This is a genomic window from Bacillota bacterium (assembly GCA_029961055.1).
In the GTDB taxonomy this organism is placed as follows: Bacteria; Bacillota; Sulfobacillia; order JAIMAT01; family JAIMAT01; genus JAIMAT01.
Window position 1 is genome coordinate 1 of sequence record JASBVM010000009.1, and the last position, 111,754, is coordinate 111,754.

Here is a 111,754-nt window from a genome sequence, read left to right on the forward strand (position 1 = left end):
GCCGCAGGAGCGTGGCGAGCACGCGCAGGAGGGTGCTCTTCCCCGCGCCGCTTGGACCCACCAGCCACGTCACACCCGGAAGGATGCGGGCGGAGACCGCCTGCAGCGCCGGCGCGCGCGGCCGCCCCGGAAAGGAGACGGTCAGCCGCCGCAGGAGGATCGCCCCGCCCGACTGGCCACCCCGCCCGGATCCGCTGCTGAACGCGTCGCCCATCATGGCTCCCCACCTGCGTCCGCCGGCGCAGCCCTAGCCGTCCCGACCCCATCCAACCGCCGGCCATCGGGCAGCCCCGCGCAGCGCCAGAGCCGCCATGGCCAGGCCGGCCGCCGCCATGGAGGCGGCCAAGGCGGCGCCGCCCGGCCCGGGCTGGAGCGTGAAGAAGGCGAGCGAACCTGCCCAGGGCAGGAAACCTTCCAGTGCGACCCAAAGGCCCAAGGAAGCGAGCAACCCGCCCCACGACCCCAGGTAGCGGGTGGTGAGCAGCGACCACCCCGCAGCCAGCAGCAGCGGCGCATCCCGGAGGAGGACGAGTCGAACCACGGGGGCCACGGACCAGCCGGTCTGCTGGAAGCCGGCGATAAGACCGGCTCCGGTCTGGAGGACGAGGGCGGCGCCCAGCGCCACCCCCGCCTTGGCCAGCAGGCGGAGTGCCGCAGGCAGGGGCGAGAGTGCCTGCACTTCCTGCCACGCTCCCCGCCGGGGCCAGAAACCGGCCAGCACGGCAGCCGTGCCGAGCCAGGGGGCGGCCAGCGCCCATGCATCGAGCGGGCTTCGCAGCCGCTCCAGCAGGTCGGCCGCCACCAGGGCCAGCAGCACCAGCCCGGCCTCCATGCCCCAGAAGGCCGCCGGCAGAAAGCGCGCCTCGGCCACCACGAGGCGCCCGAGCGCGGCCAGCCCGAGCCGCTGCAGCTCCGCCTCGGCGAGCTCCTCCCGCACCAGACCCAGCAGGCTGAGCACCTCGCGCGGCGCCGGGGGAGCGTCGCCGCGGCGCACCGCTTCCTCGCGCAACTCGGCGGCAACCTCGGCGGCCAGGCGCTCCTCGTCCCGGTCCCTCTGGCCACGGCCCCTCATCGCTCGTCCCCCCGCAGAGGCTCCAGATCGGACTCCAGCCGGCGGTAGGCCCGGTAGAGCCGCGACTTGACGGTGCCCTCGGGCAGCCCCAGCTGCTCCGCGATCGCCCGGACCGGCCAGCCGCGGTAGAAGCGCAGGACCACCACCTCGAGGAGATCGGGAGGAAGCCCGGCCAGCGCGGCCCGGACCGCCCGCCGCCGCCTCGCGCGCCGCTCCCGATCCAGGAGGACGGCCTCGGGATCGGTCTCGACGTCGCCGGGAACCGGCGGCACGGTGTCGACGGGCGTCTCCTTCCTGCGGTAGGCGCTGCGCCACTCGTCCCGGAGGAGGTTGGAGGCCACCCGGTAGAGCCAGGGGGCAAGGTTGCGGGGAGCGCGCTCCGAACCAAGGACGGCCAGGGCGCGGGCCAGCGCCTCCTGCGCCAGTTCCTCGGCCCGGTGCGCCTCCACGCCGTGGTTGTGGAAGAACCGGAGCAACCGCCCGCTCCAGTCGTCCGCCCCCACCCCGGGGCGGACGGATTCCGTCTCCGTCGCCGCCAGCCCCCTTGGACGCCTGCCGTGCCTCTATGGTTCAGACGAAACACCGCCGCGCGGGTTCACGCCCTTCGAACCGGTCCGGCCTCCAGCGGGGTTCGTCTTCCTCTGAACCGGCCTTTTGAACCGATCTTTCGCCCGTTTCATCGGCCCCCGCCCTTCACCCCTCGCGCCGCGTACGCATCCCTGCCGCCCCCGCCGCGCGGCGGTCACGTCCGTGTTCAGCGGCTCCCGGGACACTGCCGAGGATGAGCATTTGACGCTTCACCTGTTCGGCGGTCCCGTGCCCGGCGTGGCGGGGCGCCCCTTCCCGCCTGTCTCGAGCCGGGAGGCTGGCGCCGTGGAGCGATAGAGATAGACGCCGTCCCGGACGAAGAGCGGCTCGAACGCGTGCGAGGCCAGGATGGCGCGGAGGTCGGCCCACTGGGCGTCGAGCGGGACGATGGGCGCGTACGAGACGCCGGGAGCGAAGAGCACGTACACCGGGCTCTCCGTTCGCCTGGCCTGGTGGAGAAGCCCGGAGAAGGTGTCGTACGGTTCCGCCCCCACCCAGGGCCGGTCCCAGAGATGCCCGACCGTGCCGGTCTGGCCGTAGACGACGGCGTCGGCGGGGATCCGCCGCACGGCCGCGTCCAGGGCGGCCACCACCCGGGGGGCGGGCGGTCGGAACCTCCAGAGCTCCATGGGCAGGCTCCAGTGCACGGTGACGACGGTGGCGGCGACGAGGAGCAGCGCCGCCGTCGCCTCGGGAGCCCACCGGAACCGGCGGGCGGTCCCGCTGGCGGCGTCGACCGTCGCCGCCGCCAGGAAGGGGAGGGCCCAGAGCGGGTACTGGCTGTAAGGCAGGTTGGGCAAAGGGAAGCGGCTGAGGCTGTCGACCAGGAGGACAGCGAGCGCCGGCAGGGCGCGCACCGGTGCCAGAAGCGGAAGCCAGGCGAGCGAGCCGAGCAGGAGCGCCCAGGTGTCCGCGTGCTTCGCGACCGCGTCGAGGAGGGAGCCCGGATGCAGGACGAGGTTGGCCAGGATGGCCGGGACGGACGCACCGAGGTGGCCGTAGTTCGCGAGAAGCGTCTTGTCCCCCGGCCCCAGCACCCGCAGGACCACTTCCTCGCTGAGCAGGAAGAAGCCGAGCGAGACGGCCAGCGTGACCAGCCCGCGCCGGAGCCCGAGGCCGTCCCTCCGGCGAAACGCAGCGATCAGCTGCCAGAGCGCCATCCCCACCACCGGCACGACCGCCTGGTTCTTGCTGAGGAGCGCCAGCGCCACCAGCACGTAGTACAGGTGCGCCCGGTTGCGATCGTGCGCCCAGAGGGCCCACGTCAGGAAGGCGAAGGCCAGCGTGTCCGGGTGCCAGTCGATCGCGACGGTGGCCACCGTGCCCGGGAAGGCCCAGATGGCCGGGAGCATGGCGAGCGCCCACCAGGATCGCCCCCAGGCGCGCCAGGCCATGAGGGCGAGGGGAACCGCACCGACACCCAAGGCGAATCCCTGCAGCGCGAACATCAGCCACGGCCCACCGACCGGTCCGCCGATCCGGAAGAGCGGGGCCAGCAGGTAGAGGATCCATTGCCCGGCGTCGGTGAGGACGGGCCCCCCGACGAGCGAGGTCCTCCCGAGCCAGTCGCCGCGCCCGATGGCGGCCATCGCCGTGAAGTAGATGCCCAGATCCCAGGCGCCCACCAGCCAGTGACGGTACTGGTAGATCTTGACCGCCGTGAAGAGTGCGCCCGCCGAGAGCGCAAGTGCCCAGACAGTGCCTCGGAAGAGGCGCTCGATCTCGGCCGGGCGGCCCTGGCTCCGCGCCTGTGCCACCTGCGCCGCCAGGCCTCCGGCAAGCTGCACGACGACCAGCATGGGCACCGCCAGCAGCGCGGACCAGGCCAGGTGGTGCATGGGCACAGGCCCGTCCGGAGCCAGGGTGAGGGCGTACGTCAGCACGGCGCCACCGAGGAAGCCACCCAGGAGAAGGGTCGTCCACCCCGAGCGGCGCTCGCCGCCCCCGCGAGGGAGTGAGCGGAGACTCGCCCATCCGGCGACGGCCGAGGCCACGAGGAAGAAGAGCCCGGAGAGGAGCGGACGCAACCAGGCCGTGCGGACCGCGTACGGCAACACCCGCACCAGGGCGTCTCCGGCCGCGGCGAGCAGGAGGGCGAGAGCCGCGCTCGCGGCGGCGCCCGCAGAGGCGTCGACGATCCACGCCGAAAGCGGCGCGGACCGGGGCCGCCGGGTCACGCCCGGGTCGACTCCCTGCCGGCCCCCTCCGCGTTGTAAGCGTGGCCCCACTTGCCCCGTGCCCAGATGCCCATGGCGCTCAGGAGCATGCGCGCGGCATCCCGGCCGGGCCGGACCGTCGACGCCTCCACCTGACGCCATCGGAGCGGCACCTCGACGATGCGGAGGCCGTTCCGGCGGGCGACGAACAGGAGCTCGAGGTCGAAACTGAAGTTGTCCACGTGCAGATGCGCCAGCAGCCGGCGCACGCGCTGCATGCGGAAGCCTTTGAACCCGCACTGCGTGTCGGCCACCGTATCCAGTCCAAGCCGCCGGATGGCCCACTGGAAGAGCCGGTGGCCGACGGCCCGCAGGCCGCTGCCTTCGCCGAGGCGCCGTCCCGCGACCACGTCCGCCCCCTCGCGGAGCACCCCGAGCACCTGTCCCACCGGTTCCAGCCCGAAAGCCAGGTCGGCGTCCGACATGACGGCATACCGGCCGCCGGCCGCCCCGAGCCCTGCCCGCACCGCGGCGCCCTTCCCGCCGTGCGGCTCGAGCCGATAGGCGCGCAGCCACGGGTGTCGCGCGGCGAACCGGGCCAGCAGCTCGGGCGTCGCATCGCTGCTGCCATCGTCCACCACGACCACTTCCGGCCGCCATCCGCGGTCTCGCTCCCAGGCTGCGACCCAGTCCGCGATCCGGCCGAGCGTGGCGGGGAGACGCTGCGCCTCGTTGTAGGCGGGAATGACCAGGCTCAGCTCGGGGGCACACTCTCCCTCTCCCGCTCGGGCCGGGTCGCCGACGGGCACGGGGACGCCGACGCCCCCACCGAGGGGTTCGAGCCGGTAGACCCGCTGAAACGAGAAGAGGCTGTAGCCCACGTAGTTGGTGACCAGGCTTACAGCCCCACCCATCGCCTTCCCCGCGTTGATCCAGAGGACGCCCGAAATCGGGGGCGCGGCGCGGTGGAGCAGGAGCCACGTCAGCCAGCTCACATTCGGCGGCTTGGGCCAGAGGGCCATCCAAAGGGCGAGCACGAGCGTGCTCGCTCCCGCCGAGGCGAGGCTGACCAGGACGAAGCGCGGGAAACTGGCCCGGCTGCCGCGCCAGGTCCAACTCCGGTTCCACAGGTAGCTGTTCAGAAGGGCGACGCCGAAGGAGACGGCGTTGAGTCCTGCGGCGAGGGGCGCCGGCACGGACCCCGGGCGGGAGCCGCCCCACCCGAGGAGCATCGCGGTGTGGAGGAGCAGGTTGAAGAGCAGAAAGTCGACCAGGGTGTTCCCAACACCGACGACGGTGAATCGCGCGAACCGGCGGAGCGGTGAAGACGGAGTCGCCATGCAAGGACCTTCTTCCCAACCATTCTCGGGCCAGGCCGGCCTCTGCCCCGCGTCCGTGCGGAGCCCCTACGAGACCACCCGGAGCGTCAAGCCTTCGCCTGCCCCGCCACCGGGCCTGTACGGACGTCGTACCCCTGTACCTGCCCCGGGTGTCCATTCCACCGTCGGAGTCCCTCGTCCTGCCCGCCGGGCACCCCCGTCGCCACCGGCCCGGCCCGGCCCCGAACGGTCCGCGGGCCACGGCTCCCGCACTCCGTCGTCGGCCCGCCCAGACGCAGCTGGTGGAGCGCGGCCCCCGGCATGCCGGGCTACCCCTGCACCTCGGTTCCAGCCAGCTCGGGGGGATATTCGGGGAGCACCGCGGCGATTTCCAGGTGCCTGTTCTCGGCCAGAGAGAGCTCGAACGGTGCCAGCCTCTCGTTCCGCCCGTCTGCCAAGACACGCACCCAGGGCCGCAGGGGGTCGCCGCGCACCGAGCGCGAGACGACACCCAGGAAGCCGTTGCTGAGCCGCACGATGGTACCCACCGGATAGAGAGCCAGCTGCTTCAAGAACATGCTGACGAGCCTCGGTTCGTAGGCACCTCCGGCCGCCTCGAGCAGCTTCGCGCCCGCCTTCACCTCCGGGAGGGGCTCCCATGGTCCGGGACGTCGGCTCGTCAGGTTGTCGAAGGCGTCGGCGATCGCCGCGATCCTCCCGTAGAGGTGGATGCCGTCGCCCCGCAGGCGGCGGGGGAATCCCTGGCCGTCCCATCGCTCGTGGTGCTGGTAGGCCACGTGGGCGGAGAGCAGGCTCAGCTCGGGGTCCGAACGGATCATGTTATAGCCGTCGGTGGTGTGCTGCTCGTACACGATCCGCTCGGCCTCGTCCATCTCGCTCGGCGATTTGTCGTTGAGCCCCGGGGGGAAGCGGATCTTGCCCAGGTCGTGCAAGAGGGCGCCGGTGCCGAGCTCGACCAACTTGACCTTGCTCAGGCCCAGGGTCGCCCCAAGCGCCACCGAGTAGACGCAGACGTTGACGCCATGGGCGTAGATGAATTCGTCGTAATCGCGCATGAGGTAGAGACCCATGACCGTGCTCTTGCCGGTGAACACCTCGTCCACGATCGCCTCGACGACGGGGACGACCTCCCGCATCGGCGTGCCATCGCCTTCCCCCGCCTTCTCGAAGACCTTGCGCACTGCCACGGTCGCATCCACCCGGGTGCGCTCCGACAGCGCGTCCTCCGCCGGATCGAGGTCGGGCGCCAGCGCGTCCTCGACGTACACGCCCTGCACGCCACGGGCGGCAAGTGCCTCGATATATCGCTCCGTCAGGGTGACCCCCGCTTCCAGGAGCGGCTTGCCTGTCTCGGCGTAGATGGGCCGAGCCAGGCGCTTGCCGACGGCGCGCACGGAGACCGGAACGAGACGCATCCGGCTGTCACCGCCAGAGAACCGGACGACCGAACAGGTACCCCTGGCCGAGCTCCAGCCCCCGGTCGCGACAGAACGCGTACTGGTCGGCGGTCTCGATCCCCTCCGCGATCACCCTGGCTCCGACCTCGGCGGCGTAGCACTTCAAGGCGCTGCACAGAGCGGCGAAGCGTGGCTCGATCCGGGCGCGGCGCGTGACCGTGGCGTCGATCTTGATGTAGTCCCACTGGAAGAGCGCGAGGACCTGCAAACCCGTGTGACCCGTGCCCACGTCGTCCAGCGCGATCTCCACACCGAGCGCCCGCAGCATCCGCAGCTCCTCCCGGAGCTGGCTCGGATGATCGAAGACGCTCTTCTCGCTGATTTCGACCACCAGGTGACGCGGCTCATAGGTCCTCTGGTGCAATACGTCCACGAGTTCCCGGAGGGAGGCGATGGGGTTGACGTTCAGAAAGAGCCGCCGGCCGTCGGCCAGGTCCGCGGGCTGATAGCGAAGAATGGTGCGGCGGCAGACCGTCTCCAGCCGGCGCGCCGCGGCGTGCTCGCCGGCCAGTGCGAAGAGAGCGTCCGGTTGTTCCAGGGGGGAATCCTGCGGGCCGCGGATCAGCACCTCGTAGCCGTAGATCGAGCGGTCGTGCAGGTTGACGATGGGTTGTCGCGCGAGGCGCAAGCCCCGACCCTGCAGGGCTTCCTGGAGCGCCGCCAGTGCCGTTTCCGCTTCCGCCTCCGCACCGCCGGCGCGGGCGCCGTCCACGTCGCCGGCCAGGCGGTGAAGGACCGAGTCGAAGACCACCGCCGGGTCGGTCCCCGGCTGCCGGCGAACCTCGCTGCCGGTCACCCTCACGTCCCCCGGCCGGACCGCGTACGCGGCGAGGGCGGGTCCCCGGCAGAGACGGGCCACCGCCCCGGCGAGGCTGTCTCGCCACCCCGCCGTCTCCGTCGCCCCGGTCGTCGCCATGAGGACCAGTTCGCGGCTTCCGGGATAGAGGTGCGTCACCGAGGCGCGGCCCTTCAGCGCTCGCGCCAGGCGGGCCGCCAGCTCGGCGGTGAAGCCCCCGGCCACTTCCGGTCCCATCCGCTCGACGGCGTCGGGGGTCAGGCTGACCACGCCCACGAGGAGCGGACCACCGACTCCATCGCCGTGGCGGTAGAGGTCGGTGAACGTGTCAACGGCGTAGGGGGAAACCGTTTTGACTACTTCAGGAAGGTGCCCCCCCCCCCCCGTATCCATATACTTCCAGTCGTTCACCGGCGCACCTCCCGCTCGACGTCCTTCTCATCGCTTTGGTTCGGCCGGACTTCACCGGACTTGAGCGACTCGGCGCCTTGCAGCGGCCGCCGCGGAAGCTGCCAAGCCCACCCGGGCGGGCCTGGACGCACCGGATCCCGTCGCAGCGCGACGGGATCCGGTGAATGAGATCTTCGCTTCTCCTCCGTCCTTCCTGACGGTCGACCTGAGGCGCGGCCGGCCCGCGGCACGCCGGGGCGTCGCCGGAGAGCGGTCACGCCGTCTCCGCCTTGACCCGCTCCTTCGGGACGACGTCCGGTTCCCGCAGCCGCCGCACGGCGTCGACGGTGATGCGGATCTTGGCCACGTCCGTCCGCGAGGGCATCTCGTACATCACGTCCAGCATGACGCTCTCCAGGATGGCACGGAGACCGCGCGCGCCCGTCTTCCGGTCCAGCGCCTGGCGCGCCACCTCGCGGAGGGCGTCGCTGTCGAACTCCAGTTCGAGGCCGTCCATCTCGAAGAAGCGCTGATACTGCTTGACCAGGGCGTTCTTCGGCTCCGTCAGGATCCGGACCAGCGCCTCCTCGTCGAGGTTGTCCAGCGTGGCGATGATGGGGACGCGGCCCACGAACTCGGGGATCATCCCGAACTTGAGCAGGTCCTCCGGCAACACGTGGGAGAGGATCTCTCCGATGCGCGGGTCCGCCTTGCTGACCAGCTCCGAGTTGAAGCCGATCACCCGCTGGCCCAGCCGCCGCTGGATGATCTTGTCCAGTCCCTCGAAGGCGCCGCCGACGATGAAGAGAATGTTGGTCGTGTCGATCTGGATGAACTCCTGGTGGGGATGCTTCCTGCCGCCCTGGGGCGGCACGCTGGCCACGGTCCCCTCCAGGATCTTGAGCAGCGCCTGCTGCACGCCCTCCCCCGAGACGTCGCGGGTGATGGACGGGTTCTCCGACTTGCGCGCGATCTTGTCGATCTCGTCGATGTAGACGATGCCGCGCTCGGCCTTCTCGATGTCGTAGTCGGCGGCCTGGATCAGTTTGAGCAGGATGTTCTCGACGTCCTCGCCGACGTAGCCCGCCTCGGTCAGGCTGGTGGCGTCCGCGATGGCGAAGGGCACGTTGAGGATCTTGGCCAGCGTCTGCGCAAGGAGCGTCTTGCCGGAGCCGGTGGGGCCGATCAGGACCACGTTGGACTTCTGCAGTTCGACGTCGTCGCTCTTGCTGCGGGAGTTGATCCTCTTGTAGTGGTTGTAGACGGCCACGGAGAGGATCTTCTTGGCGCTCTCCTGGCCGATCACGTACTGGTCGAGGATCTCCTTGATCTCGCGCGGCTTCGGCACGTCGCGGAGATCGAACTCCGCCTCCTCGTTGAGCTCTTCCTCGATGATGTCGCTGCAGAGCTCGACGCACTCGTCGCAGATGTAGACGCCGGGTCCGGCGACGAGGCGCTTCACCTGGTCCTGGTACTTGCCGCAGAAGGAGCACTTGAGCTGCCCCTTCTCCTCGGTGAACTTGAACATGCGGCCCCCACTCCTTCCTGCCAAGCCCGTCAGCGCTCCTTACGCTTGGACCGGGGGATCAGGATGTCGTCGATCAGGTGATACGCCTTGGCCTCGTCCGCCGACATGAAGTAGTCCTTCTCCGTGTCGGTGTTGATCTTCTCGATATCCTGACCCGTGTGGTAGGCCAGGATACGGTTGATCCGCTGGCGGTCCTTCATGATCTCCTCGGCGTAGATCTTGATGTCGGTGGCACGCCCCTGGAGGCCTCCGGTCCACGGCTGGTGGATCAGGATCTTCGAGTTGGGCAGCGCGTAGCGCTTGCCGGGAGCGCCGCCGGCCAGGAGGACCGCCGCCATGCTCATGGCGACGCCGACGCAGATGGTGGAGACGTCGGGCTTGATGTACTGCATGGTGTCGTAGATCCCCAGCCCCGCGTCGACGGAGCCGCCCGGCGAGTTGATGTAGACGGAGACGTCGCGATCCGGATCCTCGGTCTCCAGGAAGAGCAGCTGGGCGATGACCAGGTTGGCGATGGTGTCGTCGATGGGCGTGCCGATGAAGATGATCCGGTCGCGCAGCAGGCGGGAGTAGATGTCGTACGCCCGCTCGCCGCGGTTGGTCGTCTCGATCACCATGGGGACCAGCGCGTTGTAGCTCGTCATCCCTCTCGGACCTCCTCCTGGCCTTGCTCGCTCCCGCTCTCCCGACCCGCCTCGCCGTCTCCATTCTCCACGTTCGCGAGGCCGATCTCCACCAGGCGGTCGACGGCCTGCCTCCTCGCCAGGGCGGCGGCCACGCCAACCCGGTTGGCAGGCTGGTTGAGCACCTTGCGCACCGAGCCGGCCTCCTCCCCGTATGCGGCGGCCATCGCCTCGATCTCCTCGTCGATCTCCGCGTCGGTGGGCTCGATGCCCTCCCGGCGCGCCACCTCGCTCAGGACCAGGTCCGCCTTCACGTCCTCCAGGGCCTGGGGCCGGAGCTCATCCTTCAGCTGTTCCAGCGTCCGGCCGCTCTGCGCCAGGAACTCCTCCAGGCTCAACCCCTGCCGGCCCAGCTGGCTGCGCAGGTCGTCCAGGCGGTGGCCCAGCTCATGCTCCACCATGGAGTCGGGCACCTCCACCCGCGCCCCTTCCACGACCCGCGCCACCGCCTGCCGCTCCAGCTCGCGGCGCTGCTGCGCCTCCTTGAGCTGGCGCAGCCGCCGCTTCCGGATGGCGCGCAGCTCCTCCAGGGTCTCCGCCTCTTCCTCGACGGAGCGGGCGAAGTCGTCGTCCGGCTCCGGCAGCTGTTTCCGCTTCAGCTCGTGGAGCTTGACGGTGAAGGTCGCCTCCTTCCCCGCCAGGGAGGTCTGCGGGTAGTCGTCGGGGAACCGGACCGGGAAGCTCCTCTCCTCGCCGGGCCGCATCCCCTCGATGCCCGTCTCGATCTCCGGAAGAAGGGTCCCCGAGCCGAGCTCGACCATGTACCCCTGCGCGTCGCCGTTCGGGATGGGCTTCCCGTCCATCTCGCCGCGGAAGTCGATGGTGGCGAACATGCCCTTCTCCGCCGCGGCCTCGTCGGGAACGGCCACCAGCTCGGCGAACCGCTCCCGGAGCGACTGGAGGTCGGCCTCCACCTCTTCGTCGCTCACCTCCACCGGCTGCTGCTCCAGCTTGAGCTCCCGGTAGTCGCCCAGCTCCACCTCGGGGCGGATGTCCACCGTCACCCGGAAGGTGAACGGCTCACCCTTCTTCATCGAAATGATGTCGACGTCCGGAGCGGCCACCGGCTCGAGCCCGTTCTCCTCGATGGCCTGGCTGTAAGCCTCGTTGACCAGCTCGTCCACGGCCTCGTCCCAGAGGGCCGCCTCACCCAGGTACCGCTCGAGAAGGCCTCGGGGCGCCCTCCCCTTGCGGAAGCCGGGGATGTTGACGCGGCGGACCAGCTTCCGGTAGGCGCGGTCGAGCGCCTGCTCGACGCGCGGCGGGTCCACCTCGATCTCCAGAACGGCACGGCTTTTCTCCTTCTTCTCGAGCGTGCTGCGCAAACCGGCGGCCCTCCTCTCCGCGGGCGATCGCCCAGGTACGGCGGGAAACCGCGAAGCAGCCTCGCGCTTACCTTTTCGGCACCAGACCCCGCAGGCACGGCTCATTATAGCATCGCTCCCCGCGGCCCTCTGGCCCCCGGGGCCCGCCCGCGCGCGGGCGCGGGAGCGTCCGGCCCCGGGGCGAGGCCGCCGCAGGAGCCGGCAGGGGCGGCGCCCGCCGCCCCTGCCTTCACCGGGATGGAACAAGACCGTGGTGCGAGGAGAGGGATTCGAACCCTCACGCCTGCGGGCACGGGATCCTAAGTCCCGCGTGTCTGCCAGTTCCACCATCCTCGCGGAGAGATGGCTGGGGCGGCAGGATTCGAACCTGCGAGTGGCGGTTCCAAAGACCGCTGCCTTACCGCTTGGCGACGCCCCAACCGGAAAACCTGGGGTGGCTGGTGGGACTCGAACCCACGGCCTCCAGGGCCACAACCTGGCGCTCTGACCACCTGAGCTACAGCCACCGCGAAACCGCTCTGGCGCGCCCGGCAGGAGTCGAACCTGCAACCAGCGGCTTAGAAGGCCGACGCTCTGTCCATTGAGCTACGGGCGCCCACTCTTGGAGCGGGTGACGGGAGTCGAACCCGCGTACCCGGCTTGGAAGGCCGGTGCTCTACCGTTGAGCTACACCCGCAGGAATCCCGCACGGGCAGCCCCATTGTACTTGGCCGGTCGCCCCGGCGCCACCGCGCGGGCAGGGACCCTGCCCCGCCAGCCTTCCTATTGTGCCGCGCGTCACTGCGCCTGTCGAGCGGGCGCGCTAGCATACAAGGCGGCGGTGAGGACCGCTTCCACCCGCCGCGGGGAGGCGAGGTGATGATCCGGGTGAAACGCGTCTACGAACCGGCCGAGGAGCGGGACGGGCTCCGCTTCCTGGTGGACAGGCTCTGGCCGCGCGGCCTCCGGCGCGAGGCGGCGCGGATCGACCGGTGGCTGAAGGAAGTGGCTCCCTCCGACGGGCTGCGCCGCTGGTTCGCCCACGATCCCGCGCGCTGGGAGGAGTTCCAGCGCCGCTACGGCGCCGAGCTGGAGGCGCAGCCCGAGTCCTGGCGGCCGCTCGCGGAGGCGGCGCGTGCCGGCGACGTGACGCTGCTCTACTCTGCGCGCGACGAGGCGCACAACAACGCGGTGGCGCTGAAGGCCTTCCTGGAGGCACGTCTCGGCTCCGGCGCCAGCCGGTGACGGGAACGAGGAGACGCGCCCGCGCTGGCTGCGGGGGGACGATCGGAGGGTCGGACCGGCGAGAGCAGGCCGCTGGCGCAAAACGGATGGTCGGAGCGGCCGGATTCGAACCGGCGACCTCCTGCGCCCAAGGCAGGCGCGCTGCCAAGCTGCGCCACGCTCCGCGAATCATAAGGCTAGCACCCGAGCAGCTGGCGTCGCAAGACGGGGACGAGCGCCCGCATGGCGGCGCCGCGGTGGCTGTAACGGTTCTTCTCCTCCCCCTCCAGCTCGGCGTAGGTCTTGCCCAACTCGGGCAAGAGGAAGAGGGGGTCGTAGCCGAATCCGTTCTCGCCCCGCGGCGCCTCCAGGATCCGCCCGCGGGTCTCCGCGGTGGCCACCCACTCGCGCCCGTCGGGCGCCACCAGCGCCAGCGCCGCGTGGAAGGTGGCGCCCCGCGCCCCGGGCGGGACGCCCTCCATCTCGCGCAGGAGCTTGGCGTTGTTCTCGGCGGGCGTCGCCTCCGGACCCGCCCAGCGGGCGGAGTGGACGCCGGGCCGGCCGCCCAGCGCGTCGACGGCCACGCCCGAATCGTCGGCCAGCGCCCAGGCGCCGCTGGCGCGGGCGGCGGCGCGCGCCTTGATCAGCGCGTTCTCCGCGTAGGTGGAGCCGTCTTCCTCGGGCAGGGCGTGACCGGGCAGGTCGCGCAGCGTCATCAGCTCGATCCGCTCCGTCTCCACGCCCAGCGAGGCCATCAGCGCCACCAGCTCCCCCACCTTGCCCGGGTTGTGCGTGGCCAGCACCAGGCGCGGGCGGGCGCCTTGCTGCAAGGGACTCCGCCTCCTTCATGCGATCCGGCGGCGGCCGCCGCCGGCTACAGGAACGGCGCCGGTCGACCCGGCGCCGGCGAGAAATCTGGTGGAGGTGCGGGGGAGCTGCCCCCCCGGTCCGTGAACGGGCCCACAGGGATTCTACGAGCGTAGCCCTCGTACGGAATCTCGCCGGCGCCGCGCCCGAGGGCGGGCTCGGCGGCGGCCACCCCGCCGGGGTCTCGTCGCCGCCCCCGCGGGGAGGGGGACGGTGACCAGCCTGCTAGGTGACGTCAGCCGGCGACCGCAGGCGGGTCAGCCGTTGACGTGGCGTGCTGCGTTAAGCCGCCAGTGCGTACTCTTCGTCGGCACCTAATGGGTGCGTTCCGCGGTTTCACGAGGCGCGGTGCTCGGCTCGCTGCTCCTGCCAGCCCGGCTCACGTCGAGCCTGCTCACCCCCGTACATGTTCCAGGGCGTCCGTTTCCGGCGAACCTCACCGCTGGCGCAACGCCCGCTCGATCCGGCGCCGCGCGTCGCGCTCGGCGATCGCCCGCCGCTTATCATATTGCTTCTTCCCGCGGACCAGCGCCAGCTCCACCTTGGCCCGTCCCCGCTTGATATAGAGGTTGAGCGGGACCAGGGTGAAGCCTTGCTGGCGGACTCGCCCGTATAGCCGGTCGATCTCGCGCCGGTGGAGGAGGAGCTTCCTGGGACGGAGCGGATCGTGGTTGAACCGGCTTCCCTGCTCGTAAGGGGCGATGTGCATGCCGTAGAGGAAGGCCTCGCCGTTCCGGATCATGGCGTGGCTGTCGCGCAGGTTGACGTGTCCGGCGCGGATCGACTTGATCTCCGTGCCGGTGAGGACCAGGCCGGCCTCGACCGTCTCCTCGACGAAGTAGTCGTGCCGGGCCTTCCGGTTCTCCGCCACCTGCCGGTCCCCCCGCATCCGCCTTCACCCCCTCCTCGTCCAGCATACCGCCGGCGGCCGCCAACCGCCGGCCGCCGTCTCTCGCGGGATCCGCTCAGAGCCAGCGGCGGAGCTCCCGCTCGACCTCGTCGGCCCCGTGCCCGCCTCCGGGAGAACCGGCCTCGCTGCCGGTCCTCCCGTTCGGCGCGGCCACCGGCTCCGCTGCTCTCCCGCCGCCACCACCGGCCGCGCCGCCCCCCTCCGGGGACGGCCACCGAAGTCGGCTGCGCAGCCAGAAGGCCAGCGCCGCCCCGCCCCCCAGCAGCGCCACCAGCGGCAGGAGCCAGATGGCCAGGAAGGGTCCCTGGCGCGGCGGCTCGTTCAAGATCCAGATGCCGAAGTTGCGCACATAGTAGTCGAGGATCTGCTGGCGCGTCTTCCCCTCGGCCAGCATCTGCCGGATTTCGGCGCGCATCTGCGCCGATTCGGCCGTCTGCGACTCGGCCACCGATTCGCCGTTGCAGACCGGGCAGCGGAGCAGCTGCTCGATCGCCTGCGCCTCCCGCTCCAGCTCGGCGGGATCGCGCCCGGCCGCCGAAGACTGGCCCGAGGGCGCCGTGGCCGTCGTCGCCGCCAGCGCCGGCGGGGCCGGCACCATGCCGGCTCCCCCCCGCACAGGGAGGGCCGCCAGCAGGGCCAGGAGTATGGCCGGCAACCAGGTCCGCCGCGCTCGCGCGGCCGCGGACCGCATCCTTTTCCTCATGCAAAGCCATTATAAGGCGGAAGGATCCGCGCCACGGATCCTTCCGCCAACGCCACAGGACAGGCTGGTCACGCGCTCAGGCGATCCGCGGTACGCCGGCGCCGCCGGGCGGCCGGCTTACCGCGTGGTGGTGCCCGGGTACTGGCTGGAGAGGTTCTGCTCCGCCAGCTGGATCATGCGCCGCACCATGTTGCCGCCGACCGCACCGCACTGGCGGGCGGGGAGGTCGCCCCAGTAACCGCTCTGGGGCGGGTTGACGCCGATCTCCGAGGCGACCTCGTACTTGAACTGGTCCAGGGCGCGCGCAGCCTCCTTGACGAGGGCGCGGTTGGACTGCTGGCCTCGTGCCATCGCTTCTCACCTCCCGTCCATCCGAAGTCAGTCGCTAGTCTCGTCGCTGACCCGGGGACGGATACTGAGAAGAGAGGCCAAGGCGTGGCGTGCTAATTGCGGTTCGGATCTGCCTTGCCTGGTTTTCGTCGCCGCCTGGCCGCCGTCTTGGCGCGCTGGCTCGCCGGCCGGCCGCCGCCCCTCGCCGCCTCCGGACCGCCACCCTTCGCCGCTTCGGGGCTGTCGCCCCTGGCGACCCTGGCGGCGCCGCGCTCGCGCGGCGCGCTGCCGGCAGCCCGGTTCCGCCGACCCCGGCGGGCGGTGGCAGGCGCTTCCTCCCGCGCCTCGTCGGCCAGGAGGAGGTCCATGCGCCGCTCGACCCGGTGGACGGCGGCGACGCGGACACGGACCGGGTCACCCAGGCGGAAGATGCGGCCGGTCCGCTCGCCCACCAGCTGGAGCGCGTCGGGGTCGTACTGGTAGTAGTCGTCGGTGATGGTGGAGACGTGGACCAGCCCTTCCGCCAGATTGGTCAGCTGGACAAAGATGCCGAACGAGGTGACGCCGCTGATCCAGCCGTCGAAGAGCTCGCCCACCCGGCCCTCCATCACCTCCATCATCTTGGCCTCCACCGACTCGCGTTCGGCCTCGTCCGCCTCCCGCTCCGTCTCCGAACAGTGGGCGGCCAAGTCGGGCAGGAGGCGGCGCCACTCCGCCTCCTGCCTGGGCGGTATGCCCTCGGAGCTGAGGGCGGCATGGATCACCCGGTGGACGAAGAGGTCCGGGTAGCGCCGGATGGGCGAGGTGAAGTGGCAGTAGTTGCGCGTGGCCAGCGCGTAGTGGCCCAGGTTCTCCGGCGAGTAGCGGGCACGGGCCATGGAGCGGAGGACCAGGCTGTGGATCAGCCGTTCGCCCGGCCGGCCGCGCACCTGTTCCACCACCCGCTGGAGCTCCTTGGGATGCGGTTCGGCGGCCGAGCGCCAGGCGATCCCCAGCGGTGCCAGCGCCGCGCGCAGCTGCTCGATCCGCTCCGCCGAGGGCCGCTCGTGGACCCGGTAGAGGAAGGGGACCCGGCGCCAGAAGAACTCCTCGGCCACCACCTCGTTGGCGGCGAGCATGAACTCCTCGATCAGGCGGTGCGCTTCGTTCCGTTCCGCCACCACGATGTCGGTGGCCCGCCCGCTCTGGTCGAGGAGCGCCTTGGCCTCGGGCAGGTCGAGGTCGATGGCCCCCCGTTCCATCCGCCGCGCCCTCAGCTGGTCCGCCAGCTGCCGCATCTCCAGGAGCATCTTCGCGACCGGCTCACCCAGCTCGCGGCGGACCTCCTCGTCGCCCTGGAAGAGCGTCCAGACCTGGGTGTAGGTGAGCCGGGCGGAGGAGCGGATGACGCTGGGCGTGATGGTGTGGTCCACGCGTTCGCCGCGGCTGTCGAAGTCGATGAAGACGCTGAGCGTCAGCCGCTCTTCCCCGGGGTTGAGGCTGGCGATGCCGTTGGAGAGCTCCGGCGGAAGCATGGGCAGCACGCGGTCGACCAGGTAGACGCTGGTGCCGCGGCGACGCGCCTCCGCGTCCAGCGCCGTCCCCTCGCGGACGTAGTGGCTCACGTCGGCGATATGGACGCCCAGCCGCCAGCGGGCTCCTCCCTGACCGGGCTCCAGGGAGATGGCGTCGTCGATGTCGCGCGTGTCCTCGCTGTCGATGGTGACCACCGTCTGGCGGCGGAGGTCCTTCCTGCCGCGACGCTCGCCGGGGCGGACCGTCTGCGGGACGGCCGCCGCCTCCTCCCGGACCTCGGCGGGGAAGTCGGCGCTCAGCCCGTGGGCGGTCAGGATGGAGAGGACGTCGACCCCGGGCGCCTCGGCGCGGCCGAGCCGCTGGAGCACGCGGCCCACCGCGCCCTGCCGGCCTTCGGGCCAGCGCTCGATCCGGACAACCACCTTCTCCCCGCTCTGGGCTCCGGCCAGGGCGCTGCCGGGGACGAAGACCGAGGGGAGACGCCGGTCGTCGGGACGCACCAGCGCGTAGTCGCCCTGGCTGTCCAGGAGGCCGACGATGGTCGGATGGGCCCGCTCCAGCACCCGGATGACGCGTCCCGTCCGCCGCCCGCCCCGCTCCACGCCCAGGATGCGCGCGATCACCAGGTCGCCGTGGACGGCGCCGTCCATGTCGTCGGGGGCGATGTAGACGTCCTGCTCGTCGCGGTCGGCGCTGAGGACGAAACCGTACCCCTTCTCGTGCGCCTCGAAGCGGCCGACCACCAGGTTCATCCGCGCCGGGACGCCCAGGCGGTTCCCGCGGGTGCGGACGATGGCGCCCCGCGCCTCCATCTCCAGGAGGAGCTGGCGCACCGCCTCCGTGGCGCCGCGCGGGACGTGGAGCGCCCGCATCAGCTCCTCCTCGGTCAGCGGGCGGTAGGCCTCCTCGCTCATGAAGGCGAGAATCCGCTGCTCGCGCTCGGCGTTGCCGGGGTCCGACGGCTCGCGGCGACTCACGCCCCGCACCCCGGTGCTCCTAGCGTTCGACAAAGGCCAGCGCCATGGCGACGGCGGCCAGGACGACGGCCGCCCCCACCGTCACCCGGGAGAGGAAGCGGTCGAGGCCGCTCCGCTTGCCGAAGATCTGTTCGGCGCCGCCGCCGATGGCGCCGGAGAGACCGGCGCTCTTCCCCGGCTGGAGCAGCACCACGACGCCGAGGACCACCGACGCCAGGACGAAGAGAACGGTCAGGACGGTGCCCAGCAACTCCTACACCTCCACCTCCAGACAACCGTGCTAGTCTACCATAGCCTGCTCAGCTCCGCCGGTAGAGGCTGCGGCCCTCGAAGAGGGCGCTCTCGCCCAGCTCTTCCTCGATGCGCAGCAGCTGGTTGTACTTGGCCACCCGCTCGCCCCGGGAGGGGGCGCCGGTCTTGATCTGGCCGGCGGCGGTGGCCACGGCCAGGTCGGCGATGAAGGCGTCGGGCGTCTCGCCCGACCGGTGCGAGACCACCGTCCGGTAGCCGTGCTCCCGCGCCAGGTGCATGGTCTCCAGCGTCATCGTCAGCGTGCCGATCTGGTTCACCTTGATCAGGATGGCGTTGGCCACCCTTTCGTCGATGCCCTTCCGGAGTCGCTGGGGATTGGTGACGAAGATGTCGTCCCCCACCAGCTGGAGCCGGCTCCCCAGCGCTGCGGTCAGCGAGCGCCAGCCCGTCCAGTCTTCCTCACCCAGCCCGTCCTCCAGGGAGACGAGCGGGTAGCGGCTGGCCCACTGGGCGTACGTCCGGGTCAGCTCTTCGGCCGAACGCTGGACGCCTTCCAGGCGGTAGCCCCTCTCCCCGTCGCCCAGCTCGCTGGCGGCCACGTCCACGGCAAGGGCGATCTGCTCGCCGGGGCGGTAACCGGCCTTCTCGATCGCCTCCACCAGCAGGTCGAGCACCTGTTCGGACCGCTCCAGCGCGGGGGCGAAACCGCCCTCGTCGCCCACGGCGGTGCTCAGGCCGCGCTCGGAGAGAAGCGAGCGGAGCGCCTGGAAGCTCTCGGCCCCGGCCCGGAGAGCGTCGGAGAAACGGTCGAAGCCGAAGGGGACGAGCATGAACTCCTGCACGTCCAGAGGGTTCTGGGCGTGGACGCCGCCGTTGATCACGTTCATCATGGGCACCGGCAGGCGGCGGGCGTTGACGCCGCCCAGGTACCGGTAGAGTGGGACGCCCAGCGAGCGGGCGGCCGCGCGGGCCACCGCCAGCGAGGCGCCCAGGATGGCGTTGGCGCCCAGGCGGGAGAGGTCGGGGGTCCCGTCCAGCTGGACGAGCGCCCGGTCGATGCCCGACTGGTCTTCCGCGTCCCAGCCCATGATCTCCGCCGCGATCTCGTCGTTGACGTGGTCGACGGCGCGCTCCACCCCTTTGCCGCCCCAGCGCTGGGGGTCCTGGTCGCGGAGCTCCAGCGCCTCGTGGCTCCCGGTCGAGGCGCCCGACGGGATGGCCGCCCGCCCCAGCGAGCCGTCCTCCAGCTCGACGTCCACCTCGACCGTGGGGTTGCCCCGGGAGTCCAGGATCTGCCGTCCGTGGACGGCGATGATCGTGGCCATGTCCGCTGCTTCCTCCTTCCACCGTTCCACCCGTCTGCGCCGGGGCGGAAGCGGTCTTGCGCCGGCTCGCCCGCCCCGGGCCCTCGGCCGGCTCCGCCCTCACCGCCGCCGGGAGGCCGCGGTCGCGGTCCCGGCGCCGTCGACGGGGCCGTCGCCCTCGCCGCCCGCCAGGAGGTCCCGTCCCTCCATCGCCTCCGGCCGCGGCAGCCCCAGGAGGCCCAGGGCGGTGGGCGCCACGTCGCGCAGCCCACCCGGCGCCAGCTCGCGGGGCTTCTCGCCGGGAACCACGGCGATGAAGGGGACCGGGTTGCTGGTATGCGCCGTGTGGGGCTGGCCGGTGGCCTCGTCCAGCATCTCCTCGGCGTTGCCGTGGTCGGCCGTGACCAGGACGGCACCCTGCCGCTCCAGGGCCGCCTCCACCACCTCGCCGACGCAGCCGTCCACCGTCTCCACCGCCCGCACCGCCGCGTCGAAGTCGCCGGTGTGACCGACCATGTCGGCGTTGGCGAAGTTGAGGACCACCAGCCGGTACTCCCGGGCCGCCAGCGCTCCGCGCAGCCTCTCCGCGATCTCCGGCGCGCTCATCTCCGGCTTCAGGTCGTAGGTGGCCACCTTGGGGGAGGGGACGAGGATCCGGTCCTCTCCCTCGAACTGGCGTTCCTCCCCGCCGTTGAAGAAATAGGTGACGTGCGCGTACTTCTCCGTCTCGGCGATGCGCAGCTGCCGCCCGCCCGCCCGCGCCACCAGCTCGCCCAGCGTGTCCGCCAGGTCGGGCTTGGGGAAGGCGACCGGGAGCGCCAGCCCCTCCTCGTAGCGCGTCATCGTGACGAAGCGAAGGTCGAGGCGCTCCACGGGGAAGGGGTCGAAGTGGGCGTCGGTCAGGGCGTGCGTCAGCTGGCGCGCCCGGTCGGCGCGGAAGTTGAAGAAGATGACGCCGTCGCCGGGGCGGATGCGACCCAGGGGCCGGCCGTCCAGGCGCTCCGGCGTGACCACCGTCGGCTGGACGAACTCGTCGCCCTCGCCGCGCTCGTAGGCGGCGTGGAGCGCGGCCACGGGGTCCGGGGCGGTCAGGCCGCGGCCCTCCACCAGCGCCCGGTAGGCGCGCTCGGTCCGCTCCCAGCGCCGGTCCCGGTCCATGGCGTAGTAGCGGCCGCTCACCGTGGCGATGCCGGGGAAGCCCAGGCTCTCCGCCTTCTCCTGCGCCTCGCGCAGGAAGGGCTCGGCGCTCCGGGGCGGGGTGTCGCGCCCGTCCAGGAAGGCGTGCACACAGACCTGGCGGAGCCCAACCCGGGCTGCCATCTCCAGCAATGCCAGCAGGTGGCGGATGTGGCTGTGGACGCCGCCGTCCGAGAGGAGGCCGAGGAGGTGAAGAACATGGCCGGAGGCGCGGGTCTCCTCCATCACCTGGCGCAGGACCGGGTTGGTGAAGAAGCTTCCTTCGCGGATGGCGCGGTCGATGCGGACCAGGTCCTGCCAGACGATCCTTCCCGCGCCGATGGTCAGGTGGCCTACATTGGAGTTCCCCATCTGTCCCGCGGTCAGCCCCACCGCCTCGCCGGAGGCGTCGAGCCGGGTATGGGGGTAGTCGCGCCAGAGCCGGTCCATCACCGGCGTCCGGGCGGCCAGGATGGCGTTCCCCCGGGCCGAGCGGCGGATGCCCCAACCGTCCAGCACCATCACCACGACAGGCCCCCGGACCGGCCGGGGGTCTCTCTCCCTCTCTCCCTCTTCGCTCACGCCCGCTCTCACCCGCCCCGGGCCGCCGCGGCGGCGACGATGGCCGCGAATTCCGCGGCCTCCAGGCTTGCCCCGCCGACCAGCGCCCCGTCGATCTCGGGATGCCCGAGGAAGCCGGCCGCGTTGGCGGCCTTGACGCTTCCTCCGTAGAGCACCCGCAGCTGCGAAGCTTCCTCTTCGGCTCCGAGCCAGCGCGCGGCGAGCTGCCGGATCCGCGCCGCCACCTCGCCGGCGTCGGCGGGCTGCGCCGCGCGGCCGGTGCCGATGGCCCAGACCGGCTCGTACGCCACCACCACCCGCTCCAGCGCCCCCGCGCCGAGCCCGGCCAGCGCGGCCGCCAGCTGCCGCGCCACCACGGCCTCCGTCCGCCCGGCATCCCGCTCCTCCGCCGTCTCGCCGACGCAGAGGATGGGGCGGAGCCCCGCCTCCAGCGCCACCGCCAGCTTCCGCTGGACGGTGGCGTCGTCCTCGCCGTAGATCAGCCGCCGTTCGGAATGGCCCACGATCACCCAGTCCGCGCCCGCCCCCCGCAGCATGCCGGCCGAGATCGCACCGGTGAAGGCCCCCGCCGGCCTCGGGTCCACGTCCTGGGCCCCCAGGGCCAGCCCCGAGCGGGCCAGCGCCTCGCCGGCGGCCGCGAGCCCCGTGAAAGGCGGGCAGAGGACCACCTCGGGCCGGCCGGCGCGCCCCGGGTCCAGGCCGCGCAGTTCCAGCTCCCTGCGCACCGCCGCCGCCAGCTCGCGAGCCTCCTGGGGCGCACCGCGGTTCATCTTCCAGTTGGCGGCCACCAGCGGCCGCCTGGTCGCGCGGCCGATCTCAGGCATCGGCCAGCGCCTCGATCCCGGGCAGCGACTTCCCCTCCACGAACTCGAGGGAGGCGCCGCCGCCTGTGGAGACGTGGTCGAAGCGGTCGGCCAGGTCCAGCTCGTCCACCACGCGCACCGAGTCGCCCCCGCCCACCACCTTGTAGGCGGGGGTCCGGGCGATGACCTCGGCGATGCGACGCGTCCCCTGGGCGAACTCGTACCACTCGGTGACGCCCAGCGGCCCGTTCCAGAAGATGGTCTTCGCCTTGCGGATCTCGGCGCTGAAGCGCTCGACCGTCCTGGGGCCGATGTCCATCGCCACCCACGTCTCGGGCACCGCGTCCACCATCACCACCTGGTGGTCGGCCGTCTCCTCGAAGAAGTCGCCCACCACCAGGTCGATGGGGAACTGGAGCTCGTGGCCGATGGCGTCGGCGCGGTGGACCAGCGCCCGGGCCTCGCCCGCCAGCTCCGGCTCCACCAGGGACTTGCCCATCCTGTGCCCCAGCGCGAGCAGGAAGGTGTTGGCCATCCCCCCGCCCATCAGCATGACGTCCGCCTTCTCCAGGAGGGCCCGCAGGATGGGCAGCTTGTCCTTCACCTTGGCGCCGCCCACCACCACCACGTAGGGGTGCTCCGGCTCGAAGAGCTTGGAGAGGCCCTGGATCTCCCTCTCCATCAGGAAGCCGGCCACGCCCTCGAGCCGGCTTCCCACCCCGGCGGTGCTGGCGTGGGCGCGGTGCGAGGAGCCGAAGGCGTCGTTCACCCAGAGGTCGCCGAGTCGTGCCAGCGCCTCCACGTACTGCGGGTCGTTCCTCTCCTCGCCGATATGGAAGCGGAGGTTCTCCAGCAGCAGGATCTCGCCCGGCTGGAGCCGCGCCACCATCGCCTCCACCTCGGGGCCGACGCTGTCCGGCGCCAGGGGGACCGGACGGCCGAGCAGCTCGCCCAGCCGGCGGGCCACCGGGGCCATGCTCAGCCCCGGCACCACCTGCCCCTTGGGCCGGCCCAGGTGCGAGCAGGCGACGACGCGCGCCCCGTGCTCCAGGAGGTAGCGGATCGTGGGCAGCGCCGCGCGGATGCGGGCATCGTCGGCCACCCAGCCTTCCTGGAGGGGGACGTTGAAGTCGACGCGGAGGAGGACCCGCTTGCCTCGGACGTCGACGTCGCGGACCGTCTTCTTGGCCATGGACCTGCACCTCCTCGGCCGGTGGGCCCGGGCGGGCTGCACCGGCATCCGGCGTCCGCCAGGCGGCCGCCCCGGTCAGAGCCCCTTCTTGGCGAGGAAGCGGACGAGGTCGAGCAACCGCGCCGAGTATCCCCACTCGTTGTCGTACCAGGCGAACGTCTTGACCAGGCGGCCCTCCGTCACCATGGTGGAGAGCTCGTCGATGATGGAGGAGTAAGTGGAGCCCTTGTAGTCCATGGAGACCAGCGGCTCCCTGCTGACGCCCAGGATGCCCTTCATCGGCCCGGCCGCCCAGCGTTCGAAGGCTTCGTTCACCTCCTCCACGGTGACCTCCCGGGAGAGCTCGGAGACCAGGTCGGTGATGGAGACGGTGGGCGTGGGCACGCGCAGCGAGACGCCGTTCAGCTTGCCGTTCAGCTCCGGCATCACCTTCCCGATGGCGCGGGCGGCGCCGGTGCTGGTGGGGATGATGTTCAGCCCGCCCGCCCGGGCGCGGCGGAGATCCTTGTGGGGCAGGTCGAGGATGCGCTGGTCGTTCGTGTAGGAGTGGACGGTGGTCATCAGCCCCCGGACGACGCCGAACTCCTCGTGGAGCACCTTGACCATGGGGGCCAGCGAGTTGGTGGTGCAGCTGGCGTTGGAGACGACGTGGTGCCTGGCCGGATCGTACTGGTCGTCGTTGACACCCAGGACGAGGGTGATGTCCTCCCCCTTGGCCGGGGCGGAGATGATCACCTTCCTGGCGCCGCCCTTGTCGATGTGGAGCTGGGCGTGCTCGCGGTCGGTGAAGCGCCCCGTCGACTCGATGACGATGTCGACGCCGTACTCCCGCCACGGGATCTGGCCGGGATCGGTGTGCTGGAGGAAGGCAATCCTCCGGTCATCGACCAGGATGTTCCCCCCCTCGGCACGGACGTCGTGCTCCCAGACGCCATAGTTGCTGTCGTACTTCAGGAGCAGGGCGAACGATGCGACGTCGGCCACGTCGTTGACGGCGACCACCTCCACGTCCCGGTCCTCCCAGGCCTGGCGCGTGAACCGCCGCCCGATGCTGCCGAAGCCGTTGATACCGACGCGCACGGTCATGGTTTCCGGCCTCCTCCCTGCCACGGATCCGATGGGAAGCCCGGACCCGAAATCGAAAGGCTTTTTCGCCTGGTGTCGTTTTTCCAGGCCGGTCCTCGCACATTATAACCATCGCCCGTAGTCTCCCCGGGCGCCAGGGGAAGCAGGCCGGATCCGCCGGCCGGTCAACCGCCCGGCCGGGCACCGGGCGCGAGCCTGTAGGCCCATCGCGCCAGCGGGCGATGAAGGAGCAGGGCGGGCAGCGCCGCCGCCAGGTTGAGGAGCGTGTAGGCCACCGCCAGCCTCGCCGCGGGCTCACCCGCCAGCCCCGCCGTCGCCGCCTCCAGCCCCTGGCGCCCCAACAGGAGCCAAGCCAGATCGGCGGCGAGATTGAAGAGGAGCTGCGCCGCCGCCACCGCCCGGCCCCGCCGGCCCGCCGCCGCCGCCGCGATCAGCGTGTCGGCCACCGTACCCAGATCGTTCCCCAGCAGGACCGGGAGCGCCTGGCCGAAGCTGAGCAGCCCTGCGCCCAGCAGCTCCTCCAGCAGCCCCACCGTGAAGGCGGAGGAGAAGGCGGCCGCCGTCGCCGCCACCCCCAGGAGGAAGCCCCGCCCGGCCCCGCCCGCCCCCGTCTCCAGGAGCGTCGCCCAGCGGTCCGCCCCTCCGGTCCCCTCCAGCGCCAGCCGCGCCGCCTGGCCGAGCAGGTCGAGGCCCGCGAGGAGCGCTCCCGTCGCCGCCGCCGCGCCCGCCGTCGCCCGCCTGGCCGGGCCCCGCAGGCGGCGGAAGGCCAGGCGGCCCAGCGCCCAGAGCGCCAGCCCCGCCGGCCAGGGCAGCGCCACCGCCATCAGGTGGGCGCTGGCGGTGGAGCCCACGTTGGCGCCCAGGACCATCGCCACCGCCGCCGGCAGCTCCAGCACGCCGGCGTCGGCCAGCCCTTCCAGGAGGATCACCCAGGCGCTGGACGAGCCGAGCAGCAGGGTGCCGGCAAGACCGACCAGGAAGGCGCCCAGGGGCCGCCCGCCCGCCGCCCGCACCGCCCTCGCCAGCCCGGGCGAACCGGCGCCGGCCGCGCCAGCCTCGGACGCCTGCCGGAGCGCCAGCAGCACCAGGCCCAGGCCCGCCGCCAGCCGCGCCAGCCAGGCGGCCCAGGCCATACCATCGCCCCCGGCCGACGCCTATGCCGGCCGGCTCCCGGCGAGACCGCGGCGCTGGCAGAAAGGCGTCCTTCCTCCAGATGCCCGGCCTGCACACGGCGCCCTCCTCCCGGGCGGACGCACCCGGCCAGGGGCGCCGTACAGGCTCAGGCCGCCTCTCCGGCGAAGAAGCGCAGCACCTCGTCCAGGTCGCCCCTCCGCTCCACCGGCCGCGCCCGCTCCAGGTTCTTGGGCAGCCGCTCGACGAAGAAGGTGTGGATGCCCAGCTCCGCCGCCACCATGTCCTGCGCCATGTCGTTGCCCAGCATCCAGCTCTCCTCGGGGCGGGCGCCCAGGCGCTCGAGGATCTCCCGGTAGTAGCCCAGGTGCGGCTTCGTGTAGTGCATCTCCTCGTACGTCGTGACCAGGCTGAAGGGGAGGTCGTCCAGCCCCGCCCAGCGCAGCCGCTCCCGGATCGCGGCCTCGGGGAAGACCGGGTCGGTGGCGACCGCCACCTGCCAGCCGGCCGCGAGCGCCGCCTCCACCGCCACCCGTGCCTCCGGCCAGCGTTCGCTGAAGCCCGAGAGCGCCGGGAAGACCTCTCGGTAGAACCCGTCGATGGCCTCCCGCACGGCCGCCTCCCGCCCGGGCCCGAGCCCGCGGTAGAAGACCCGCTCGAAGCGCTCGGCGTTCCGCAGCCGGCCGTCAACCGCCTGGTAGAGCGCCGCCAACCCCTCCTCCATCCGCGCCGCCAGATCCCGCGGCTCCAGGAGCGGGGCCAGGTGACGGCTGAGCGCCTCCATGTAGGGCGGGAAGAAGCGGCCGATGTCGAAGCCGAGCAGCGTCCCATCCAGATCGAACAGGGCGGTTCTCACCGCTCGATGCCTCCTTCCTCTCGCGAACCGGGAGGTCGGGGATCCGAGGGCTCCGGCGCGGGGGGTTGCGGCGCGGGCGGCTGCGTTTCCGGCGGCACCGCCCGGCTCGGCAGGGTCAGGCGGGCCGCGCTCACCTCCACCCCGCCGATGAGGAGCGCGGTCAGCTGCTCCACCCGGGTGGCCACCCGCTCCTGGACCTGGCGCAGGACGTGGTGGAGGCGGTGCCCGTAGACCAGCTCCAGCTCCAGGGCCAGCTCGATCCGGCCGGAGCGCTGTTCCACGCGGCAGCGGAGCACCTCCCGGACGCCCGGCACCTGCCTCGCCTCGTAGGCGGCCAGCGAGCGCAGGGCGTGGCGGGAGATGGAGAAGTGACCGAGGCGGCTGTAGGTCGGCCGGACGACCGACCGCTCCACCCAGGCGGTGCCGTGCCGCCGGAGCCGCAGGAAGAGGACGACGGGGTCGATCAGGTAACCCGGGAAGCTGCGCCGGACCTCCAGCGTGGGCGCGGGGATCACGTGCCTGCCCGTGCTCTGCCGCTCGCCCAGCGCCTGCCGGATCTCTTCCTCGCTGGCCAGCTCCTCGATCCGCCGCATGCGCGCCGGCAGGGCCAGGTCGAGGGCGGCACAGATCCGCTCCACCATCGCCTCCGAGGTGCCGATGACCAGGAGCGGCACGCCGGGCCGGGCGTCCAGGGCGGCCCGCACCTCGGCCCGGTGGGCCGGGTCGCTCAGGATCGCCGTCCGCACGGCGGCGATCAGGTTGGGCGCCCGCTTGGCCGAACGCCCCGCCACGATCCGCTCCCGCTCGATCAGGAGGCCGTCGTCCAGCAGAAGCGGGCAGCCCAGGTCGTAGGCGAGCTGGGTGGCGCGGTGGCTCTTGCCGGTCCCCGCCGCACCCACCAGCGCCTCCACCCGCCGCCGGTCGCTCATCCCCGCTCCGCGCGGGCGATCGCCTCCATCACCTCGCCCGCCGCCTCCAGCGCCCGGTCGATGTCCGCCTCCCCATGCGCCAGGGAGACGAAGTCGCTCTCGAAGGGGGAGGGCGGCAAGTAGACGCCCCGCTCCAGCATGCCGTGGAAGAAGGCGGCGTACCGCTGGCGGCTGGCCCGTTCCGCGCCCCCCAGGTTGCGCACCGGCTCCGCCGTGAAGAAGGGCGTCGACATGGACCCGCGCCCGTTGACCACCAGAGGAAGCCCCGCCGCCTCCGCCGCCGCCCGCAGACCGCGGCGCCACCGCTCGCCCAGCTCCTCCAGGCGCCGGTAGACCCCGGGCCGCTCCAGCTCGCGAAGCGTGGCCAGGCCCGCAGCCACCGCCAGCGGGTTGCCCGAGAGCGTTCCCGCCTGGTAGACGGGCCCCGTGGGCGCCAGCTGCTCCATCAGCCGCCGCGGTCCCGCCACCGCCGCCAGCGGCAGCCCGCCACCGATCACCTTGCCCAGGCAGGTCAGGTCGGGTTCGATGCCCAGCTGGTTCTGCACCCCGCCCCAACCCAGGCGGAAGCCCGTGATCACCTCGTCGAAGATGAGGAGGGCGCCCGCCCGCCGGCTCTCCTCCCGCAGGAGCTCGAGGAAGCCGGGCTCGGGCTCGACCACGCCCATGTTGCCGGCGACGGGCTCGACGATCACCGCCGCCGTCGCCTCGCCCTGCTCGCGGAAGTAGGCGCGGACCGCCTCCTGGTCGTTGTACTCGAGGACGCTGGTCTCCTGCGCCAGCGCCGCCGGCACGCCGGGGCTGGACGGAACGCCCAGCGTCAGGGCCCCCGAGCCCGCCTCCACGAGGAGGCTGTCCGAGTGGCCGTGGTAGCAGCCGCGGAACTTGAGGATCCGGTCGCGCCCGGTCGCCGCCCGGGCGAGGCGGAGGGCGGTCATGGTCGCCTCGGTGCCGGAGTTGACGAAGCGGACCTGCTCCACCGAGGGGATGGCGCCGGCGATGGTCTCGGCCAGCTCCACCTCGCCCAGGGTCGGAGCCCCGAAGCTGGTACCGCCCGCGGCCGCCTCCCGGACCGCCTCGACCACCGCCGGGTGGGCGTGGCCCAGGATCAGCGGTCCCCACGAGCAGACGAAGTCCAGGTAGCGGTTGCCGTCCAGGTCCTCGATCCAGGCGCCCTGCCCGCGGGCGATGAAGGGGGGCTTCCCCCCCACCGCTCCGAAGGCCCGGACCGGGCTCGAGACACCCCCGGGAATGCGTTCGGAGGCGCGCTCGAAAGCGGCCTCCGAACGGTACCGTTCCACCTCGTTCCATGCCTCCTCCGGGTGCCGCGAAGTCGAGCGGGTTATCCCTTCTCGCTCTTCCCGAGGAGTTCGCCGATCCGCCGGGCCAGCTCCTCCTTCTTGCGGAAGCCTTCCAGCCGCGCGATCTCCTGCCCCTGGCGGAAGACCAGGAGGGTGGGAACGTTCTTCACCCCGTAGACCATGGCGCTGACCGGGTTCTCGTCGACGTTGAGGCGGAAGATCTTCAGGTCGGGGCGCTCCTCGGCCAGCCGGCCGATCTCGGGTTGGAGCGCCAGGCACGGCCTGCACCAGGGCGCCCAGAACTCGACCACCGTCACCAGCTCGCAGTGGTAGACCTGCTCCGCGAAGGTGAAATCGCTCAACTCGGCCAGCTCGCCCATCCTCCTAGCCCTCCTTTCCGCCTCTCCAGGCTTGCGGCCGGTATTCGACGGTCGCGAGCGGCCGCCCTGCTGGAACGGTATGTTGCCCGCAGCCACCTCCTGGAATTCGTCCCGCAACCTGGTCTCCGGCCCAGCGCCTCTCCCTCGGGCAGGCGGGGGTCGCTCCGAGGCGCCGCTTCGGGCGGCTCGCGCAGGTGAACCGCAAGCGCGAAGGGGGAACGAGGCGATACCGCGGGTGGCGGACCGCCGCCTCCGAAGCTGGCTCGCTGGAGGCGCGCCGGAAACGCCAGCCGACACCGGAAGCCCGCGCCGATCGGCTCTTCCCCCGGCGGGCGCCGTTGCCCGTCCCGTGCGGTGGCGAACGGGACGTTGCCCGCGGCAGGGGGAGCCCTTCCTTCGTTGCCTTGCCGGTCGCCGGCTCCGCACCCCGGCCAAGCCCCGGCGAATAACCTGCCACCACCGGCAGCACCACCCGTGCGGAGAGCCGGCCGGCACCGCTGCCGGAGCTGGAGGTGGGGGTGGAGCGATGCGCATCCGCCGCGTGCTGATCCTCGATCTCTCCGGCGTGCCCGTCCGCGCGCTGGACGAAGGCTGGGCGCCCAACCTGGCTCGTCTTGCCTCAGCCGGCGACCGGCGCCGGCTTAGGCCTCCCTTCCCCTCGGCCGCCTCCACCTTCCATGCGACGCTGGTGACGGGGCGACCCACCCGGCTCCACGGCATCGTCGCCGACGCCTTCTACGACCGCGACCTGATGCGCCCCATCACCTGGGCCAATTCGGCGCGGCTCCTGCAGGCCCCGCCGCTCTGGAGCTGGGAGGGCGGCGGGCGGCTGTGCGTGGCCACCCTCTTCTGGTCCAACTCCTGGGGGGCCAGCGCCGACGCGGTGGTCGCCCCGCCGCTCCCCAGCGCCCCCTGGGCCAGCGACAGCCCGCCGGTGGGTTGTTCCACCCAGCCGGAGGAGCTCTCCGAGGCGCTCACCCGCGCGGTCGGTCCGCTCAGCTCCGACGACTGGTGGGGACCCCAGGCGGGGCTCCGTGCCGCGCGCTGGACCATGGCCGCCATCGGCCGCCTGCTGGAGTGGCGGCGGCCGCACGTCCTCCTGGCCTACCTGCCCCAGGCCGGCCATACCGCGCGTCGCCTCGGCCCGGAGAGCGCCGAGGCCAGGGCGGCGGTGACCCGTCTCGACCGCGAGGTGGGCCGGCTGCTGGCCGAGCTCGACCACCGGGGCACCCTCGCCTCCACCGCCGTCCTCGCCCTCTCCGGCCGCGCCATCCGCCCGGTCTCGCGCCCGGTGCCGCTCAACCGCTTCCTGCGCGAGGCCGGCCTCCTGGCGGTCCGCCGCTCCGGCGGCCGGCTCTACCTCGACCTGGGGAGAAGCGCCGCCTTCGCGGTCTGCGACCAGCAGGTGGCCCACATCTACCTCCAGGGGGCACGCGCGACCGACGTCCGGCATGCCCTGGAGTCGCTCCCCGGCGTCGCCGCCCTGCTGGAGGAAGCGGACCTGCGCGCGCTGGACGCGGACCACCCGCGATCCGGCGACCTGGTCGCCATCGCCGAGGCGGGCGCCTGGTTCCCCTACGACTGGTGGGACCGGCCCGAGGAGGCCCCGCCGGTGGCGCGGCGCGTGGAGCCGACGGGGAAGCCGGGGGTCGACCCGCTGGAGCTCCTGGCCGGCCCGGAAGGGGTCCCCCTGGACCGGACGGTGCTGCGCGGCTCCTTCGGCTCCCTGGCCGACAGCCCCGAGCAGGGGTGGCTGGTCAGCTCCCGGCCCCTTCCCCGGCAGGTGGAGAGCGAGGAGATCGGCGCCGACGAGGTGGCCGCCGTCCTGGCCGCCTGGCTCGGCCTTCAGCCCGAGCACGAGCTCGCCCGGGCCGGGATCCACCCGGCCTGAAACGGCCCATGCCGGAGAGCGCCCGCGCTCGCACGACCGAGACCGGATGCGTGCGGGCCATGTCCGGTCCCGTTGGTGACCCGTCATCGTGGTGGAAAACCTCTCACCGGCCCGCGCTTCCCTGACCAAATTCGACCTTCGCGGCTACAGTAGGGGTGGCAGCCGGATTCCACCGCTGCCGGATCTTCGGTCCTCGGTTCGAGTGGGAAGGAGGTGTCGAAGATGCTCGGTGTGTACGGTTGGATCGCCGTCATCGTGGTCGGCCTGGTGGTCGGCTGGCTGGTGGGCAGCTACGCCCTTCCCAACAAGGAGTATCCGGCCGGCTGGGTCGGCTATCTGGCAGCCGGCCTGGTGGGCGGCGTGGGGGGCGGCTGGATCCCCGGCAACTGGGGCTGGACGCTGGACCATGCCAACATGATCGCCGCCATCGTCGTCGCGGCCGTCCTGACCTACGTCGTCGGGCTCTTCGGCAAGGCGAAGGCCAGCACCTGAGCCTTTCCGCCAGGACAGCCGGTGACCGGAAGCGAGCGATTCGTCGGGTCTGATTCCTTCGTCGGGTCTGATTCCTTCATCGGATGAGCGCGTGCGGGGAGCCGGGGAGGCTCCCCGCACCGCTTCGCATGCCCGGCGCCCCGCCTTGCAGCCAGGCCCCCGCGGTCCCGTCGGACGGGCCTCGCGCGCCGTCTTTGGGCCGTGCCACAGGGCCGCCCCAGGAAAATCCCGGTTATCATGGGCGTCGGAGGTGAGTCCGTGCCCAGCTTCGAACAGTACTTCGCCATCCGGCGCATGGCCGGCGCCGCCTTCAGCGCCGACGGCCGCGATCTGCTCTACGCCATCGACACCAGCGGCCAGTTCAACCTGTGGCGGCACCCCCTGGAGGGAGGCTGCCCCGAACAGCTGACCGCCTTCGACCGCGGGACCGTACGGATGTTCGCAGTCTCCCGGGATGCGCGGCACCTGGCGCTCCTGGTCGACCAGGACGGGGACGAGCGCTACCAGGTCTACCTCCTCCCCGCCGAGGGCGGGTGGCCGCGGCGGCTGACCCCGCGCGACGACGTCCAGTACCTCTTCACCCCCGGGGCCTTCTCCCCGGACGGCCGGCGGCTGGCCTACGCCGGCACCGAGAGCCGTCCCACCGACATGGAGCCGCTGGTGGCGGAGCTGGAGACGGGCGCGACGCGGCCGGTGGCGAGCGCGCCCGGGCGGAACCGTTACCCGGTCGGCTGGTCCCCCGACGGCTCGCAGCTCCTCGTCCTCGACCAGGAAGGGAACACGCAGGCGAACCTCTACCTGGTCCGCCCGGAGGATCCCGAGGCCGAGCCCCAGCTCCTGACGCCGCACGAGGGCGAGGCGATCTACAGCCCGGGTCCGTGGAAGAAAGACGGCTCCGGCTTCTTCCTTCTCACCAACCAGGAGCGCGAGTTCACCGGCCTCGCCTTCTACCACCTGGCGGAGCGGCGCATGGAGTGGCTGGCCACGCCGGACTGGGACGTGGAGGAGGTGGCGCTGGGCGCCGACGAGCGCCACCTGGCCTACACGGTGAACGAGGCCGGCGTCAGCCGCCTCCACGTGCTCGACTTGGCCGCAGGGGAGGAGCTGGACCTCCCGCCCATCCCCCAGGGCGTCATCCGCAGCCTGGACGCCTCGCCGCGCAGGGGCTCGGTCCAGCTCAGCTTCCTCCTGGCGCGAGGAAGCCAACCCGCCGACGCCTACCTGCTCGACGTCCCGGAGGGCGAGCTCCGCCGCCTCACCCGGAACCACCTGGGCGGCCTGCGCCGCTCCGATCTGGTCGAGCCGGAGCTGGTCCACTTCACCAGCTTCGACGGCCGCGAGATCCCGGCCTGGCTCTACCGGCCGCGGGCGGCGGAGGGGGGGCGGCGGGCGGCGGCGCTGCTCTCGATCCACGGCGGTCCGGAGAGCCAGGAGCGGCCGCTCTACATGTACGGCGGCCTCTACCAGGTCCTCCTCGACCGCGGCATCGCGGTGCTGGCGCCCAACATCCGCGGCTCCACCGGCTACGGCAAGAGCTACCAGAAGCTGATCCACCGCGACTGGGGCGGCGGGGAGCTGCGCGACCTGGAGGCGGCCGTCCGCTGGCTGCGCGGCCAGCCGTGGGTCGACCCTGCGAGGATCGGCGTCTTCGGCGGGAGCTTCGGCGGCTTCGCCACCCTCTCGTGCGTCACGCGGCTCCCGGAATACTGGGCGTGCGGCGTCTCGCTGATGGGCCCCTCCAACCTGGTCACCTTCACCCGCGCCGTCCCGCCCAGCTGGAGGAAGGAGATGGCCAACTGGGTCGGCGACCCCGACGAGGACCGGGAGATGCTCCTGGAGCGCTCCCCCATCACCTACGTCGACCGGGTCCGCTGCCCCATGCTGATCATCCAGGGGGCGCAGGACTTCCGCGTGGTCAAGTCCGAGTCCGACCAGATGGTGGAGGCGCTCCGCGGCCGCGGGCTGGAGGTGGAGTACCGGGTCTTCGAGGACGAGGGGCACGGTTTCACCCGGCGCTCCAACCAGGAGAAGGCGTACCGCGAGGTGGTCGACTTCCTGGTGAGGCACCTGGTTGCGCAGGGCTGAGCGCGGCTCCGGCAGCCCGCGCGGGCGCCGGGAGGTGAGGCGGCGGGCCGCGCGGCCCGCCGCCTCACCGTCTTCCGGAGTCCCGGGCGGCGGGGTCTTCGGGCGGCGGGGCCCTCAGGCCGGGGGCGGCTCGAGGCCCAGCCGCAGCAGGGCCTTCCGGATCGCCTCCCGGTCGTCGGGCCCCACCGCCAGCGCGGGGTCGCCGGGGTCGAGCCAGGCCAGCTCGGTCAGCTCGCCTTCCTGGGGGTGGAGCGGCCCGTCGCCGGGCACCTCGACCAGGAAGTAGTACCGGAGCGAGTGGAAGGCATGGTCGAAGAAGCTGACGTACCCCTCCGCGAAGTGCACGGGCTCGAGCAGGCGCGGGCGGAGGCCCGACTCTTCCTCGAACTCGCGTTCAAGCCCTTCCGCCAGGCTCTCCCACGGCTCCACGCCGCCCCCGGGCAGTTCCCAGCGCCCGGTGAAGACCGAGCGGCCCAGGAGGACCCGCCCCTCCACCACCGCCACGCCGTAGGCGGCCGGGCGCCAGCGCACCTGTTCGGCGGGGAAGCTGCGCGGCTCGCCGCGCACGGTGGGGCAGACGATCTGGCGGCGGGGCGGGCGGATCCGTGCCAACGCTCAGTCCTCCGCTTCGCTCCCGGCCAGGAGCCGGCGGCTGACGCGGATCACCCGGCGCGCCAGGTAGCGCGCCGCCTGTTCCGCCGCCTCGGGGACGGGCCGGTCCGGCCGGGCGGTGACGCTGACACCGTAGGGGTTGCCGCCCGCGGCGAAGACCGCCTGGTCGGTGTAGCCGGGCGGCACCAGGATGCAGCCCCAGTGGTGGAAGACGTTGTAAAGGGCGAGGAGGGTGCTCTCCTGCCCGCCGTGGTCGTTGGAGGCGCTGGTGAAGCCCGCCGCCACCTTGTCCGCCAGCTTCCCCCGGGCCCAGAGCGGCCCCGTGGTGTCGATGAACTGCTTCAGTTGCGAGGCCACGTTGCCGAAGCGGCTGGGCGTGCCGAAGAGGTAGGCGTCCGCCCACTCCAGGTCGTCATACCCCGCCTCCGGCACCTCTCGGGTCGCCTCCAGGTGGGCGCGCCAGGCGGGGTTGGCGTCGATGGCCGCGTCGGGCGCCAGCTCGTGCACCTTGCGGAGACGGACCTCCGCCCCTTCCTCCCGCGCCTCTGCCTCGGCCGCCGTGGCCAGACGGTGGATGGTGCCGGTCGAACTGTAGTAGATGATGGCGAGACGGACCGCTCGCATGCTGGGTGTATCGCCTCCCGGACCCCCATGGTAGCGCAACCCGCTCCACGTCAAGCCGCGGCCGGATGAAGCCGGTCACCGCCCGTCTTCGACCCCTCGGTAGCCAGGTGGGGCCGTCCCCCTCGCCGTATCCCGGGATCGGGAGACCTGCGGCATCTGCTCCCGGCTCCCGGGTCGGCTTCCGCCCCGGCCCGGCGACCGGGGGATCGGGAGGAAGGGGAGGGGAGAGTCCTTGCAGCCGGTGGGGATCGTCGTCGACTCCAGCAGCGACCTGCCGCGGACGGCGCTGGAGGAGCGCGGGATGGAGTCCGCGCCCATCGTGGTCATCCTCGACGGCCAGGAGGTGGAGGTGGGCCCCGAGCTGGAGGTGGCCCGCTTCGCCCGCCGGCTCGCCGCCACCCCGTTGGAGCGGGTGAGCACCTCCGGCGTCAACGTCGAGGCCTGGAGCGCCGCCGTGGAACGGCTCCGGCGGCAGGGCGCGGGCGCGGTCCTCCTCCTCGCCCTCGCCTCCCGGCTGAGCGTCACCCACCGCAGCGCCCTGGCCGCCGCCGAACTGGCGGAACCCTTCCCCGTCCGGGTGGTGGACGCGGGCACGGCTTCCTGCGGGCTGGCCGCGCTGGCGCTGGGCGCGGCGCGATGGGCGGCGGCGGGCGCCAGCCTGGAGAGGCTGGAACGGTGGACGGCGGAGGCGACCGGGCGGACGCGGACGGTGGTGGCCAGCACGGAGACCCGGCTTCTTCGCCACATCGGCCGCCTGGACGCCGGGGAGGGCGAGGGGCGCGGGGGCGACCCGGAGAAGGCCCGCTACGTCCTCCTGGAGATCGGCCAGCGGATCCGCCCCGTCGGGGTGGCCCGGGACGAGGCGGAGGCGGCGGAGCGGATGGTGGAACTCCTCCGCCCGAGCTGGGTGGAGGGAGCGCCGGAGCCGGGCGGCTGGCAACTGGTGGCGGCGCACGCCGGCAACCGGCCGGCCGCCGACCGGCTGGAGCGGCTGCTCGACCGGGAGCCAGGCCTCGCGGGGCGCTCCGACCTCTTCCGCATCGACGGCGCCCCCATCCTCGCCCTCCTCTCCCGTTCGCTGGACGGCTTCGGCCTGGGACTGGCCCCGCGGCCGGAGCTCCCCGCAGGCGGCCCGGGCGTATGAGGCGGTGCCAAGAGGGGAAGGGCTTCCGGATGCAGGGAGGGATGGAGCACGGGCTCCGTGGCGCGCTGGCTGATCGCGGCCCTGCTCCTGCTGGCGGGCGCCGTGCTGGTCCTCGTCTGGGGCGGCCGGTACGAGGCGGCGGCGGCCCACTGGGCGAACCAGCTCTATGGGAGTCCGGGCAGCCAGCAGGCGGCGCGCGCCCTGGCGCAGATGGAGATCGCCCGCATCCGCTACCTCACCCGGGAGGTGAGCACGGTGGCGCTGACCCTGGCCGCGCTCTGGCTCCTCCTGCGGGCGCCCGCCGCCTGGTTCGAAGCGCTGGACCCACGGCTGGAGCGGTGGGTGGGCCGGACGGGGAAGCGGGCTCGCGAGCGCTTCCTCGTCCGGCCAGGAGATCGCCGCGAGTGAGTCGAAGGGGCTGAGCCTTGGAGGGAGACGATCATCGACCTGCGGCACCGCTCCCGTAGGCGGCTTCTGGTCCTGCTGCCCCTTCTCGCGCTCCTCCTCGGCGCCGCGGCCCCGGCCGCGGTCGATCCCGTGCCGGGGCTGGGCGGGCTTCCTTCGCCGCCGCCCCCCGTGGTCAGCTACCGCATCGACGTCCGCCTCGACCCGGCCACGCACCGGCTGACGGGACGGGAGCGGATCGTCTGGCGGAACCGCTCGACGCTCACCGTGGACGCCCTCTACCTGCACCTCTACATGAACGCCTTCTCCGGCCCCGATACCAGCTTCATGCGCGAGTCGGGCGGCCAGCTGCGCGGGATCCGCTGGGATTCGCGCCACCCGGGGTGGATCCGGGTGGAGGGCCGGCCCCTGGAGGTCGTCCAGCCCGACGACCACAACCCGCACGACCGGACGCTGGCCCGGCTGCCGCTGGAGCGGCCCGTGCCGCCGGGCGGCAGCACCACCGTCGACCTGGCCTTCCAGGTGCAGCTGCCCAGGGTCTTCGCCCGTGCGGGCTACGCCGGCGATTTCGTCATGGCCGGCCAGTGGTTCCCCAAGGTGGCGGTGCTGGAGCCGGCGGGGACACGCGGCCGGAGCCGGCCGGGATGGAACCTCCACCAGTACCACGCCAACAGCGAGTTCTACGCCGACTACGGCGACTACGACGTCCGCATCACCGTGCCCGACCGCTACGTGCTGGGGGCGACGGGGGTGGAGGCCGGGCGCTCCACGCCGGAGAAGGGGTGGAAGACGGTCCGCTTCCTGGCCGAGGCGGTGCACGACTTCGCCTGGACGGCCGACCCCCGCTTCGTGGCGCGGGAGCGGACCTTCCGGGCTCCGGGTCTGCCGCCGGTGCGGGTCCGGCTCCTGCTCCAGCCGGAGGACGTCGCCTCCGCCGGCCTCCAGTTCCGCGCGCTGGAGGGCGCCTGGAAGCTTTTCGGCAGGGCGTGGGCGCCCTACCCCTACCCTGTTCTGACCGCCGTCGACCCGCCGTCCGGAGCGGAGGGCGCCGCCGGCATGGAGTACCCGACGCTCATCGTGGGCGGCTACCCCGGCCCCGGCCCGCACCGGCCGGACGACCCGGCGCTGGCCGACGTGCTTCTCCACGAGTACGCCCACCAGTACTGGTACGGCCTGGTCGGCTTCGACGAGACCGAGGAAGCCTGGCTCGACGAAGGGCTCGCCACCTATTCGGAGATGCGCGCCATGGAGGCGCTGCTGCCCCGCGCGCCGTTCAGCCCCAGCCTGCTGGGCCTGCCGCTGCCGCCTCCGGCGCCGACCGGCCCGCTCCGCTGGCTGAGGCCCGGGGAGCCGCCGCTGGTGCTGACCGGCAGCGCCCTGATCCGCCTCCCGTACATCCCCAGCCTGCCGCCGGACCGGGTCCGGCCGGCCTGGCAGGAGACCGACGACAACGCCTACTGGTACACCGCCTACGGCCAGCCGGGCCTCTTCTACCGCAGCCTGGAAGGCTACCTGGGCCGTGCCGTCTTCGACCGGGCGCTGGCCACGCTGGTGCGGCGCTATGCCTGGCAGCACCCCTCCACCGACCAGGTGCGCGCCGTCTTCGAGGAAGTCTCCGGCCGCCCGCTGGGCGATCTCTTCCGCCAGTTCCTCACCGGCACCCGGCGCGTCGACTACGGCATCGACGCCGTCCGCAGCGGGGGCGGCCAGACCCGGGTGACGCTCCGCCACCTGGGCGACGGAAGCTTCCCGGTCCGCGTGGTGGCCGTCTACGCCGACGGCAGCCGGCGCGCGCTCACCTGGGACGGTCGCGGGCAGCAGCTGGAGCTGGCCTTCCCCGGTTCCCCGGCGGAGGTGCGCGTGGCCGACGGCCTGGCGCTGGACGCGGACCGGGCTGATGACGTCTGGCGGCGCCAGCCGCCGGCCTGGCCCCTCGCCCGCTGGTGGGGCGAGCTGGCCTACCTGGTGGAGCTGGTGCTGAGCGGAGGGGTGCTCTGGTGAGAAAGCTCGCGCGCGCCATGCTGGCCTTCGTCCTGCGCCACCGCGGCGCGCTCCTGGCAGCCTGGCTGCTGACGGCGGCGCTGGGCGCCCTGCCCTGGCTGGCGGTACCCGGTCTGGCCGCCCTGGCGGCGGCGATGCCCGCGCGGCCGGACGGCTGGGCGACAGCCGACGCAGGCTGGCTCCTGGAGGTCTTCGCGGGCCCGCATGCGCCGCTCTCGGGGCCGCCGGCGCCCACGCCGGCCAGCTTCCCCACCGGCGCGACACCGGGGGCAGGCATGCCCTCCCCGGAGGCCACCCTGACCGGAAGCGCGCTGGTCCTCCTGCTGGTGCCGCTCCTGGCCTGGCTGCTGGGACCGCTTCTGGCCTCACTGACGCTGGGGCGCGCGCTCCTGGCGGAGGCACGGGGCGGCGACCGGGCGCGCGGGGAGCTGTGGGCCGATCTCCGCCTCGTGGTGGGCCCGTTTTACCGGCTCTGGGCGGCCGGCATCCCGTGGACGCTGGCGGTCGCCGCCCTCTTCGGCGCGGCCGGGGCGATCCTGGGCCGGATCGCCTCGCCGCGGGGAGCCGCGGCGGCCGCGCTGGTCGCCGCCGCGCTGGGTGCGGGGCTGGCCCGCCTGGCGGTGGACGCCGGCCGCCCGGCCATGCTGCGCGCGGCGGGAGCGGGCCTGCGCCCGGCCGCCTGGCCGCTCTTCCGCGCGCTCCTGCGGCCGAGCGCCTGGCCGCTCTGGGCGACCCTGGTCGCGCTGGCGGCGGGGATCGGGGTGGCGGGACGGTTCCTGGCCGCGCTCCAGGGGTGGGTGGTCTGGAGCTGGCTTCCTGCGCCGGCGCCGGGGACGCTGCTGCTGCTCTTGCTGCAGCAGCTGGCCGTCCTCCTCCAGACGGCGCTCCACTTCGCCGGCGCCGGGGCGGGGGCGGCCTTCGACGGTTGGCCGGAGGGCGCCGCCGTCCCCGCACCGGCGGCGCCTCCCACCCTGCGCGAGACGGCGGCGGTGGGGGCGGAGCCGGAGCGCTGAGCCGCCTCCCGGCCCCGGCGGTGCCGCCGTCGCGCCGACACCCCGCCTCGCCGCCCGGCCTCCCCGCCGGTCAATCGCGGAAGAAGCGGGGCAGGTAGGGTCGCTGCGCCTCCAGGAGCTCCTCCAGCAGCTCCCTCGCCACCCGGAGGCCGGGCACCAGCGGGTGGGCCGCCAGCGCCGCCAGAGCCGTCCCGCGGTCGCCGCTGACCGCCGCCTCGATGGTCAGCTCCTCGTACGCCTTGACCGCCTGCATCAGCCCGCGCAGCTCCGGCCGCAGGCGACCGTGGGAGACGGCGCGGACCCCCCAGGGCCCGACGCTGGTGTCCACCTCCAGCACCGCCTCCGGCGGCATGTCGGGCGTCGCCCCCCGGTTGGGCACGTTGAGCACGTGGAGGGCCGGGCGCCCGGTCCAGAGCGACTCCATGGCGCCCAGGGCAGCCTCGGAGTACCAGGCGCCGCCGCGCTGACCCAGCTCCGCCGGCGGCTCCGCCCGGCCGGGCTGGCGGTAGAGCTCCAGGAGCTGCCGGTCGATCCTCTCCACGCGGTCGGCCCGCGTCCCCTCGCCCGCCTCCAGCAGCCGCCTCGCCTCGTCCACCGTCGCCTCGCGCAGGAAGTAGTACCGGAGATACGGGTTGGGGATCATCCCCAGGCGCCGGGCGTAGGCCAGAAGCGTCTCCACCTCCGGCGAGGAGGGCTCCAGGGCGGGCAGGTTGGCCACCACCTCCTGCACCGCCGTGGGCGAGGCCAGGACCTGGTCGGTGATCTCCCGGCCGTCCAGGAAGACCCGGCTCCAGGAGAGGTGGTTGAGCCCGATGGTGCGGAGGGTGACCCTCTCCTCCGCCACCCCCAGCGCCCGCGCCACCCCGCGCTGCAGGCCGAGCGGCACGTTGCAGAGGCCGAAGCTCCTCACCTTGGGCTCGTGGCGGTGGATCGCCTCGGTCACCAGGCCGGAGGGGTTGGTGAAGTTGATCAGCCAGGCGCCGGGCGCCCGCTCGCGCACGTCGGCCGCCAGCTCCAGCGCCGGCGGCACCGTCCTCAGCGCCAGGCTGAAGCCGCCCGGCCCGGTCGTCTCCTGGCCGATGACGCCGTGACGGAGCGGGATGCGTTCGTCCCGGCCACGGGCGGCGGTGCCGCCCACCCGGAACTGGCTGATGACGAAGTCCGCCCCCTCCAGCGCGGGCTTCCGGTCGTAGGCCACCTCCACCCGCGCCGGGTGGCCCGCCCGGGCAAACATCCGGCGGACCAGGCCGGCCACCGCCTCCACCTTCTCCCGTCCCTCGGGCACGTCGACCAGGATCAGCTCGTCCAGCGGCAGGCTCTCCCTCCGCCGGAGGAAACCCTGGGCCAATTCGGCGGTGTAGAGGCTGCCGCCGCCGATCACCACCACGCGCAAGGACGCCACCTCCCGTCTCAGGAGACCGCCGCGTCGACGTTGAAGTGGAGCGCGACGGTCGGGAGCACCTTGAACGCCTCGGCCAGCTCGCAGCCGGCGGCGGCGCCATGCTCCCGCGCCTTCGCCTCCAGGTAGCCGCTCACGGAGGGCCAGCTCTCGGCCGGGAACTGGCTCCGGTGCGCCTGGAGCGCCCGGATCTTGAGCGGCCACGTCTCGCCCACGTCGACGCGGACGTTGGGGGCAGCCGTCCCGTAGAAGCCGACCGCCTTCACCTCGTGCCCCCTCTCCGGTCCCTCCCCGGCCCGGAGGGCCCAGGGGAAGGCGGCCAGGAGCGCCGCGGCCGCCGCCGCCAGACCGGTCACCCGGTGGTCCGGGTGGGCCTCGTAGGGAAGCCAGGGGTCTGGCGCCAGCACCACCTCGGGCTGGAAGGCGCGGATCTCCCGTGCCAGCGCCAGGCGGACGGCGCCCTCGTCCAGCACGCCCCCGTCGGGGAAGCCCAGCCAGCCCATCTCCGCCACACCCAGGATCCGGGCGGCCTCCTCCGCCTCGCCGCGCCGGATCGCCGCCAGTTCGGCCGGCGTCTGGCGGGGGTCGGGGCTGCCGACGCCCCCGTCGGTCACCGTCACCAGCCGCACCCGGCCGCCGGCACGGGCGAGGCGGCCCACCGTGGCGCCGGCACCCACCTCCATGTCGTCGGGGTGGGGCTGGATGCAGAGGATGCGCCGCACGGAGAGCAGATCCGGAACGGGCACCAGGTCGGTGATGCGCATGAAAGCCACCTCCGCCGCGGCAGGCAAGGCCTGCCGCCCTGTCGAACAGGGTTTCGGGACAGGGGGTGCGACTCCTGGAGAGGTGGCGGAAGATCGCCTACAGCTCCGGCTCGCTGGGAAGCGCGCTGCTCAGCCAGGCGTTCGGAGCTTTCATCCTCTTCTTCTACGAGGATACCGTCAAGCTGCCCGTGGCCGCGGTGGGGACGCTCTTCGGACTTTACGGCATCTGGAACGCCATCAACGACCCGCTCTTCGGGTACCTCTCGGACCGGACGCGCACCCGCTGGGGGCGGCGCGTGCCGTACATCGCGCTGGGCTTCCTGCCGCTGGCGGTCTCCTTCGCCCTGGTCTGGTCGCCGCCCGTGGAGGCGGGGACGACCCCGCTGCTGGCCTACTTCTTCGGCATCATCTTCATCTTCGACGGCCTCTACACGCTGGTCATCCTCAACTGGACGGCGCTCTTCCCGGAGATGTTCCGGACGCTGGAGGAACGCGCCCAGGTCTCCGCCTGGCGGCAGATCTTCACGGTGGTGGGGGCGCTGCTGGGCATGGCGGCGGCACCTCTCCTCTACGGCAGCCGGCTGGGCTGGGCGGGGATGGGCTGGCTCTTCGCCCTCGTCGCCGCGCTGTCGCTGGGCGTCTCGCTCCTGGGGAGCCGCGAGGGCGCCACCGGGCGGGCGGGGAGCGAGGAAGCGGTCCTCTCCCCCTGGCTGGCGCTCCGCTACACCTTCTCCAGCCGCTCCTTCCTCTTCTACGTGCTGACCAGCTTCTCGCTCCAGCTCAACTTCACGCTCCTGCCCTCGGTGGTCCCCTTCTTCACCAAGTACGTCCTCCGCGTGGGCAGCACCGAGACCTCCATGCTCCTGGGCGTCATCTTCGTCGTCGCCTTCCTGGCCATGATCCCCTGGTCGCGGGTGACGGTCCGGATCGGCGCCCGCGCGGCCATCATCCGCTCCGCCATCCTCTTCGCGCTGGTCCTCTGGGGCTTCCTCCTCGTCCAGACCTTCGCCCAGGCGCTGGTGGTCGCCGCGCTGGCGGGGGTCGGCCTGGCCGGGCAGATGATGCTCCTGGACGTGCTGATCGCCGACGTGATCGACGAGGACGAGCTCCGCACCGGCGTCCGCCGCGAGGGGATGTACTTCGGCATGCAGGCGCTGATCATCCGCCTGGGCATCGCCGTCCAGGCGCTGGTGATGACGCTCACCCAGCTCCTCACCGGCTACGATCCGCACCTGGCGGTCCAGCCGCCGCGGGCGCTCCTCGGCCTCCGGGTGCTCCTGGGCGTCGTGCCCAGCCTCTTCGTCGCCATCGGCGTCGTCTCCATGCTCTACTACCCGCTCTGGGGGCCGCGCCTGGCCGAGGTGAGGGCGCAGCTGGCCGCGCGGCAGGCCGCCGGCGCGGTCACCCCGGCCGGCGGACCGGGCGCGTCCGGGCCGGCGTCGGGGAGCGGAGCCTGAGACGGCGGCCCTCGCCCCGGGCGGCCCCGCGGCCGAGCGGACGGCCGCCCTGCTCGCCCACCGTCCGGAGGTCCGGCGCCGCCTTCTCGCCTGGTACCGGGCACGGGGGCGTTCGCTTCCCTGGCGGCGGACCCGGGACCCGTACGCCATCCTGGTCTCCGAGGTGATGCTCCAGCAGACCCGGGTGGAGACGGTGATCCCGTACTGGGAGCGGTTTCTCGCCCGCTTCCCCGACCCGCCCAGCCTGGCCCGCGCCGAGCCCGCGGACGTGGAGCGGCTCTGGTCGGGCCTGGGTTACTACCGGCGCGCCCGGGCGCTCCAGGCCTGCGCGCGGGAGCTGACGGAGCGGTACGGGGGTCGGCTGCCCAGGGATCCCGAGGCGCTTCGGCGGCTCCCCGGCGTCGGCCCGTACACCGCCGGCGCCGTGGCCAGCATCGCCTTCGGGCGGCCCGAGCCGGCCCTGGACGGGAACGCCCAGCGGGTCCTCAGCCGCCTGGTCGCGCTGGACGAGCCGCGCTCCAGCCCGGCCTTCCGCCACGGGCTGGAGGCGCTGGCGCGGGAACTCCTCGACCCGGAGGATCCCGGGGCATGGAACCAGGCGGTGATGGACCTGGCCGCCACCGTCTGCCTGCCCCGCCGTCCGAGCTGTGCCGACTGCCCGCTGGCGCCCTTCTGCGCGGCCCACCGCCTCGGCCTCGAGGATTCGCTGCCCCGCCGGCCTCCCCGCCGGGCGCCCCTCCCCGTCCCCGTCGCCATGCTGGGGCTCCTCGCCCGCGGCCGCGGCCGCAGCGCCGAGCCCCGCCTGCTGGTGGTCCGCAGGCCGTCCAAGGGCCTCCTGGCCGGCCTGCCGGCCCTCCCGCTGCTCGAGTCGCCCTGGCAGGAAGTCGACCTCGCCGCCTGGCTGCGCGCGCTCCTCCCCGGCCTCCCCGCGCCCGAGGCCGAACGCCTGGCCTCCGGGGGGGTCGAACCCGCCGCCCGGTATGCGCACACCTTCAGCCATCGCCGCTGGCAGGTCGAGCTCGGGCGGCTCCGCCTCGACCTCGCGCCGCCGCCCCCCGCCGGCGAGGGGCGCTGGCTTCCGCTGGGCGAGCTCCACGCCGTCCCCTTTCCGGCGGCCTTCCGCCCCGCCGTGGCGGCGCTGACCGGGCACGGGAGGGAGGAGGGGCCGTCGCCCCGGTGGTCTCAGAGTGCGCCGGGCTCGGGGTAGAAGCGGGTGACGGGGAAGGGGTCGTTCTCCTGGCCGGCTGCCCGAAGACCGAGCGCGCGGGCGCCGAGGAGCGCCCCGCCGCGCTCGACGGCCGCGTGGTGCGTGGCGCGGAGCACCGGCAGGCCGCTGGCCCGCGCCAGCTCCTCGAGGCGCAGGTCGCTCAGCGCGGCGAGGCCGCCGACGTGGAGGTGGTCCGGGGCCCGCCCCTCTCCCGCGAGCCGCCGCCAGGCCGCCAGAAGCCCGGCCACCGGCTCCGCCGGCGCCTGCACGATCAGTCGAGCCAGCACCGCCGCGTCGGTACCGCCGTCCAGGTCGCGGAGCGTCCAGCGCCCGCCGCCGGCGCTCTCGAGCCGGGCGCCCGCAGCCGCGGAGGCGCTCCTCGCCAGCCGCTCCGTCTCCGCCCAGCTCGCCGAGAGGCCGAGCGCCTCCTCGAACCAGCGGTCCAGCAGGCCGGCCGGACCGGCCTCCGCCTCCGCCAGCGTGTAGAGGCGGAGCCCTTCCTGAAGGGCGACGCGGAGCCGCAGCCGCGGGCCGGCGCCGCCCTCCGCCCCGGCCCGGACCGCCTCCGCCGCCGCGCCGGCCATACGCGCGCGCAGCTCCAGCTCCTCCGGCTCCAGGTCGCTGACCACCCGGAGCGTCGCCTCCTCCTCCAGGAGCAGGAGCGCCTCCGCCGGACCCGGCCAGCCGCCTTCGCGCCGGCAAACGGCCGCGTGGCCGGCCACCTCGGCGACCCGGCGGTCGACGAGCGCCACCACCGGCAGGGGGAAGTCCAGGACCCGGGGGGTGGTCCAGCCGAGGTGGCCGAGGCTCGGACGGAAGGGAGGGAGGAGGTCCCGGGGGACGGTCGCCGCCTCCCCCTCTCCCGACCCCGCCTCACCCCGGGCCGGCGGAAGCCAGCCGCGCATGCGGCGGTCGAAAAGGCCGAAACGGTCGCCGCCCGCCGCCTCCGCCGCCCCCTCGCCGCCGCAGAGGGCGGCCACCAGCCAGGCGCCGAGCGGGCCGAAGCGGAGCGCCCGCTCCGCGGGAAAAAGCTCCTCGGGCACGCTGCCGCGCAGCTCCTCCAGGGCGGCTGCGGCCGCCTGCGGCCCCGCGCCGGGGAGCGGGCGCGGGCCGGCCAGCGGCCGCCCGTCGGCCCGCCAGAGCATCGCCTCGTCCGCATCGGCCGCCAGCACCAGCCCGCCCACCTCCTGGGGCAGCAGGCCCGAGCGGCGGACCAGGTCGCGCAGCGTGGCGACCAGCGCCTGCTCCAGCTCCGCCGGTCGCCCCTCCGGCCAGCCGGCCGCGAGGAAGGCGACAGCCCGGCCGGCAGGCTCGGCCAGTGCCGCCCGGAGAGCCCGCCGCCGGCTGTCGACGTCCACCACCAAGAGCACGGGTTCCATCAGGACGCCCTTCGCCCCTCACGACGCGGAAAAGGAGACGGCAAATCCGCGTCACGCCCTGGACGTCTACCCTTCGCAGCGGGAAGAGCGCTTTCCTGCGCAAGGTGTCCGACCGCGTCGAAAAGACGCCAAGGGAGGGGTCCCGGACGGGGCCCCTCCCTTCTTCCGATACGGCCGTCCACCCGGATCACTTGGCCACGGCGCGGAGCTCCTGGAGCTTCTGCTCGTCCAGCTGGACCACCTTGTCGGGAAGCGGACCGTAGTAGAGGTCCTTGGCGAAGGACTGCCCGTCGTGGACCATCCAGTCGAGCAGCTCCACGACCGGCTTGCTGACGCGGTTCTTGTCCACCAGGACCCAGCTGAAGCCGGAGATCGGGTAGGAGTCCGGACCGGGAGCGTTGACGAAGAGCGCCCGCAGGTCGGACGGCATGCTGGCCGCCGCCTGCGCGGCCCCCACCGAGGCGCCGTCGACGCTGGGCGCCACCCAGTTGCCGTCCTTGTTCTGCATGGTGGCCATGGGGATCTGGTTCTGCATGGCGTAGGCCATCTCGAAGTACCCGATGCCGCCCGGGACTTGCTTCACCTGGGCGGAGACGCCCTCGGACCCCTTGGCGCCGACGCCCGTCGGCCAGTTGACGGCGGTGCCGCTGCCCACTTTGGACTTCCAGTCGGCGCTCACCGCCGAGAGGTAGTTCGTGAAGATGAAGGTGGTGCCGCTGCCGTCGGAGCGGTGGACCACCGCGATGGGCAGGTCGGGCATCTTCCGGTTCGGGTTCAGGTTCTGGATGGCGGGGTCGTTCCACTTCTTGATCTGGCCCAGGTAGATCTTGGCCAGCACATCCCCCGTCAGCCGGACGCCCGAACCGATGTTGGGCAGGTTGTAGCCGACGGCGACGGCGCCCAGGGTGATCGGGATGTGGACGATGCTGGGGTGCTCCTGCAGCTGCTGGTCACTCAGGAAGGCGTCCGAGGCGGCGAAGTCGACCGTCTGGGCGAAGAGCTGCTGCTGCCCGGCGCCGCTCCCCACCGACTGGTAGTTGACCTGCACGTTGGGATGGAGCTTGTGGTACTCGGAGAACATCTTGCTGAAGAGGGGATTGTCGAACGAGGAACCAGCCCCCATGATGGTCACCTGGCCGCCGCCCGACCCTCCCGAGCCCCCCGAGCCGCCGGTGGACGGCGAGGAGCCCGAGTTGGCCGAGGGAGGCGTGGCGGCGCCGCCGCCACAGGCACCCAGGGCCAGGCTGAGCGCCAGGATCATGACCGGGATCGACAAGAACCGGGCGCGACTCGTCGCGCGCCGTACTCCGCTCATGCCGCGGATCGACCTCCTTGGAGGAGTCTGCCCTCGGGACGAGGTTATCTTGTGGAACGCCTGCCCTGGTTGCGGGGGGGTTAAGGCGGGGTTAAGAGGCGGTGAACCCGGGGGCGTCCGGCGGCCCCCGGGTTCGCCTTCAGCCCTGGGCCGCCTCGGCGGCCTCGGCCTCCTCCCTCCACCGCCGGAGGAGGGCGATCTCGGGGCCGTACTCGCGCTCTTCGGAGACGGGGGTCTCGAGGCAGAGGGGGATGTCGCGGAAGGCGGGGAGGGTGGCCGCGCGGCGCAGCCCCTCCTCGCCGATGAACCCCTGCAGGAGGCGCTGGTGGCGGTCCCGGCGGCCGCCGAAGTCGACCATGCTGTCGTTGAAGTGGATCACCCGGATCCGGGGGAGGGCGCCCGTGGAGCGGAGCGCTTCCTCGAAGGCGGAGACGGAGCCGGCGTCGCGCCAGTCCACGACCCCGGCGGCGAAGGCGTGGCAGGTGTCGAGGCAGAGGCCGAGCCGTTCCGGTTGGCGGACCGCTTCCACGATCTCCATCCACTCCGCCGGGGTCCGGCCCATCTCGGAGCCCTGGCCGGCGGTGTTCTCCAGGAGCAGCAGGGTGGAGCCGCGGTACGTGGCCAGGATCTCGTCCAGCGTCTCCACCATCAGGTGCTTCCCCTCCTCCTCGCCGGCGCCGACGTGCTTTCCGAAGTGGACGACCAGCCAGGGGGTGCCCAGCGCCTCCGTCAGTTCCAGGTCGTTGACCACCGAGGCGACGGTGGTCTCGTGGAGCTTCGGGTCGTAGGTGGCCAGGTTGGTGACGTAGGGCGAGTGGGCCACGGTCTCCACGCCGGCGGCGCGGGCCGCCTCGGCCCCGCGCTTGCCGGCCGCCTCGTCCACCGCCTTCAGCCGGTAGCTGCGGGGGTTCTTGGGGAAATACTGAAAGAAGTTGCCCCCCAGCGCGAGGGCGTTCTCCACCGCCGTCTCGAAGCCGCGGGAGGTGCTGAGATGGCATCCGACGCGCACCAAGACCCTTCCTTTCCGGCTCAGAGCGACTCCAGCACCCGCCGGAGCCCCCTGAGCGCCCTCAGCTGCCCGGGCAGGAGCGCCGGCATCACCAGCCCGTAGTTGATCACGTTGAAGCGCTCCTCGGGCAGGCGCCGGGCCAGGAACGCCATCAGGACGAAACCGGCGAGGGAGAGGCCCGCGGCCGAGACCGCCTGCCTCCGGGCCCGGCCCGGCTCGGCGCGGGCGGCCAGCCAGGCGAGCCAGGCCGCCCAGCTGCCGTGCTCCAGCGCGCCCAGGAAGTTGCCCACCCATGGCGGCAGGCGCCGCCGGGCCGGCTCCCAGAGGTCGACCTGGTCGGGCACCCCCAGCAGGCGGAGCGGCCAGAAGAGTGCCACCGGCGAGAACCAGACGGCGATATCCGTGGCGCTGTGGACGCCCATCCCGGTGAGCAGGCCGCCGTAACGCCACCGGCGGACCTCCCCGGCCGGCATCCCCGGCTCCCGGGAGGCGGCCAGCCGCTCCAGCAGCGCCGCCCAGAGCGGTTGGAGCAGCCAGGAGTGGCTCCAGCTCCGGTGCAGCGAGGCCGCCAGGCGCGAGTTGACGGGATAGAGGGGCAACTCCAGCGCCAGGTCGGCGTCCGGCGCCAGGCTCCCCCAGACCACCGCCGCCTTGTACGCCGCCTCGGGGCTGCCCGGTTCCTGGGGGCCGGGGTGACGCCGGGCGGCAAGCCAGCTCCCGATCCAGCCGTGCAGGGCCGCCTGTGCCATCTGCCGCCGCCTCCTCGCGCATGCTCGCGCCCTCGCTTCCGCCTAGGCGGGCTTCTCCTCGCCCGACAGCGTGTACTGCCCGTGCGTCCAGGCGGCGAAGGCCTCGCGCTGGGCGTCGCTCGGCCGGGCCACCGGCTTCAGTGTGTACCTGGACGGCCGCCGCTCCGCCAGCTTCACCTCCACGTGGCGCTCTTCCTCCCGGCGGAAGGTGGTGAGGCGGACGCGCTCGCCCGGCCGGCGGTCGGCGAGCCGCTCGCGCAGCGCTTTCTCGTCCGTGACGCGGAAGCCGTCCACGGCCACGATCTCGTCGCCTGGCGCCAGCTCGCTCCCGTAGGCGGGGCCGTCCTCCAGGACGGTGGTCACCCGCAAGCGGCCCTCCTTGGCCTCCACGCGGACGCCCAGTTCGGCCCCCGGCCGCCTCTCATACCACCACGCCCAGCGCTCCCGGCTGCCCGGCATCGCCTGGCCCTCCGGCTCCTGCGTCTCCTCGGGCTCCCTCCGCCGCTCCAGCTCCAGGCCGAGGAATTCCAGGCGGCCCGCCCAGTCGATCTCCTCGCTGCCGGTGACGTAGCGGGCGAAGAAGTCGTCGAGCGGGAAACCGCAGGCTTCCTCCGCCGTCGCCTTCCAGCCCTCCAGCTCGGGGATCCCCTGGTCCCGGCTGCCGTAGCGCTGCCAGAGCAGGCGCATCACATCGTCCAGCGAGCGCCGGCCGCCCGTGCGGCTGCGGATCTCCACGTCCAGGGCGAGGCCGACCAGGGAGCCCTTGACGTAATACGAGACGCCGGTGTTGGGTGTGTTCTCGTCGGGCCGGTAGAAGTGGATCCAGCTGTCCCAGCTGGAGCCGGCCAGCGGCTGGACGCGCCTCCCCGGCGTCTCCTCCAGCCGCTGGATGGTCTCGGCGATGTACTCCAGGAAGCGCTCGCGCGGGACCACGCCCGCCCGCCCCACCAGCATCCAGGCGTAGTAGTCGGTCAGCCCCTCCATGGCCCAGAGGAGGCGCGTCAGGTTCTCCCGCAGGTAGTCGAAGGGGCCCAGCGCCAGCGGCCGGATCCGCTTCACGTTCCAGAGGTGGAAGAACTCGTGGGCGAAGAGCGTCAGGACTCTGGCGTACTCCTTCGGCTCGCGGAACTGGAAGCGCCCCACCTGGATGGCGGTGGAGTTGCGATGCTCCAGGCCGCCCCCGCGCCTCTCCAGGAGGTGGACCAGGAAGGTGTACTCCTTGTAAGGCAGGCCGCCCATCAGGCGCGCCGCCTCGGCGACGACGGCGCGCAGGTCCGCCACCAGCCGCTCCGGCTCCTCGTTGCCGTGCCCGTCCAGCACCAGGCGGTGCGGGACGCCCTCGACCTCGAAGGTGTAGAGGCGGGGCGTGCCGCACTCCACCGGGCAGTCCACCAGCTCGTCGTAGTCGGCGGCACGGAAGAGGCCGGGCGTGCCCTCCACCGGCTCCAGGCCCGTATAGACCCGCCAGCCCTCCGGCGCCTCCACCTGCAGCGTGCAGGGGAACTCCTTCCCCCCCTCGAGGTAGAGGAAGAGGAGCGTCCCGTTCCAGAAGGCATGGTGCTCGTCCAGGTCGGCCGCGTCCACGTCCAGCTGGTGCGCATAGACCCGGTACTCGAGGCGGATGGGATCGTGGCCGCCCAGCTGCACCCGCCAGGTGGACTTGCCCACCTTCTCCACCGGCAGCTCCGGCCCGCCCTCGCCCTCGCCCGCCTGGGCGCGCAGGTCGACCAGGTGCCTGGCGTAATCCTCGATGCTGTAGGAACCGGGCGTCCAGACCGGGAGGCTGAACTCCAGCGTCCCCTCCGGCGCCAGGCCGCCCGCTGCCGAGGCGCCGCGGAAGCCGCCGATCTCGCTGACGCGGAGCGTCACATCGAAGTAGTGCGTCGCCGGCTCCGGGAAGGCGACGCGGTACGCGATCTTGGGCATGCTCTTCAGGTCACCACCCTCCAGGGGCTTTCCATTCCGCCGGCGGCGGCCGATCCCTCCCGCTCGCGGGGCGGGCGGATGAGGTACGCTCTCCCCGGTGCCGGCGCGCCTCGGGCAGCCGGCCGCCGTCTGCCCCGGCCTGCGCTCCGCCGGCCGGGGGCTTGTGAGGAGGGAGGACGTTGCGCCGCGAGATCGCGGGTTGGGTCGACCTGGAGGCGCCGGCGGAGGCGGAGTGGGAGTGGCTCCGCACGGTCCGTCACGTCCATCCCCTGCACGTGGAGGATTGCCAGCACTTCTCGGAGCTCCCCAAGATCGACGTGGAACGGGAGTACCTTTTCCTGGTGCTGCACGTGCCGGCGCCGGAGCCGCCCGATCCGCGCGGGCGGCTGCGCCTGGTGGAGCTGGACCTCTTCCTGTTCGAAGACGGCGTCGTCTCCGTCCACATGGAGCAGCTGCCCTGGCTGGAGCAGCTCCGCGGCCGGGTCGAAGCGCTGGCCGCGCGCTCGCCCCAGCGGCCCGACCGCCTCTTCCACGCGCTCGTCGACCACGCGGTCGATGCGCTGATCCCCTCCGTGCAGGCGCTCCTGGAGCAGGTGGACGAGCTGGGCGAGGAGATCTGGGCGGGCCGCGGCCGCCGGGCGATCCGGCCGCTCCGGCGGCTGCTGCGTTCGGCGGCGCAGCTTCGCCGCAGCATCGAGCCCGAGGCGGTGGCGCTGACGCGGCTGATGCACGAGGAGAGCCGGCTGGGTGAGGAGACCCGCCCCTACCTGAAGGACGTGGCCGACCACCTGGACCGGCTCCAGCGCGACCTGGAGTTCCTGCAGCACAACGCGCTGGCGCTCTTCGAGTCGCACCTGGCCATCCAGAGCCAGCAGTCCAACCGCGTCATGCAGAGGCTGACCGTCATCTCCGCCATCTTCCTCCCGCTCTCCTGGATCGCCGGCGTCTACGGCATGAACTTCCGGCACATGCCCGAGCTGGCGGTGCCCTGGGCCTATCCGGCGGTGCTGGGCTTCATGTTCGCGCTGGGGCTGGCGCTCTTCGTCTATTTCCGCCGGGCGGGGTGGCTCGACTGACGGGACGGAGGGAACGGGCGAGCGGCCGATCCGTCAGGCGGCGAGCGCCCCCCACGCCGCCCTCACCAGCCGCCGGTCACGTCCCCCCTCCGCCTAGCGCGGACCGACCAGCTCGCGGCCGATGATGAGCCGGCGGATCTCCGAGGTGCCGGCGCCGATCTGCATCAGCTTGGCGTCGCGCATCATCCGCTCCAGCGGCAGCTCGCGCAGGTAGCCGTAGCCGCCGTGGATCTGGACCGCCTGTTCGGTGGCGCGCATGGCCACGTCGGAGGCGAAGAGGAGGGCGGCGGCCGCTTCCTTGTGGACGCTCCGGCCCTGGGCGAACGCCTCCTCCGCCAGCCGTGCCGTCCGATAGACCAGGAGCCGCGCCGCCTCCACCTCGGTGAACATGTCGGCCAGCTTCGCCTGGACCAGCTCGAAGTCGCCGATACGGAGGCCGAACTGCCGCCGCTCGCGGGCGTAGGCCAGCGACCGCTCCAGCGCCTCCTCCGCCAGGCCGAGGGAGAGTCCCGCCAGGAAGGCGCGCTCCAGGTCGAGCCCCGACATCATCACCGCCACGCCACCGTTCTCCTCGCCCAGGAGGTTCTCCGCCGGCACCCGGCAGCCGTCGAAGAGGAGCTCGCCGGTGGGCGAGCCGCGCATCCCCATCTTCTCCAGCTTCCGGACGACCCGGAAGCCCGGGGTGGCCCCCTCCACCACGAAGGCCGAGATCCCGTGCGCGCCCCGCTCCGGCGCGGTCTTGGCGTAGACGAGGAAGAGGCCCGCGATGGGGCCGTTGGTGATGAAGATCTTGTTGGCGTCGAGGACGTAGACGTCGCCCTCGCGGCGGGCGGTGCCGCGCAGGCCGACCGCGTCGGAGCCGGCGTCGGGCTCGGTCAGCGCCAGGGCCCCCACCCGCTCTCCCGAGGCGAGCCCGGGCAGGAAGCGCCGCCGCTGCTCCTCGCTCCCGTTCCGGTAGAGGTTGTGCGCGCAGAGGTTGAGGTGGGCGCCGTAGGAGAGCGCCAGCCCGGCCGAGACCCGCGCCAGCTGCTCGCAGACCAGGAGGCCGTCCAGGAGGCTGCCGCCGCTGCCTCCGTACGCCTCGGGGATGCCCAGCCCCAGGAAGCCCTGCTCGGCCAGCCCCCTCCACACCTCCGGCGGCAGCTCGTCGCGTGCGTCCATCTCCGCCGCCCGCGGCTCCACTTCCGCCCGCGCCCACTCCAGCGCCGTCTCCGCCAGAAGGCGCTGCGCCTCGGTGAGCATATCTGACGCAAGCGTCGACAAACCCTCGCCCAAACCCTTTCCCTCCTCCGCGCCCGGCTCCGCTCCGGGGGACGCCGCGTCGCCGGAGATCCGCATGTCAGTTCGTCTCCGGCCTCCGCCTCTCCTCCCGGGACGTGCGCCGCGCCCGTTTCCAAGGCAGGATTCCGGGTGGCCGCCATGGAATCTTCGACCGACGCGTAAGACGGCAGACGGGAGGCGAGGCCCGTGGCCCGCGCCGGCGAGGGAACCCAGTACGCGCTCCGCCGCGAGGAGATCATCCAGGTGGCCGCGGAGCTCTTCCGCGAGAAGGGCTACCGGAACAGCACCCTCGAGGAGGTGGCCGGCCGGCTGGGGGTGACCCGTCCGGCCCTCTACCACTACATCCGCTCGAAGGAGGAGCTGCTCAGCGAGATCTACAGCCGGGTGATGAGCCGGCTCCTCGGGCAGGTGGAGGAGATCCTGGCCAGGGGGCTCGACCCGGTGGCGACGCTCCGCGCCATCGTCGTCGGCCACGTGGAGTTCGTCATCCGCAACCGCGCCATCGTCACCGTCTTCTTCCAGGAGAAGGGCTCGCTGCCCGAGGAGCAGTACCGGCGGATCGCCGACCAGAAGCGGCGCTACGATGCGCTGGTGCAGGCGGTGGTCGAGCGCGGGCAGCGGGCGGGCCTCCTCCGCCCGCTCGACGCGAAGCTGACGGTCTACGCCATCATGGGCATGGCCAACTGGCCCTACCAGTGGTTCCACCTCGAGGGCCCGGTGGCGCCCCGCGCGCTGGGCGACCTCTGCGCCGACCTGGTGCTGGCCGGCCTCCTCTCGGAGCAGGGCCGGGAGGCGGAGGAAAGCCCCGCCGGCGCCGCAGCCGCGGGGGGCGGGCGGGCAGGGCAGGCCGCCTCCGGGAGGGACGGGCGCCGATGAGGAAGGAGGCGGCAGGGGCCGACCCGGTCCCCGCCCGGCGGATCGGCACGCCGGCGGACCGCTCCGACCCGGCCTACCGGGCGAACGAGCGGGCGATGCGGGCGCTGGTGGAGGAACTCCGCACCCGCCGCGAGGAGGCCCAGCACCGGCGCGACCCGGACGCGGTGGCGCGCCACCGGGCGCGCGGCAAGTGGCTCGCCCGGGAGCGGGTGGAGGCGCTGGTCGATCCGGGGACCGCCTTCCTCGAGCTGAGCCCGCTGGCCGCCTGGGGCATGTACGACGGCGAGGCGCCGCAGGCCGGCATCCTGACAGGGATCGGTCGCGTCGCCGGGCGCGAGTGCGTCATCGTCGCCAACGACGCCACGGTCAAGGGCGGCACCTACTACCCCATGACGGTCAAGAAGCACCTGCGCGCCCAGGAGATCGCGGAGCAGAACCGGCTCCCCTGCATCTACCTGGTCGACTCGGGCGGGGCCTTCCTGCCGCTCCAGGCGGAGGTCTTCCCCGACCGCGACCACTTCGGGCGCATCTTCTACAACCAGGCGCGCATGTCGGCCAAGGGGATCCCGCAGATCGCCGCGGTGATGGGCTCCTGCACGGCGGGCGGCGCCTACGTCCCGGCCATGAGCGACCAGGCGGTGATCGTCCGCGGCACCGGGACCATCTTCCTGGGCGGGCCGCCGCTGGTGAAGGCGGCCACGGGCGAGGAGGTGAGCGCGGAGGAGCTGGGCGGCGCCGACGTCCATAGCCGCATCTCCGGCGTCACCGACTACCTGGCCGAGGACGACGCCGAGGCGATCCAGATGGTCCGCCGGATGGTGGCCGACCTGGGGCCGGCCGAGCCGCCGCCCTGGGAGCTGGCCGAGCCGGAGCCGCCGGCCTTCGACCCGGAGGAGCTCTACGGCATCGTGCCGGTCGACCTCCGCCAGTCGTACGACGTCCGCGAGGTGATCGCCCGCATCGTGGACGGGAGCCGCTTCCACGAGTTCAAGGAGCTCTACGGGCCGACGCTGGTGACGGGCTGGGCGCGGATCATGGGCTACCCGGTGGGCATCCTGGCCAACAACGGCGTCCTCTTCTCGGAGAGCGCGGTCAAGGGTGCCCACTTCATCGAGCTCTGCGTCCAGCGGCGGATCCCGCTGGTCTTCCTCCAGAACATCACCGGCTTCATGGTCGGGCGGGAGTACGAGAACCGGGGCATCGCCAAGGACGGGGCGAAGATGGTGACGGCGGTGGCGACGGCCGACGTGCCCAAGCTGACGGTGGTCATCGGGGGCTCCTTCGGCGCCGGCAACTATGCCATGGCCGGGCGGGCCTACCAGCCCCACTTCCTCTGGATGTGGCCGCAGGCGCGGATCAGCGTCATGGGCGGTCCGCAGGCGGCCTCGACGCTCCTCACCGTGCGGCTGGACGCCCTCGCCCGCGAGGGGCGGAGCATGAGCGAGGAGGAGCAGCGCGCCTTCCAGGCGCCCATCCTGGCCAAGTACGAGGAAGAGGGCAGCCCCTACTACTCGACGGCGCGCCTCTGGGACGACGGCATCATCGACCCGGCGGAGACGCGCCAGGTCCTGGCGCTGGGCCTGGCCGCCGCCTCCTCCGGCGCCGCCGTCGCCTCGGCCTGGAGCCGTGCCGAGCGCGAGGAGGTCCACCGCTTCGGCGTCTTCCGGATGTAGGGGCCCGGTCCGGGCGGACGGACGGAGGCCTCGCCCGAGGCCCGCGCACGCAGACGATGAGACGGAGGCGAGACGGATGCCGGGTGAGCAGGACAGCGGTTCGGACAGCGCGATCCGGCCGGGGCTGGAAGGGGTGGCGAGCCTCCGCGTCACCCGGGAGCGGACGGCGGCGGCTGCCGCCAGCGGGGCGCTGCCGGTCTTCGGTACGCCCTTCCTCCTGGCGCTGATGGAGGAGGCGGCCTTCCAGGCGGTGGCGCCCTACCTTGGAGAGGAGCAGTCCACGGTGGGGATCGGGGTGGAGCTCCGCCACCTGGCGCCCACGCCGGTGGGGCTGACGGTGACGGCGCGGGCGCGCCTGCTGGAGGTGGAGGGCCGCCGCCTGGTCTTCCAGGTGGAGGCCGAGGACGGGTTCGAGAAGGTGGGCGAGGCGCGCCACGAGCGCTTCATCGTGGACGTGCCGCGCTTCCTGGAGCGGGCCGCGCGGAAGACGGCCCGGAACGCCTGATGCGTGCGGAGGCGGCCGTCCCCGGTCCGGCCCCCCGCCCCTTTCGCCGGGTGCTGGTGGCCAACCGCGGCGAGATCGCCCGCCGCGTCATCCGCGCCTGCCACCGCCTGGGCCTGGAGGCGGTGGCCGTCTATTCCGACGCCGACGCCGGCGGTCTCTGGGTGCGCGAGGCGGACGCCGCGATCCGCCTCGGTCCCGCGCCGGCGCGGGAGAGCTACCTGGACGTGGAGCGGCTGCTGGCGGCGGCCCGGGAGACGGGGGCGGAGGCGGTCCACCCGGGGTACGGCTTCCTGGCGGAGGAAGCCGGATTCGCCGAGGCGGTGGAGCGCGCCGGCCTGGTCTGGATCGGCCCGCCGCCCGAGGCGATGCGCGCCATGGGCGACAAGAGCCGCGCACGGCAGCTGGCGCGGCGGCTGGGCGTGCCGGTGCTGGAGGGGTACGACGGCGAGGAACAGGAGGCCCGGCGCTTCCTGGCCGAGGCCGAGCGCATCGGCTGGCCCGTCCTGGTCAAGGCGGCCGCCGGGGGCGGCGGGCGCGGCATGCGCGTGGTGCCCGGGCCGGAGGAGCTGCCGGCGGCGCTGGAGTCGGCGCGGCGCGAGGCGGAGGCCGCCTTCGGCGACGGCCGCCTCCTCCTCGAGCGCTACGTGGAACGGCCGCGCCACGTGGAGGTGCAGCTCCTCTTCGACGCCTTCGGCCGGGGCGTCCACCTGGGCGAGCGCGAGTGCTCGGTCCAGCGCCGGCACCAGAAGATCGTGGAGGAAAGCCCTTCGCCGGCGGTGGATCCGGCGCTCCGGAGCCGGCTCGGCGAGGCGGCGCTGGAGCTGGCGCGGGCGGTGGGCTACCGGAGCGCGGGGACGGTGGAGTTCCTGCTGGACCAGCGGGGACGGTTCCACTTCCTGGAGATGAACACCCGCATCCAGGTGGAGCACCCCGTGACCGAGGAAGTGACCGGTCTCGACCTCGTGGCGCTCCAGCTCCGCCTGGCCATGGGCGAGCCCCTGCCCTTCGACCAGGAAGCGGTGGCGCTCCGCGGCCACGCCTTCGAGGTCCGGCTCTACGCCGAGTCGCCGGAGGAGGGCTTCCTCCCCTCCAGCGGGCGCCTGGAGCGCTTCGGCCTCCCGGAACCGGCCGGGCGGGGCGACGCGCGTGGCGGCTCCGGCCTGTCGGAGCTGCCCGGCGTGGGGTTGCCGGGCCTGCGCGTCGAGGCCGGCTTCGCCGCCGGCGACGAGGTCAGCCCGTACTACGACGCGCTCCTGGCCAAACTGGTGACGCACGGCGCCGACCGGGAGGAGGCGCTGGAGCGCCTCCAGGCGGCGCTGGCGGCGACGGAGGTGCGCGGCGTCGCGACCAACCTGCCGCTCCTGCGGCGCATCGCCGCCGACCCGGCCTTCGCCGCCGGCGACCTCTCCACCCGCTTCCTGGAGGAGCGGCGGCTGCTCGGGGCGGCCGCGGCGCCGCCGGAGGCGGCGGTGGCGGCCGCCGTGGCGGAGCAGTTGGACAGGTCCGGAGCCGCCCGCGGAGGGGCGGACCGCTCGCCCTTCACCCTGCTCGGTCCCTGGCGCATGGGCGAGGGCATCCGCAGCCGCTGGTCGCAGGCGGAGGCTGGCCAGGGCCATCCCGCGCGTGCGGCGGAGGCGGCCGCGGGCGGCGGGGAAGCCGCCCCTGCGCTGGTGGTGCGCCTGCGCGGCGAGGGGCACCGTCTCCGCGCCCGGGTGACGCGCGAGCCGGCCGGGGTGCCTGCTGGGGAGGCCGCGTCCGAGGGGGCGGCGGGCACGTACCGGCTCCTGGCCGGCCGTCCGGTGCTGGGCGGCTGGCAACTTCAGCTGGAGGCCGAGGGCGGGCGGGAAGCCGCGGCCCATGGCCCCCGCCGGCGCCTCTGGGCCCGGCCCCTGGCGGGCGGAGGCTGGTGGGTGGCGGAGGCCGGCGAGGGTTCCTGGGAACTGCGACAGGCGCCGCCCGCACCGCCCGCCGGGCGCCGCCCGCCGGTTGCGGCGAGCGGCCCGGAGGAGAAGGGGGCGGCGTCGGCCGTGGCGGTGGTGAGCGCACCGCTTCCCGGGACACTGGCGGCCGTCCGCGTCCGGCCCGGCGAACGGGTCGAGCGCAACCAGCCTCTGGTGGTCCTGGAGGCGATGAAGATGGAGCACCTGGTGACCGCACCCCAGGCGGGCCGGGTGGAAGAACTGCTGCACGGGCCGGGCGACGTGGTCCAGCGGGGGGAGCCGCTCCTTCGCCTGGTTCCCTGATGCCGGACGCCGGCACGGCAGGGGGGAGCAGCGGACCTCGCCCCGCCGGCGCGGCCACGGAGGAGCCACCGGTCTCTCCCCCGCCCCAAGACCTCCCACGGATGGCAGGAGCGTCCCGGCAAGACGGGCTCCCCCACACCGGCTCCGGCGCCCACCATCGGCGGGTCTCCTCTCCTGGCACGCGGCGCGCGGGCGCGCGCCTCCCGGGGTCGAGCACCCGCGGAGCCTCGTACCGTTGCCCCCAGCTCGCCAGCGGCCCCGCCTCCCAGGCCGCTGCCCCTCACGACGTTCTCGAGGAGCCGGGCGGCAGGCGCCTGGAGCCGCCCGTGCCCGGAGCCCGCCGGCGCCTGGGACGGGCCGACCCGTGCACATACCCGCCACTCGTTCCCGTACCATGAGGCGATTCCATGACCACGAAGGGGGAGTCGCCGTGATCGAGAGCCCGCCTCGCCTGGAAGAGCTGGAGCGGGTGGCGGCCGAGCTGGAGACGGCCCCGCCCGAGCAGATCGTGCGTTGGGCGGTGGGGCGCTATGAGCCCGCCATCGCGCTCGCGACCAGCTTCGGCGCCGAGGACATGGTCCTCCTGGATATGCTCGCGCGGATCCAGGAGCGGCCGCGGGCCTTCTTCCTGGACACCGGCCTCCACTTTCCCGAGACCTACGCGCTCCGCGACCGGGTGGTGGCGGCCTACCCGCAGCTGGACCTCGAGGTGATCCGGCCCCGCCTCACGGTGGAGCAGCAGGAGCGGGCCTTTGGGCCGGCGCTCTGGCGCCGCGACCCCGATCGCTGCTGCGCCCTGCGCAAGGTGGAGCCGCTGGAGCGGGCGCTCCGGCCGCTCTCCGCCTGGGTGACCGGGCTGCGGCGGGAACAGGCGCCCACCCGCCGGAACATCCGCGTGGTGGAGTGGGACCGCCGCCATGGGCTGGTCAAGGTCAACCCGCTGGCCCGCTGGCGGCAGCGGGAGGTCTGGCGGTACATCCGCGAGCACGGCCTCCCCTACAACCCGCTCCACGACCGGGGCTATCCCAGCATCGGCTGCCAGCCCTGCACCTCCCCGGTGGCGGACGGCGAGGACCCCAGGGCGGGTCGCTGGCGCGGCCTGGGCAAGACGGAGTGCGGTCTCCATGTCTGAGCCGCGGGGAGCTGCCCTGCCGCCCTACGGCGGACGTCTGGTCGACCGGCGCCTGCCCCCGGTCCGCCAGGACCAGGCGCGGGCCGAAGCGCTCCGGCTCCGGGCGCTGCCGCTGCCACCCCACCTCTGGGGCGAGCTGGAGCTGATCGCGGACGGGGGGTACAGCCCCCTGGAGGGATTCATGGAGGAGGCGGACTACCTCTCCGTCCTGGAGCGGGCGCGGCTGGCGAACGGCCTCCCCTGGGGACTGCCCGTCGTGTTCCGCCTGCCGCCGGGCTGGCCGGAGAGCGAGCGGCCGCAGCCCGGCGAGCGGCTACGCCTGGAGGCGGCAGGTCGACCGGTGGCCGTCCTGGAGGTGAGGAGCGTCTTCCGGGCGCCCAGGGAGCGGGAGGCGGAGGCGGTCTTCGGCACCCGCGACCCGGCCCACCCGGGTGTCGCCCGCCTGGAGGCGGAGGGCGAGTGGGCCGTGGGCGGCCCGATCCTGCTCCTGGAGAGCCCGCCCAGCCGCCTGGGCGCCGCCTGGGCGCGCTACCGGCTGCGGCCGGCCCAGACCCGGGCGCTCTTCCTGAAACTCGGCTGGCGGCGCATCGTCGCCTTCCAGACCCGGAACCCGATCCACCGCGCGCACGAGTACCTGCTGAAGTGCGCCCTGGAGATCGCGGACGGGCTTCTCATCCACCCGCTGGTGGGGGAGACGCGGCCGGGGGAGGTGCCGGCGGACGTCCGCCTGCGGGCCTACGAGGCGCTCCTCCGGCGCCGTTTCCCGGCGGGCCGCGCGGTCCTCGCCCTCTACCCGGCCGCGATGCGCTATGCGGGCCCGCGGGAGGCGCTGATGCACGCCATCGCCCGGCGGAACTACGGCGCCACGCACCTGATCGTGGGCCGCGACCACGCCGGCGTGGGCGGCTACTACGGTCCCTACGACGCCCAGCGGCTCTTCGACCGCTTCGATCCCGGCGAGCTGGGCATCGAGATCCTCCGCTTCGAGGCCGCCTTCTTCTGCCGCGCCTGCGGCGGCATGGCCACCGCCAAGACCTGCCCGCACGGGCCGGAGGAGCGGCTCAGCCTGAGCGGCACCGAGGTGCGGGCGCGGCTCGGGCGCGGCGAACCGCTGCCGCCGGAGTTCACGCGCCCCGAAGTGGCGGCCGTCCTGGAGGAGGCGGCCGGCAGCGCGCCTCAGGCCCGCGAGGCGCGCGGGAAGGGGGCGGAGGCGGGGGGCGCGGCCGCAGCGGTCTAGCCGGCCGGTCGCACCGCGCCGGCGCCTCCAGGGACCCCGCCGCTCAGGCGGGGTCCCGCCACCAGTCGGCCACTTCCTCGGGAAGCCGGGAGGCCACCTGCTCCCGCTCCTCCGCGCCGAGCCCCTCCTGGAGCGCGGCGAAGACGGCCCGCGTCTGCCGGATCGCATCCTCGTCCACGTGGTCCGAGAAGAGGTCGAGGCCCCCCAGGGTCTGGTCGTAGAGACCCTCGGTGGCGAGGCCGCCGGTCAGCCGGCCCAGGAAGACCTCCCGGTCCACCAGCGGATCCGGCTCCGGCGCCGCGAACCGCTCCATCTCCGCCGCCAGCTCGCCCGGGAGCCGCCTCTCCAGGAGCGCCCGGCTCTCCCAGGGCAGCACCTGTCCCAGCGAGCGGAGGACCGCGCGCACCAGGGTGGCCGCCTCCTCGTCGCTCCCCAGCCGGGCCGCCTCGCGCACGCGGCGGTAGAGTTCCGCCCGGTCGTATCCCGCGCCTTCCGCCATGCCGCGCACCTCCCTACACCAGCTCGCGCTGAAGCGCCTCGAAGGCGGCCTCGTCCAGGTCGTCCAGGGGGCGCTGGACCAGCGGCCCCCGTTGCAGGCCGGGCACCTTCTCCTCGTAGGCGGGCACCTCCTCGGTCCGGTAGAGGATGCCCACCGGGATCCGCTCGCCGAACTCCCCGGCGCGTTCCCAGGCAGCGTCGAAGTCGGAGGGGTCGTGGCCCTCCGCCTCCAGGCGTACGATGCGCTCGGCGTACCAGTCGTAGGTGTTCACCTTGTTGTAGGTGATGCACGGCTGGAGGATGTCGACCAGGGCGTAGCCGCGGTGGTGGAGCGCCTCGCGGATCAGCCGCGCCAGATCCTTGGGCTCCCCGGCGAAGCCCCGGGCCACGAAGGTGGCGCCGGCGGCCAGCGCGGTCCGGAGCGGGTTGACGGGCCGCTCGATGGCCCCCTCCGGCGAGGTGGTGGTCCGGGTCCCCTGCTCGGTGGTGGGCGAGTACTGGCCCTTGGTCAGCGCGTAGATCTGGTTGTTCTCCACCAGGTGGACGATCCCCGGGTTCCGCCGGCAGGTGTGGAGCCAGTGGTTGCCGCCGATCCCGTAGGCGTCGCCGTCGCCGTCCACCACCAGGACCCGCATCGACGGGTTGGCCAGGCGGAAGCCGGTGGCGATGGGCAGCGGGCGCCCGTGGAGCGTCAGGAAGCCGTTGACGCGCATGTAGTCGGGCAGCTTCGAACCGCAGCCGATGCCGGAGACGAGGATCACCTCGTGGGGCGCGATCCCCTCCTGGAGGAGCGCCTCGCGGAGGGCGGCCAGGATGCCGAAGTCGCCGCAGCCGGGGCACCAGGTGGGCCGCTGCTCGGTCATGTAGTCGCGCGCCGAGAGCTGCCGGCCGTCCCGGGAGGGAAGCCTCCGGCCGTCAACGGACACCGGCGCCCACCTCCTCCAGCACACCCTGGGCGATCTCGGTCGGCGCCAGCGGCCGGCCGTCGTAGCGGCGGACCAGCGCCTCCGCCTGGTAGCCGGTCATCATCCTCAGGAAGCGCCGGAACTGCCCCGTGTAGTTCTGCTCCACCACCACCCCGCGGCGCACCCGGCGCAGCTCCCGCTCCGCCGCCTCCACGTGGAAGGGCCAGATGTCGGTCCAATGGAGCAGGTTGGCGCGCACGCCCCGGGCCTGGAGCACCTCCAGCGCCTCGCGGGCCGGTCCCAGCGTGGAGCCCCAGGTGAGGAGCGTCACCTCCGCCTCTTCGGGCCCCACCCGGCGCGGCCCGCGCACGTCGCCGGCCGCCAGCGCCGTCTCCAGCTTCCGCATCCGCTTCTCCATCATCCGCCTGCGGTTGTCCATCTCCTCGGTGATGTGGCCGGCCTCGTCATGCTCGTCGCTGGACGCGCCGTAGACCGCCTGCGGGTCGCCGGGGATCACGCGCGGCGAGATGCCGTCGGCGGTGAAGGCGAAGCGGAGGTACCCGTCCCGCCTCCCGGCCGAGCCGTCTTGCTGCCCGCCACCCGCCCCCCGCTCCCCGGGAAGCGGCTTCTCCCCGGGACGCCGCGTCTTCCCCCGGTCGATGGGCACCGCGTCGCGCCGGAGCTGGCCGAACTCCAGCGTGCGCAGGCTCGAGGCCAGGAACTCGTCGCTGAGCACGATCACCGGCGCCTGGTACCTCTCGGCCAGGTTGAAGGCGCGCATCGCCGTCTCGAAGGCGTCCACGTGGTCGCCGGGTGCCAGGACGAAGCGCGGGAAGTCGCCCTGGGAGGCGTGCAGGACGAAGAGCAGGTCACCCTGCTCGGTCCGGGTGGGCAGGCCGGTGGAGGGCCCACCCCGCTGGACGTCCACCACCACCACCGGCGTCTCCGTCATGCCGGCCAGACCCAGCGCCTCGGTCATCAACGAGAAGCCGCCGCCGGAGGTGGAGCACATCGCCCTCGCGCCGGCGAAACCCGCGCCGATGGCCATACAGACGGCCGCCAGCTCGTCTTCGGCGTGCTTGGTGACCACGCCCAGCGGCTCGGCGTGGGCCGTCATCCACTCCAGGATGGTGGTGGCCGGGGTCATGGGGTAGGCGGCGATGAAGCGGCAGCCGGCCGCCACCGCCCCCAGGCTGAAGGCGTGGTTCCCGTGGAGGAGCATCCGCTCCGGCTGCCCCGGACGGCCGGGCAGGCGGTAGCGGAAGCGGGCGGCCTCGGGCGAGCCGGCCACCAGGGCGTAGGTCTCGCGGGCCACCGCCAGGTTCCCCTCCACCGCCGTCTCGCCCTTGCGTGCGAAGTTCCGCCGGATCACCTCCTCCATCTGCCCCAGCGGGAAGTGGAGGAGGCCGGCCGCCGCCGCCAGCGCCGCGGTGTTCATCATCACCTTGCTTCCGTGGCGGACGGCGATCTCGTTCATCGGCACCGGCACCGCCAGCCGGCCGCTCCGCTCGACGGCGGTGCGGTCGAGGCGGAAGGAGCTGTCGTAGATGACGGCGGCATCCGGCGCCAGCTTCTCCAGGTGGAGCTCCACCGACTCGGCGGTCAGGGCGAGGAGCAGCGCCGGCGGCTCCGCGTGCGAGGCGACGGGCCGTGTCGCCGCCCGGATCTGGTAGAAGTTGTGGCCCCCGCGGATGCGCGAGCGGTAGTCGGCGATGCAGAAGATGTGGTAGCCCGCCCGGGCCAGCGCGCTGGAGAAGCCGGCGCCGCTGGACTCGACGCCCTGGCCGGCGTCGCCGCCGATCACCAGGCTGACGTCCTGGTCGCGCACGCCGTCACTCTCGGAGGCGGCCGTGGCGCATCCCTCCTTCCGACGCCCGCCGGCTGCGGAGAGGCCGCGCCAGGCCGAGCCTGGCCCGCGAGGCCGCACGGGCGGAGACCGACTTGATTCTTTCTCGCGAAGGGGGAAGCTATGCGACGCGGGCGGCGACCCCGGGGTCGCCGCCCGCTCACCGCCAGCCGTGAGAACCTGAAACCGCGCCGGGAAGAGGACCGGGAAAGGTGGTGCGCCTAGGAGGATTCGAACCTCCGCACCCGGCTCCGGAGGCCGGTGCTCTATCCCCTGAGCTATAGGCGCGTCGACGGCTGCATTATAGCGCTCCGCGCCGCCGGTTCACAACGCGCCCGCCCACCAGCCGGGCGCTCGGAGCCGCCGCACCGCGGGCGCACCCGGCGCCGAACGGAGCAGCGAGGCCTGTTCCGCCGCCGTCCTTCCTCCTCCCAGGCGGAGGTCGGGTTCCAGCTCCGCCAGCGGTGCCAGGACGAAGGCTCGCTCCTGCATGCGCGGGTGAGGAAGCGTCAGCTCCGCCCCCGACCGTTCCACCCCGTCGAGCCAGAGCAGGTCGATGTCGATGGTCCGCGGTCCCCAGCGGAGCCCTCGCACCCGCCCCAGCCGCGCCTCCACCGCCAGCGCGCGCGCCAGGAGCTCCTCCGGCGGCAGCCCGGTCTCCACCTCGGCCACCGTGTTGAGGAACCAGGGCTGCTCCCGGAAGCCCAGCGGCTCCGTCTCCCAGAGGCCGGCGACGCGCCGCACCCGGATCCCCGCCTCCGCGCCGAGCAGCCGAAGCGCCGAGCGGAGCGCCTCCTCGCGCTCGCCCAGGTTGGAGCCGAGCCCCAGGAAGCCCCGCCGCACGGCCGCCCGCTCCCCGCTCATCCGCTCCGCCTCCCCCGCCTAGGCCGGCCAGCGCCAGGTGGCCGCCACGTCCTCGAAGGGGTGGTGGAGCGGCGCCTCGGGCTTGTGGACCCGCACCTCCAGGCCGCGCACGCCCTGCCCCGCGAAGCGCGCCACCAGGGCCCGCCCGATCCGCGCCGCCAGCGACTCGATCAGGTTGACCGGCTCGCCCTCGACCACGCCGCGCACCAGGCGCGCCACCGCCCCGTAGTCCACCGAGTCGCCCAGCCGGTCGCCGGCCGGGCGCCCCGCCTCCAGTGCCAGCCGCACGTCGACGCGGAAGGGATGGAGCCCCTCGCGCTCGTAGGCCCGGGCTCCATGCCGGCCGTAGAAGAGGAGGCCGCGCAGCTCGAGCCCCGCCGCCCCGGTCTCGCCGCCCCCGCCGCCCCGGGCGGCACCGGCGCCCCTCCCCGCCGCCCGGACGGCGTCCGCCACGCGGAGCGCCCTGACCGTGGGGCCGACGTCGTGGACGCGGACCGCCGCCGCCCCCGCCCGGGCGGCCAGCACCGCCAGCGCCAGCGACCCCTCCAGCCTCGCCTCCGGCGGCTCGTGGAGGAGGCGTCCGATGGTGCCCTTGCGCGAGGCACCCACCAGGAAGGGGATCCCCGGCGGCATCACCTCCTCCAGGCGAGCCAGCAGGACCAGGTTCTCCTCGGCACCCTTCCCGAAGCCGATCCCGGGGTCGAGGAGGATCGCCCCCGGCTCGATCCCGGCCTCCAGCGCGTGCCGGAAGATCCGGTCGAGCTCGAGCCGCCAGCGAGCGACGGGCGCACCAACTTCCCCGGGGACGGGCGGCGGCGCGTCCGGCGCACGCCCGCCCCGGCCGCCGCCGTGGGCCAGGACGGCCGGTACCCCCAGCCGGGCCAGGGTGGCCGCCATGGCCGGGTCCCGCTCCAGCCCGCTGACGTCGTTGACCGCCGCCGCCCCGGCCTCCACCGCCGCCTCGGCAACCCTCGCCTTGTACGTGTCGACGGAGACGGGCACGCCCAGGCGCGCGCGGAGGACGGCGCGGAGCACGGGAAGGAGGCGGCGCAGCTCCTCCTCCTCCGGAACCGCGGCGGCGCCCGGGCGCGTCGACTCGGCGCCCAGGTCGATCAGGTCGGCCCCTTCCTCCACCATCGCCCGCGCCCGCTCCACCGCCCAGCCGGGGTCGAGTCCGCGCCCCCGGTCGGGACCGTCGGCGAAGGAGTCGGGCGTGGCGTTCAGGACGCCCATCACCAGCGTCCGCCCGCCCAGGTCCGGCAGCAGCTGCCGCCAGGTCGTCATCGGCCCACCCGGCCTCCCGCTCCCGGCCCTTGCGGGTGCCGGCGCCGCTCTTCCTTCCTCACCGCTCGGCACCACCCCGTCCAGCCATTTTCGCCGAAAATGGCCCGGCGGGCATGCTCTGCCGGCAGCGGAACACCGTGCTCCCGATCCCCGCCCCTCACCACCCCAGCAGGCCGGCTGCCAGCAGCCATCCTCCCAGGATCAGGAAGGCCGCCCCCGCACCGATCTGCAGCAGGCGCTCCGGCACCGCCCTGCCCAGCGCGCCCCCGGCGACGGCGGCCAGCGCCGCGTCCAGCACCAGCGCCAGCGCGGCCGCCGCGAAGACGGTCCCGCGCGAGCGGCTCTGCGCCGAGAGGAGCAGCACGCTCAACTGGGTCTTGTCGCCCAGCTCGGCCAGGAAGACCGTGCCGAAGGCGGTCAGGAAGAGGCGCCAGTCGACGCCCGCCCATCCCACGCCCATCCCCCCGCGGGGAGGAGTATGCGGGCGGGCGCCGGCCAAGGCCGCTCAGCGGGGGTGGCGCGCCTCCACCAGCTGGCCGCTCCAGAGCACCCGTCCTTCCCGGACCGGCACGCCCACCACCGGCGCCAGCCGCGGGTAGAGCAGCAGCACGACGAGGCCGGAGATCCCCGCCTTGGCCAGGTTGAAGGGGAGGATGGCGCCCACCACCATCGGCGCCACCGCCTCCGAGGGGAGACGGTAGAGGACCGGGAGAAACCAGGCGTAGTTGAGCAGGCTCAGGAGCCCGGCCATCAGCACCGCGCCGCCCGCCATGCCGGCGGCGGCGCCCGCGCGGCTGGGGAAGCGCCGCGCCGTCAGGCCCGTCACCGCCACCAGCGCCAGCCCGGCCAGGAGGTTGGGCAGGACGCCGAGCCAGCCGAACTCCGACTTGCCGGACAGAAGGTAGAGCGCCGACTTGATCAGCTCCACCAGCGCCCCGCCCCAGGGACCCATGGCGAGCGCGGCGAAGATCGCCGGCACGTCGCCCGCGTCGTACTTCAGGAAGGCCGGGAACGGCGGCAGCGGGACCTCCGCGAAGAACATGAGGACGAAGGCCATGGCGCCCAGCACCGCCAGGCGGACCGTCTGCACCAGCGTCAGGCCGAAGGGCAGAGCACGCACCGATCTCTTCACAACGGACGCCTCCAGGCCAGGCCGCCTCCCGGGCCCACTGAAAAAGCCCCGGGCATCGACCCGGGGCAGCTTTCATGGGACCAGCAGGCGAGAGCCCGCTCCTCTCCGCCGCCTGCGGGGGGCAGGCCTCGCGAGAGGTCGCGTGGCATCGCGCCGCTCCTTCTCCCATCCGGACTGTACCGTCGGCACCGGGATCGCACCGGACTCCACCGCTTTCGCGGGTCGCGGGCTCGTCGGACCGCCGAGGCGGTCCGCATCACCGCCGGTCAGGAATTGGGGTCTCCGCCCCTCACCTTGCCCCGAAGGAGACAGACCTGTTCGATTGGTGACTCGATCCTAGCACGCGCCCTCCGGAGCCGGCAAGCCGGGCGGCAGCAGGGCGACCTGGGGGACGCCCAGCACCGGGTGGCGCGTCACCGCCACCGGCGTCCCGTAGACCGCCTCGAGGAGATCGGGCCGGACCACGTCCTCCGGCCGGCCCTGCGCGACGATCCGGCCCTCGGCCATCACCAGGAGCCGGTCGCAGAAGAGCGCCGCCAGGTTGATGTCGTGGAGCGCCGCCAGGACGGCCAGCCCTTCCTCCGCCTGGCGCCGGACCAGCGCGAGCAGCTCCACCTGGTGGCGCAGGTCCAGGTGGGCCGTCGGCTCGTCCAGCAGCAGGACCCTCGGCTCCTGGGCCAGCGCCTGGGCCAGCAGGACGCGCTGCCGTTCGCCGCCGCTCAGCTCCGCCAGCGGCCGGTCGGCCAGCGCCAGCGTCCCGGTCAGCTGAAGCGCGCGCTCCACCGCTCGGCGATGGTCCGCCGGCCGGAGCCGGCCCAGCCGGTCCTCCTGCCGGTGGGCGTAACGCCCCAGCTCCACCACCTCGCGGACGGTCAAGCCCACCGTCTCCGGCTCGCCCTGCGGGAGGACGGCCAGGCGGCGGGCGCGCCCGCCGGGCGCGCGTCCACGGGCGGCGGCTCCCTCCGCCGCGCGCCCGGTCCCCTCCGCGGGACCGCTCTCCTGCCAGCGGACGCGACCTGCCTCGGGCTCCAGCGCGCCGGCCAGAAGCCGGATCAGCGTGCTCTTGCCGGCGCCGTTGGGCCCGAGGACGCCGGTCACCACCCCCGCGCGGAGCTCCAGCGAGATCCCCCGCACCACGAGCCGGCGCCGGTAGCCGCCCTCCAGCCGGTCGGCCGCCAGGCGGAGCTGCGCTTCCGGGCGGGGGCGGGCGGCCGCGGCGGCCGCCGCAGCGGCGGCCGGGGCCGCCGGTGCCCGGTCGCTCAGGGCCACCGCGCCCGCCCCCCTTCCACGCGGAGCAGGATGAGCAGGAAGAAGGGCGCCCCCAGCAGGGCGGTCACCACGCCCACGGGCAGCTCGCCGGGAGCCATCAGCGTCCGTGCCAGCAGGTCGGCGCCCACCATCACCGCCGCACCGCCGGCCGCGGAGAGGGGGAGGAGCCAGCGGTGGCTGGCGCCGCTCAGGAGCCGGTAGAGGTGCGGCACCAGCAGGCCGACGAAGCCGATCATGCCCGAGAGGGCGACCGCCCCGGCGGTCAGGAGCGAGGTGGCCACCAGCAGCGCGAGGAGCTGGCGCGGCACGTCCACGCCCAGGTAGCCCGCCCGCTCTTCGCCCAGCAGGAGCGCGTCCAGCTCCCGGTGACGGGCGAGGAGGAGGCCCAGTCCCAGCAGGACCGGCGGCGCGGCCAGCGTCACCGAGCGCCATCCGGCGCCGGAGAAGCCGCCCAGGAGCCAGAAGGTGATGGGGCCGAGCCGGCTGGGCTGAAGCGTGGCGACCAGCGAGACGCCCGCGGAGAGGAGCGTCGAGAGCGCCACGCCGGCGAGGAGGAGCGTGGCCGGACCGGGCCGGCCGAGGAGGCGCCCCAGGAGGAGGACGGCACCCAGGGTGGCGGCGGCGCCGGCGAAGGCGGCCGCCGGCAGCGACCACCAGGCGAGGCCCCAGCCCGCCGCGGCGGGAAGCGCCGGCAGGAAGGCGATCACCAGCGTGGCGGCCAGCGCGGCGCCGCTGGAGACGCCCAGCACGTACGGGTCGGCCAGCGGGTTCCGGAAGAGCGCCTGCAGGGCGGCGCCCGCGGTGGAGAGCGCGGCCCCGGTCAGGGCGGCCAGCACCACCCGCGGAAGGCGGATCTGGAGCAGGATGACGGCCTGGGTACCGTCCAGCCTCTGGAGAGGGAAGACGGGGACGGGCACGGCACCGGCGGCGGCGCCGGCCAGGAGCGCCAGGACGAGGAGGACCCCGGTGGCCAGCGCCAGGAGACGCCGGCGGTGACGGCGGGGATCGGGGCCCAGGTGGCCGGGCGGAGCCTCGCGGGGGTCCGCGCCCGCCGCGCCGCGGGCGGAGGGGGACCGAGCCGGGGGTGCGGCTTGCACGCAGGGATCTCCTTCCTGCGAGCCCGTGCGGAGGACCCGGCTCCCGCCGGGCGGGGTGGCGGCACCGTCGCCCCCGAAGACCGCGGGGGAACCGCGCCGATCCGGGCAGGTCTCCTGGCTTCCGTTCCTCGGATCCGGCGGCCTTCCCGCGGCGGCCGATGGCGGCCGGTGCGCAGTGGCGTCTTCGCCGGATCCTCCCGGTCACAGTGGCGGTTCCGCGCCGGACTCGCCCCGGGCCGCCTGCGCCGCCGGTGACGGCGATGGCGCCCTGCCGGGCTCACCGGACTTCCCTATTCTCCCTCGGGGCTCGCCGCGAGGGCACCCGGATCTCCTCGTCCTTCGAACCGTGAAAGAGCTAGCGGCCGGCTTGCCGGTCCGCCCGGCAGCCCGCGCAGAGACCGTAGAACTTGAGTTCGCGGTCGACCACGAGGAAGCCGGTCCGCCGTTCGATCTCGCCCTCCAGCCGGGCGAGCAGCTCGTCGGGCTGGAGCTCCTCCACCCGGCCGCAACGGGTGCAGATCAGGTGGAGATGGCGCTCCCGCTCGCCCCGGTCCAGCTCGTAGCGCGAGCGCCCGTCGCCGAACTCCAGCTTGTCCAGGATTCCCAGATCGCTCAGCAGATCGAGCGTCCGGTAGATGGTGGCCAGGCCCACGTCGGGATGCTCCCGGCGCACCTCGGCGTAGACGTCGTCGGCGCTCAGGTGTTCGCCCGGATGGCGGAAGAAGACCTCCACCACCCGCCGCCGCTGGGGCGTCAGCTTCAACTCGTGCGCCGCCAGCGTCTGGAGAACGTCGTCGACGTCGAACACCCGAGGCCACCTCGGCTCCTATTCTAGCGCAGGGCTTGCGCTCCCCCCCTGCGAAGTCTACCTTCGTGGCGGGTTGGAGCCGCCTGGCGGCAGCCGGCCACGACGCGGGAGGAGAGCACGTGTTCCACAAGATTCTGGTGGCCAACCGCGGAGAGATCGCGGTGCGCGTCATCCGCGCCTGCCACGAGATGAACGTCGAGGCGGTGGCCGTCTACTCGGAGGCCGACGTCGACTCGCTGGCCGTGCGCATGGCCGACGAGGCCTATCCCGTCGGCCCCGCGCCGGCCAGCCAGTCGTACCTGAACATCCCGCGGCTGGTGGAGGTGGCGCGGAGGGCGGGGGTGGACGCCGTCCACCCCGGGTACGGCTTCCTCTCGGAGAACGCGGCCTTCGCCCGGGCGGTCCAGGAGGCGGGCATCGCCTTCATCGGCCCGGCGCCCGAGGCGATCGAGGCGATGGGCGTCAAGGCCGAGGCGCGGGAACGGATGCGCCAGGCGGGCGTCCCCGTCATCCCCGGCTCGGACGGCCCCGTCCACAGCCTGGAGGAGGCGCGGCGCGTCGCCGAGCGGATCGGCTACCCGCTGCTGATCAAGGCGTCGGCGGGCGGCGGCGGCCGCGGGATCCGGGTGGTGGAGGAGCCCTCCCAGCTGGAGCCGCTGCTGGAGAGCGCCTCCCGCGAGGCGGTCTCGGGCTTCGGCTCCGGCGAGGTCTATCTGGAACGCTTCCTGCCGGCGCCGCGCCACGTCGAGTTCCAGGTGGTGGGCGACCGGCAGGGGAGCGTGGTCCACCTCTGGGAGCGCGACTCCTCGCTCCAGCGCCGGCGCCAGAAGGTGGTGGAGGAGGCGCCCAGCCCCATCGTCACCCCGGCCCTCCGCCGCCGCATGGGCGAGGCGGCGGTCCGCGCCGCCGCCGCCATCGGCTACCACACCGCCGGCACCGTCGAGTTCCTGGTGGACGCCGGCGGCGACTTCTACTTCATCGAGATGAACACGCGCATCCAGGTGGAGCACCCCACCACCGAGTGGATCACCGGCCTCGACCTGGTCAAGCTCCAGATCCGGACCGCGGCCGGCGAACCGCTCGGTCTCACCCAGGCGGACGTGCGGCCTCGCGGCTGGTCGATCGAGTTCCGGATCAACGTGGAGGACCCGCGCCGGAACTTCATCCCCTCGCCCGGCGCCATCACCGACTACCACGAGCCGGGCGGCCCCGGCGTCCGCGTCGACAGCGCCGCCTACGTCGGCTACGCCGTGCAGCCGTTCTACGACTCGCTCCTGGCCAAGCTGGTGGTCTGGGGGAACGACCGCGAGGAAGCGCTGGCCCGCGCCGCCCGCGCCCTGGCCGAGTACCGCATCGAGGGCGTCCACACGACGCTGGAGATGCACCGGGCGCTCCTGGAGCACCCGGACTTCCGCGGCGGGCGCTACCACACCCAGTGGCTGGAGGGCGTCTTCCTGCCCGCCTTTCAGCGTGCCCCGGCGGCGCCGCGCTGACTTCGCGCCGGCGGCGCCTCGGCCGGCAGCGGCGCCTCCTCCAGGAAACGGATCACCCCCAGGAAGACGCCCCAGGCGACCTTCTTCTGGTACTCCGGATCGGTCAGCCTCCGCTCCTCCTCGGGATTGGAGAGGAAGCCGATCTCCACCGTGGCCGCCGGCATCTCCGCCCGGTTGAGGACCAGCTGGCGGATGTCGCTGGAGATGCCGCGGTCGACCATGCCGGTGACGGCCACCAGTTCCCGCTGGATGGCGGTGGCCAGCCGCCGGTTCTGCCCCAGGGGATCGGGCCGGTAGAAGGTCTGCGCCCCCTGCGCGGAGCGGTCGGGATAGGCGTTGGCGTGGATGGAGAGGAAGAGGTCCGGGCGGAGCGCCTCGATGATGGTCGCCCGCTGGTAGAGGTCGGTCCGGTAGCGGCGCGGGTGCCTGGCGGGAAGGCCGCTCAGGTCGCGATCGTCCTGGCGGGTGAGGACGACCGTGGCGCCGGCGGAGCGGAGGTCCCGGGCGAGCGCCAGGGAGACGCCCAGCACCACGTCTTTCTCCAGGACCCCGTTGGAGCCGACGCTGCCGGGGTCAGCGCCCCCGTGGCCGGGGTCCAGGAGGATGAGCCGCCCCGTCAGGAGGTCGGCCGTCGCCTGCCGCCGGATCCAGGGTGCGGCCACCGCCACGCCCAGCGCCAGAAACAGGAGCAGCCCGATCAACGCCAGGGAGAATGTGGAGCGCAGCCCCTTCAGGTCCAGGAGCACGCCGCTTCCTCCTCGCCTCGCGGGCCGCGCAGGCCCCGCCGACCCGGCTCACCTCACCGGTGCGGGTCGGGTCCGACGCTCTCGCCCTTCCGCACCTCCAGCAGGCGGTTGGCTTCGTCGACGAAGACCAGGGTAGGGACGACACCCTCGGCCTCCTCCGGCGTCACCCAGGCCAGGGCCAGCACGATGATCTCGTCGCCGGGCAGGAAGAGGCGCGCAGGCGGCCCGTTGAGCGCGACGGCCCCCGAACCCGCCGGGGCCGGCATCACGTAGGTCCGCCAGAGGGCGCCGTTGGAGCCGTTGGTGATCTGGACCAGCTCGTAGGGAGCGATGCCCGCGGCGTCCAGCAGCTCGCGGTCGATGGCGATGCTGCCCATGTATTCGAGTTTCGCCTCGGTCACCCGGAGCCGGTGGAGCTTCGCCCGGCAGACGACCCGAAGCACGGACGACCCCTCCTCTGCGACGCATGCGCGACGAGGGTGGCAGGGATGAAGGCCCACCCCTCGCGTCACGCATATGCGGCAGAATCGGGGGTCAAACCTGGGAGGACGTCTTGCGGAGGATCAGCGCTTGGAGAACTGGGGCGCCTTGCGGGCCTTCTTCAGCCCGTACTTCCGCCGCTCCTTCTCCCGCGGATCGCGTCGGAGCAAGCCCGCCTTCTTCAGCACCGGCCGGAGCTCGGGATCCAGCGCCTGAAGCGCCCTGGCCAGCGCGTGCCGGACGGCCCCCGCCTGGCCGGAGACACCGCCGCCGCGGACGTTGACCAGCACGTCGTAGCGGCCGTCCAGCTGGGCGACCTCAAGCGGCTCGCGCACCCACTTCTGCCAATGAATGGCCGGGAAATAGTTCTCGTACGGCTTGCCGTTCACCAGAATCCGGCCGCTACCCGGCACCACCCGCAGCCTGGCCACGGCCTCCTTCCGGCGCCCGGTGCCCCAGTACTGCACCCTGTACGGCAATCGCCGCCCTCCTCTCGCTCCGACTGGGCCTCAGAACTCCACCGGCTCCGGCTGCTGGGCCTGGTGGGGGTGGAGCGGCCCGGCGTAGACGTGGAGCTTCCGCAACTGCGCGCGCCCCAGCCGGTTTCGCGGCATCATGCCCCGAACGGCCAGCTCGATCACGCGCTCGGGACGGGTCTTCAGCATCGTTCCCAGGCTGGTCGCCTTCAGGCCGCGCGGGTACCCGCTGTGCCGGTAGTAGAGCTTCTGCTCGGGCTTCCGCCCGGAGACCTCCACCTTCTCCGCGTTGACGACGATGACGAAGTCGCCCGAGTCGACGCCCGGCGTGTACTCCGGCTTCGTCTTGCCCCGCAGCAGGTTGGCCACGGTCACGGCCACCTTGCCCAGCCGCTTGCCCTCCGCGTCGACCACGTACCACTTGCGGGAAAGGTCGCGAGGCTTGGCCATGAACGTCTTCTGCGTCGCCAGCATCGTCTCACCCCCTCGCGCCCTCCAAGGGCTCCTTGCAGCAAGAGATCGCCCCGCAACCGACCCACGGGGCGTCCCGTTGGACGAGCCAGCCCTTGTCCCTCGTTTTCCCTCGTTCCGAACCCCAGTTCCCGAACCCCGGTTCCGGACCGAACCCGAAGCTTCCGGACCGAAACCTCTTTCGCGGCCCGGGGCGCCTCCCCCGGGACCGCTCCAGGGCGGAGCACAGCGCTTGGAGTTTATCCTTCGCCGGGAAAGGGTGTCAAGGCGCCTGCCGGCGGCCTGTCCGCCGCCCACGGGCACCAGGCGGCCAGCTGCCCGCGCCGCGCCTCCTCGACCGCCGGCGGATCCGGCAGCGCGTAGCGGACCTCGGCGAGGCAGAGGCCCTCCGCCGGCGCCGTGGCTGCCGCCGACCACCCCGTGACCAGCGCCTCGGCCGGCTCCTCCGGCCTCGCCCTCCCCCAGCCCACCGCCACCAGCGCGCCCACGATCCGCCGCACCATGCGGTAGAGGAAGCCGGCGCCGCCGACCCGGACCAGCAGCACCGGTCCCCGCTCCTCCACCTCCACCCGCTCCAGCGTGCGGACGGTGCTCGCCACCGGCCGGCCGGCGGCCTGGTAGGCGCGGAAGTCGTGGCGACCCACCAGCCCCGTCGCCGCCGCCCGCATGGCGCCGGCGTCCGGGCGCCGTCCCGGCGCCCAGACCCGCCCGCGCAGGAAGGGCGGCGGGACCCCTCCGACCCAGATGGCGTAGACGTACAGCTTCTCCCTCACCTGGCGCTGGACGTGGAAGTCGGCGCCCACCGCCTGCGCCCCGTAGACGCGGACCGCCTCCGGCAGCCGGGCGTTGAGCGCGCGCACCAGCTCGCCCGGGGTCGTCTCCCGCTCCAGCTCGAAGGAAGCCACCTGGCCGGCGGCGTGGACGCCGGCGTCCGTCCTTCCTGCCGGGCGGACGGGGGTCGCCGTGCCAGCCAGGGGGGCGAGCGCCGCCTCGAGGCTGCCGCGCACCGTCGGCTCCGGGCCGGCCTGCCGCTCCCAGCCTTGGAAGGCCCGGCCGTCGTAGGCCAGCCAGATCCGCCAGCGGCCCAAGGGTCAGACCCCCAGCGCCCGGTCGACCAGCACGAAGAGGAGGGCGGCGGCCGCCACCGCCGTCGCCACCCAGTCTGCGCGGCCGATCCGGTACTCCCGGTAGCGGGTCCGCCCCTCGCCACCGTGGTAGCAGCGGGCCTCCATGGCCGTCGCCAGCTCGTCGGCCCGCCGGAAGGCGCTGATGAAGAGCGGCACCAGGAGCGGGACCATGGCGCGGGCGCGCCGGAAGAGGTTGCCCGTCTCGAAGTCGGCCCCCCGCGCCTGCTGCGCCTTGAGGATGTTCTGCGCCTCCTCCACCAGGGTGGGGATGAAGCGGAGCGCGATGGTCATCATCATGGCCAGCTCGTGGGCGGGCACGCCCAGCCGCCGGAGGGGACGGAGGAGGCTCTCGATCCCGTCGGTCAGCTCGATGGGCGAGGTGGTCAGGGTCAGCAGCGTGCTGGTCATCATCAGGAGGATCAGGCGGACGGCCATCTCGAGCCCGAGCCGGACGCCCTCCACCGTCGCCGTCAGCGGTCCGAGGCGGTAGAGCGGGTGGCCGGGCGTCATCAGCATGTTGAGGACGAAGGTGAGGAGCAGGACGGCCACCACCGGCCGCAGCCCCTGCCAGACCATGCGCAGCGGCAGCCTCGCCAGCAGGTAGCCGGCCAGGGGCAGGAGGGCGAGGGCGACGTAGGCGCCGGGCCGGACGGCGAAGAAGAGGATGATGACGTAGGCGAAGGTCAGCACGAGCTTGACCCGGCTGTCCAGGCGGTGGACCACCGAGTCGCCCGGCACGTAGTGGCCGATGAAGAGCGCGTCAGGCACCTCCACCCTCCCCCCGAAAGAGGCGCAGGATCTCGTCCCGGGCTTCCTCGACCGTGATCCGGTCGGTGCGCACGTCGAAGCCGCAGGCGCGGAGCTGCTCCAGCACCTGCGAGACCTGGGGCGGCGCCAGACCGTACGCCCGCAACTCCTCCCCGCGGGCGTAGACCTCCCGGGTGCTCCCTTCCGCCACCAGGCGGCCGCGGTGGAGGACGAAGACCCGTTCGGCCAGGCGGGCCACGTCCTCCATGTTGTGGGTGACGAGCACGACGGTGATCCCCCGCTGGCGGTGGAGCCTCCGAACCTGTTCCAGGATCTGCCGGCGCCCGCGCGGGTCGAGCCCGGCGGTGGGCTCGTCCAGCACGAGGGCACGCGGCTCCATGGCCAGGATGCTGGCGATGGCCACCCGGCGCATTTCACCGCCGCTCAGCTCGAAGGGCGAGAGACCCCAGAGGCTCCGGTCGACGCCCACCGTCTCCAGTGCCCGCTCCGCGCGGAGGCGGACCTCCTCGTCGTCAAGGCCCAGGTTGCGGGGGCCGAAGCCGACCTCGGCCAGCACCGTCTCCTCGAAGAGCTGGCTCTCCGGATACTGCATCACCAGGCCGACCCGCCGCCGCACCTCCAGCATGCGGGTCCCGCGCCGTGCCAGGTCGAGGCCGTCCACCACCACGCGCCCGTGCTGGGGGCGGATCAGGCCGTTGAAGTGCTGGATCAGCGTCGACTTGCCGGAGCCCGTGGAACCGATGATGGCGACGAACTGCCCGTCGTCGATGCGGAGCGAGACATCCTCCAGGGCGGTCACCGGCTCGGGGCCGTTCTCGCCGTAGACGTAGCTCAGGTGTTCGACTTCAATCGGCATAGGGCCTCGACCAGCTCCCGCGGCGCGATCAGATCCGGAGGCAGCTCCAGGCCCTGCCGCCGGAGCTCCAGGGCCAGCTCGCTCACCTGGGGCACCTCCAGCCCCAGCTGCGCCACCTCTTCGGCGTGGGAGAGGACCGCTCGCGGGGTGTCGTCGGCCACCACCCGCCCGCCTGCCAGGACCACCATCCGGTCGGCGCGGACCACCTCGTCCATGAAGTGGGTGATCATCACCACCGCGATCCCCTGCTCGCGGCGGAGTCGCTCCACCGCCTCCAGCACTTCCTGCCGGCCCGACGGGTCGAGCATGGCCGTCGCCTCGTCCAGGACGATGCAGCGGGGACGCATGGCCAGGACGCCCGCGATGGCCACACGCTGCTTCTGGCCGCCGGAGAGCTGGTGGGGTGCGCGGCGTGCGAAGGCGCTCATGCCCACCGCCGCCAGGGAGGAAGCGATCCGCTGGCGGATCTCCGCCGGCGGCACCCCCAGATTCTCCGGACCGAAGGCGACGTCCTCCTCCACCAGCGAGGCGACGATCTGGTTGTCCGGGTTCTGGAAGACCATGCCCACGGTGCGGCGGATGGTCCACAGGTGGGTCGCGTCCCGGGTGGAGCGGCCCTCCACGAGGACCTCGCCCTCGGCGGGGAGGAGGAGGGCGTTCAGGTGCTTGGCCAGGGTGGACTTGCCGGAACCGTTGGCGCCGACGACGGCGATCCACTCGCCCTCGTCGACGGTCAGGTCGACGCCGTCCAGCGCCGTCCTCCGAACCTCGGCCCCGGCGGCCGTCGGGTAGAAGAAACGGACCCCCCTCGCCTCGATCAGGTGGCCCATCCGGCTTCCATCCGGGTTCAGATCAGCTCGACCAGCGCCATGGGGGCGGCGTCGCCCCGCCGGGGTCCCAGCCGCGTGATGCGCGTGTAGCCGCCGTTCCGTCCCGCGTAGCGGGGACCGATGGTGTCGAAGAGCTTCTTCACCACGTCCTCGCGCGTCAGGTAGGCCAGCGCCTGGCGGCGGGCGTGCAGGTCGCCCCTCTTGGCGAGGGTGACCATGCGGTCCGCGATGCGCGCCACTTCCTTGGCGCGGGTCTCGGTGGTCTCGATCTGCTCGTGTTCGAAGAGCGCCGTGCTCAGCGACCGGAGCATGGCGTTCCGGTGGCCCGTCCGTCGCCCCAGCTTGGCGTACGCCATTCCGTCCTTCTCCCTCCGCGATTCTCGTCGCCCGGTCCTCGCTGCAGGCCCTTCGTCCCGCGCCCCTTCGTCCCGCCGGCGGGCCGCCCTCGCTACTCCTCCGAGGAGCGGAGGGAGAGCCCCAGTACCGCGAGCTTCTCCTGGACCTCCTCCAGCGACTTCCGTCCCAGGTTGCGGACCTTCATCATCTCTTCCGGCGTCTTGGCGACCAGCTCGCCGATGGTGTTGATGCCCGCGCGCTTCAAGCAATTGTAGGAGCGGATGGAGAGCTCCAGCTCGTCGATGGAGCGCTCCAGCAGCCGGTCGCGCTCGCTCACCTCGGCGGGCTCCCCCTGGCTCAGGTCCTCTTCCTGCTCCACCAAGCCGCGGAAGAGATCGAGTTGCTCCTGCAGGATGGAGGCGGCCTGCGCCACCGCCGACTTGGGATCGACGGCGCCGTTGGTCCAGACCTCCAGGATCAGGCGGTCGTAGTTGGTCACCTGGCCGACCCGGGTGTCCTCCACCCGGTAGTTGACCCGCCGGATGGGGGTGAAGATGGAGTCGACCGCGATGACGCCGATCGGCTGGTCGGGCCGCTTGTTCCGGTCTCCCGGGACGTACCCGCGCCCGTGCTCGACCGTCATCTCCATCTCCAGGTGCGCGCCCTCGCCCAGGGTGGCGATCAGCTGGTCGCCGTTGACCACCTCGACGTTGTCGGGGCAGAGGATGTCAGCTCCCCGCACCTCCCGCGGGCCCCGGGCGTCGACGCGGATGGTGGCGGGCCCGTCGCCGAAGAGCCGGAGCGCCAGGCTCTTGATGTTCAGGACGATATCCGTCACGTCCTCGACGACGCCCGGAACGGTGGAGAACTCGTGCAGCACACCCTCGATACGCACGGTGGTGACGGCTGCGCCAGGCAACGAGGAGAGCAGCACCCGGCGCAGCGAGTTGCCCAGGGTGGTGCCGTACCCGCGCTCGAGCGGTTCTACCACGAAGCGGCCGTAGGTGCCGTCCTCGGAGAGCTCCTCGCTCTCGATGGTCGGCTTGACGATCTCTAGCATCGAACGGCCTCCCCCGTGCTCACCTGGAGTAGTACTCCACGATCAGCTGCTCCTGCAGGCTGGAGTCGATCTCCTCGCGCCTGGGCAGCCTGAGAACGGTGCCGCCGAGGTTCTCCAGGTCGGCGCTCAGCCAGTCCGGGACCGCGGGACCCACCGGCGACTCCTTGAGCGCCTGGAACTTGGCCAGCTTCCGCGACTTCTCCCGGACCTCGATCCGGTCTCCCTCGCGAACCTGGTAGGAAGGGATGTCGACCTTCCTGCCGTTCACCTGGAAGTGACCGTGGCGGACCAGCTGGCGGGCTTCCGGCCGCGAGCCGGCCAGCCCGAGCCGGTAGACGACGTTGTCCAGGCGCAGCTCCAGCAGCTGGAGCAGGCGCTCGCCGGTCACGCCCGGGCTCTTGGCCGCCCGTGCGAAGGTGTTTCGGAACTGGCGCTCCAGGCTGCCATAGATCCAGCGCGCCTTCTGCTTCTCGCGCAGGTGGACGCCGTAGTCCGAGAGCTTCCTCCGCGCCATGGCGTGCTGGCCCGGCGGCACGTTCCGCCGCGCCACGGGGCACTTGTCGGTGTAACACCGCGAACCCTTCAGAAACAGCTTCTCCCCGGCTCGCCGGCAGAGCCGGCAGACCGGACCCGTATACCTCGCCATCTCTTCTCTCCCTTCCGCCCCCGGACGCCGCGGCTAGACGCGCCGCCGCTTGGGCGGCCGGCAGCCGTTGTGCGGCACCGGCGTCACGTCCCGGATCGCGGTCACTTCCAGCCCGGCCGTCTGAAGCGAGCGGATCGCCGCCTCGCGGCCGGACCCGGGACCCTTCACCCAGGCCTCCACCTCGCGCATGCCGTGTTCCATGGCCTGGCGGGCGGCCGCCTCGGCCGCGGTCTGGGCGGCGAAGGGGGTCCCCTTCTTCGATCCCTTGAAGCCCTGCGTCCCGGCCGAACCCCAGGAGATCACGTTCCCCTGGGGATCGGTGATGGTGACGATGGTGTTGTTGAACGTCGACTGGACGTGGGCGATGCCGCGCTCGACATGCTTCCGCTCCCGGCGGCGCACATGCCCCGCAGCTGCCCTCTGCCGGCGATTGGGCATCGCTTCGCCTCCACTCCCCGCTGCGGAACCCGGACGGTCCCGCGGCTACTTCTTGCGGCGCACCCCGACGGTACGCCGCGGACCCTTCCGCGTGCGCGCGTTGGTCTTGGTCCTCTGCCCCCGCACCGGCAGCCCGCGCCGGTGGCGGAGGCCCCGGTAGCAGCCGATATCCATGAGGCGCCGGATGTTGCGCTGCTCCTCGGCCCGCAGGTCGCCCTCGACCTTGTACTCGCGCTCCACCACCTCGCGCAGGCGCGAGACTTCGTCCTCGGTCAGGTCCCGCACGCGCGTGGCGGGGTTGACCCCGGTCTTCGCCAGGATCTCCCGCGCGCGACTCCAGCCGATCCCGTAGATATAAGGAAGCGCAGCCTCGATCCGTTTCTCCCTGGGCAGGTCGACCCCCGCGATCCTCGCCATGGCCACACCCCCTAACCCTGCCGCTGCTTGTGTTTCGGGTTCTCACAGATGACCATCACGGTGCCGTGGCGCCGGATGATCTTGCACTTGTCGCAGATCTTGCGAACGGACGGCCGCACCTTCATCGTCTCACCCCCGTCCGCCGCCGCAGGCGTACAGTCATAAAGTCACGAGCCCGATTATAGCACGGTGAGCCATGCCTCGGGCCAAAAGTGCGCCCCGACCCTCCTGCGTCGCTTCGACCCGCCCTACGACTCATCTCGGCCACGCGCGCTTCACGGGTGCCCGTTCATCGTCCGCCGGTCGTCAACTGCGGTGCCGGTACGTGATGCGTCCCCGGGTCAGGTCGTATGGCGACAGCTCCAGGGTGACCCGGTCGCCTGGAAGGATCCGGATGAAGTGCATGCGGATCTTCCCGGAGACGTGGGCCAGCACCCTGTGCCCGTTGTCCAGCTCGACCCGGAACATGCCGTTGGGCAGCGGTTCGATCACCCGGCCTTCGACCTCGATGGCCTCCTCCTTCGGCAAAACCATCCCTCCTTTCCCGGGCCGCCGTCCGGCCCTTCGGAATCCCTGCTGCGCCGCCGCCGAGGCGGGGCGGCGGCGACCCTCACCCCGCGCCGCCCGGCTCGCCACCCGAGCCGGCGGCCGGCGCCTCGCCTGCTTCATCGGGGTCGGGCAACGGGGTGGCCATCCCCTCCGAATCCGCGCCGCCCGGCTCCCCCATCAGCCGTGCGATCGCCTCGCGGACCTTCCGGTTCGACCACTCGCGCGCACCGGGCGGCAGACCAGCCAGCTCCTCGGCCACCCGTTCCGTCGGCGCCAGGTGGCGCGGGTTCTTCTTCTTCGGGTGGCGGACGTCGCGCACCGAGCCGTCGGCCACGTAGACCCAGCGCGGGTCGACGGCGACCACCAGATAGGCCCTGCCCCGGTCCCGCCCCGCCCGTGAGACGACCAGCTGGCCCGGACGGTAACGCAGATCTGCACGCTCCATGCGGGGCCTCCTAGGGCAGGGTGAGCACCTCGGGGCCGTCCGGAAGGATGGCCACCGTGTGCTCGAAATGGGCCGAGAGTCGCCCGTCCGCGGTCCGGACGGTCCACCCGTCCGGCATCGTATATACCCGAAAGGTGCCCGCGTTCACCATGGGTTCGATGGCGATCACCAGGCCCGCACGCAGGCGGATGCCGTGGCCTGCCGGTCCGTAGTTGGGCACCTGGGGGTCCTCGTGCATCTCCCGGCCCACCCCGTGACCCACGTACTCGCGCACGACGGAGAAACCGTTGGCCTCCACATACTCCTGCACGGCATGGGAGATGTCACCCAGGAAGCCGCCCTCCACCGCCTTGGCGATGCCCCGCTCCAGCGACTCGCGCGTCACATCCATCAGACGGGCTGCCTCGGGGCTCACCTCCCCCACCGGGAAGGTGCGGGCGTGGTCGCCCACGTACCCCTGGTACGTGGCCCCCACGTCGATCGAGACGATGTCGCCTTCCCGAAGGCGGCGGTCGCCGGGGATGCCGTGGACCACCTCGTCGTTGACCGAGGTGCAGATGGCAGCCGGGTAGCCCTGGTAGCCGATGAAGGTGGGCACGGCCCCATGCGAGCGGATGAACTCCTCCGCCCAGGCGGCCAACTGCCCCGTGGTCACCCCCGGCCGGATCCGGTCCTCCAGGTAGACAAGCGTCTGCGCGGCGATGCGTCCCGCCTCCCGCATCTGGCGGATCTCACGCATCGACTTGAGAATGATCATGCGATCCCCAACGCCTCTTTCAGCTCAGCCGTCACCTCGTCCGGCCTCCGGGCCGCGTCGATGCGGACCAGCCGGCCGCTCTGCTCGTAGAAACCGATCAGCGGGGCGGTCTGCGTCCGGTAGACGGCCAGGCGCGCCCGCACCGTCTCCTCGCGGTCATCCTCCCGCTGGACCAGCTGGCTCCCGCAGCGATCGCAAACGCCGGCCTGCCGGGGAGGTTGCGTATGAACATTGTAAACCGCGCCGCACTGGGGACAGCTCCGGCGCCCCGCCAGGCGCCGCACCACTTCCTCCTCGTCGACGCGGAACTCCACCGCCCGGTCCAGTGGCCGGCCCATGGCCGAGAGGATGCGGTCCAGCGCCTCGGCCTGCGCAACCGTGCGCGGGAAGCCGTCCAGGATGAAGCCGTTCTGGCAGTCGCGCGCGCGGAGCCTCTCCTCGACGATGCCGATGGTCACCTCGTCGGGGACCAGCTCGCCCGCCTCCATGTACCGCTGCGCCTCCCGCCCCAGGGGCGTCTGGTCCCGGACGGCCGCCCGGAACATATCTCCCGTGCTCACCTGGGGGATGCCCATCTCCCGGGCCAGGACCGCCGCCTGGGTGCCCTTGCCCGCGCCCGGCGGGCCGAGAAAGACCAGCTGCACCGATCTTCACCTCTAGCGCAGGAAGCCTTCGTAGTGGCGCATCAGCATCTGGGACTCGATCTGCTTCATCGTCTCCAGAGCGACGCCCACCACGATCAGCAGGGACGTCCCGCCGAAGTTCAGGTTGGGAATGCCCACGAGGCGACCGAAGAAGAACGGCAGCACCGCGATCAGCGCCAGGAAGACGGCGCCCGCAAAGGTGACCCTGTTGAGGATCCGCGTCAGGTACTCCGTCGTCGGACGGCCCGGGCGGATTCCCGGGATGAAACCGCCGTACTTCCGGATGTTGTCGGCGACGTCCACCGGATTGAAGACGATCACCGTGTAGAAGAAGGTGAAGCCCACGATCAGGAGCGCGTAGAGCACCGGATAGATCCAGCCGTTCAGCCAGTTGTTCACGCTGTTGAAGACCGGGAAGAAGGTGGCGAGGGTCGCGGGCAGCGAGAGGATCGAGGCCGCGAAGATCACCGGGATGACGCCGGCCTGGTTGACGCGGAGCGGTATGTGCGTCGCCTGGCCGCCGTACATCCGCCGGCCGACCACCCGCTTCGCATATTGCACCGGGATGCGCCGCGCCGCCTGCTGGACCACCACCACCAGCGCGATGATGCCCAGACCCAGGACCACCATCAGGATGATGTTGAAGACGTTGACAACTCCGCCCTGCACGTAGCGGACGACCGTGTTGAGGCCGCCGGGAAGCCTCGACAGGATCCCGGCGAAGATCAGGATCGAGATCCCGTTGCCGATCCCCTGGTCGGTGATCTGCTCGCCCAGCCACATGAGGAAGAGCGTGCCCGCCGTCAGCCCGATGACGGCCACCGCTGCGCTGGCCAGACCGGGATGGAGGAAGGCGCCCTCCCGGTTGAGCAGGACCGCCGTGCCCGTGGCCTGGATCAGGCCCAGGATGGCCGTCCCGTACCGGGTCCACTGCGCGATCTTCCGCTGCCCCTCGGCCCCTTCCTTCGACCACTCCTCCAGCCGCGGTATGACCAGTGTCAGCAGCTGCAGGATGATCGAGGCGTTGATGTACGGGATGATGGACATGGCGAAGACCGAGAGATTGCGCAGCGCTCCGCCCGAGACCACGTCCAGGAAGCCGAAGAGCGTCCCCGAGGAGAGGAGCTGCTCGATCTTGGTGGGATCGATGCCGGGAATCGGCACGTGCGCGCCGAGCCGGAAGACCACCAACATCCCCACCGTGAAGAGCATCCGCCGGCGCAGGTCCGCCATGCGGAACGACTGGCGCAGCGTCTGGACCAGGGACACTCAGATCACCTCAGCCTTGCCGCCGGCGGCCTCGATCTTGGCCCGCGCGGCCTGGCTGAAGGCGTGGGCGCGCACGGTGAGCTGCCGATCGACCTCACCGTTGCCGAGGATCTTGATACCGTCCATCATCTTCCGGACGAGGCGGCGCTCGAGCAGCAGCTCCGGCGTCACCTCGCTGCCGGGCTCAAACAGGTTGAGCTGCGCCACGTTGACGGTGGCGTACTCCTTGCGGAAGCGAGCGTTGTTGAAGCCGCGCCGCGGCAGCCGTCGCTGCAACGGCATCTGGCCACCCTCGAAGCCGGCACCCTTGGCGCCGCCCGAGCGGGCCTTCTGCCCCTTGGTACCCCGCGTCGCCGTCTTGCCGTGTCCCGAACCGACGCCGCGGCCCACGCGCTTGGGGTGCTTCCGCGGCTGGCCCGGCCGCAGCTCGTGGATACCCGCCATCCCGTTCACCTCCTCCGCTCAGCCCGCGCGCTCCAGTTTCCTGTCCCGCATGGCCGAGACCTCTCGCGGATCCTTCAGCTGGCGCAGGGCGTCCATGGTGGCCAGCACCACGTTGTTGGCGTTGGACGATCCCACCGACTTGGTGAGCACGTCGGTCACGCCGGCCAGCTCCATGATCGCCCGCGTCGCGCCGCCGGCGATGATCCCGGTCCCCCGGGCAGCCGGCCGGATCAGCACCCTGCCCGCCCCGAAGTGACCCACCGCCTCGTGGGTGATGGTGGTGCCGCGCAGGGGGACCCGGATCAGGTTCTTCTTCGCCGCCTGGATGCCCTTGCGGATGGCTTCGGGGATCTCCGCGGCCTTCCCCATCCCCGCTCCGACCTGGCCGTTCCGATCGCCGACGATCACCAGCGCCGTGAAGTGGAATCGCCGCCCGCCCTTGACCACCTTGGCCACGCGGTTGATGCGGACGACGCGCTCCTCCAGCTCGCCGCCTTCGGCCTTCGCCTCCGATCGCGCCATTCGCTCACCTCCCTTCCTGTCCGTCAAAACTCGAGGCCCTCCGCCCGAGCCCCGTCCGCCAGGGCCTTGATGCGGCCGTGATAGAGATAGCCGCCCCGGTCGAAGCTCACCTTCCGGACGCCCTTCGTCAGTGCGCGGCGGGCCACCAGCGCGCCGACCTGCCGCGCCGCCTCCACGCTGGCGCCGTTCTTCAACAGCGCGCGGAGCTCGGGGTCGATGCTGGAGGCGGCGGCCAGCGTGTGTCCCGCCTCGTCGTCGATCACCTGTGCGTAGATGTGCTTGGAGCTCCGGAAGACGCTGAGTCGCGGGCGCTCCGGCGTGCCGACCACCTTCTTGCGCACGCGCAGATGCCGGCGCCGGCGCGCCTCGCGCCGATCAAAGGCCATCACGATCCCTCCTGCCCCGCGCGTCACTTGCCGGTCTTGCCGGCCTTCCGGCGAATCCGCTCGCCGGAGTAGTGGATCCCCTTGCCCAGGTACGGTTCCGGCTTGCGCACCGCACGGATGTTGGCCGCCACCTGGCCGACCTTCTGCTTGTCGGCCCCTCGGACCACGATGGTGGTGGGGTTGGGCGTCTCGATGGTCACGCCCTCGGGCGGCTCGATGCCCACCGGATGCGAGTATCCCACGCTGAGCACGAGCCTGCCGCCCTGCATGGCCGCGCGGTAGCCGGTGCCGGTGATCTCCAGCGTCCGCTCGAATCCTTGCGAGACGCCCTGGACCATGTTGGCGATCAGCGTCCGCGTCAGGCCGTGGAGGGCCTTGCTGCGGCGCTCGTCGTCGGGGCGCTGGACCAGCACGCGGCCGTCGTCCACCACCGCGCTCAGCGGCTCCGGGACCATGTGTTCCAGCCGACCCTTGGGCCCGCTCACGACCACCTTCCGCCCCTCGACCACCACCTCGACGCCGGCGGGGACCGGGATGGCCTGCTTACCTACTCGCGACACCCTGATCCCTCCTACCAGACGTAGCAGAGCACCTCGCCGCCCACGCCCAGGCGACGGGCCTCCCGGTCCGTCATGATCCCCTGCGACGTGGAGACGATGGCGATACCAAGCCCGCCCAGGACCCTGGGCAGCTGGTCGTGGCTGGCATAGACGCGCAGCCCCGGCTTCGAGATCCGCCGCAGCCCCGTGATCACCCGGCGCCGCCCCGGTCCGTAGCGAAGATGGATCCGGATCGTCTTTTTGGTTCCATCCTCGATCCACTGGTAATCCTGGATAAACCCGTCACGCTTCAGGATCTCCGCGATCGCCCGCTTCGTCTTGGAACCCGGGATGTCCACCCGGTCCCGATAGACGGTGTTGGCGTTCCGGATCCGCGTGAGCATGTCCGCGATGGGATCCGTCATGCTCAACGGATAGCTCCCTCCTCTCCCGCCTGCTTCACCAGCTCGCCTTGCGAATCCCGGGGATCTCACCGCGGTGGGCGAGCTCTCGGAAGCAGAGCCGGCAGAGACCGAACTTGCCGATGTACCCGCGCGGACGCCCGCACCGGACGCACCGGTTCCGCGCCCGAACCTTGAACTTCGGCTTCCGCCGTGCCTTCTCGATCATGGCCTTACGGGCCATCTGCTCACCTCCCGACTGCTACGCGGCGCGGAACGGAACCCCCAGCTCCTCGAGGAGCGCCTTGGCCTCCTCGTCGGTCCTGGCGGTGGTGACCAGGGTGATGTCCATGCCGCGCACCTGATCTACCTTGTCGTACTCGATCTCCGGAAAGACCAGCTGCTCGCGCAGGCCGAGCGAAAAGTTGCCCCGCCCGTCGAACGAGTCGGGGGAGACGCCGTGGAAGTCTCGCACCCGCGGCAGGGCGACGCTGACCAACTTCTCCAGGAAGTCGTACATCCGCTCGCCGCGGAGCGTCACCTTGGCGCCGATGCTCATCCCGGTCCGCACCTTGAACGCGGCCACCGACTTGCGGGCCTTGGTCACCAGCGGCTTCTGCCCCGTGATGGCGGCCAGGTCCCGGACAGCCCCGTCGAGCAGCTTCGGGTCGCGGGTGGCCGCGCCCACACCCATGTTGATCACGATCTTTTCCAGCCTCGGTACCTCCATGACGTTCCGGTAGCCGAACCGTCGCTGGAGAGCGGGTCGGATCTCTTCGAGGTACCGCTCCCGGAGCGCGTTCACAGCCTGTACGTCACCTCCCCGGGCCCCGCTCAACGGTCGATGACCTCGCCGCAGCGCTTGCAGGTCCGGACCTTGCGCCCGTCGTCCAGGACGCGGTGGGCGACGCGCGTCGGCCGGTCGCAATGGGGGCAGACCAGCATCACATTGGAGGCATCGATGGGGTTTTCTTGCTCCACGATGCCGCCCTGCATCACCTGGGGCGTCGGCTTCCGATGTTTCTTGGCGACGTTGACGCCCTCCACCACCACCCGGCGAAGCCGGGGCAGGGTACGCAGGATCTTGCCGCGCTTCCCCGCGTCCTTCCCGGAGAGCACCTGGACGAGGTCGCCCTTCCTGACGGACAGCCTGGCGTTGGCCGCTTCCACCTTGGCGCCCTGCATCGTCACAAGACCTCCGGGGCGAGACTGATGATGCGCATGAACTCTTTCTCGCGGAGCTCCCGGGCCACCGGCCCGAAGATGCGCGTTCCGCGAGGTTCCTTCGTGTCACGCAGAATGACGGCCGCGTTGTCGTCGAACCGGATGTACGAGCCGTCCTCCCGTCGCACGGGCCGCCGCGTCCGCACCACCACGGCATGGACCACCTCGCCCTTCTTCACCATGCCGTTGGGGGCGGCGGCCTTGACGCTGCAGACCACCGTGTCGCCCACCCGGGCGTAGCGCCGGTTGGGCCCGCCCAGCACGCGGATGACCAGCAGCTCCTTGGCGCCGGTGTTGTCGGCCGCCCGGAGGCGGGTCAGGGTCCGGATCACGAGAGCGCCTCCCCCTTCCGGTCGAGGATCTCGACCACCCGCCAGCGCTTCTCCTTGGAGAGCGGCCGGGTCTCCATCAGCCGCACCAGGTCACCCTCGCGGCAGCGGTTCTCCTCGTCATGCGCCTTGAAGCGCTGGGTGCGGCGGACGATCTTGCCGTAGAGCGGGTCGGCGAACATCCGCTCCACGGCCACGACCACGGTCTTCTCCATCTTGTCGCTGACGACGCGGCCGACCATGGTCTTCCGCCGTCTCCGTTCCCTCGTCTGTTCCATGCCTCGAACCTCCTAGGCTCCGCGCTGGCGGGCCAGCTCGCGCTGGCGCAAGATCGTCTGGACGCGGGCGATGTCGCGCCGGACCTGGCGGAGCCGCATCGGGTTCTCCAGCTGGCCTGTGGCATGCTGAAAACGCAGGTTGAAGAGCTCGGACTTGAGGTCGCGGATCTGCTTCTCCAGCTCCGCGTCGCTCAGTTCCGTCAACTCCTTAGCCTTCACCCGCTTCACCTCCGCCCTCGCCGCGCCTCACGAAGCGGGTCTTGATGGGCAGCTTGTGGGAGGCGAGCCGGAACGCCTCCTGGGCCACGGGCTCGGGCACGCCGGCCAGCTCGAAGAGCACGCGCCCCGGGTGCACCACCGCCACCCAGTACTCCGGGTTCCCTTTGCCGCTCCCCATGCGGGTCTCAGCCGGCTTCTTGGTGTACGGCTTGTCGGGGAAGATCTTGATCCAGACGCGCCCGCCGCGCCGGATGTAGCGCGTGATGGCCACGCGGGCCGCCTCGATCTGGCGGTCGGAGATCCAGGCCGGTTCCAGAGCCTGGAGCCCGTACTCGCCGTACTGCACCTCGGAGCCCCGGTAGGCGAAGCCCTTCATCCGGCCGCGGTGCTGCTTCCGGTGCTTGACCTTCTTCGGCATCAACATCGCTTACCGGCCCCCCACCGCGGCCTTCTCGGCCCTCTCGCCCGCGCCCGTGCGGGTGCCCCTGGCGGGTCGGAGCGGCGCGGCCGTCCCCCGGTTGATCCAGACCTTGACGCCGATCTGCCCGTAAGTGGTGAACGCCTCGGCGAAGCCGTAGTCGACATCCACGCGCAGCGTGTGAAGCGGCACCGACCCCTCCGCGGTCCACTCGGTGCGCGACATCTCGGCACCACCCAGGCGGCCGGAGACCATCACCTTGACGCCCCTGGCGCCGGCGCGCATCGCCCGTTGGGCGGCCTGCTTGATGGCGCGCCGGAAGGAGATGCGTCGTTCCAGCTGCGCTGCCACGCTCTCGGCCAGGAGCTGCGCCTCGAGCTCGGGGTTCTTGACCTCGGCGATGTTGATGGAGACCTGCTTCCTGGTCAACTGCTCCAACTCGCCGCGCAGCTGCTCGATGCCCGAACCGCCCCGTCCGATCACCATGCCCGGCTTCGCCGCGTGGATGACGATCTTGATACGGCTGGCCGCCCGCTCGATCTCCACCCGGGAGATGCCGGCGTCGTACAGCTTCTTCTTGATGTAGCGCCGGATCTCCATGTCCTCTTGGAGCAGGCCGGCGAAATCCTGCCTCGCGTACCACCGCGAGTCCCAGTCGCGGATGATCCCGATGCGAAGCCCTTTCGGGTGAACCTTCTGGCCCATCCGGCTACCCCTCCCCTCTCTCGCGCAGGACCACCGTGATGTGACTGGTCCGCTTCAGGATGGGGAAGGCCTGGCCGCGGGCCCGGGGATGGATCCGCTTCATCACCGGTCCCCCGTCGACATAGGCCCGGTGGATGTAGAGGCGGTCCTCGTCCATGTTGTAGTTGTGGGTGGCGTTGGCCGCCGCCGACCGGATCACCTTCTCCACGATCTTCGAGGCCCGCTTGGGCACGAAGCGCAGGAGCGTCCGTGCCTCCTGCACCGACTTGCCCCGGACCAGGTCGATCACAATACGCGCTTTGCGCGGCGCGATCCGGACGTAGCGCGCGACCGCCTGCGCCTCACGCACCGGCTGCTCCACCGACTGCTCGCCGGCCGATGCCATACCGTCCCCTCCTTGCGCCGCCTCTCACTTGAGTGCGGTCGACCGCTCCGTCGGGTGGCCGTGCCCGCGGTAGGTCCGGGTCGGCGCGAACTCGCCCAGGCGGTGACCCACCATCTCTTCGGTGATGTAGACGGGGACGTGCTTCCTCCCGTCGTGCACCGCGATGGTCAGGCCGACCATCTCCGGAACGATCGTCGAGGCCCGCGACCAGGTGCGGAGCACCCGCCGTTCGCCGGAGCGGCGCAGATTCTCCACCTTTTCCATCAGCTTCGGGTCCACGTAGGGGCCCTTCTTCAGCGAACGACCCAAAGGTCAGCCCACCTCTCAGCGGACGCAGGCCGCCTCACGGTTTCCTGCGCCGGACGATCAGCTTGTCGGACTTCTTGCCCTTCTTCCTGGTCTTGTGACCCAGGGCCGGCTTCCCCCATGGGGTGACCGGGTGCTTGCGCCCGATCGGCGCCTTCCCCTCGCCCCCGCCGTGCGGGTGATCGACCGGGTTCATCACCGAGCCGCGCACCTCCGGCCGCAGACCGAGCCAGCGAGCCCGCCCGGCCTTGCCCACGCGGACGTTCTCATGGTCGAGATTGCCCACCTGGCCCACCGTGGCGCGGCACTCCTGGAGCACCATGCGCATCTCGCCGGAAGGAAGGCGGAGGGTCGCATACTTCCCCTCCTTGGCCACCACCTGCGCGACCGCGCCCGCCGCGCGGACCATCTGCCCGCCCCGCCCCGGATAGAGCTCGACGTTGTGGACCAGCGTGCCGGTGGGGATGCGGCGCAGCGGGAGCGTGTTGCCGACGCGGATGTCGGCATCCTCGCCCGAGACGACCGTGTCACCCACCTCGAGCCCGTCCGGGGCCAGGATGTACGCCTTCTGGCCGTCGGCATAGTGAAGCCGCGCCACGTGCGCCGTCCGGTTGGGATCGTACTCGATGGCCGCCACCTTGGCCGGCACGCCGTCCTTCTGGCGGCGGAAGTCGACCAGGCGGTAGCGCCGCTTGTGGCCGCCTCCGCGGTGGCGGACGGTGATGCGGCCCTGGCGGTTCCGGCCCGCCCGCTTCTTCAACCCCCGCACCAGCGACTTCTCGGGTTCGTCGGTGGTGAGGACCGACTTGAAGTCCAGCACCGACATGTTCCGCCGCCCCGGCGAGGTGGGCTTCAGCTTCTTGACACCCATCCCTCTATCTCCTCCCGACCAAGCTGCCTTCCGGGCTCAGCGGAGTCCCTCGAAGAAGTCGATCTTCTGGCCGGGTTTGAGCGTGACGACCGCCTTCTTCCGCTCGGGCGTCCAACCCTCGCTGGTCCGCTGCCGCCGCCGCTTCCCCGGCAGGATGAGGGTGTTCACCCGGGCCACCTGGACGTGGAAGACCTCCTCCACCGCCCGCCTCACCTGGCTCCGCGTCGCCTTCCGGTCGACCAGGAAGACGTATCTTCCCTGGTCGATGCCCTTCATGCTCTCCTCGGTGACCACCGGGCGCAGGATGATGTCGTGCGCCGCTCCGGCCCTCATCCGGCCAGCACCTCCCCCGCCCGCTGCACGGCGGCCTCCTCGAAGAGGAGCTCCTTGTGGGCCAGGACGTCGTACGTGTTCAGGTCCTGCACCGGCGCGGTCTCCACCTTCGGCAGGTTGCGCGCCGAGAGGTAGACGTTCCGCTTCAACTCCGAGGTGACCACCAGGGCGTTCTCCACGCCGATGGCCTCCAGCAGCTTCCGCATCGCGGCCGTCCGCGGCTCCGCGAAGTCCAGCCCCCGCACCACCTTGAACTGGCCGTCCCGCACCTTCGCGGAGAGCGCCGAACGGAGTGCCGCGCGGCGGGCCTTGCGGGGAATGGCGTAGCGATAGGAGCGGGGTTGGGGCCCGAAGACGGTCCCCCCGCCCTTCCAGTGCGGCGCCCGGATGCTTCCCTGCCGGGCACGGCCCGTGTGCTTCTGCCGCCAGGGCTTCCGCCCGCCGCCGGAGACCGCCCCCCGGGTGCGGGTGGCCACCGTCCCCTGGCGGCGGTTGGCCAGGTACATGACCACCGCCTCGTGCATCAGCCGCTCGTTGGGCTCAACCCCGAAGACGGTCTCGGGCAGCTCCACTTCGCCCACCTGCTGGCCCTGCATATCGTAAACAGGCACCTTCGGCACTCCTCATCCCCCCTTTCCACCCGCGTCGCCGGCAGGTGGCCCCCACCGGGGCCGCCCCCTCCGATCAGGCGCGGGCCGGGATCATCTTCCGGGTCGAGCGGATCAGCAGCAGAGCGCCCTTGGCGCCCGGCACGCTGCCTTTGATCAGCAGCAGGTTCCGGTCCGGATCGACCCGTGCCACCTCCAGGTTCTGCACGGTGGTCCGCTTGGCACCCATGTGGCCAGGCATGCCACGTCCCTTCAACACCCGGGCCGGATAGGTGGATGCACCCAGCGAGCCGACCCGGCGATGGTACTTGGAACCGTGCGACATCGGCCCACGCCGGAAGCCGTGGCGCTTGATCACGCCCTGGAATCCCTTGCCCTTGCTGATCCCGGTGACGTCGACACGGTCTCCCCGCTGAAAGACGTCCACCGTCACCTGCTGGCCGCTGCTGTAGGAGCCCGGTTCGCTCAGGCGGATCTCCCGCAGCCAGCGGCGCGGCTCCACGCCGTGGTGGGCGAAGTGGCCCGCCATCGGCTTGTTGACGCGCTTGGAGCGGATCGAGCCGAAGCCGAGCTGGATGGCGGCGTACCCGTCGCGCTCGGGGGTCTTGACCTGCACCACCTCGCACGGACCCGCCTCGACGGCGGTCACCGGGATCAGCCGGCCCTCCTCGTCGAAGAGCTGCGTGATGCCCAGCTTCCTGCCCAGTATCGCCTTGGCCAACCTGTTCACCTCCGTCCGGCTCGGCCGGCCAAGGCCGGCTACAGCTTGATCTCGATGTCCACGCCCGCGGGCAGGTCCAGCCGCATCAGGGCGTCGACGGTGCGCGGCGTGGGGTCCAGGATGTCGATCAGACGCTTGTGCGTCCGCATCTCGAACTGCTCCCGGATGTCCTTCTCACCGTTGGGCGCCACCAGCACGGTGTAGACCGATCGCTCCGTAGGAAGCGGGACGGGGCCCGCCACCTCGGCACCGGTCCGCCTGGCCGTCTCCACGATCTGCCCCGCCGACTGGTCCAGGACCGCGTGGTCGAAGCCGCGCAACCGGATCCGGATCTTCTGGCGAGCCATCGCACTCCTCCTACTCCTCGATCTTGGTGACCACGCCGGCGCCCACCGTGTGCCCGCCCTCGCGGATGGCGAAGCGGAGCCCCTCCTCGATGGCGATCGGCTCGATCAACTCGACCGACATGGTGATGTTGTCGCCCGGCATGACCATCTCGGTCCCCTCCGGGAGGGTGATGGTGCCGGTCACGTCCGTGGTCCGGAAGTAGAACTGCGGCCGGTACCCGTTGAAGAACGGGGTGTGCCGCCCACCCTCCTCCTTGGTCAGGACGTAGACCTGCGCCGCGAACTTCCGGTGCGGGTGGATGCTACCCGGCTTGGCCAGAACCTGTCCGCGCTGCACGTCCTTCTTGTCGACGCCGCGGAGCAGGGTACCGATGTTGTCGCCGGCCTGCGCCTGATCGAGCACCTTGCGGAACATCTCGACGCCGGTGACCACGGTCCTGCGCGGCTTGTCGGCCAGGCCGACGATCTCGATCTCGTCGCCCACCTTGACCGTGCCGCGCTCGACGCGCCCGGTGGTGACGGTGCCGCGGCCGGTGATGGTGAAGACGTCCTCGATCGGCATCAGGAAGGGCTTGTCGATGTCGCGCCCGGGCGTGGGGACATAGTCGTCCACCGCGTCGAGCAGCTCCCAGATCTTCCCGCACCACTGGCAGTCGCGCTGGCCGCAGCCGCACTCCAGCGCCTTGAGGGCCGAGCCGGTGATGATGGGCACCTCGTCGCCCGGGTACTCGTACTTGGAGAGCAGCTCCCGAACCTCCAGCTCCACCAGCTCCAGGAGCTCGGGATCATCCACCATGTCCGCCTTGTTGAGGAAGACGACCATGGCCGGCACGCCCACCTGCCGCGCCAGCAGGATGTGCTCGCGGGTCTGCGGCATGGGGCCGTCGGCGGCGCTGACCACCAGGATCGAGCCGTCCATCTGCGCCGCGCCGGTGATCATGTTCTTGATGTAGTCGGCGTGACCCGGGCAGTCGACGTGCGCGTAGTGGCGCTTCTCCGTCTCGTACTCGACGTGCATCGTGTTGATGGTGATGCCGCGAGCCCGCTCCTCCGGCGCCTTGTCGATCTGGTCGTAGGGCACGTACTGCGCCCAGCCCTTCTTCGAGAGCACGAGCGTGATCGCGGCGGTCAGCGTCGTCTTGCCGTGGTCGACGTGTCCGATGGTACCGATGTTCACATGCGGCTTGGTGCGCTCAAACTTTGGCTTGGCCATCGCTCAATGGACCCTCCTTGCACAAGTCCTTCCGACCCTCTGCCGGGTGGGTCGGAGCGTTCCGCCCTTACGCCTTCTGCGCCTGGGCACGGTGGTGGATCACTTCGTCCGCGATGTGTCGCGGGACTTCCTCGTAATGGTCGAACTGCATCGTGTACGTACCGCGGCCCTGCGTCTTGGAACGCAGGTCCGTCGCGTAACCGAACATCTCCGCCAGCGGGACGAAGGCGCGGATCACCTGGGCGTTGCCGCGCGGCTCCATGCCTTCGATCCGCCCCCTGCGCGCGTTGATGTCGCCGATCACGTCGCCCATGTACTCCTCGGGCACCACCACCTCGACCTTCATCACCGGCTCCAGGAGAACGGGCTCCGCCTGCTGGGCCGCGTTCCGGAAGGCCATGGAACCGGCGATCTTGAAGGCCATCTCCGACGAGTCCACCTCGTGGTAGGAGCCGTCGAAGAGCGTCGCCCGGAGGTCCACCACGGGGTAGCCCGCCACCACGCCGTTCTGCATCGCCTCGCGGACGCCGGCCTCCACCGCCGGGATGAACTCCTTGGGCACCACGCCGCCGACGATCTTGTCGACGAACTCGAAGCCCTTGCCCGGCTCCAGCGGCTCGATCTGCAGCCAGACGTCGCCGTACTGGCCGTGGCCGCCGGTCTGGCGGACGAACCGCCCCTGGGCCTGTGCCGGACGCCGGATCGTCTCGCGGTAGGCCACCTGCGGTCGGCCGACGTTGGCCTGGACGTGGAACTCCCGCTTCAGCCGGTCGACGATGATCTCCAGGTGGAGCTCGCCCATGCCGGAGATGATGGTCTGGCCGCTCTCCGGGTCGGTGGAGACCCGGAAGGTGGGATCCTCGTCGGCCAGCCGGCGCAGCGCGTCGCCCATCCGGTCCTGGTCGGCCTGCGTCTTCGGCTCGATGGCCACCGAGATGACCGGCTCGGGGAAGTCCATGGCCTCCAACCGGATCGGCGCCTCTTCGGGGCAGAGCGTGTCGCCGGTCTTGGTGTCCTTCAGGCCGACCGCAGCCACGATCTCGCCCGCGCCCGCCTGGTCCATCTCCTCGCGGTGGTTGGCGTGCATCCGCAAAAGGCGGCCGATCCGCTCCTTCTTGCCCGTGTTGGCGTTGAGCACGTAGGAGCCGGCTGTCAAGCGCCCGGCGTAGATCCGCAGGAAGCAGAGCTTCCCCACGAAGGGGTCGGCGGCAATCTTGAAGGCCAGCGCGGTCAGAGGCTCCTCGTCCGAGGCGCGGCGCACCACCTCGTCCCCCGTCCGCGGATCGACGCCCCGAACCGGCGGCAGGTCGAGCGGGGAGGGAAGGTAGTCGAGGACCGCGTCCAGCAGCGTCTGGACACCCTTGTTCCGGTAGGCGGCCCCGCACAGGACCGGCACCGCACGCAGCTCCAGCGTCCCCCTGCGCAGGGCGGCGCGGATCTCCTCCTCTCCCATCGGCTGGCCGTCCAGGTACTTCATCATCAGGTCGTCGTCGAGCTCGGCCACCGACTCGAGGAGTTTCTCGCGCCACTCGTCGGCCTGCGCCTTCCACTCGGCGGGGATCTCCCGCTCCTCCATGCGCGTGCCCAGCTCGTCAACCCAGTAGATCGCCTTCTCGCGGACCAGGTCGACGACGCCGGCGAAGCCCTCCTCCGCGCCGATGGGGATCTGGACCGGTACGGGGTTGGCTCCCAGCCGTTCACGGATGGAGCGGACCGAGGCGAAGAAGTCCGCGCCGACGGAATCCATCTTGTTGATGAAGGCGATCCGTGGCACTCCATAGCGGTCCGCCTGCCGCCAGACGGTCTCCGACTGCGGCTCGACACCGTTCTTGGCATCGAAGATGGCGATGACGCCGTCCAACACCCGCAGCGCGCGCTCCACCTCCACCGTGAAGTCCACGTGCCCGGGCGTATCGATGATGTCGATGCGGTGGTCCTTCCAGAAACAGGTCGTGGCCGCGGAGGTAATGGTGATGCCCCGTTCCTGTTCCTGCGGCATCCAGTCCATGGTGGCCGAGCCCTCGTGGACCTCGCCCATCTTGTGCACGCGCCCCGTGTAGAACAGGATGCGCTCCGTCGTGGTCGTCTTCCCGGCGTCGATGTGCGCGGAGATACCGATGTTCCGCACGCGTTCGAGAGGGATGCCAGGCATCACGTTCCCTCCTTTCTTCCCGAAATCAAGCCGAAATTCGCCTTTTCACCAGCGGTAGTGCGCGAAGGCACGGTTCGCCTCGGCCATCCGGTGCAGTTCTTCCTTCCGCCGCACCGCGCCGCCGGTGTTGTTGGCGGCATCCAGGATCTCGCCGGCCAGGCGCTGGACCATGCCGCGCTCGTTCCGCTGGCGAGCGAACTGGACAAGCCAGCGCAAGGCCAGCGACCGGCGCCGCTCCGGGCGCACCTCCAGGGGCACCTGGTAGGTGGCACCCCCCACGCGCCGCGGCCGCACTTCCAGCGCGGGCATGGCGTTGCGCACCGCCTGCTCGAAGACCTCCAACGGCTCGCGGCCGGTCCGTTCGCGGATCGTCTCCATGGCGCCGTAGAAGATCTTCTGCGCCACCGTCTTCTTGCCGTCCCGCATGAGCTTGTTGATCATGCGCGCCACCAGTTCCGACCCGTAGACCGGATCCGCTGTCACCTGCCGCGGCGGTACGGGACCGCGTCTGGGCATCTTCCCGCCCCCTTCCTCCAGCCCCGCCGTTTACTGCTTCTTGGGCCGCTTGGCCCCGTACTTGGAGCGCCCCTGGCGCCGCCGCTCCACCCCGGCCGTGTCCAGCGTGCCGCGGATGATATGGTAGCGCACGCCGGGCAAGTCCTTGACGCGGCCACCGCGGACCAGGACCACGGAGTGCTCCTGGAGGTTGTGGCCTTCCCCCGGGATGTAGGCCGTCACCTCGATCCCGTTGGTCAGCCGCACGCGAGCCACCTTGCGCAGAGCGGAGTTGGGCTTCTTCGGCGTCTGCGTCCGCACCTGGACGCAGACGCCGCGCTTCTGCGGATTGCTGCGCAGCGCCGGGGCCGCTGTCTTCTGCAAGACCGGCTGCCGGCCACCCCGGATCAGCTGGTTGATGGTTGGCATTCCGCACCTCCTCCCCATGCGCTCGGGTGGCCCGGAAGCTGCTTCCGGGCCACCGCCGATCCCGAATCCGGACCGAGCTCCCCTCCGGAACCGCTACGCCCCGTCGCGGAGGATCGCCGCCGCCGCCGTCCCCACGTCGACGCCGCAATCCTGGCCGAGCTCCTTCATGTTCTCGTACCAGCTGACCTGGACGTGGCGCTCCTCGCACAGCCTGAGGAGCGGCTCGACCAGCTTCCGGTCCGCGTCCCGCGCGATGCAGACCAGGCGTGCCTGACCCCGCTGCACCGCCTTCAGCGTCTGCTTGGTGCCGACGACCCGCCGGCTCCCGCTCGCTTCGGCTATCGGGCCCATGCTCGGTCTCCACCTTTCCAGGTCCGGAGCGCCGGGCAAAGCGCTAGCATTCTAGCACCGCGCGAAAAAGGCCGTCAACGTTCACCGGGCCCCGCCGTCCGGCGAGTGCAAACGGAACGCCTCCGCCGCCACCGTCTCGTCGTCGCCCGCCTTGCCGTCGCCGGCCGCGCTGAGGACCTCCTCGGCCAGCGAGCTGCGGGCACCCGGGACGGTCGGCCGTTCGCCCTCCACCCGGATCTCCAGGCGGCGGTAGGCCGGCAGTCCTGTCCCGGCAGGGATGAGCTTGCCGAGGATGACATTCTCCTTCAAGCCGACCAGATGGTCGTGCTTGCCCTTGGTCGCCGCCTCCGTCAGGACCCGGGTGGTCTCCTGGAACGAAGCCGCCGACAGGAAGGAGTCGGTGGCCAGCGAGGCCTTGGTGATCCCGAGCAGGACCGGGCTGAGCCGGGCGGGCTGGAGCCCCGCCGCTTCCGCCTCGCGATTGGCGTCCTCGGCCTCCCACTGGTCCACCAGGCCGCCGGGCAGGAGCCTCGTCTCCCCCGGGTCGTCCACCCGGACCTTGCGCAGCATCTGCCGGATGATGATCTCCACGTGCTTGTCGTTGATCTCCACGCCCTGCAGCCGGTAGACGCGCTGGACCTCCTGCAGCAGGTACTCCTGGACCCCCTTGACGCCCTGGAGCCGCAGGATGTCGTGCGGGTTGATCGGCCCTTCGGTCAGCGGGTCGCCGGCCTGGACCCGGTCGCCCTCGCTCACCCGCAGGCGGGCGCCGTAGGGGACGGGGTACTCCTGCACCCGCCCGTCGTCGCTCGTGATGCGGATCGCCCGGTGGTTGGCTTCCTCGGTCACCGAGACGACGCCGTCGACCTCCGTGGTCACCGCCTGGCCACGCGGCCGCCGGGCCTCGAAGAGCTCCTCGACCCGCGGCAGGCCCTGGGTGATGTCCTCGCCGGCCACCCCGCCCGTGTGGAAGGTCCGCATGGTCAGCTGCGTGCCCGGCTCGCCGATGGACTGGGCGGCGATGATACCCACCGCCTCGCCCACCTCGACCAGGCTGCGCGCCGCCAGGTCGCGCCCGTAGCAGCGGGCGCAGACCCCCAGCCGCGACCGGCAGGTGAGCACGGAGCGGACCTTGACCGCCTCCACCCCCGCGTTGAGGATGGCGTGCGCCAGGTCCTCGTTGATCAGCTCGTTCCGGCGCACGAGGATCTGGCCCGTGCGCGGGTCGGCCACGTCTTCCGCCGCCACGCGCCCGTTGATCCGGTCGAAGAGCGACTCGATCTCCTCGCCGCCGTCCCGGATCTCGCGGACCACGATGCCGTCGTCCGTACCGCAGTCTTCCTCGCGGACGATGACGTCCTGGCTGACGTCGACCAGCCGCCGCGTCAGGTAACCCGAGTCGGCGGTGCGCAGCGCCGTGTCCGCCAGCCCCTTCCGGGCGCCGTGCGTGGAGGTGAAGTACTCCAGGACGGTCAGCCCCTCGCGGAAGTTGGAGCGGACGGGGATCTCGATGGTCCGCCCCGAGGGATCGGCCATCAGGCCGCGCATGCCGGCCAGCTGGGAGAGCTGGGCCACGTTGCCTCGTGCGCCCGAGTTGACCATCATGGCCACCGGGTTCATCGGGTCCAGCGCCTTCATCACGTTCTCCGTGATCTCGTCCTTCGCCCGCGTCCAGACGTCGATCACACGCTGGTACCGCTCCTCGTTGGTGAGGAAGCCCCGCCGGTACTGGCGCTCGATGGCGTCCACCTCGGCGTCCGCCCGCGCCAGGACCTCTTCCTTGTCGGCGGGGACGTTCAGGTCCTTCATCGAGATGGTGACGCCGGCACGGGTGGCGTAGCGGTAGCCCAGCTCCTTGATGCCGTCCAGCATGGCGGTGGTCGCCGTGGTCCCGCCCTTGCGGAAGCACTCGCCCACCAGCTGGCCCAGCCGCGCCTTGTCCACGGTCTCGTTGACGAAGCCGAGGAAGCCGGGCAGCTTCTCGTTGAAGATCAGGCGCCCCACCGTGGTGGTCACCCGCTTCCCCTGCACGCGCACCTGGACGAGGGCGTGCAGGTCGATCTCGCCCAGCTGGTAGGCCAAGATCGCCTCGTCGCGGGAGGCGAAGGCCCGGCCCTCGCCCTTGGCCCCTTCGCGGTCCAGCGTCAGGTAGTAGGAACCCAGGACCATGTCGAGGGTGGGGGTGACCACCGGGCTCCCGTCCTTCGGGCTCAGGATGTGGTCGGCCGCCATCATCAGCACCCGCGCCTCGGCCTGGCCCTCGGCGGAGAGCGGGACGTGCACCGCCATCTGGTCCCCGTCGAAGTCGGCGTTGTAGGCCGTGCAGACCAGCGGGTGGATCTGGATGGCGCGCCCCTCCACCAGCACCGGCTCGAAGGCCTGGATCCCCAGCCGGTGGAGCGTCGGCGCACGGTTGAGCAGGACGGGGTGCTCCCTGATCACTTCCTCGAGCACGTCCCAGACCTCGTCCCGCGCCCGCTCCACCATCCGCTTGGCGTTCTTGATGTTGTGCGCGTAGCCCAGCTCCACCAGCCGCTTCATCACGAAGGGCTTGAAGAGCTCGAGCGCCATCTCCTTGGGCAGGCCGCACTGGTTCATGCGCAGCGACGGGCCGACCACGATCACCGAGCGGCCGGAGTAGTCGACGCGCTTGCCCAGCAGGTTCTGACGGAAGCGGCCCTGCTTCCCCTTCAGCATGTCGCTCAGCGACTTGAGCGGCCGGTTGCCCGGTCCGGTCACGGGACGACCCCGGCGGCCGTTGTCGATGAGGGCGTCGACCGCCTCCTGCAGCATCCGCTTCTCGTTGCGGACGATGATGTCGGGTGCGCCCAGCTCCAGGAGCCTCTTCAGCCGGTTGTTCCGGTTGATCACCCGGCGGTAGAGGTCGTTCAGGTCCGAGGTGGCGAAGCGGCCGCCGTCCAGCTGGACCATGGGGCGCAGGTCGGGCGGGATGACCGGCACCACGTCCAGGATCATCCACTCCGGCCGGTTGCCCGACTGGCGGAAGGACTCCACCACCTCCAGCCGCCGGATGGCGCGGACGCGCCGCTGCCCCGAGCTGGAGTGGCTCTCCTCCCGCAGCTCTTCGGCCAGCTCGTCCAGGTCGATCTTCTGCAGCAGCTCCTTGATCGCCTCGGCGCCCATCCCCGCCCGAAAGGCGTTTCCGTACCGCTCCCGCGCCTCGCGGTACTCGTTCTCCGTCAACAGCTGCTTTTCCATCAGCCCCGTCTCGCCGGGGTCGATCACGATGTAGTTGGCGAAGTAGAGGACCTTCTCCAGCTGGCGGGGCGACATGTCCAGCATCAGCCCCATCCGGCTGGGGATGCCCTTGAAGTACCAGATGTGCGAGACCGGCGCGGCCAGCTCGATATGGCCCATGCGCTCGCGGCGCACCTTGGACCGGGTCACCTCGACGCCACAGCGGTCGCAGACGATCCCCTTGTAGCGGACCCGCTTGTACTTGCCGCAGTGGCACTCCCAGTCCTTGGTGGGCCCGAAGATCTTCTCGCAGAAGAGCCCATCCCGCTCCGGCTTGAGCGTCCGGTAGTTGATGGTCTCGGGCTTCTTCACCTCGCCGTGCGACCATTCGCGGATCTGCTCCGGTGAGGCGAGCCCGATCGCGATGGACTCGAACGCGTTGAGGTCTACCACCGGGACGTCCCCCTTCCTTCGCCAGGCCGGAGCCTCATTCGTCGTCGCCTACCGCATCGTCGCCGAGCTCCTCGTCCGGGTCGAAAGCGACCACGCCCATGCCGGGAAGCTCGCCCTCCTCGTCGGACTCCTCGGCGCTCTCCTCGATGCGCTCTTCGTCCAGCGTCGCCTGCGCCGCCTGGCGCGCCTCCACCGCCGCCGGGCGCCGCACCTCGCTCAGGTCGAAGTCGTACTCGGTCGGCGTCTCGCCGTAATCCTCGTCCGTCTCCGCGAGCTCCACTTCCTCGCCGTCGCGGGAGAAGATGCGGACGTCCAGGCCCAGGCTCTGCATCTCCTTGATCAGCACCTTGAAGGATTCGGGGACGCCGGGCTGCGGCACGTTCTCGCCCTTGATGATCGCCTCGTACGTCTTCACCCGCCCGATGACGTCGTCGGACTTGACGGTGAGCATCTCCTGAAGCGTGTAGGCGGCGCCGTACGCCTCCAGCGCCCAGACCTCCATCTCGCCGAAACGCTGCCCGCCGAACTGCGCCTTGCCGCCCAGCGGCTGCTGGGTGACGAGGGAGTAGGGCCCCGTGGACCGGGCATGGATCTTGTCGTCGACCAGGTGGGCCAGCTTCAGCATGTAGACGTAGCCCACCGTCACCGGGTTGTCGAAGGGCTCGCCGGTGCGCCCGTCGTACAGGATGGTCTTCCCGTCCTCCGGCAGACCTGCCTGGCGGAGCATCTCCAGGATCTCCTGCTCGGTGGCGCCGTCGAAGACCGGCGTAGCCACCTTGATCCCCAGCTTCTGGGCGGCCCAGCCCAGGGTGCATTCCAGGATCTGGCCCACGTTCATGCGCGAGGGCACACCCAGCGGGTTGAGGACGATGTCCACCGGGCGGCCGTCCGGCAGGAAGGGCATGTCCTCCACCGGCAGGATCCGCGAGACGACGCCCTTGTTGCCGTGGCGGCCCGCCATCTTGTCGCCGGCGGAGATCTTCCTCTTCTGGGCCACGTAGACCCGGATCAGCTGGTTGACGCCCGGGGCCAGCTCGTCACCGTTCTCGCGCGAGAAGACCTTGACGTCGACGACGATGCCGCTCTCGCCGTGTGGCACGCGCAGCGAGGTGTCCCGCACCTCCCGCGCCTTCTCGCCGAAGATGGCGCGCAGCAGGCGCTCCTCGGCGGTCAGCTCCGTCTCGCCCTTCGGCGTCACCTTGCCGACGAGGATGTCGCCCGGATGCACCTCGGCCCCGATGCGGACGATGCCCCGATCGTCCAGGTCCTTCAGGACGTCCTCGCCCACGTTGGGGATGTCGCGGGTGATCTCCTCGGGGCCCAGCTTGGTGTCCCGCGCCTCGCACTCGTGCTCCTCGATGTGGATCGAGGTGAAGGTATCGTCCTGGACCAGCCGCTCGCTCAGGAGGATGGCGTCCTCGTAGTTGTAGCCTTCCCACGGCAGGAAGGCGCAGAGCACGTTCTTCCCCAGGGCGAGCTCGCCATGGTCGACGCTGGGGCCGTCGGCGAGGATGTCGCCCGCCTCGACCCGGTCGCCTGCGCGGACGATCGGCTTCTGGTTGAAGCAGGTGCCCTGGTTGGTCCGCTGGAACTTCAGCAGCTCGTACAGGTCGCGCTGCCCGTCGTCGCCGCGGACGATCACCTCGTCCGCCGTCACCCGCTCGACCACCCCGCCCCGCCGGGCCAGCACCTCGACGCCCGAGTCCATGGCGGCCCGGTACTCGATGCCCGTGCCGACGATCTGCGACTCGGTGGTCAGGAGGGGTACCGCCTGCCGCTGCATGTTTGCGCCCATCAGCGCGCGGTTGGCGTCGTCATGCTCCAGGAAGGGGATCAGCGCCGTGGCGACGCTCACCACCTGCTTCGGCGAGACGTCCATGTAGTCCACGTCGCCGGGCGCCACCCGGACGATGTCCGTCTGGTAGCGGCAGGTGACGCGCTCCGCCTTGAAGCGCCCCTCCTCGTCCAGCGGCTCGTTGGCCTGGGCGATGCGGGCGTCGTCCTCCTCGTCGGCGGTCAGGTAGACGATCTCGTCGGTCACCCGGCCGTCGACCACCTTCCGGTACGGCGTCTCGATGAAGCCGTACTCGTTGACGCGGGCGTACGTGGACAGGGCGCCGATCAGCCCGATGTTGGGACCTTCGGGCGTCTCGATGGGGCACATCCGGCCGTAGTGCGAGTGGTGGACGTCGCGCACGTCGAAGCCGGCGCGCTCCCGCGAGAGGCCGCCGGGACCGAGCGCGCTCAGGCGCCGCTTGTGCGTCAGCTCCGCCAGCGGGTTGGTCTGGTCCATGAACTGGCTCAGCTGGCTCGAGCCGAAGAACTCCTTGACGGCGGCCACCACCGGCCGGATGTTGATCAGCGCCTGCGGGGTGATCAGCTCCGCATCCTGGATGGTCATCCGCTCGCGGATCACCCGCTCCATCCGGGCCAGCCCCACGCGGAACTGGTTCTGGAGGAGCTCGCCCACCGAACGGAGCCGCCGGTTGCCCAGGTGGTCGATGTCGTCGATGGCGCCCACGCCGTGCATCAGCGTGAACATGTAGTTCACGATGGCAGCCATGTCCTCGGGCGTGATGGTCTTCACATCCATGGCAGGGGCGCCGTTGCCGACCACGAGCAGCTCGCGGTCGTCATCGGTCCGCACGCGCAGCCGCTGGACGCCCGCCTGGCTCAGCCGCTCGGCCACGGATCGGCTGATGCGGCTGCCCGAGGCCACCAGCAGCTCGCCCGTCTGCGGGTCCTTCACGTCCTCGGCCGCGATCCGCCCGACCACGCGGTTGCGCAGGCTCAGCTTCTTGTTCAGCTTGTAGCGGCCCACCGCCGCCAGGTCGTACCGCTTGGGATCGGTGAGCAGGCCCTCCAGCAGGGAGCGGGCGTTCTCCTCCGTGGGCGGCTCGCCCGGCCGCAGCCGCCGGTAGAGCTCCACCAGCGCGGTGCGCGCGTCACGCGTCGGATCGTGCTCCAGGGTGGCGCGCAGCTCGGCGGTCTCGCCCAGCAGCTCCATGAGCTGCGCGTCGGTCTCCCAGCCCAGCGCCCGCAGGAGGGCGGTGGCAGGAAGCTTCCGGGTCCTGTCGACACGCACCTGGAGGACTCCGCCCGCCTCGGTCTCGAACTCGAGCCAGGCGCCGCGGTTGGGGATGACCGTGGCCGTGTAGACGGGGTTCCCGTTGGCGTCGACGTCCCGGCCGTAGTAGACGCCGGGGGAGCGGACCAGTTGGCTGACGACCACGCGCTCGGCGCCGTTGATGATGAAGGTACCGGTCTCGGTCATCAGCGGGAAGTCGCCCATGAAGACTTCCTGCTCCTTCATCTCGCCGGTCTCGCTGTTGATCAGCCGCACGCGAACGCGCAACGGCGCGGCGTACGTGGCGTCGCGCTCCTTGCACTCCCGCTCGCTCCACTTGGGTTCGCCGAGGGCGTAGTCGAGGAACTCCAGGATCAGGTTGCCCGTAAAGTCCCGGATGGGAGAGATGTCGCGGAACATCTCCAGCAGCCCTTCCTGGAGGAACCACTCGTAGGACTTGCGCTGGACCTCGATCAGGTTCGGGATGTCCAGCACCTCGGCGATCTTCGCGAAGCTCTTACGCTGCCCCGCCAGCCGCTTCGGGTCGGCCATCGGCCTCACTCCTCTGCGCGAAGTTGACGATCACCACGGCGGGAACGACCCGAGTCAGCCGCTCGGCCATGTGACAGGAAGGATCCCGGCTACGGGCATCGAATGGACATCACGGGAGACAGGTTCTGGGAGTCGCAACCGGATGAGTCACTCTCCCGGGAGAGGTTCGCGCGTGGTGCCTCCGCATCACGCTGCGGCGAGCTTCGAGTATACGCCCGGACCTCCGCGGGGTCAAGCGAATGCACAGGCCCAGCCCGTCGACACTCTCCAGGTCGACGGGCTGGTTGGCTTTTCAGGGGGGATCACCGCCCGCTCCGGGCCGGAGCATTGGGCCGGGCCACCATCGCACGGCCGTCGCTACTTGATCTCGACGGTCGCTCCGGCTTCCTCCAGCTTGGCGCGCACCGACTCCGCCTCTTCCTTGGAGACCTTCTCCTTGACCGGCTTCGGCGCCCCGTCCACCAGGTCCTTGGCCTCCTTGAGGCCCAGCCCGGTCACCTCGCGGACCACCTTGATCACCTGGATCTTCTTGTCGCCCGCCGACTGGAGGATGACGTCGAACTCGGTCTGCTCCTCCGCCTCCTGCTCCGCAGCCGGCGCACCGCCCTGGGCGCCGCCCGCGACCGCGCCCACCATGGCCACCGGCGCGGCGGCCGAGACGCCGTACTTCTCCTCGAACCGCTTGACCAGCTCGGAGAGCTCCAGCACGGAGAGGCCGTCCACCAACTCCAGGATCTGATCCACCGCCGACATCGTCTCTCGCCTCCCTTGGAACCGTACCGGCTCGAGCCCTCGGCCCCGAGCCCCCGTTCCCGCAGCCGCTCGGGTTCGCGCTAAGCGGCCGCCTGCCTCTGGTCCAGCAAGCCGTGCAGCTGCGTCGCGAAGCCGCGCAGCGGCGCCGCCAGCACCGACGCCATGCTCCGCAGCGGAGCGGCGAAGCCGGCCGCCACCTGCGCGAGCAGCTGTTCGCGGCTGGGCAGGGTGGCCAGGCGCTGTACGCTGGCCGCGTCGATGATCCTTCCTTCGAGGACGCCGCCCTTGATCGCGAGGCTCTTGTGGGTGCGAAGGAAGTCGTTGACCAGCTTGGCCGCCATGACCGGGTCGGTCTCGCCGCTGAAGACGTAGGCGTTCGGACCTTCCAGGAGCGGCTCCAGTCCGTCCAGCCCGGCAGCCGCCGCCGCGCGCCGCGTCAAGGTGTTCTTGATGACGCGGAACTCGACGCCCTGCCTGCGGAGATCGGCCCGCAGGGCGGTGCTCTCGGCGCCGGTCAGACCGCGGAACTCCAGCATGATCACGGCTCGCGACTCCCTCAACCGCCGGCTGAGCTGCTCCACGGTCTCGGCCTTGGCTGCCAGGATGGCAGCGTTGGGCATCTGTCTCCCCCCCCTTCCTCCCTCCCCGTGCCGGCGGTCCAGCAGCACCGCCTCGAGGCGGAGAGTCCGCCGCGAAATGCAACACGCCTCCCGCAGACGGGAGGCGCCCGGACGTATTCCGGCCATGCCGGCCACGTCGCTCGCCTCGGCAGGCGACCGGCAATCGCCGGTCATTGAGCGCTGGGCGCCTGCTGTCTACGGCCAAGCACGTCTCATTCGGTTGGCGGGCGCGAGTATACCACAGCCGCCGTTGGCGCGGCCAGCCTCTCTCGCCACCCGGAGGCCCGCCCGCTGCCGGTACGCCCGGCTCAGGCCACCCGGGCCGGGTTGACGCGTACCCCGGGACCCATGGTCGAGGAGACGACGATGGAGCGCAGGTACTGCCCCCGGGCCGACTCGGGCCGCGCCTTGACCAGGGCGTCCACGAGCGTCCGCAGGTTCTCGACCAGCGCCTCCACCGGGAAGGAGACCTTGCCGATCGGGGCATGGATGATGCCGCTGCGGTCGGTCCGGTACTCGACGCGGCCGGCCTTGGCCTCCCGAACCGTCTCCGCGGGGTCGCTGGTGACCGTGCCCGATTTGGGGTTCGGCATCAGGCCCCGCGGTCCCAGGATCCGGCCCAGCTGCCCCACCAGACCCATCATGTCCGGGGTGGCGATGGCCACGTCGAAGTCCACCCAGCCGCCGCGGATCCGCTGCACCAAGTCGTCGTCCCCGACCACGTCGGCACCGGCCTCCTGGGCGGCCTTGGCCGCCTCGCCGCGGGCGAAGACGACCACCCGCACCTGCCGGCCCGTACCGTGGGGCAACGTGACCGCACCCCGCACCATCTGGTCCGCGTGGCGCGGATCCACGCCCAGCCGGACGGAGACCTCGACGGTCTCGTCGAACTTGGCGCGGGCAAGCTCCTTCACCGTGGCGAGCGCTTCCTCGGGATCGTAGAGCCGGTTGGGATCCACCTTTTCGGCGGCCATCAGGTAGCTCTTGCCGTGTCGCATCTCTCTGTCCACCTCCGTGGTGCGAGCGGGCCCCTCGACCCTCCCACGCGTCCCGTTCTCCGTTCCTGAAGGCGCGTTCCCGAGGGTGGTACAACGCCGAAGCCCCTCCGGAACCGCCTCTGGAGACTACCCTTCCACGACCTCGATGCCCATGCTGCGGGCGGTCCCTTCCACCATCCGCTCGGCGGCCTCCAGCGAGGCCGCGTTCAGATCGGGCATCTTGGTGCGGGCGATCTCCCGGACCTGCGCCCGGGTCACCTTGGCCACCTTCTGCGTGTTGGGGCGCGGCGACGCGGTCTCGATGCCCGCCGCCTTCTTGAGCAGCACGGCCGCCGGCGGCGTCTTGGTCACGAAGCTGAAGCTCCGGTCGGCGTAGATGGCGATGACGACCGGTATGATCAAGCCCACCTGATCCTTGGTGCGCTCGTTGAACTCCTTGGTGAACGCCATGATGTTGATGCCGTGCGGGCCCAGGGCGGTGCCGACCGGGGGTGCCGGGGTGGCCTTGCCTGCCGGGATCTGTAGTTTGACGACGGCTATGACCTTCTTCGCCATCTCGCCGCCCAACCTCCTCGCAAACGCTTCACAGCTTCTCCACCTGAGTGAAGTCCAACTCCACCGGCGTCTCGCGGCCGAACATAGAGACTAGCACACGGAGCTTCCCGCTGGACGCCACCTCGTCCACCACACCGGTGAAACCGGCGAAGGGACCGGAGTTGACCTTGATGGTCTCCCCGACCTCCACGTCGATGCGGGGGCGCGGCTCCTGGCGCTGTTCCTCCTCGACCTGGCGGCCGAGGATGGATTCCACCTCCGCCTTGGTCAGGGGGGTCGGCTTCGAACCCGAGCCCACGAAACCGGTGACGCCCGGCGTGTTCCGGACCACGTACCAGGAGTCGTCGCTCATGATCATGCGCACCAGCACGTAGCCGGGAAAGATCTTCCGGCGTACGGTACGCCGCTTCCCGTCCTTGACCTCCACCTCTTCCTCGGTGGGGACCAGGGCCTGGAAGATCTTGTCCGCCATGTCCATGGATTCCACGCGCTTCTCCAGGTTGGCCTTCACCTTGTTCTCGTACCCGGAGTAGGTGTGGATCACATACCACTGCGGCTCGAGATCGTTCACCCGCTCTTCTGTCTCGGCCATCTTCAGTCCCTCGTCCCGCCCGCCGGCAGCCCTGTCCCGCGCTACAGCGAGAGCAGCAGCCGGAAGAGCCAGCTGAAAACCGTGTCGGAGACCCAGAGCAAAAGGGTGACCGCCGCCGACACGAGCAAGACCACGCCCGTATAGAGCGCGGTCTGCTGCCTCGTGGGCCAACTGATCTTGTGGAGCTCAGCCCAGACGTCGCGGAAGTACTGCACCACTCGGTTCATGCCGGCCGAACCAACCCCGATCCTTCATGCTGCACTGGCAAAATGAATGGCAGGCCCGGAGGGACTCGAACCCCCAACCAACGGTTTTGGAGACCGCTACTCTACCAATTGAGCTACGGGCCTGCGATGCTCTCGATTGTCGTCTGCTCCCCGACCGCTCAGCGCGTCTCCCGGTGCAGGGTGTGGCGCCGGCAGGAGGGGCAGTACTTCCTCAGCTCAAGCCGCGAGTTCTCCTTGCGGTTCTTCGATGTCGTGTAATTGCGCCGCTTGCACTCCTCGCAAGCCAGCGTGACCAGAACCCGCACCACGCCGCCTCCCAGCTGGCCACCACGGCCACGTTAGCACGGCCCCGAGAGGAGCGTCAACGCCCGCCCCCTGGCGGGCCGCCCCGGGCCTGGACGCCCTCGGCGGGGCGTTCTCGCCCCGCTCGTCGGAAACCCGCCGACCCCCGGCGGGGTCGGAGCCTGATGGAGCTGTCGACCGGAATCGAACCGGTGACCTCCTCCTTACCATGGAGGCGCTCTGCCTGCTGAGCTACGACAGCAAGGTGAGAAAGATGGTTGCGGGGGTGGGATTCGAACCCACGACCTCCGGGTTATGAGCCCGACGAGCTACCTGGCTGCTCTACCCCGCGACAAATCCCCTGGTGGAGAGGGCTGGATTCGAACCAGCGAAGGCTGTGCCAGCGGTTTTACAGACCGCCCCGTTTGGCCGCTTCGGTACCTCTCCGCTCGCGACGGCAGCTATTATAGCCGGCTCCCGGGGAGGTGGCAAGCACGCGGCAATGGAGCTGGCGGTCGGACTCGAACCGACAACCTGCCGCTTACAAGGCGGCTGCTCTGCCCGTTGAGCTACGCCAGCACGACCGTCGAGGGCGCTGGCCACGCAGCGGGCGGGTTCAGGCGTCCGAGGAGTCCATGGCGTGCCGGGACTCCAGGTACCGCTCCAGCTTCCTCTTCACCCGCTGCAGCGCGTTGTCCACTGATTTTACGTGCCGGTCCAGCTCGTCGGCAATCTCCTGGTAGGATTTGCCGTCCAGGTAGGCCATCAGCACCTGCCACTCCAGGTCGCTCAAGATCTCGCCCATCTTGGCCTCGATGTCACCGAACTCCTCGCGGCTGATGATCAGCTCCTCGGGGTCGCTCACCTTGACGCCGGCGATCACATCCAGCAGCGTCCGGTCGGACTCCTCGTCGTAGATGGGCTTGTTGAGCGAGACGTAGGAGTTGAGGGGAATGTGCTTCTGGCGCGTGGCCGTCTTGATGGCCGTGATGATCTGGCGGGTCACACAGAGTTCTGCAAAAGCTCGGAAGGAGGCGAGCTTATCCTCTCGGAAGTCCCGAATCGCCTTGTAGAGGCCGATCATCCCCTCCTGGATGATGTCCTCCCGGTCGGCCCCGACCAGGAAGTAGGAGCGCGCCTTGGCTCGGACGAAATTGCGATAGCGGTAGATCATGAACTCCAGGGCTTCGGAGTCGCCCGCCCGGGCCAGTTCCACCAGGTCCTCGTCGAGCATCTCCTCGTACGCCGGCATGACGTCGCGCTGAGGGTTGGCGCTCACCCGCTACCGCCTCCGTGACTGGCGAGAGGGAACTGGAGCGTGGTGCCTCCACCCGTCTCCTATGCTATGACCACGCTGCGCTGAAACCACGCGCGAATGCTGCTGGAATTGTAATGCAAACGACATTATACGGGTGGCTCGGGAAGAGCGTCAACGGGCCCCGGACCCGCTGGGGGCCGGGAGGGCGCGGCGGGCGGGCTCTGGCGAGGGGGACGCGCCCAGCGCCAGTGCGGGCCGTCGCGTCGATCCTCGACGGCGATGCCCAGCTCCTGCAGGCGGCTCCGGATCAGATCCGCTTCCTTCCAGTCGCGGCGGGCGCGAGCCAGCTCGCGGACGGAGAGGAGCAGCTCGATCAGGCGCTCGTTCAAGCCGGCATCCTCGGCCGTGCTGGGCGAGGCCGCGCCGGACGGACCCCCCGCCGCCGGGGCAGAGCGGGTGTGCAGGACGCCCAGCAGCGCCGCCAGCTCCCGGAAGGCGACCCGGGCCTGGGCCAGCGCAGCTCGCTGCTCGGGAAGGCCGGCGAACTCCCGGCTCTGCAGGTGGGCGTTCAGCCGCCGCGCCAGATCGAAGAGCGCAGCCAGCGCCTCGGCGCTGTTCAGATCGTCGTCCAGGGCGGCCAGGAAGTCCTGCCGGGCGGAGGCGACGCTGGCCAGCAGCGAGGCGGTGAACGGCTCCTCCGGGTCGGGCCGGGCCTCCTCGGCCAGGTCGCCGGCCGCCTCCGCCAGCAGCTGGTCCGCGTGCTGGAGGCGCTCCTGGGCGCGCGCCGCCTCCTGGAGCGTCTCCACGGAGAAGAAGAGCGGGTTCCGGTAGTGGGTGGAGAAGATGTAGAGGCGGAGCGCCTCCGGGGAGACCAGTTCCAGCGCCCGCTCCACGGTGAAGTAGTTGCCCAGCGACTTGGCCATCTTCTCCTCGCCCACACGGACCATGCCGTTGTGGACCCAGTAGCGGGCGAGGGGGGCGCCGTTGAGCGCCTCCGACTGGGCGATCTCGTTCTCGTGGTGCGGGAAGATCAGGTCGGCGCCGCCGCCGTGGATGTCCAGCGTCGGCCCGAGGAAGCGCCGGCACATCACGGAGCACTCGATGTGCCAGCCCGGGCGGCCCGCTCCCCAGGGGCTGGGCCAGCTGGGCTCCTCGGGCTTGGCCGCCTTCCAGAGGGCGAAGTCCAGGGGGTCGCGCTTCTTCTCGCTCACCTCGACGCGGGCGCCCGCCAGAAGCTCGTCGGGATCGCGGCCCGACAGCTTGCCGTACCCGGGGTGCGTGCGCACCGAGAAGTAGACGTCGCCCTCCGAGGCGTAGGCGTGCCCTCCCTCGACCAGCTCGCCCACCGCCTCCACGATGGCCGCCATGGATTCGGTGATGCGGACGTAGCGGTCGACCTGGTCGACACCCATCCGCCGCATCAGCTCCAGGTACTGCCCGGCATAGCGGTCGGCCACCTCGCGGGCGGGCACGCCCTCGTCCCGCGCCCGCTGGATGATCTTGTCGTCCACGTCGGTCAGGTTGCTGACGTACTCCACGCGGAAGCCCTGGTAACGCAGGTAGCGGGCGAGGAGGTCGCCGGTCAGCGCGGGGCGGAGGTGCCCGATGTGGGTGTCCGAGTAGACCGTGGGGCCGCAGAAGTACATCCGCACCCGTCCCGGCTCCAGCGGGACGAAGAGCTCCTTCCG

At 72.0% G+C, this 111,754-nt stretch carries 119 protein-coding genes, 12 tRNA genes, 1 other RNA gene and 2 riboswitches (1 of these 134 cut by a window edge); of the genes, 18 read left to right on the forward strand and 114 right to left on the reverse strand.

What is annotated here, in order from left to right:
• The 15 genes from QJR14_03050 to QJR14_03120 all read right to left on the reverse strand — a co-directional run.
• On the reverse strand, positions 1-214 hold a 214-nt coding region (locus QJR14_03050), incomplete at its 3' end, for an ATP-binding cassette domain-containing protein (GenBank protein ID MDI3316594.1).
• A 33-nt stretch (positions 215-247) separates the two neighbouring features.
• Entirely contained in the window at positions 248-1,072 is an 825-nt protein-coding gene (locus tag QJR14_03055; GenBank protein ID MDI3316595.1) for a hypothetical protein, read from the reverse strand.
• On the reverse strand, positions 1,069-1,548 hold the full coding sequence (locus QJR14_03060; protein MDI3316596.1) for an RNA polymerase sigma factor: 480 nt from the start codon (positions 1,546-1,548) through the stop codon (positions 1,069-1,071). The genes QJR14_03055 and QJR14_03060 overlap by 4 nt, the downstream gene beginning before the upstream one ends.
• Before the next feature lie 321 nt (positions 1,549-1,869).
• Positions 1,870-3,837 carry a DUF2079 domain-containing protein gene (locus QJR14_03065; GenBank protein ID MDI3316597.1) on the reverse strand — a complete coding sequence of 656 codons (1,968 nt, stop codon included), beginning with the start codon at positions 3,835-3,837 and terminating at the stop codon, positions 1,870-1,872.
• Positions 3,834-5,156: a glycosyltransferase gene (locus tag QJR14_03070; protein ID MDI3316598.1), complete on the reverse strand. Its 1,323-nt coding sequence runs from the start codon at positions 5,154-5,156 to the stop codon at positions 3,834-3,836. The genes QJR14_03065 and QJR14_03070 overlap by 4 nt, the downstream gene beginning before the upstream one ends.
• A gap of 308 nt (positions 5,157-5,464) precedes the next feature.
• Positions 5,465-6,571, reverse strand: coding sequence for an HD-GYP domain-containing protein (locus QJR14_03075; protein MDI3316599.1), 1,107 nt, complete (start codon positions 6,569-6,571; stop codon positions 5,465-5,467).
• Between the two features lie 7 nt (positions 6,572-6,578).
• Positions 6,579-7,820, reverse strand: a complete 1,242-nt coding sequence (locus QJR14_03080; protein MDI3316600.1) for an EAL domain-containing protein — start codon at positions 7,818-7,820, stop codon at positions 6,579-6,581.
• Between the two features lie 253 nt (positions 7,821-8,073).
• Entirely contained in the window at positions 8,074-9,327 is a 1,254-nt protein-coding gene (gene clpX, locus QJR14_03085; protein MDI3316601.1) for an ATP-dependent Clp protease ATP-binding subunit ClpX, read from the reverse strand.
• Between the two features lie 29 nt (positions 9,328-9,356).
• Complete coding sequence (gene clpP / locus QJR14_03090; GenBank protein ID MDI3316602.1) at positions 9,357-9,971, reverse strand: ATP-dependent Clp endopeptidase proteolytic subunit ClpP; 615 nt, start codon at positions 9,969-9,971, stop codon at positions 9,357-9,359.
• Positions 9,968-11,335: a trigger factor gene (tig, locus tag QJR14_03095; protein ID MDI3316603.1), complete on the reverse strand. Its 1,368-nt coding sequence runs from the start codon at positions 11,333-11,335 to the stop codon at positions 9,968-9,970. The genes clpP and tig overlap by 4 nt, the downstream gene beginning before the upstream one ends.
• Positions 11,336-11,586: 251 nt before the next feature.
• A tRNA-Leu gene (locus QJR14_03100) sits at positions 11,587-11,671 on the reverse strand.
• Between the two features lie 7 nt (positions 11,672-11,678).
• Positions 11,679-11,753 (reverse strand) — tRNA-Gln (locus tag QJR14_03105).
• 11 nt (positions 11,754-11,764) lie between these two features.
• Positions 11,765-11,841 (reverse strand) — tRNA-His (locus QJR14_03110).
• Positions 11,842-11,854: 13 nt separating this feature from the next.
• Positions 11,855-11,930 (reverse strand) — tRNA-Arg (locus tag QJR14_03115).
• Positions 11,931-11,937: 7 nt separating this feature from the next.
• A tRNA-Gly gene (locus QJR14_03120) sits at positions 11,938-12,011 on the reverse strand.
• A gap of 182 nt (positions 12,012-12,193) precedes the next feature.
• Between QJR14_03120 and QJR14_03125 the strand changes: the two genes are divergently transcribed.
• Positions 12,194-12,559, forward strand: a complete 366-nt coding sequence (locus QJR14_03125; protein MDI3316604.1) for a DUF488 domain-containing protein — start codon at positions 12,194-12,196, stop codon at positions 12,557-12,559.
• Between the two features lie 87 nt (positions 12,560-12,646).
• Here QJR14_03125 and QJR14_03130 read toward each other — a convergent pair.
• The 18 genes from QJR14_03130 to QJR14_03215 form a co-directional block, all read right to left on the reverse strand.
• A tRNA-Pro gene (locus QJR14_03130) sits at positions 12,647-12,723 on the reverse strand.
• Between the two features lie 12 nt (positions 12,724-12,735).
• Positions 12,736-13,368 carry an RdgB/HAM1 family non-canonical purine NTP pyrophosphatase gene (rdgB, locus tag QJR14_03135; protein ID MDI3316605.1) on the reverse strand — a complete coding sequence of 211 codons (633 nt, stop codon included), beginning with the start codon at positions 13,366-13,368 and terminating at the stop codon, positions 12,736-12,738.
• Between the two features lie 86 nt (positions 13,369-13,454).
• Positions 13,455-13,807, reverse strand: a transfer-messenger RNA (tmRNA) gene (gene ssrA / locus QJR14_03140).
• A gap of 34 nt (positions 13,808-13,841) precedes the next feature.
• A complete protein-coding gene (gene smpB, locus QJR14_03145; protein MDI3316606.1) occupies positions 13,842-14,294 on the reverse strand; it encodes an SsrA-binding protein SmpB in 453 nt (150 codons plus the stop codon).
• Between the two features lie 76 nt (positions 14,295-14,370).
• Positions 14,371-14,910, reverse strand: coding sequence for a cytochrome c-type biogenesis protein CcmH (locus tag QJR14_03150; protein MDI3316607.1), 540 nt, complete (start codon positions 14,908-14,910; stop codon positions 14,371-14,373).
• Between the two features lie 225 nt (positions 14,911-15,135).
• Positions 15,136-15,369, reverse strand: coding sequence for an alpha/beta-type small acid-soluble spore protein (locus QJR14_03155; protein ID MDI3316608.1), 234 nt, complete (start codon positions 15,367-15,369; stop codon positions 15,136-15,138).
• Between the two features lie 92 nt (positions 15,370-15,461).
• Positions 15,462-17,849: a ribonuclease R gene (rnr, locus tag QJR14_03160; protein MDI3316609.1), complete on the reverse strand. Its 2,388-nt coding sequence runs from the start codon at positions 17,847-17,849 to the stop codon at positions 15,462-15,464.
• A 10-nt stretch (positions 17,850-17,859) separates the two neighbouring features.
• Positions 17,860-18,087, reverse strand: coding sequence for a preprotein translocase subunit SecG (gene secG, locus QJR14_03165; protein ID MDI3316610.1), 228 nt, complete (start codon positions 18,085-18,087; stop codon positions 17,860-17,862).
• Between the two features lie 52 nt (positions 18,088-18,139).
• A complete protein-coding gene (eno, locus tag QJR14_03170) occupies positions 18,140-19,417 on the reverse strand; it encodes a phosphopyruvate hydratase (protein MDI3316611.1) in 1,278 nt (425 codons plus the stop codon).
• Positions 19,418-19,516: 99 nt separating this feature from the next.
• On the reverse strand, positions 19,517-21,094 hold the full coding sequence (gene gpmI / locus QJR14_03175; GenBank protein MDI3316612.1) for a 2,3-bisphosphoglycerate-independent phosphoglycerate mutase: 1,578 nt from the start codon (positions 21,092-21,094) through the stop codon (positions 19,517-19,519).
• 68 nt (positions 21,095-21,162) lie between these two features.
• A complete protein-coding gene (gene tpiA / locus QJR14_03180) occupies positions 21,163-21,978 on the reverse strand; it encodes a triose-phosphate isomerase (GenBank protein MDI3316613.1) in 816 nt (271 codons plus the stop codon).
• Positions 21,971-23,149 (reverse strand): phosphoglycerate kinase, encoded by a 1,179-nt coding sequence (locus QJR14_03185; GenBank protein ID MDI3316614.1) that lies wholly within the window; start codon positions 23,147-23,149, stop codon positions 21,971-21,973. Before QJR14_03185 ends, tpiA begins: the two co-directional genes overlap by 8 nt.
• 75 nt (positions 23,150-23,224) lie before the next feature.
• Positions 23,225-24,235: a type I glyceraldehyde-3-phosphate dehydrogenase gene (gap, locus tag QJR14_03190; protein ID MDI3316615.1), complete on the reverse strand. Its 1,011-nt coding sequence runs from the start codon at positions 24,233-24,235 to the stop codon at positions 23,225-23,227.
• Positions 24,236-24,399: 164 nt separating this feature from the next.
• Positions 24,400-25,368 (reverse strand): Na/Pi symporter, encoded by a 969-nt coding sequence (locus tag QJR14_03195; protein ID MDI3316616.1) that lies wholly within the window; start codon positions 25,366-25,368, stop codon positions 24,400-24,402.
• Between the two features lie 146 nt (positions 25,369-25,514).
• A complete protein-coding gene (locus QJR14_03200) occupies positions 25,515-26,222 on the reverse strand; it encodes an HAD family hydrolase (protein ID MDI3316617.1) in 708 nt (235 codons plus the stop codon).
• Positions 26,219-27,151 carry a hypothetical protein gene (locus tag QJR14_03205; GenBank protein ID MDI3316618.1) on the reverse strand — a complete coding sequence of 311 codons (933 nt, stop codon included), beginning with the start codon at positions 27,149-27,151 and terminating at the stop codon, positions 26,219-26,221. Before QJR14_03205 ends, QJR14_03200 begins: the two co-directional genes overlap by 4 nt.
• Positions 27,148-28,449 carry a glutamate-1-semialdehyde 2,1-aminomutase gene (gene hemL / locus QJR14_03210; GenBank protein MDI3316619.1) on the reverse strand — a complete coding sequence of 434 codons (1,302 nt, stop codon included), beginning with the start codon at positions 28,447-28,449 and terminating at the stop codon, positions 27,148-27,150. Before hemL ends, QJR14_03205 begins: the two co-directional genes overlap by 4 nt.
• 41 nt (positions 28,450-28,490) lie before the next feature.
• Complete coding sequence (locus QJR14_03215; GenBank protein MDI3316620.1) at positions 28,491-28,829, reverse strand: thioredoxin family protein; 339 nt, start codon at positions 28,827-28,829, stop codon at positions 28,491-28,493.
• Between the two features lie 526 nt (positions 28,830-29,355).
• Here QJR14_03215 and QJR14_03220 point away from each other — a divergent pair.
• The 3 genes from QJR14_03220 to QJR14_03230 all read left to right on the forward strand — a co-directional run bounded on the left by QJR14_03220 (position 29,356) and on the right by QJR14_03230 (position 33,297).
• Positions 29,356-30,720, forward strand: a complete 1,365-nt coding sequence (locus QJR14_03220) for an alkaline phosphatase family protein (GenBank protein ID MDI3316621.1) — start codon at positions 29,356-29,358, stop codon at positions 30,718-30,720.
• Between the two features lie 213 nt (positions 30,721-30,933).
• Positions 30,934-31,212, forward strand: a complete 279-nt coding sequence (locus QJR14_03225; protein ID MDI3316622.1) for a GlsB/YeaQ/YmgE family stress response membrane protein — start codon at positions 30,934-30,936, stop codon at positions 31,210-31,212.
• 258 nt (positions 31,213-31,470) lie between these two features.
• The gene (locus tag QJR14_03230) at positions 31,471-33,297 is read left to right on the forward strand and encodes a S9 family peptidase (protein MDI3316623.1); all 1,827 of its coding nucleotides are present in this window, start codon (positions 31,471-31,473) and stop codon (positions 33,295-33,297) included.
• A gap of 114 nt (positions 33,298-33,411) precedes the next feature.
• Here QJR14_03230 and QJR14_03235 read toward each other — a convergent pair whose 3' ends face one another.
• Complete coding sequence (locus tag QJR14_03235; GenBank protein MDI3316624.1) at positions 33,412-33,909, reverse strand: NUDIX domain-containing protein; 498 nt, start codon at positions 33,907-33,909, stop codon at positions 33,412-33,414.
• Positions 33,910-33,912: 3 nt separating this feature from the next.
• Positions 33,913-34,533, reverse strand: a complete 621-nt coding sequence (wrbA, locus tag QJR14_03240; protein ID MDI3316625.1) for an NAD(P)H:quinone oxidoreductase — start codon at positions 34,531-34,533, stop codon at positions 33,913-33,915.
• A gap of 241 nt (positions 34,534-34,774) precedes the next feature.
• Between wrbA and QJR14_03245 the strand changes: the two genes are divergently transcribed.
• The 4 genes from QJR14_03245 (at position 34,775) to QJR14_03260 (ending at position 39,096) form a co-directional block, all read left to right on the forward strand.
• Positions 34,775-35,677: a DegV family protein gene (locus QJR14_03245; protein ID MDI3316626.1), complete on the forward strand. Its 903-nt coding sequence runs from the start codon at positions 34,775-34,777 to the stop codon at positions 35,675-35,677.
• Positions 35,678-35,734: 57 nt separating this feature from the next.
• Complete coding sequence (locus QJR14_03250) at positions 35,735-36,085, forward strand: hypothetical protein (GenBank protein ID MDI3316627.1); 351 nt, start codon at positions 35,735-35,737, stop codon at positions 36,083-36,085.
• Between the two features lie 129 nt (positions 36,086-36,214).
• On the forward strand, positions 36,215-38,083 hold the full coding sequence (locus tag QJR14_03255; GenBank protein ID MDI3316628.1) for a M1 family metallopeptidase: 1,869 nt from the start codon (positions 36,215-36,217) through the stop codon (positions 38,081-38,083).
• Entirely contained in the window at positions 38,080-39,096 is a 1,017-nt protein-coding gene (locus QJR14_03260; protein MDI3316629.1) for a hypothetical protein, read from the forward strand. The genes QJR14_03255 and QJR14_03260 overlap by 4 nt, the downstream gene beginning before the upstream one ends.
• A 70-nt stretch (positions 39,097-39,166) precedes the next feature.
• Here QJR14_03260 and QJR14_03265 read toward each other — a convergent pair whose 3' ends face one another.
• Positions 39,167-40,498 (reverse strand): 6-phospho-beta-glucosidase, encoded by a 1,332-nt coding sequence (locus tag QJR14_03265; GenBank protein MDI3316630.1) that lies wholly within the window; start codon positions 40,496-40,498, stop codon positions 39,167-39,169.
• A gap of 8 nt (positions 40,499-40,506) precedes the next feature.
• The gene (locus QJR14_03270) at positions 40,507-41,259 is read right to left on the reverse strand and encodes a PIG-L family deacetylase (GenBank protein MDI3316631.1); all 753 of its coding nucleotides are present in this window, start codon (positions 41,257-41,259) and stop codon (positions 40,507-40,509) included.
• A gap of 65 nt (positions 41,260-41,324) precedes the next feature.
• On the opposite strand from QJR14_03270, the gene QJR14_03275 reads away from it, so the two are divergent.
• A complete protein-coding gene (locus tag QJR14_03275) occupies positions 41,325-42,716 on the forward strand; it encodes an MFS transporter (GenBank protein ID MDI3316632.1) in 1,392 nt (463 codons plus the stop codon).
• 166 nt (positions 42,717-42,882) lie between these two features.
• Complete coding sequence (locus QJR14_03280; GenBank protein MDI3316633.1) at positions 42,883-43,923, forward strand: NUDIX domain-containing protein; 1,041 nt, start codon at positions 42,883-42,885, stop codon at positions 43,921-43,923.
• On the opposite strand, the gene QJR14_03285 is transcribed toward QJR14_03280, so the two are convergent.
• The 5 genes from QJR14_03285 to QJR14_03305 form a co-directional block, all read right to left on the reverse strand.
• Complete coding sequence (locus QJR14_03285) at positions 43,899-45,302, reverse strand: hypothetical protein (protein ID MDI3316634.1); 1,404 nt, start codon at positions 45,300-45,302, stop codon at positions 43,899-43,901. The genes QJR14_03280 and QJR14_03285 overlap by 25 nt on opposite strands.
• A 187-nt stretch (positions 45,303-45,489) precedes the next feature.
• Positions 45,490-46,578, reverse strand: coding sequence for a phosphate ABC transporter substrate-binding protein PstS (gene pstS, locus QJR14_03290; protein ID MDI3316635.1), 1,089 nt, complete (start codon positions 46,576-46,578; stop codon positions 45,490-45,492).
• A 178-nt stretch (positions 46,579-46,756) separates the two neighbouring features.
• Positions 46,757-47,626 carry a deoxyribonuclease IV gene (locus tag QJR14_03295; GenBank protein ID MDI3316636.1) on the reverse strand — a complete coding sequence of 290 codons (870 nt, stop codon included), beginning with the start codon at positions 47,624-47,626 and terminating at the stop codon, positions 46,757-46,759.
• Positions 47,627-47,646: 20 nt separating this feature from the next.
• On the reverse strand, positions 47,647-48,375 hold the full coding sequence (locus QJR14_03300; protein MDI3316637.1) for a metal-dependent hydrolase: 729 nt from the start codon (positions 48,373-48,375) through the stop codon (positions 47,647-47,649).
• Between the two features lie 42 nt (positions 48,376-48,417).
• Entirely contained in the window at positions 48,418-50,301 is a 1,884-nt protein-coding gene (locus QJR14_03305; GenBank protein ID MDI3316638.1) for a PDZ domain-containing protein, read from the reverse strand.
• 179 nt (positions 50,302-50,480) lie between these two features.
• On the opposite strand from QJR14_03305, the gene QJR14_03310 reads away from it, so the two are divergent.
• The gene (locus tag QJR14_03310; GenBank protein MDI3316639.1) at positions 50,481-51,377 is read left to right on the forward strand and encodes a magnesium transporter CorA family protein; all 897 of its coding nucleotides are present in this window, start codon (positions 50,481-50,483) and stop codon (positions 51,375-51,377) included.
• 93 nt (positions 51,378-51,470) lie between these two features.
• Here QJR14_03310 and QJR14_03315 read toward each other — a convergent pair whose 3' ends face one another.
• The gene (locus QJR14_03315; GenBank protein MDI3316640.1) at positions 51,471-52,652 is read right to left on the reverse strand and encodes an acyl-CoA dehydrogenase family protein; all 1,182 of its coding nucleotides are present in this window, start codon (positions 52,650-52,652) and stop codon (positions 51,471-51,473) included.
• A 192-nt stretch (positions 52,653-52,844) separates the two neighbouring features.
• Between QJR14_03315 and QJR14_03320 the strand changes: the two genes are divergently transcribed.
• The 6 genes from QJR14_03320 to sat all read left to right on the forward strand — a co-directional run bounded on the left by QJR14_03320 (position 52,845) and on the right by sat (position 60,324).
• Complete coding sequence (locus QJR14_03320) at positions 52,845-53,534, forward strand: TetR/AcrR family transcriptional regulator (GenBank protein MDI3316641.1); 690 nt, start codon at positions 52,845-52,847, stop codon at positions 53,532-53,534.
• Positions 53,531-55,207, forward strand: coding sequence for a carboxyl transferase domain-containing protein (locus QJR14_03325; protein ID MDI3316642.1), 1,677 nt, complete (start codon positions 53,531-53,533; stop codon positions 55,205-55,207). Before QJR14_03320 ends, QJR14_03325 begins: the two co-directional genes overlap by 4 nt.
• Before the next feature lie 76 nt (positions 55,208-55,283).
• Entirely contained in the window at positions 55,284-55,712 is a 429-nt protein-coding gene (locus QJR14_03330) for a thioesterase family protein (GenBank protein MDI3316643.1), read from the forward strand.
• Positions 55,712-57,955: a biotin carboxylase N-terminal domain-containing protein gene (locus tag QJR14_03335; GenBank protein ID MDI3316644.1), complete on the forward strand. Its 2,244-nt coding sequence runs from the start codon at positions 55,712-55,714 to the stop codon at positions 57,953-57,955. Before QJR14_03330 ends, QJR14_03335 begins: the two co-directional genes overlap by 1 nt.
• Positions 57,956-58,385: 430 nt before the next feature.
• Positions 58,386-59,087 carry a phosphoadenylyl-sulfate reductase gene (locus QJR14_03340; GenBank protein ID MDI3316645.1) on the forward strand — a complete coding sequence of 234 codons (702 nt, stop codon included), beginning with the start codon at positions 58,386-58,388 and terminating at the stop codon, positions 59,085-59,087.
• Complete coding sequence (sat, locus tag QJR14_03345; GenBank protein MDI3316646.1) at positions 59,080-60,324, forward strand: sulfate adenylyltransferase; 1,245 nt, start codon at positions 59,080-59,082, stop codon at positions 60,322-60,324. Before QJR14_03340 ends, sat begins: the two co-directional genes overlap by 8 nt.
• Positions 60,325-60,367: 43 nt before the next feature.
• Here the strand turns inward: sat and QJR14_03350 are convergent, their stop codons facing one another.
• The 11 genes from QJR14_03350 to QJR14_03400 form a co-directional block, all read right to left on the reverse strand.
• The gene (locus tag QJR14_03350; protein MDI3316647.1) at positions 60,368-60,823 is read right to left on the reverse strand and encodes a DUF2267 domain-containing protein; all 456 of its coding nucleotides are present in this window, start codon (positions 60,821-60,823) and stop codon (positions 60,368-60,370) included.
• A gap of 13 nt (positions 60,824-60,836) precedes the next feature.
• Positions 60,837-61,748 carry a 2-oxoacid:ferredoxin oxidoreductase subunit beta gene (locus tag QJR14_03355; protein MDI3316648.1) on the reverse strand — a complete coding sequence of 304 codons (912 nt, stop codon included), beginning with the start codon at positions 61,746-61,748 and terminating at the stop codon, positions 60,837-60,839.
• A complete protein-coding gene (locus tag QJR14_03360; protein ID MDI3316649.1) occupies positions 61,738-63,555 on the reverse strand; it encodes a 2-oxoacid:acceptor oxidoreductase subunit alpha in 1,818 nt (605 codons plus the stop codon). Before QJR14_03360 ends, QJR14_03355 begins: the two co-directional genes overlap by 11 nt.
• 231 nt (positions 63,556-63,786) lie before the next feature.
• Positions 63,787-63,861: transfer RNA gene (locus tag QJR14_03365), tRNA-Arg, on the reverse strand.
• Positions 63,862-63,897: 36 nt separating this feature from the next.
• Positions 63,898-64,437: a 2-amino-4-hydroxy-6-hydroxymethyldihydropteridine diphosphokinase gene (gene folK / locus QJR14_03370; GenBank protein ID MDI3316650.1), complete on the reverse strand. Its 540-nt coding sequence runs from the start codon at positions 64,435-64,437 to the stop codon at positions 63,898-63,900.
• An 18-nt stretch (positions 64,438-64,455) separates the two neighbouring features.
• Positions 64,456-65,721 (reverse strand): dihydropteroate synthase, encoded by a 1,266-nt coding sequence (gene folP / locus QJR14_03375; GenBank protein MDI3316651.1) that lies wholly within the window; start codon positions 65,719-65,721, stop codon positions 64,456-64,458.
• Positions 65,722-65,878: 157 nt separating this feature from the next.
• Complete coding sequence (locus QJR14_03380; GenBank protein ID MDI3316652.1) at positions 65,879-66,181, reverse strand: TMEM165/GDT1 family protein; 303 nt, start codon at positions 66,179-66,181, stop codon at positions 65,879-65,881.
• A gap of 45 nt (positions 66,182-66,226) precedes the next feature.
• Positions 66,227-66,853 (reverse strand): ECF transporter S component, encoded by a 627-nt coding sequence (locus tag QJR14_03385; GenBank protein ID MDI3316653.1) that lies wholly within the window; start codon positions 66,851-66,853, stop codon positions 66,227-66,229.
• A gap of 153 nt (positions 66,854-67,006) precedes the next feature.
• Positions 67,007-67,164: riboswitch (FMN riboswitch) on the reverse strand.
• A gap of 25 nt (positions 67,165-67,189) precedes the next feature.
• Complete coding sequence (locus QJR14_03390; protein MDI3316654.1) at positions 67,190-68,122, reverse strand: ABC transporter ATP-binding protein; 933 nt, start codon at positions 68,120-68,122, stop codon at positions 67,190-67,192.
• Positions 68,113-69,219, reverse strand: a complete 1,107-nt coding sequence (locus QJR14_03395) for an iron ABC transporter permease (protein ID MDI3316655.1) — start codon at positions 69,217-69,219, stop codon at positions 68,113-68,115. Before QJR14_03395 ends, QJR14_03390 begins: the two co-directional genes overlap by 10 nt.
• An 86-nt stretch (positions 69,220-69,305) precedes the next feature.
• Positions 69,306-69,560: riboswitch (cobalamin riboswitch) on the reverse strand.
• A gap of 14 nt (positions 69,561-69,574) precedes the next feature.
• The gene (locus QJR14_03400) at positions 69,575-70,027 is read right to left on the reverse strand and encodes a Fur family transcriptional regulator (protein MDI3316656.1); all 453 of its coding nucleotides are present in this window, start codon (positions 70,025-70,027) and stop codon (positions 69,575-69,577) included.
• A 119-nt stretch (positions 70,028-70,146) separates the two neighbouring features.
• Between QJR14_03400 and accC the strand changes: the two genes are divergently transcribed.
• Positions 70,147-71,520: an acetyl-CoA carboxylase biotin carboxylase subunit gene (gene accC, locus QJR14_03405; GenBank protein ID MDI3316657.1), complete on the forward strand. Its 1,374-nt coding sequence runs from the start codon at positions 70,147-70,149 to the stop codon at positions 71,518-71,520.
• On the opposite strand, the gene QJR14_03410 is transcribed toward accC, so the two are convergent.
• The 60 genes from QJR14_03410 to cysS all read right to left on the reverse strand — a co-directional run.
• Positions 71,493-72,266 carry an N-acetylmuramoyl-L-alanine amidase gene (locus QJR14_03410; protein MDI3316658.1) on the reverse strand — a complete coding sequence of 258 codons (774 nt, stop codon included), beginning with the start codon at positions 72,264-72,266 and terminating at the stop codon, positions 71,493-71,495. The two genes, accC and QJR14_03410, sit on opposite strands and share 28 nt — an antisense overlap.
• 53 nt (positions 72,267-72,319) lie before the next feature.
• Entirely contained in the window at positions 72,320-72,709 is a 390-nt protein-coding gene (locus QJR14_03415; GenBank protein ID MDI3316659.1) for an aspartate 1-decarboxylase, read from the reverse strand.
• Positions 72,710-72,829: 120 nt separating this feature from the next.
• The gene (rpsI, locus tag QJR14_03420; GenBank protein MDI3316660.1) at positions 72,830-73,225 is read right to left on the reverse strand and encodes a 30S ribosomal protein S9; all 396 of its coding nucleotides are present in this window, start codon (positions 73,223-73,225) and stop codon (positions 72,830-72,832) included.
• A 30-nt stretch (positions 73,226-73,255) separates the two neighbouring features.
• Entirely contained in the window at positions 73,256-73,696 is a 441-nt protein-coding gene (rplM, locus tag QJR14_03425) for a 50S ribosomal protein L13 (GenBank protein MDI3316661.1), read from the reverse strand.
• A 236-nt stretch (positions 73,697-73,932) separates the two neighbouring features.
• Positions 73,933-74,781, reverse strand: a complete 849-nt coding sequence (gene truA / locus QJR14_03430; GenBank protein ID MDI3316662.1) for a tRNA pseudouridine(38-40) synthase TruA — start codon at positions 74,779-74,781, stop codon at positions 73,933-73,935.
• A gap of 3 nt (positions 74,782-74,784) precedes the next feature.
• Entirely contained in the window at positions 74,785-75,588 is an 804-nt protein-coding gene (locus QJR14_03435; protein MDI3316663.1) for an energy-coupling factor transporter transmembrane component T, read from the reverse strand.
• A complete protein-coding gene (locus QJR14_03440; protein ID MDI3316664.1) occupies positions 75,581-76,444 on the reverse strand; it encodes an energy-coupling factor transporter ATPase in 864 nt (287 codons plus the stop codon). Before QJR14_03440 ends, QJR14_03435 begins: the two co-directional genes overlap by 8 nt.
• Positions 76,420-77,274 (reverse strand): energy-coupling factor transporter ATPase, encoded by an 855-nt coding sequence (locus QJR14_03445; GenBank protein MDI3316665.1) that lies wholly within the window; start codon positions 77,272-77,274, stop codon positions 76,420-76,422. The genes QJR14_03440 and QJR14_03445 overlap by 25 nt, the downstream gene beginning before the upstream one ends.
• 17 nt (positions 77,275-77,291) lie before the next feature.
• Positions 77,292-77,630 carry a 50S ribosomal protein L17 gene (gene rplQ, locus QJR14_03450; GenBank protein ID MDI3316666.1) on the reverse strand — a complete coding sequence of 113 codons (339 nt, stop codon included), beginning with the start codon at positions 77,628-77,630 and terminating at the stop codon, positions 77,292-77,294.
• A 92-nt stretch (positions 77,631-77,722) separates the two neighbouring features.
• Complete coding sequence (locus QJR14_03455) at positions 77,723-78,670, reverse strand: DNA-directed RNA polymerase subunit alpha (GenBank protein MDI3316667.1); 948 nt, start codon at positions 78,668-78,670, stop codon at positions 77,723-77,725.
• Positions 78,671-78,689: 19 nt separating this feature from the next.
• Positions 78,690-79,316 (reverse strand): 30S ribosomal protein S4, encoded by a 627-nt coding sequence (gene rpsD / locus QJR14_03460; GenBank protein ID MDI3316668.1) that lies wholly within the window; start codon positions 79,314-79,316, stop codon positions 78,690-78,692.
• 33 nt (positions 79,317-79,349) lie between these two features.
• Complete coding sequence (rpsK, locus tag QJR14_03465; GenBank protein ID MDI3316669.1) at positions 79,350-79,754, reverse strand: 30S ribosomal protein S11; 405 nt, start codon at positions 79,752-79,754, stop codon at positions 79,350-79,352.
• A 45-nt stretch (positions 79,755-79,799) separates the two neighbouring features.
• The gene (rpsM, locus tag QJR14_03470) at positions 79,800-80,171 is read right to left on the reverse strand and encodes a 30S ribosomal protein S13 (protein ID MDI3316670.1); all 372 of its coding nucleotides are present in this window, start codon (positions 80,169-80,171) and stop codon (positions 79,800-79,802) included.
• Positions 80,172-80,182: 11 nt separating this feature from the next.
• Complete coding sequence (gene rpmJ / locus QJR14_03475) at positions 80,183-80,296, reverse strand: 50S ribosomal protein L36 (GenBank protein MDI3316671.1); 114 nt, start codon at positions 80,294-80,296, stop codon at positions 80,183-80,185.
• 181 nt (positions 80,297-80,477) lie between these two features.
• Entirely contained in the window at positions 80,478-80,699 is a 222-nt protein-coding gene (infA, locus tag QJR14_03480; GenBank protein MDI3316672.1) for a translation initiation factor IF-1, read from the reverse strand.
• Between the two features lie 82 nt (positions 80,700-80,781).
• Entirely contained in the window at positions 80,782-81,165 is a 384-nt protein-coding gene (locus QJR14_03485) for a KOW domain-containing RNA-binding protein (protein MDI3316673.1), read from the reverse strand.
• Positions 81,166-81,175: 10 nt separating this feature from the next.
• On the reverse strand, positions 81,176-81,922 hold the full coding sequence (gene map / locus QJR14_03490; GenBank protein ID MDI3316674.1) for a type I methionyl aminopeptidase: 747 nt from the start codon (positions 81,920-81,922) through the stop codon (positions 81,176-81,178).
• On the reverse strand, positions 81,919-82,566 hold the full coding sequence (locus tag QJR14_03495) for an adenylate kinase (protein MDI3316675.1): 648 nt from the start codon (positions 82,564-82,566) through the stop codon (positions 81,919-81,921). Before QJR14_03495 ends, map begins: the two co-directional genes overlap by 4 nt.
• 12 nt (positions 82,567-82,578) lie before the next feature.
• Positions 82,579-83,829 (reverse strand): preprotein translocase subunit SecY, encoded by a 1,251-nt coding sequence (gene secY, locus QJR14_03500; protein ID MDI3316676.1) that lies wholly within the window; start codon positions 83,827-83,829, stop codon positions 82,579-82,581.
• 6 nt (positions 83,830-83,835) lie between these two features.
• Positions 83,836-84,279: a 50S ribosomal protein L15 gene (gene rplO / locus QJR14_03505; protein MDI3316677.1), complete on the reverse strand. Its 444-nt coding sequence runs from the start codon at positions 84,277-84,279 to the stop codon at positions 83,836-83,838.
• Between the two features lie 18 nt (positions 84,280-84,297).
• Positions 84,298-84,801: a 30S ribosomal protein S5 gene (gene rpsE / locus QJR14_03510; protein MDI3316678.1), complete on the reverse strand. Its 504-nt coding sequence runs from the start codon at positions 84,799-84,801 to the stop codon at positions 84,298-84,300.
• Positions 84,802-84,824: 23 nt separating this feature from the next.
• Complete coding sequence (gene rplR, locus QJR14_03515; protein MDI3316679.1) at positions 84,825-85,187, reverse strand: 50S ribosomal protein L18; 363 nt, start codon at positions 85,185-85,187, stop codon at positions 84,825-84,827.
• Positions 85,188-85,210: 23 nt separating this feature from the next.
• Positions 85,211-85,747: a 50S ribosomal protein L6 gene (gene rplF / locus QJR14_03520; GenBank protein ID MDI3316680.1), complete on the reverse strand. Its 537-nt coding sequence runs from the start codon at positions 85,745-85,747 to the stop codon at positions 85,211-85,213.
• Positions 85,748-85,758: 11 nt separating this feature from the next.
• Positions 85,759-86,157, reverse strand: coding sequence for a 30S ribosomal protein S8 (rpsH, locus tag QJR14_03525; protein ID MDI3316681.1), 399 nt, complete (start codon positions 86,155-86,157; stop codon positions 85,759-85,761).
• A gap of 28 nt (positions 86,158-86,185) precedes the next feature.
• Entirely contained in the window at positions 86,186-86,371 is a 186-nt protein-coding gene (locus QJR14_03530) for a type Z 30S ribosomal protein S14 (protein MDI3316682.1), read from the reverse strand.
• Between the two features lie 18 nt (positions 86,372-86,389).
• Positions 86,390-86,932: a 50S ribosomal protein L5 gene (gene rplE, locus QJR14_03535; GenBank protein ID MDI3316683.1), complete on the reverse strand. Its 543-nt coding sequence runs from the start codon at positions 86,930-86,932 to the stop codon at positions 86,390-86,392.
• A 29-nt stretch (positions 86,933-86,961) separates the two neighbouring features.
• Positions 86,962-87,312 carry a 50S ribosomal protein L24 gene (gene rplX, locus QJR14_03540; GenBank protein ID MDI3316684.1) on the reverse strand — a complete coding sequence of 117 codons (351 nt, stop codon included), beginning with the start codon at positions 87,310-87,312 and terminating at the stop codon, positions 86,962-86,964.
• Between the two features lie 2 nt (positions 87,313-87,314).
• Positions 87,315-87,683, reverse strand: a complete 369-nt coding sequence (gene rplN, locus QJR14_03545) for a 50S ribosomal protein L14 (GenBank protein ID MDI3316685.1) — start codon at positions 87,681-87,683, stop codon at positions 87,315-87,317.
• Entirely contained in the window at positions 87,680-87,958 is a 279-nt protein-coding gene (rpsQ, locus tag QJR14_03550; GenBank protein MDI3316686.1) for a 30S ribosomal protein S17, read from the reverse strand. The genes rplN and rpsQ overlap by 4 nt, the downstream gene beginning before the upstream one ends.
• Positions 87,959-87,970: 12 nt before the next feature.
• The gene (gene rpmC / locus QJR14_03555; GenBank protein MDI3316687.1) at positions 87,971-88,177 is read right to left on the reverse strand and encodes a 50S ribosomal protein L29; all 207 of its coding nucleotides are present in this window, start codon (positions 88,175-88,177) and stop codon (positions 87,971-87,973) included.
• Positions 88,167-88,601, reverse strand: coding sequence for a 50S ribosomal protein L16 (rplP, locus tag QJR14_03560; GenBank protein MDI3316688.1), 435 nt, complete (start codon positions 88,599-88,601; stop codon positions 88,167-88,169). Before rplP ends, rpmC begins: the two co-directional genes overlap by 11 nt.
• Before the next feature lie 3 nt (positions 88,602-88,604).
• Complete coding sequence (gene rpsC / locus QJR14_03565; GenBank protein ID MDI3316689.1) at positions 88,605-89,300, reverse strand: 30S ribosomal protein S3; 696 nt, start codon at positions 89,298-89,300, stop codon at positions 88,605-88,607.
• Between the two features lie 4 nt (positions 89,301-89,304).
• Positions 89,305-89,685 (reverse strand): 50S ribosomal protein L22, encoded by a 381-nt coding sequence (gene rplV / locus QJR14_03570; GenBank protein MDI3316690.1) that lies wholly within the window; start codon positions 89,683-89,685, stop codon positions 89,305-89,307.
• Positions 89,686-89,709: 24 nt separating this feature from the next.
• Positions 89,710-89,994: a 30S ribosomal protein S19 gene (rpsS, locus tag QJR14_03575; GenBank protein MDI3316691.1), complete on the reverse strand. Its 285-nt coding sequence runs from the start codon at positions 89,992-89,994 to the stop codon at positions 89,710-89,712.
• Positions 89,995-90,028: 34 nt separating this feature from the next.
• Positions 90,029-90,862, reverse strand: a complete 834-nt coding sequence (gene rplB, locus QJR14_03580) for a 50S ribosomal protein L2 (protein ID MDI3316692.1) — start codon at positions 90,860-90,862, stop codon at positions 90,029-90,031.
• Between the two features lie 36 nt (positions 90,863-90,898).
• Positions 90,899-91,195, reverse strand: coding sequence for a 50S ribosomal protein L23 (rplW, locus tag QJR14_03585; protein MDI3316693.1), 297 nt, complete (start codon positions 91,193-91,195; stop codon positions 90,899-90,901).
• Positions 91,192-91,815, reverse strand: coding sequence for a 50S ribosomal protein L4 (rplD, locus tag QJR14_03590; GenBank protein ID MDI3316694.1), 624 nt, complete (start codon positions 91,813-91,815; stop codon positions 91,192-91,194). Before rplD ends, rplW begins: the two co-directional genes overlap by 4 nt.
• Positions 91,816-91,879: 64 nt before the next feature.
• Complete coding sequence (gene rplC / locus QJR14_03595; GenBank protein MDI3316695.1) at positions 91,880-92,524, reverse strand: 50S ribosomal protein L3; 645 nt, start codon at positions 92,522-92,524, stop codon at positions 91,880-91,882.
• A gap of 38 nt (positions 92,525-92,562) precedes the next feature.
• Positions 92,563-92,871, reverse strand: a complete 309-nt coding sequence (rpsJ, locus tag QJR14_03600) for a 30S ribosomal protein S10 (protein MDI3316696.1) — start codon at positions 92,869-92,871, stop codon at positions 92,563-92,565.
• Between the two features lie 10 nt (positions 92,872-92,881).
• Positions 92,882-94,084, reverse strand: a complete 1,203-nt coding sequence (gene tuf / locus QJR14_03605) for an elongation factor Tu (protein ID MDI3316697.1) — start codon at positions 94,082-94,084, stop codon at positions 92,882-92,884.
• 67 nt (positions 94,085-94,151) lie between these two features.
• A complete protein-coding gene (gene fusA / locus QJR14_03610) occupies positions 94,152-96,236 on the reverse strand; it encodes an elongation factor G (GenBank protein ID MDI3316698.1) in 2,085 nt (694 codons plus the stop codon).
• A 45-nt stretch (positions 96,237-96,281) separates the two neighbouring features.
• Positions 96,282-96,752 carry a 30S ribosomal protein S7 gene (gene rpsG, locus QJR14_03615; protein MDI3316699.1) on the reverse strand — a complete coding sequence of 157 codons (471 nt, stop codon included), beginning with the start codon at positions 96,750-96,752 and terminating at the stop codon, positions 96,282-96,284.
• Between the two features lie 30 nt (positions 96,753-96,782).
• Entirely contained in the window at positions 96,783-97,160 is a 378-nt protein-coding gene (rpsL, locus tag QJR14_03620; GenBank protein ID MDI3316700.1) for a 30S ribosomal protein S12, read from the reverse strand.
• Positions 97,161-97,253: 93 nt separating this feature from the next.
• Positions 97,254-97,511, reverse strand: coding sequence for a ribosomal L7Ae/L30e/S12e/Gadd45 family protein (locus QJR14_03625; GenBank protein ID MDI3316701.1), 258 nt, complete (start codon positions 97,509-97,511; stop codon positions 97,254-97,256).
• An 81-nt stretch (positions 97,512-97,592) separates the two neighbouring features.
• On the reverse strand, positions 97,593-101,162 hold the full coding sequence (gene rpoC, locus QJR14_03630; GenBank protein MDI3316702.1) for a DNA-directed RNA polymerase subunit beta': 3,570 nt from the start codon (positions 101,160-101,162) through the stop codon (positions 97,593-97,595).
• Positions 101,163-101,196: 34 nt separating this feature from the next.
• A complete protein-coding gene (gene rpoB, locus QJR14_03635; GenBank protein ID MDI3316703.1) occupies positions 101,197-104,781 on the reverse strand; it encodes a DNA-directed RNA polymerase subunit beta in 3,585 nt (1,194 codons plus the stop codon).
• 357 nt (positions 104,782-105,138) lie between these two features.
• Positions 105,139-105,534: a 50S ribosomal protein L7/L12 gene (gene rplL, locus QJR14_03640; GenBank protein ID MDI3316704.1), complete on the reverse strand. Its 396-nt coding sequence runs from the start codon at positions 105,532-105,534 to the stop codon at positions 105,139-105,141.
• An 80-nt stretch (positions 105,535-105,614) separates the two neighbouring features.
• Complete coding sequence (rplJ, locus tag QJR14_03645; protein MDI3316705.1) at positions 105,615-106,154, reverse strand: 50S ribosomal protein L10; 540 nt, start codon at positions 106,152-106,154, stop codon at positions 105,615-105,617.
• Positions 106,155-106,462: 308 nt separating this feature from the next.
• Positions 106,463-107,152: a 50S ribosomal protein L1 gene (rplA, locus tag QJR14_03650; protein MDI3316706.1), complete on the reverse strand. Its 690-nt coding sequence runs from the start codon at positions 107,150-107,152 to the stop codon at positions 106,463-106,465.
• 126 nt (positions 107,153-107,278) lie between these two features.
• The gene (gene rplK, locus QJR14_03655) at positions 107,279-107,707 is read right to left on the reverse strand and encodes a 50S ribosomal protein L11 (GenBank protein MDI3316707.1); all 429 of its coding nucleotides are present in this window, start codon (positions 107,705-107,707) and stop codon (positions 107,279-107,281) included.
• Between the two features lie 28 nt (positions 107,708-107,735).
• Complete coding sequence (gene nusG / locus QJR14_03660) at positions 107,736-108,299, reverse strand: transcription termination/antitermination protein NusG (GenBank protein MDI3316708.1); 564 nt, start codon at positions 108,297-108,299, stop codon at positions 107,736-107,738.
• A gap of 41 nt (positions 108,300-108,340) precedes the next feature.
• Positions 108,341-108,526: a preprotein translocase subunit SecE gene (secE, locus tag QJR14_03665; GenBank protein ID MDI3316709.1), complete on the reverse strand. Its 186-nt coding sequence runs from the start codon at positions 108,524-108,526 to the stop codon at positions 108,341-108,343.
• A gap of 47 nt (positions 108,527-108,573) precedes the next feature.
• Positions 108,574-108,649, reverse strand: a tRNA-Trp gene (locus QJR14_03670).
• Between the two features lie 35 nt (positions 108,650-108,684).
• Positions 108,685-108,831, reverse strand: a complete 147-nt coding sequence (rpmG, locus tag QJR14_03675) for a 50S ribosomal protein L33 (GenBank protein ID MDI3316710.1) — start codon at positions 108,829-108,831, stop codon at positions 108,685-108,687.
• Between the two features lie 163 nt (positions 108,832-108,994).
• A tRNA-Thr gene (locus QJR14_03680) sits at positions 108,995-109,070 on the reverse strand.
• Positions 109,071-109,083: 13 nt separating this feature from the next.
• A tRNA-Met gene (locus tag QJR14_03685) sits at positions 109,084-109,160 on the reverse strand.
• Positions 109,161-109,170: 10 nt separating this feature from the next.
• A tRNA-Tyr gene (locus QJR14_03690) sits at positions 109,171-109,255 on the reverse strand.
• A gap of 56 nt (positions 109,256-109,311) precedes the next feature.
• A tRNA-Thr gene (locus QJR14_03695) sits at positions 109,312-109,387 on the reverse strand.
• Between the two features lie 37 nt (positions 109,388-109,424).
• Entirely contained in the window at positions 109,425-110,087 is a 663-nt protein-coding gene (sigH, locus tag QJR14_03700; protein ID MDI3316711.1) for an RNA polymerase sporulation sigma factor SigH, read from the reverse strand.
• Between the two features lie 125 nt (positions 110,088-110,212).
• Positions 110,213-111,754: the 3' portion of a cysteine--tRNA ligase gene (cysS, locus tag QJR14_03705; GenBank protein ID MDI3316712.1), read on the reverse strand. The gene runs 27 nt beyond the window's last position; 1,542 of the gene's 1,569 nt are visible here — the last part of the coding sequence; its start codon lies beyond the right edge, outside the window — the gene reads right to left on this strand; the stop codon is at positions 110,213-110,215.

Bases quoted from the DNA above. Each gene is read 5' to 3' on its own strand.
- nusG (MDI3316708.1), bottom strand. From the start codon at position 108,299: ATGGCCGAGACAGAAGAGCGGGTGAACGATCTCGAGCCGCAGTGGTAT.
- rpsC (MDI3316689.1), bottom strand. From the start codon at position 89,300: ATGGGCCAGAAGGTTCACCCGAAAGGGCTTCGCATCGGGATCATCCGC.
- rpsD (MDI3316668.1), bottom strand. From the start codon at position 79,316: ATGGCGAGGTATACGGGTCCGGTCTGCCGGCTCTGCCGGCGAGCCGGG.
- eno (MDI3316611.1), bottom strand. From the start codon at position 19,417: ATGGCCACGATCATCGCCGTCCACGGACGGCAGATCCTGGACTCCCGG.
- tpiA (MDI3316613.1), bottom strand. From the start codon at position 21,978: ATGCCTGAGATCGGCCGCGCGACCAGGCGGCCGCTGGTGGCCGCCAAC.
- QJR14_03485 (MDI3316673.1), bottom strand. From the start codon at position 81,165: ATGGAGCGTGCAGATCTGCGTTACCGTCCGGGCCAGCTGGTCGTCTCA.
- rpmJ (MDI3316671.1), bottom strand. From the start codon at position 80,296: ATGAAGGTGCGGCCGTCCGTTCGCAAGATCTGCGACAAGTGCAAGATC.
- QJR14_03305 (MDI3316638.1), bottom strand. From the start codon at position 50,301: ATGCCCAAGATCGCGTACCGCGTCGCCTTCCCGGAGCCGGCGACGCAC.
- rplV (MDI3316690.1), bottom strand. From the start codon at position 89,685: ATGGCATCGGCCGGCGAGCAGTCGGTGGAGCAGCCGGTGCGTGAGGCG.
- gap (MDI3316615.1), bottom strand. From the start codon at position 24,235: ATGACCGTGCGCGTCGGTATCAACGGCTTCGGCAGCATCGGGCGGCGG.
- rplP (MDI3316688.1), bottom strand. From the start codon at position 88,601: ATGTTGATGCCGAAGAAGGTCAAGCACCGGAAGCAGCACCGCGGCCGG.
- rpoB (MDI3316703.1), bottom strand. From the start codon at position 104,781: ATGGCCGACCCGAAGCGGCTGGCGGGGCAGCGTAAGAGCTTCGCGAAG.
- rplJ (MDI3316705.1), bottom strand. From the start codon at position 106,154: ATGCCCAACGCTGCCATCCTGGCAGCCAAGGCCGAGACCGTGGAGCAG.
- rpsJ (MDI3316696.1), bottom strand. From the start codon at position 92,871: ATGGCTCGCCAGAAGATCCGGATCCGGTTGCGCGGCTTCGACCACGCG.
- tuf (MDI3316697.1), bottom strand. From the start codon at position 94,084: ATGGCCAAGCCAAAGTTTGAGCGCACCAAGCCGCATGTGAACATCGGT.
- secE (MDI3316709.1), bottom strand. From the start codon at position 108,526: ATGAACCGAGTGGTGCAGTACTTCCGCGACGTCTGGGCTGAGCTCCAC.
- smpB (MDI3316606.1), bottom strand. From the start codon at position 14,294: ATGCGGGGGGACCGGCAGGTGGCGGAGAACCGGAAGGCCCGGCACGAC.
- QJR14_03440 (MDI3316664.1), bottom strand. From the start codon at position 76,444: ATGCCGATTGAAGTCGAACACCTGAGCTACGTCTACGGCGAGAACGGC.
- QJR14_03055 (MDI3316595.1), bottom strand. From the start codon at position 1,072: ATGAGGGGCCGTGGCCAGAGGGACCGGGACGAGGAGCGCCTGGCCGCC.
- QJR14_03215 (MDI3316620.1), bottom strand. From the start codon at position 28,829: ATGGGCGAGCTGGCCGAGTTGAGCGATTTCACCTTCGCGGAGCAGGTC.
- QJR14_03380 (MDI3316652.1), bottom strand. From the start codon at position 66,181: ATGGGCGTGGGATGGGCGGGCGTCGACTGGCGCCTCTTCCTGACCGCC.
- QJR14_03280 (MDI3316633.1), top strand. From the start codon at position 42,883: ATGCTCCAGCAGACCCGGGTGGAGACGGTGATCCCGTACTGGGAGCGG.
- rpsK (MDI3316669.1), bottom strand. From the start codon at position 79,754: ATGCCCAATCGCCGGCAGAGGGCAGCTGCGGGGCATGTGCGCCGCCGG.
- rpsM (MDI3316670.1), bottom strand. From the start codon at position 80,171: ATGGCGAGGATCGCGGGGGTCGACCTGCCCAGGGAGAAACGGATCGAG.
- QJR14_03350 (MDI3316647.1), bottom strand. From the start codon at position 60,823: ATGGCGGAAGGCGCGGGATACGACCGGGCGGAACTCTACCGCCGCGTG.
- QJR14_03530 (MDI3316682.1), bottom strand. From the start codon at position 86,371: ATGGCCCGTAAGGCCATGATCGAGAAGGCACGGCGGAAGCCGAAGTTC.
- QJR14_03125 (MDI3316604.1), top strand. From the start codon at position 12,194: ATGATCCGGGTGAAACGCGTCTACGAACCGGCCGAGGAGCGGGACGGG.
- sat (MDI3316646.1), top strand. From the start codon at position 59,080: ATGTCTGAGCCGCGGGGAGCTGCCCTGCCGCCCTACGGCGGACGTCTG.
- QJR14_03445 (MDI3316665.1), bottom strand. From the start codon at position 77,274: ATGGGCCACCTGATCGAGGCGAGGGGGGTCCGTTTCTTCTACCCGACG.
- rplQ (MDI3316666.1), bottom strand. From the start codon at position 77,630: ATGGCGTACGCCAAGCTGGGGCGACGGACGGGCCACCGGAACGCCATG.
- rplA (MDI3316706.1), bottom strand. From the start codon at position 107,152: ATGCGACACGGCAAGAGCTACCTGATGGCCGCCGAAAAGGTGGATCCC.
- rplW (MDI3316693.1), bottom strand. From the start codon at position 91,195: ATGAGGGCCGGAGCGGCGCACGACATCATCCTGCGCCCGGTGGTCACC.
- QJR14_03300 (MDI3316637.1), bottom strand. From the start codon at position 48,375: ATGGCACAGGCGGCCCTGCACGGCTGGATCGGGAGCTGGCTTGCCGCC.
- QJR14_03285 (MDI3316634.1), bottom strand. From the start codon at position 45,302: ATGGAACCCGTGCTCTTGGTGGTGGACGTCGACAGCCGGCGGCGGGCT.
- QJR14_03195 (MDI3316616.1), bottom strand. From the start codon at position 25,368: ATGGCCTGGGCCGCCTGGCTGGCGCGGCTGGCGGCGGGCCTGGGCCTG.
- rpsG (MDI3316699.1), bottom strand. From the start codon at position 96,752: ATGCCCAGACGCGGTCCCGTACCGCCGCGGCAGGTGACAGCGGATCCG.
- QJR14_03075 (MDI3316599.1), bottom strand. From the start codon at position 6,571: ATGCGTCTCGTTCCGGTCTCCGTGCGCGCCGTCGGCAAGCGCCTGGCT.
- QJR14_03455 (MDI3316667.1), bottom strand. From the start codon at position 78,670: ATGCTAGAGATCGTCAAGCCGACCATCGAGAGCGAGGAGCTCTCCGAG.
- wrbA (MDI3316625.1), bottom strand. From the start codon at position 34,533: ATGCGAGCGGTCCGTCTCGCCATCATCTACTACAGTTCGACCGGCACC.
- rplO (MDI3316677.1), bottom strand. From the start codon at position 84,279: ATGGCGGGTATCCACGAGCTGCGGCCGGGCCAGCCGCGGAAGCACCCC.
- map (MDI3316674.1), bottom strand. From the start codon at position 81,922: ATGATCATTCTCAAGTCGATGCGTGAGATCCGCCAGATGCGGGAGGCG.
- rplX (MDI3316684.1), bottom strand. From the start codon at position 87,312: ATGCAGGGCGCCAAGGTGGAAGCGGCCAACGCCAGGCTGTCCGTCAGG.
- QJR14_03625 (MDI3316701.1), bottom strand. From the start codon at position 97,511: ATGGGCCCGATAGCCGAAGCGAGCGGGAGCCGGCGGGTCGTCGGCACC.
- folP (MDI3316651.1), bottom strand. From the start codon at position 65,721: ATGACGACCTGGCGGCAGCTGCTGCCGGACCTGGGCGGGCGGACGCTG.
- QJR14_03335 (MDI3316644.1), top strand. From the start codon at position 55,712: ATGCGTGCGGAGGCGGCCGTCCCCGGTCCGGCCCCCCGCCCCTTTCGC.
- fusA (MDI3316698.1), bottom strand. From the start codon at position 96,236: ATGCCTGGCATCCCTCTCGAACGCGTGCGGAACATCGGTATCTCCGCG.
- rpsL (MDI3316700.1), bottom strand. From the start codon at position 97,160: ATGCCAACCATCAACCAGCTGATCCGGGGTGGCCGGCAGCCGGTCTTG.
- QJR14_03220 (MDI3316621.1), top strand. From the start codon at position 29,356: ATGCGCATCCGCCGCGTGCTGATCCTCGATCTCTCCGGCGTGCCCGTC.
- rpsE (MDI3316678.1), bottom strand. From the start codon at position 84,801: ATGGCGCGATCGGAGGCGAAGGCCGAAGGCGGCGAGCTGGAGGAGCGC.
- rpsQ (MDI3316686.1), bottom strand. From the start codon at position 87,958: ATGGAACAGACGAGGGAACGGAGACGGCGGAAGACCATGGTCGGCCGC.
- QJR14_03330 (MDI3316643.1), top strand. From the start codon at position 55,284: ATGCCGGGTGAGCAGGACAGCGGTTCGGACAGCGCGATCCGGCCGGGG.
- clpX (MDI3316601.1), bottom strand. From the start codon at position 9,327: ATGTTCAAGTTCACCGAGGAGAAGGGGCAGCTCAAGTGCTCCTTCTGC.
- gpmI (MDI3316612.1), bottom strand. From the start codon at position 21,094: ATGGTGCTGGACGGTTGGGGCATCCGCCGCTCGGCCCGGGGGAACGCC.
- QJR14_03325 (MDI3316642.1), top strand. From the start codon at position 53,531: ATGAGGAAGGAGGCGGCAGGGGCCGACCCGGTCCCCGCCCGGCGGATC.
- QJR14_03185 (MDI3316614.1), bottom strand. From the start codon at position 23,149: ATGGCCAAGAAGACGGTCCGCGACGTCGACGTCCGAGGCAAGCGGGTC.
- QJR14_03070 (MDI3316598.1), bottom strand. From the start codon at position 5,156: ATGGCGACTCCGTCTTCACCGCTCCGCCGGTTCGCGCGATTCACCGTC.
- QJR14_03155 (MDI3316608.1), bottom strand. From the start codon at position 15,369: ATGGCACGAGGCCAGCAGTCCAACCGCGCCCTCGTCAAGGAGGCTGCG.
- rplM (MDI3316661.1), bottom strand. From the start codon at position 73,696: ATGCTGGCGACGCAGAAGACGTTCATGGCCAAGCCTCGCGACCTTTCC.
- rplB (MDI3316692.1), bottom strand. From the start codon at position 90,862: ATGGGTGTCAAGAAGCTGAAGCCCACCTCGCCGGGGCGGCGGAACATG.
- folK (MDI3316650.1), bottom strand. From the start codon at position 64,437: ATGAGCGGGGAGCGGGCGGCCGTGCGGCGGGGCTTCCTGGGGCTCGGC.
- rplK (MDI3316707.1), bottom strand. From the start codon at position 107,707: ATGGCGAAGAAGGTCATAGCCGTCGTCAAACTACAGATCCCGGCAGGC.
- QJR14_03270 (MDI3316631.1), bottom strand. From the start codon at position 41,259: ATGCGCATCACCGACCTGGTGCCCGTTCCGGATCTGCTCTCCGTGCGG.
- rplL (MDI3316704.1), bottom strand. From the start codon at position 105,534: ATGTCGGCGGTGGATCAGATCCTGGAGTTGGTGGACGGCCTCTCCGTG.
- QJR14_03205 (MDI3316618.1), bottom strand. From the start codon at position 27,151: ATGAGCGACCGGCGGCGGGTGGAGGCGCTGGTGGGTGCGGCGGGGACC.
- rplR (MDI3316679.1), bottom strand. From the start codon at position 85,187: ATGGCCTTTGATCGGCGCGAGGCGCGCCGGCGCCGGCATCTGCGCGTG.
- clpP (MDI3316602.1), bottom strand. From the start codon at position 9,971: ATGACGAGCTACAACGCGCTGGTCCCCATGGTGATCGAGACGACCAAC.